Below are 115,343 nucleotides of genomic sequence, written 5' to 3'. Positions count from 1 at the left end.
ACGGACTCCCGGGTCTTCGCCGACGAGGAACTCGTACGGATGGTGCTGCCGGCGATCCGCGCCGACTACCGCATCGTGGAGAGCCACCGCTCCGCCCCCGAGCCGCTCCTTGACTGCCCGATCACCGTGCTGACCGGCGCCGACGACCCGAAGGTGACCGCCGAGGAGGCCGCCGCCTGGCAGGAGCACACCACGTCCGCCTTCGACCTGGTCACCTTCCCGGGCGGCCACTTCTACCTCACCGCCCACGCGGCCCCGGTCGCCCACCTGATCGCCGCCACCCTGACCGGCGTCCCCTGACGGCCGGACGGCTCGCAACAGCCCGGGGCATCCCGCGGCGGTGGCCGGTCACCGGACGGGCTCCGGGCCGATCTCGATGGACGCGCCGGCGGGCAGACGGCGGTAACGGGCCCCGGTACCGGGGCCGTTGTCGCCCAGGAAGCCGCCGACCATGGAGACGCCGACGTCGTTGAGGGCGCCGTCATGGATGGCGCAGACCTGCCGCGGGGCCACCTCGCGCACGTAGTCGATCAGTTGCCCGGTGGCGGACCAGGGGCCGTGGACGGGCAGCAGCAGGGTGTCGACGGCGACGTCCGGCACGGTGAGGGCGTCCCCGGGATGGAAGAGGGCCTCGTCGAGGAGGAAGCCGACGTTGCCGACGCGCGGGATGTCCGGGTGGATGACCGCGTGCCACGTGCCGAGCACGGCGACGTCGAAGCCGGCCGCCGTGAAGGCCGCTCCCTCGCCCACGGCGGTGACCCTCCCGCCGAGGCCGTCCAGCCGATCGGCGACGGCGCGGTCGGTCCAGATGCGCAGGGCGGGATTCTCGCTGGTGGCCCTGCGGAGCACATCCTCGGAGAAGTGGTCGAAGTGTTCGTGGGTGACCAGGACGGCCTCGGCGCCGTCGAGCGCGTCCGGTTCGGTCAGACCCCCGGGGTCGATGACCAGCCGACGGCCGTTCTTCTCGATACGGACGCAGGCGTGGCCGAACTTGGTGAGATGCATGTGGGCCTCCTCAGGCAACCCTGAAACTGTACAACCAAGCTGTACAGATTGGTTACACAGTTCGGCTAGGGTAGGGCCATGGAAGACGACGCGCTGGCCGAAGACCTGCGACAGGCGATCGGGGAACTGGTCCGCGCCGTGCGGACCGCCGACACCATGCCCCCCGGAGAGGCCGCCATCCTCGGCCACCTCGATCGCAGCGGCCCGCAGACCACGGCCGCACTCGCGCACCGGCGCGGAGTGACGCACCAGTCCGCCGCCAAGTCCGTCAAGGAACTGATCGACCGTGGATCGGTGCGCGCCGAACCGCATGCCAGCGACGGCCGCAAGATCCTGCTGCACCTCACCGACGCCGGACGAACCCGCCTCCAGCAGGAGCGCAGCCGGCGCGCCACCTGGCTCAACGCCGCCATCGCCGACGCGCTCGATCACCACGAGCGGCGACAGCTGCGCGACTGCGTCCCCCTGCTGGTTCGCCTCACCGCCCACATCACCGGCCCGTGACCGGGCCCTCCCCGCCGCGGAGCCACGCGCCAGGGCCCTTCGAGCGCGGGCGGAAACGCCGTGAGGTGCCGTAGCTGTCGTGGCGGGCCCGGCACGATCGCCCGGACAGGGCCTTGAGCGGAGAACTGCGGGGCCGCTTCCGATGAGCCCGGCAACCCTGCCCACCGGACGGCCTCAGCACCCCTGGTGCGAACGCCCCCGTCCCGCACCCGATGTCCGACACCCGGCGCGGACGCCGCGGACTCTCGGGCCCCCGCGCCGTCGACCGTCCAAGGAGGACGTGATGGCACGGAGCAACCAACGCGCCAACCGACGATTAGCCATGCTGATCGAGGAGAGCGGAGCCAGCCACGCGAGCCTGGCGCACCGCGTCAACGAGCTTGCCGCCGGCGCCGGCGTCACCCGGTCCTACACCCACACCTCGATCAGCAACTGGACGAGTCGGGGCATGATCCCCGACCCCCCGATCCCCACGCTGCTTGCCCTGGCACTGAGCGATCCAGCGAGAGGACGTCCAGCCATCCCCAGGGACGCCGCGTCGGCCGAGCCGACCTCGACGAACTGTGGGCGGCCTCCGAGGATGCCCGCCGATGGGACTCCAAGTACGGCGGAGGCAATTGGAGAGCCAGCATGGTCACCGACTGCCTCACCCACCGTGCCGTGCCGCTCCTCCAGGGCGCCTTCACCGAAAGCGTAGGCGCCGAGCTGTTCGCGGCCACCGCGGAGCTCGCCCGGGTCGCCGCCTGGCACGACGTCGACATGGGCCAACATGCCACCGCCCAGCGCCACTTCGTGCAGGCCCTGCGTTTGGCCCGTGCCAGCGCTGATCCTGCCGTTGGCGCCTACGTTCTCAGCACCATGGCCCTGCACACCTTCCTGCGCGGCTTCCCCACCGAGGCGGTCGACATGGCCGAAGGCGCCTACGAGCGGGCCAAGCGCGAAGCTCCCGCCCGGGTTCTCGCCTTCGCGAAACTCGCCCAGGCCCGTGCCCACGGGCTCGCCGGCGACGCCCCCGGCGCTGTCGCCGCGCTCATCCACGCGGAACAGCTCGTCGACGCCGCCGAGACTGACCCCCGCGATCCCGGTTGGCTCGCGTACCTCACCCACGCCCGCATCGCGACTGACGCCGCTGAGATCTACCGCGACCTCAAACTTCCCGATCAGTCGCTCTCCTGGAGCCGCCGTGCATCGGTCATGCCCGCGGGCGTGTTCTCCCGCGCCGTCGGCATCCGCCACACCGTGGTCGCCACCGCCCACCTCCAACGCCGCGACCTCGAACCCGGCCTCGAAGCAGGCGAACACGCCCTGACCATCCTCGGCCGCCTGCACTCCACCCGCAGCCGCTCCTACCTCCGGGCATTCACCACCGCACTGGCCCCGTGGCGTTCACGTCCCGACGTCCGAGACTTCCTTCACCGCGCGGACCTCGTCCTGACCGCTGACTGACCTCCACAGAATGGGACGGCCGGGTCGACCGCACCACGCCACAAGCTCAGCAGCAGGTCCCGGACCGCTGCGGGCTGGGCCAGGAACGGGTGGTGGCCGGCGTCGAGTTCCACGGCGCCAGCCGCTCGGCGGGCGAACTCGCGCTGTCACGCGTTCTTGGCGCGGCTGAGGAGCGCCGGGGCGTGAACTGCCCCTACACCGTAGGACCGGCGCGCAATGGTGAGCCAGGACGTTGCCAAAACTTGCAGATTGACGCGTGGCACACCGTCCGTGAGGATGACGTCACCGCAAGTGTCGGCAACCTACCGAGGAGACGGCTGTGGAACTCACCTCCGCGGCCAAAGATCCCGAGTCCGAGCCCAGCGGCTCACCCGCGCTCTACCGCACCGACCGGAAGTCGTGGCTGGCCCAAGGCTGGGTGGTCAAGATGAACATCCCCGAAACCGTCCTGACCTCCACGCCCTGCGCCACTTCTCCGCCTCCGAGGAACTGGAGGCCGGCGAATCCACCGTCTCCCTGGCACGCCGGTCGGTAGAGCCCGTTGAGTGCGGCCCGTAGCCCGCCGCAGGTCCAAAGTCCCGGAGACGTCCCAGAGATGCCGCCGCACCCCGTCCTGACCCTCTAGGTAGCAGGTCGGACGGGGCGCGGCGGCATGCGTGGATCAGATGTCGCGGAAGATCTCGATCTGCGCGCCGATCGTGTTCAGCCGCTCGGCGAGGTCCTCGTAACCGCGGTTGATGACATAGACGTTGCGCAGCACCGACGTGCCCTCGGCGGCCATCATCGCCAGCAGCACCACCACCGCGGGGCGCAGCGCGGGCGGGCACATCATCTCGGCGGCGCGCCAGCGGGTCGGGCCCTCGACCAGCACCCGGTGCGGGTCGAGGAGTTTGACCTGGGCGCCCAGCCGGGTCAGTTCGGTGAGGTAGATGGCCCGGTTGTCGTAGACCCAGTCGTGGATCAGCGTGGAGCCCTGGGCGGTGGCGGCGATGGCCGCGAAGAACGGCACGTTGTCGATGTTGAGCCCGGGGAACGGCATCGGGTGGATCTTGTCGATCGGCGAACTCAGCTTGGAGGGGCGGACGGTGAGGTCCACCAGCCGGGTGCGGCCGTTGTCCGCGCGGTACTCGGGGGTGAGTTCGTGGTCCAGCCCCATCTCCTCCAGCACCGCGAGTTCGATCTCCATGAACTCGATCGGCACCCGGCGGATGGTCAGTTCGGACTCGGTGACGACCGCCGCGGCCAGCAGGCTCATCGCCTCGACCGGGTCCTCGGAGGGCGCGTAGTCCACGTCGCGGTCGATCTCGGCGACGCCGTGCACGGTGAGGGTGGTGGTGCCGATGCCCTCCACCTGCACACCCAGCTCCTCCAGGAAGAAGCACAGGTCCTGGACCATGTAGTTGGAGCTGGCGTTGCGGATGACGGTCACGCCCTCGTGACGGGCGGCGGCCAGCAGCGCGTTCTCGGTCACGGTGTCGCCGCGCTCGGTCAGCACGATCGCCCGCTTCGGGGTGATGCCGCGGTCCACCTCGGCGTGGTACGTGCCGTCGGTCGCGGTGATGTCCAGGCCGAAGTGGCGCAGCGCGTTCATGTGCGGCTGGACGGTGCGGGTGCCCAGGTCGCAGCCGCCCGCGTACGGGATGCGGAAGCGGTCGGTGCGGTGCAGCAGCGGGCCGAGGAACATGATGACGCTGCGGGTGCGGCGGGCGGCGTCGGTGTCCATCGCGGCCAGGTCCAGCTCGGCCGGCGGCACGATCTCCAGGTCGTTGCCGTCGTTGATCCAGCGGGTGCGCACGCCGATGCTGCCCAGCACCTCGAGGATGCGGTAGACCTCCTCGATCCGCGCCACCCGGCGCAGCGTGGTCCGGCCGGCGTTCAGCAGCGTGGCGCAGAGCAGCGCGACGCACGCGTTCTTACTCGTCTTGACGTCTATGGCGCCGGACAGCCGGCGCCCCCCGACCACTCTGAGGTGCATCGGGCCGGCGTAACCGAGGGACACGATCTCGCTGTCCAGCGCCTCGCCGATTCTGGCGATCATCTCAAGGCTGATGTTCTGGTTGCCGCGCTCGATCCGGTTGACGGCGCTCTGGCTGGTGCCGAGCGCTTCCGCGAGCTGCGCCTGTGTCCAGCCTCGATGTTGACGGGCGTCTCGGATGAGCCTGCCGATGCGTGCGAGGTAATCGTCGGTCATGTCGACCAGGCTATCTCACATATGAGATAGAGCAACGCGGGTTAGGCCATCCGTGGCGAGTCGGGGACATCCGTTGCGGCACTGGTACGCGGCCGGCCCGGCCGGTGTCGCGGCCCGTCCTCACCGTAACGCCGGCGGCGGTGCCTGCCATCCGGGGCGCGGCCGTGCGGTGTACCCCTCACCCGCACAGACGGCGCCCATCCGGATTCGGTTCCACCCCCCGGTCGCCGGGGGAGTCGAGGCGGGCTTCGATGGGGGCAGCGCATCACGCGGCGGGCCGGGGGTACCCGAATCGAGGTGGTGTACTAGAGTTATCTCGACATCGAGATATCTGCCGAGGCGTGCCGTCGGGACGCCAGCAATGCGGTGGTACGCGCGAGAACATGCATGAAGGAGACTGTCGTGTCGGCGAACAGCTTCGACGCCCGCAGCAGCTTGCAGGTGGGCGACGAATCGTATGAGATCTTCCGGCTGGACAAGGTGGAGGGCTCGGCCCGGCTGCCGTACAGCCTGAAGGTGCTGCTGGAGAACCTGCTGCGCACCGAGGACGGCGCGAACATCACCGCCGACCACATCCGGGCGGTCGGCGGATGGGACTCGCAGGCCCAGCCGAGCCAGGAGATCCAGTTCACCCCGGCCCGCGTGATCATGCAGGACTTCACCGGCGTGCCGTGCGTGGTGGACCTCGCGACCATGCGCGAGGCGGTCAAGGAGCTGGGCGGCGACCCGGCGAAGATCAACCCGCTCGCCCCGGCCGAGCTGGTCATCGACCACTCGGTGATCGCCGACCGCTTCGGCACCCCGGAGTCCTTCGCGCAGAACGTCGAGTTGGAGTACGGCCGGAACAAGGAGCGGTACCAGTTCCTGCGCTGGGGCCAGACCGCGTTCGACGAGTTCAAGGTGGTCCCGCCCGGCACCGGCATCGTCCACCAGGTGAACATCGAGCACCTGGCCCGGACCGTCATGGTCCGCGGCGGCCAGGCGTACCCCGACACCCTGGTCGGCACCGACTCCCACACCACCATGGTCAACGGCCTGGGCGTGCTCGGCTGGGGCGTCGGCGGCATCGAGGCCGAGGCCGCGATGCTCGGCCAGCCGGTGTCCATGCTGATCCCGCGGGTGGTCGGTTTCAAGCTCACCGGTGAGCTGCCGGCCGGCACCACCGCCACCGACCTGGTGCTCACCATCACCGAGATGCTGCGCAAGCACGGCGTGGTCGGCAAGTTCGTCGAGTTCTACGGCGAGGGCGTCGCCGCCACGTCGCTGGCCAACCGCGCCACCATCGGCAACATGTCGCCGGAGTTCGGCTCCACCGCGGCGATCTTCCCGATCGACGCCGAGACGCTGAGCTACCTCAAGCTCACCGGCCGCTCGGCCCAGCAGGTCGCGCTGGTCGAGGCGTACGCCAAGGAGCAGGGCCTGTGGCTGGACCCGGCCGCCGAGCCGGACTACTCCGAGAAGCTGGAGCTGGACCTGTCCACGGTGGTGCCGTCCATCGCCGGGCCCAAGCGCCCGCAGGACCGCATCGTGCTGGCCAACTCCGCGCAGCAGTTCGCCCGCGACGTGCGCAACTACGTCACCGACGACGAGGAGGCGGGCAAGGAGTCCTTCCCGGCCTCCGACTCCCCGGCCACCCACAACGGCGTGCCCACCAAGCCGACCCAGGTGACCACCCCCGAGGGCGACACCTACGAGATCGACCACGGCGCCGTCACCGTCGCCGCGATCACCTCGTGCACCAACACCTCCAACCCGTACGTGATGGTGGCCGCCGCCCTGGTGGCCAAGAAGGCCGTCGAGAAGGGCCTGACCCGCAAGCCGTGGGTGAAGACCACCCTCGCCCCGGGTTCGAAGGTCGTCACCGACTACTTCGACAAGGCGCACCTGACCCCGTACCTGGACAAGCTCGGCTTCAACCTGGTCGGGTACGGCTGCACCACCTGCATCGGCAACTCGGGCCCGCTGCCCGAGGAGGTCTCCAAGGCGGTCAACGAGGCCGACCTCGCGGTGGCCGCGGTGCTCTCCGGCAACCGCAACTTCGAGGGCCGGATCAACCCGGACGTCAAGATGAACTACCTCGCCTCCCCGCCGCTGGTCGTCGCGTACGCCATCGCCGGCTCGATGAAGGTGGACATCACCCGGGACGTGCTGGGCACCGACACCGAGGGCAAGCCGGTGTACCTGGCGGACATCTGGCCGAGCGAGGCCGAGGTGAACGACGTGGTCGCCTCCGCGATCGGCCAGGACATGTTCACCGAGTCCTACCAGGACGTCTTCGCCGGCGACGCGCAGTGGCAGGCGCTGCCGATCCCCACCGGCAACACCTTCGAGTGGGACCCGCAGTCCACCTACGTGCGCAAGCCCCCGTACTTCGAGGGCATGGGCACCGAGCCGGAGCCGGTCACCGACATCTCCGGCGCGCGGGTGCTGGCCAAGCTCGGCGACTCCGTCACCACCGACCACATCTCGCCGGCCGGCGCCATCAAGGCCGACACCCCGGCCGGCCAGTACCTCACCGAGCACGGCGTGCAGCGCCGCGACTTCAACAGCTACGGCTCGCGTCGCGGCAACCACGAGGTCATGATTCGTGGCACCTTCGCCAACATCCGGCTGCGCAACCAGATCGCTCCGGGCACGGAGGGCGGCTTCACCCGCGACTTCACCCAGGACGGCGGGCCGGTCGCGTTCATCTACGACGCCTCGCGCCACTACATCGAGCAGGGCACCCCGCTGGTCGTGCTGGCCGGCAAGGAGTACGGCTCCGGCTCGTCCCGTGACTGGGCCGCCAAGGGCACCGCGCTGCTGGGCGTGAAGGCCGTCATCGCCGAGTCCTACGAGCGCATCCACCGCTCCAACCTGATCGGCATGGGCGTGCTGCCGCTGCAGTACCCCGAGGGCGAGTCCGCGCAGACCCTGGGCCTGACCGGCGAGGAGACCTTCTCCTTCGCCGGGGTGACCGCGCTCAACGACGGCACCACCCCGCGTACGGTCAAGGTCAGCACCGACACCGGCGTCGAGTTCGACGCGGTGGTGCGGATCGACACCCCCGGAGAGGCCGACTACTACCGCAACGGCGGCATCATGCAGTACGTCCTGCGCTCGCTGCTGCGCAAGTGAGCCGATGACCCGGGCGTAACACGTCCGAAGCACCACTGTCGGCCGGACGGGCCGCACCCCTGTCACCCGGGGGTGCGGCCCGTCCGCGTTTTCCGGCAGGTCGCCCGCCGCTGGGCGCTTCCACCCGGTTCACTACTTGAACGCACCGAACCGGGAGAGCCGTTGGGAACTGAATACAACACGGGTCCGAGCTTTCGGCTGGGCGAACATCCCACGTTTCGGACAGGTCTCAACTCGGGAAAGCTTGGTGGCCAAACTCTCATTCGATCTTGCCCTGCCCGAGTCAAGTGGACTATACCTGTCGGCGTCCGGGAACCCGCTGAGTGCGGGGGCGCGCGGGGGGTGCTGACAGGGTGGCCAACACGGCCGTCGGCTATCGTTCCTCGCCTCACTGGATGCAGTGCATCACTCACGCTTCAACTGTTCGCGGTCGTCGGCGGATTCCGCTGCACCGCATGAGTCCTGGAAGAAGGCTGAGGACTTGAGCATGGGCTCCGAGATCAACCGCCGCGATGCCATCAAGCGGGCCGTCGCCATCGGCGTGGTGGCCGTCCCGTCCGCCTCGCTGCTGTCGGCCTGCGCCTCCAGCGGAGGCGGCAGCGACAAGCCGAAGGCGGACCCCACCGGTGCGAAGACGGCGAACAACCCGCTCGGCGTGAAGAAGGGAACGCCGCTGGAGGCGTTCATCTTCAAGGGCGGCTTCGGCGACTCGTACGTCAAGGCCGCGGAGACGGTCTACAACTCCGAGTACGGCATCAAGGTCAAGCACACCGGCACGCAGGGCCTGGGCCCGAAGCTCCAGCCGCGCTTCGCCAGCAACACCCCGCCGGACATCATGGACAACTCCGGCGCCGACAACCTCGACACCGCGGCCCTGGCCAAGGAGAGCAAGCTCCAGGACCTCACCCCGCTGCTGGACGCCCCCACCATCGACGACCCGAGCAAGAAGGTCCGCGACGTCCTGATCGCCGGCACCGTCGAGCAGGGCCAGTTCGGCACCCAGGCGATGTACGCGTTCAACTACGCGTTCACCGTCTACGGCGGCTGGTACTCCAACAAGCTCTTCCAGGACAAGGGCTGGGAGTACCCGCAGACCTTCGACCAGGCGCTGGCCCTGGGCGCCAAGGCGAAGAAGGAGAACATCTCCCTCTTCACCTACCCGGGCAAGTACCCGTACTACGTCCACTTCGACCTGCTCGCCCAGATCGGCAAGATCGGCGGCAAGGACGTCCTCAACGCCATCGACGACCTCGAGGACGGCGCCTGGCAGGTGGACGCCGTCAAGCAGGTCATCGGGTACTACGAGGAGGTCGCGGCGAAGAAGTACTTCATGCCCGGCTCCGAGGGCATGACCCACATCCAGATGCAGACCGCCTGGACCAAGGGCAAGGCCGCCATAGTGGCGGACGGCTCGTGGGTGGAGAACGAGGCCGCCCCGACCATGCCGAAGGACTTCGACCTGGCCGTCGGCGCGCTGGTCGGCTCCGGCACGTCCGACAAGCTGCCGTTCGGCACCGTCTACGCCGCGGCCGGCGAGCCGTACATCGTCGCCGCCAACGGCAAGAACCCGGTCGGCGGCATGGAACTGCTGCGGATCATGATCAGCAAGAAGCAGACCGACAACTTCACCAACACCACGAAGTCGCTGACCTGCATCACCGGCGCCTCGGAGGGCCTGACCCTGACCCCGGGCCTGGCCTCCGCGTCCAAGGCGCTGACGGCCGCCGGGCCGAACGTGCTCAACTCGCGGCTCCAGGACTGGTACGTCAAGCTCAACCAGGAGACCCTGGGCAACCTGACGCTCCAGCTGCTGACCGGCAAGATCAATGCCAAGAAGTGGATCGAAGGCGCGCAGAAGGCCGCGGACGCCACCAAGGCCGACTCGTCCGTGCCCAAGTTCAAGCACGTGTGACCCGAACATTCCCTGACGGCTGAGACGAGAGCGACCGGCACTATGCGACACGGCAAGTACCGGTTCATCATCGGGTTTCTGGCAATTCCTGTGGCGTTGTACGCGGTCCTTGTGATCTCGCCCTTCGTCCAGGACTTCCAGATCTCGTTGACGGACTGGAGCGGGTTGACCCCCGAGAAGCACTACATCGGGCTGGACAACTACCAGAAGATCATCCACAACAACCTCTTCTGGAAGGCACTGTGGCACAACGTCCTGATGCTGCTGATCGTGCCGATCGTGACGCTCGCGCTGGGACTCTTCTTCGCCTTCATGCTCAATGTCGGCGGCCGGCGGCGCAAGAACAGCGCGTCGGTCGTCGGCGTTCGGGGCGCGGGTTTCTACAAGATCGTCTACTTCTTCCCGCAGGTGCTGTCGGTCACGGTGATCGCGGTGCTGTGGGAGCAGATCTACAACCCCGACCCGGACAACGGCCTGCTCAACTCGCTGCTGGGCGACGTGGGCCTCACCTCGCTCCAGCAGTCCTGGCTGGGCGACCCGAACATCGCGCTCGCCTGCATCATGGCGGTGATGGTCTGGGCGAACGTCGGCTTCTACGTGGTGCTCTTCTCCGCCGGCATGGCCTCGATCCCCGGTGAGATCTACGAGGCGGCGCTGCTGGACGGCGCCAACCGCTATGTCACCTTCTTCCGGGTCACGCTGCCGCTGCTGCGCGACACGGTGGCCACCGGCTGGGTCTACATGGGCATCATCGCCATGGACGGCTTCGCCTTCGTCCAGCTGATGTCGGTCAACAACGGCGGGCCGAGCGAGACCACCGACGTGGTGCCGCTGCTGCTGTACAAGACGGCATTCCGCGACAACAGCCAGTACGGCATGGCGGCCGCGATGGGTGTCGCGATGCTGATCGTGACGCTGCTGTTCGCCGTCCTGACGCTGCGGCTGAACCGCCGCGAGCGCATCGAGTTCTAGGGGTGCCGCGATGACCACAGAGATTTTCGAAGACGCGCCCGGTCCGGCGGACAAGAACCCGAACCAGGTGATCCAGAAGCCCGCGCCCGACGCGGCGGCCAAACACCGCTGGCGCGGTGAGGGAGTGGTGCTGAACGTCTTCAGCCACGGCTTCCTCGCCGTGTGGGCGCTGATGGTGGCGGTACCGCTGCTGTGGGCGCTGTGGAGCTCGTTCAAGACCTCGGGCGACATCCTCTCGCACCCCTGGTCGCTGCCGCTGCACCCGCACGTGGACAGCTGGTCGCGCGCCTGGACCAAGGCGCACATGAGCCGCTACTTCATCAACACGGTGATCGTGGTGGGCTTCTCGACCGTCGGCACCATGCTGTTCGGTTCGATGGCCGCTTATGTACTGGCCCGGTTCGAGTTCTTCGGCAACCGCTTCATCTACTTCCTGTTCGTCGGGGGCATGGCCTTCCCGGTCGTGATGGTGCTGGTGCCGCTGTTCTTCGTGACGAAGAACCTGGGCATCCTGAACACGCTGCCCGGCCTGATCCTGGTCTACATCGCCTACTCGCTGCCGTTCACCGTCTTCTTCATGACGTCGTTCTTCAGAACGCTGCCGACCTCGGTGGCGGAGGCGGCACTGGTCGACGGGGCGAGCCACACCCGCACGTTCTTCCAGATCATGGTGCCGATGGCCAAGCCGGGCATCATCAGCATCGGGATCTTCAACGTGCTCGGGCAGTGGAACCAGTATCTGCTGCCCCTGGTGCTCAACCAGGGCAACACCGACAAATGGGTGCTCACGCAGGGTCTGGCCGACCTGTCCGTGCAGCAGGGCTACCAGGGCGACTGGTCGGGTCTGTTCGCCGGCCTGTCGATCGCGATGCTGCCGGTGCTGGCGATCTACATCATCTTCCAGCGCCAGGTGCAGGCGGGCCTGACCGCGGGTGCCGTGAAATAGGCCCTCCGCCCGGCTCGGTACACCCCTTACGCTGTCCCCAGCGGCTCCGCGAGCATGCGGAGCCGCTGGTCGGCGTACGGGGCGGTTCGCGTAACGGTGTGGTTCTCCCCCTTGACGGGACATCACCCCTAACACTCAACTTAGAGTTCACATGTTGTAGACGACGGGGTCTCACTGGTGTGGCAGCTCTGACGCCGGTACCCGGGCCTCGTCCCGTGCGGGCAGCCGGAACCGCTCCGGCTGCCGGGCAGGAGTGGATGTCGTGGAGACACCGGGATCGCAGTCATCGCTGCACCGGGCCAACCTGGAGCGCGTGGTGCGGGCCGTCCGGCTGGCCGGCTCGCTCACCCAGGCGGAGATCGCGCGCACGACCGGTCTGTCGGCGGCGACGGTGTCCAACATCGTGCGCGAGTTGCGGGACAACGGGACGGTGCAGGTCACGCCGACCTCCTCGGGCGGTCGGCGGGCGCGCAGCGTGGCGCTGTCCGGGGACGCGGGCATCGTGGTCGGCGTCGACTTCGGCCACTCGCACCTGCGGGTCGCGGTCGGCAACCTCGCCCACCAGGTGCTCGCCGAGCAGTCCGAGCCGATCGACGTGGACGCCTCGGCGTCCCAGGGCTTCGACCGGGCCGAGCAGTTGGTGGCGCGGCTGGTGGAGTCCACCGGGATCGACCGGGACAAGGTGCTCGGGGTGGGCCTCGGCGTGCCCGGGCCGATCGACATGGAGACCGGCACGCTCGGGTCCACCGCGATCCTGCCCGGCTGGAGCGGCATCAACCCGCGGCAGGAGCTGACCGACCGGCTCGGCGTCCCGGTCCAGGTGGACAACGACGCCAACCTCGGCGCTCTGGGCGAGTTGGTGTGGGGCGGTGGTCGCGGGGTCAAGGACCTGGCGTACATCAAGGTGGCCAGCGGTGTCGGCGCCGGCCTGGTGGTGGACGGGCGGATCTACCGCGGCCCGGGCGGCACCGCCGGGGAGATCGGCCACATCACCCTCGACGAGTCCGGTCCGGTGTGCCGCTGCGGCAACCGCGGCTGCCTGGAGACCTTCACCGCGGCGCGCTACGTGCTGGAACTGCTGCGCGGCAGTCACGGGGAGAACCTCACCATTCCCAAAATGGTGCAATTGGGACGCGAGGGGGACCCGGGATGCCGCCGGGTGATCGGCGACGTCGGGCGGCACATCGGCATGGGCGTGGCGAGCCTGTGCAACCTCCTCAACCCCAGCAGGGTCGTGCTGGGCGGGGACCTGGCGGAGGCGGGGGAGCTGGTGCTCGGCCCGATCCGCGAGTCGGTGTCGCGGTACGCCATTCCGAGCGCCGCCCAGCGGCTGTCGGTGATGCCCGGCGCGCTCGGCGCGCGGGCCGAGGTTCTGGGTGCGCTTGCCCTGGTTCTGAGCGAGATGGGCGATTCCACGCTTCTCGACGGGAACACACCCGTTGATACACCCGCCTTTTCGGCATAACGGAGCGTTCACACAGCTAACGAAACGCGCCGTTGCCATCTCGTTAAGTGTTTACTTCTTGACGACACGTGTCAGCCGGAGTTGACTCACGACCACCTCGGCCGCAGTGTTGCGGCCCTGTCAGGGAGGCAACCTCAGATGAACGCAATGACGCGTCGGATCGTCATCGGCACGGCGGCTGTGTCGATGGCGCTCACCATGGCCGCGTGCGGCAAGGCGGGCGGCAGCAGCAAGGGCGGCGACGCCAAGTCGATCGGCATCCTCCTTCCGGACACCGTCACCGCGCGGTACGGCTCCTTCGACAAGCCGTTGATGGAGAAGAAGATCAAGGAGCTGTGCTCCGATTGTAAGGTCAGCTACGACAACGCCGCCGGTGACCCGTCGACGCAGGCGCAGCAGGTCAACACGATGATCACCAAGGGTGTCAAGGTGCTCATCCTCGACCCGCAGGACTCGGTGGCGATCCAGTCCTCGGTCGAGCAGGCGGTCAAGAAGGGCATCAAGGTCATCGCGTACGACCGCCTCGCCCAGGGCCCGATCTCCGCGTACGTCTCGTACGACAACGAGAAGATCGGCGAACTGCAGGGCCAGGCGCTGCTGACCGCCATGGGCGCCAACGCCAAGCCGACCTCCAAGATCGTCATGATCAACGGCGACCCGTCCGACCCGAACGCCGCGATGTTCAAGGCCGGCGCGCACAAGGCGCTCGACGGCAAGGTCAACATCGCCTACGAGCAGACCGGTCTGTGGAAGGACACCGAGGCCAACAAGAAGATGACCGCGGCGATCACCTCGATCGGCGCGAAGAACATCGCGGGCGTCTACTCGGCCAACGACACGATGGCCGGCGGTATCGTCACCGCGCTCAAGGCCAACCACATCAACCCGCCGCTGACCGGCCAGGACGCCGAACTGACGGGCCTGCAGCGGATTCTGGTGGGTACCCAGACCTCCACCATCTACAAGCCCTACAAGCCTGAGGCCGACGCCACCGCCGAGATCGCGGTCGACATGATCACCGGCAAGGACTGGAAGTCGATCACCGACACCACCGCCAAGAGCGGGTCGGGCCAGACCATCCCGTCGCACCTGATCACGGCCACCTCGGTGACCAAGGCCAACATCAACAGCACGGTGGTGAAGGACGGTCTGTACAAGACCTCCGACCTGTGCTCTGCGGAGTTCGTCGCGGCCTGCAAGGCGGCCGGCATCACCGTGGGCTGACGGCACCGCCTCCCGTGAGCCTGTCCGGCGCCCCGCCCCACATCAACCACCCCGCTGCCGGGGCGGGGCGCCGGACGGAAACACTCGCGGGGTTCTTCCGCGGGGGCGGGGTTCCGCCTCTTCCCCGTTAACGTTGTCATCGTGTGCTTCGCGGCACACACACCGCGGCTGACGTTCCAGTACGCGGCATCCCCGCCGGTCAGGCGGCGAAGGAGATGGTTCACGTGTCCGCTACGCCCGTGTTGGCGTTGCGCGGAGTCTCCAAGCGATTCGGTGCGGTTCAGGCCCTCACCGATGTCGAGTTGGAGGTCCATGCCGGAGAAGTGGTCGCCCTGGTGGGCGACAACGGTGCCGGTAAATCCACTTTGGTCAAGACGATCGCCGGGGTCCACCCCATCGACGACGGTGTCATCGAGTGGGAGGGCAAGGGCGTCACCATCAACCGCCCGCACGATGCCCAGCAACTCGGTGTGGCCACCGTCTACCAGGACCTCGCGCTGTGCGACAACCTCGACGTTGTCGGCAACCTCTTCCTCGGTCGCGAGCTGCTGCGTTTCGGCAGCCTCGACGAGGTCACCATGGAGCAGCGCTCCCGCGAGCTGCTCAACACCCTCTCGATCCGCATCCCCAGCGTGCGCATCCCGATCGCCAGCCTCTCCGGCGGTCAGCGACAGGTCGTCGCGATCGCCCGCGCGCTGATCGGCGAGCCGAAGGTCGTCATCCTCGACGAACCGACCGCCGCCCTCGGTGTCGAACAGACCGCCCAGGTGCTCGACCTGGTCGAGCGGCTGCGCGAGCGCGGCCTCGGCGTCATTCTGATCAGCCACAACATGGCCGACGTGACCGCCGTGGCCGACACCGTGCACGTGCTCCGGCTCGGCCGGAACAACGGCTCGTTCCCGGTCAAGGGCACGACGAACGAACAGATCATCGCCGCGATCACCGGTGCCACGGACAACGCCGTGACCCGTCGGCAGACGCGCAACGCGGAGGCGGCCAAGTGAGCAGCGAAAAGACATCCGTTGACACCTCGAAGGGTGGCGCGCCCATCGACGAGGTGCCGCCGCCCGCCGTGGTGGCGGTCGATCCCCGGCTGCTCGTCCGTGAGCAGGGCTTCGCCGGCTACATCACCGAGTTCAAGCGCCGGGTCAAGGGCGGCGAGCTGGGCTCGATGCCCGTCATCGCGGCGCTGATCATCATCTTCGTCGTCTTCCAGCTCGCGAACAGCCGGTTCCTGAGCGCGGACAACCTCACCAACATCGGCTACTACCTGGCCGGTGCCGGGCTGCTCTCCATCGGCCTGGTGTTCGTGCTGCTGCTCGGTGAGATCGACCTGTCGGTCGCCTCGGTCAGCGGACTGTCCGCGGCGATCTTCGCCACGTTCACCACCACCCACGGCATGAACCTGTGGTTGGCGGCGCTGCTGGTGGTCGTGATCGGCGTCCTCATCGGCGCCTTCCACGGGTTCTTCCTGGCCAAGATCGGTGTGCCGGCGTTCGTGGTCACCCTGGCCGGCTTCCTCGGCTGGAACGGCTTCATGCTGTGGCTGCTGCGCAAGACCGGCAGCATCTCGATCGCCGACAAGGGTCCGATCCACTACATGGACCAGACCTCGTTCTTCATGAACTCCAGCATCGCCGGCGCCTACATCCTGGCCACCATCGGTGTCGCGCTGTTCCTCGGCACCGCACTGGTCGACCAGGGCCGCCGCCGCAAGGCCGGCGTGCCCTACCGGGCCACCAGCGAGATCGTGCTGCGCACGGTGCTGCTGGCGATCGTCGCCTACGGTGTCGCGATCGTGCTGAACAACTCCCGCGGTGTGCCGAACGCCCTGGTGCTGTTCCTGGTCGTCCTGGTGATATCCGACTTCGTGGTCCGGCGCACCACCTTCGGCCGCAAGGTCTTCGCGCTCGGCGGCAGCCTCGAGGCGTCCCGCCGGGCCGGCATCAACGTGCCCGCGATCCAGATCGCGGTGTTCGCCATCGCCGGCGGCTTCGCCGCGCTGGGCGGCCTGTTCCTCGCCGGCCAGATCGAGACCGCGAACACCCAGGCCGGTACCGGCAACGTCCTGATGCTGGCGATCGCGGCCGCGGTCATCGGCGGCACCAGCCTCTTCGGCGGCCGGGGCAGCGTGTGGTCGGCCCTGATCGGTGGCCTGGTCATCGAGTCCATCCAGACGGGCCTCAACCTGCTGAACATGGACACCTCGATCCAGTACATGATCACGGCCGCGGTGCTGCTCGCCGCGGTGATCATCGACTCGGTGTCCCGCAGGACACAGCGGACGTCCGGCCGCGCCTAGCGACCGGCCGCACCCGCCACGAGGCACCCGCGCCGGGTGCGCCAGGACCACGGTCCGGGCGCACCCGGCGCTGCGTCGTACGGCCGTGTGGCGGTCGTACGGCCGTGCGGGCGCGCCCGCACGGGTACCGGCCGGAACACAGCCGGTGACATATCTCGCACGGGTCGGCGGACGCTCCGGTATCCGGAACATTAGACTCGCTGAATGGCCAGATCGGCCCGCCGCGACGGACAAGTGCGCGCTAGGAAGAGGAGGCACGGGTGGCACTGCTGACCCGTATCAACGGACCCCGCGACCTCGACCGGCTCAGCCCGCAGCAACTGGTGGAACTCGCCGAGGAGATCAGGGACTTCCTCGTCGACGCGGTCTCCAAGACCGGCGGCCACCTCGGCCCGAACCTCGGCGTGGTCGAGCTGACCATCGCGCTGCACCGGGTCTTCCACTCGCCCGCCGACCGCGTCCTCTTCGACACCGGCCACCAGGCGTACGTGCACAAGCTGCTCACCGGCCGTCAGGACTTCGCGAAGCTCAAGAGCACCGGCGGCCTGTCCGGGTACCCCTCGCGCGCCGAGTCCGAGCACGACGTGATCGAGAACAGCCACGCCTCCACCGTGCTCGGCTGGGCCGACGGCCTCGCGAAGGCCAACGAGCTGCTCGACCGCGACGACCGGGTGGTCGCCGTGATCGGTGACGGCGCGCTCACCGGCGGCATGGCCTGGGAGGCGCTGAACAACATCGCCGCCGCCAAGCACCGCCCGCTGGTCATCGTGGTCAACGACAACGAGTGGTCGTACTCGCCGACCATCGGCGGCCTGGCCAACCACCTCGCCACCCTGCGCACCACCGACGGGTACGAGCAGTTCCTCGCCCGCACCAAGGAGGTGCTGGAGCGCACCCCGCTGATCGGCAAGCCGCTCTACGAGACGCTGCACGGCGCGAAGAAGGGCCTGAAGGACTTCGTCACCCCGCAGGGCATGTTCGAGGACCTGGGCCTGAAGTACCTCGGCCCGATCGACGGCCACGACATCGACGCGGTCGAGTCCGCGCTCCAGCGCGCCAAGCGCTTCCGCGGCCCGGTCATCGTGCACTGCATCACCGAGAAGGGCCGCGGCTACACCCCGGCCGAGCGCGACGAGACCGACCGCTTCCACGGCATCGGCCCGATCCACCCCGACACCGGGCTGCCGGTCGCGGCCGGCGGCGCCGACTGGACCTCGGTCTTCGGCGACGAGATGCTCGAACTGGGCAAGGAGCGCGAGGACATCGTCGCGATCACCGCGGCGATGCTGCACCCGGTGGGCCTGACGAAGTTCGCCAAGGCGTTCCCCGAGCGGGTCTACGACGTCGGCATCGCCGAGCAGCACGCCGCGACCTCCGCGGCCGGCCTGGCCACCGGCGGCCTGCACCCGGTCTTCGCGGTCTACGCCACCTTCCTCAACCGCGCCTTCGACCAGGTGCTGATGGACGTCGCGCTGCACAAGTGCGGCGTCACCTTCGTGCTGGACCGGGCCGGCGTCACCGGCAGCGACGGCGCCTCGCACAACGGCATGTGGGACATGTCCATCCTCCAGGTCGTGCCCGGCCTGCGGATCGCCGCGCCGCGCGACGCCGACCAGGTCCGCGCGCAGTTGCGCGAGGCGGTCGAGGTGGACGACGCGCCGACCGTGGTGCGCTACTCCAAGGGCGCGGTCGGCCCCGCGGTCGCCGCGGTCGGCCGGATCGGCGGGATGGACCTGCTGCGTGCCCCCGCCGAGGGGACCAAGCGCCCGGACGTGCTGCTGGTCTCGGTCGGCGCGCTCGCCCCGATGTGCCTGGAGATCGCCTCGCTGCTGGACGCGCAGGGCATCACGACGACCGTGGTCGACCCGCGCTGGGTCAAGCCGGTCGACCCCGAGCTGCCGGCGCTGGCCGCCCGGCACCGGGTGGTCGTCACCGTCGAGGACAACGGCCGGGTCGGCGGCGTCGGCTCGGCCGTCGCCCAGGCGCTGCGCGACGCCGAAGTGGACGTGCCGCTGCGGGACTTCGGCATCCCGCCGCAGTTCCTGGCGCACGGCTCCCGCAAGGACGTGCTGGCCGCCATCGGGCTCACCGCGCCGGACATCGCCCGCCAGGTCACCGGGGTGGTCGCCACCATCGACGGACGGTTCGCCGACGAGGCGGACAGCGCGGGCGCGGTCGCCACGGCCGACGCGGCCGACGAGGTCAGCCAGGACTGACCGCCCCCGGCCGTACGCCGGCCCGGGCCCGTACGCCGGCCCCCGGGCCGCCGTACACCGGCCGGGCCGGGGCGCGAGCCGCCGCGCGGGCGCACCTCGACACATGCAGGGGGTTCACCCGCAGGGGTGGACCCCCTGCACCGTGGAGGGACGCTTAGGCGCGCCTTTACGGGTGAGGCGATCCACCGGAGTGGAGTAACGAGCACCGCCTCGGGACCGACCGGGGCGGTGCGACGATCCGATGGAGGTGCGCTCGTGGACTCCGGCACGCGTGAGGCGACGACGCGGCGGCAAGGGGTGTTCCGTGCCAAGACGATCGAGGAGTCCATCGCGGACACCGAGGACCCCGAGCACGGACTGCGAAAGGAGCTGTCGGCGCTCGACCTGATCGTCTACGGGGTCGGCGTCATCGTCGGCACCGGCATCTTCGTGGTGACCGGCTCGGTCGCCAAGCAGTACGCCGGCCCGGCCATCGCCCTCGCCTTCATCGCCTCCGCGGTGGTCTGCGGCCTCGCCGCCCTCTGCTACGCCGAGTTCGCCTCCACCGTGCCGGTGGCCGGGTCCGCGTACACCTTCAGCTACGCCTCGATCGGGGAGCTGCCGGCCTGGATCATCGGCTGGGACCTGGTGCTGGAACTGGCGCTCGGCGCGGGCGTGGTGGCCGGCGGCTGGTCGGGATACGTGCGGAACCTGCTGTCGAACGTGGGCATCACCGTGCCGCAGCAGCTCAGCCACTCCAGCGGCCACTACGGCTTCGACATCCTCGCGGCGGGCCTGGTGCTGGTGCTCACCGCCATCGTGATGGCCGGCATGAAGCTGTCGGCGCGGGTCACCGGCCTGGTGGTCGCGGTCAAGGTGACCGTGGTGCTGCTGGTGATCTTCGCCGGGCTGTTCTTCATCACCGGCAGCAACTACTCGCCGTTCCTGCCGCCGTCCAAGGCGAACACCAGCGGCGGCTCGGACCTGCACGCGCCGCTGGTGCAGGTCATGTTCGGCTTCACCCCGTCGTCCTTCGGCGTGATGGGGATCTTCTCCGGCGCCGCGGTGGTCTTCTTCGCCTTCATCGGCTTCGACATCGTGGCCACCGCCGCCGAGGAGACCCGCCACCCGCAGCGGGACATGCCGCGCGGCATCTTCGGCTCGCTGGTGGTGTGCACCGTGCTCTACGTCGCGGTGTCGCTGGTGGTCACCGGCATGCAGAAGTACTCGGAACTGGACACCAGCGCTCCGCTGGCCAGCGCGTTCAAGGCGGTCGGGGCGCCCTTCTGGTCCGGCCTGATCAGCTTCGGCGCCGCGGTCGGCCTGACCTCGGTGGTGATGATCCTGCTGCTGGGCCAGACCCGGGTGTTCTTCGCGATGAGCCGGGACGGCCTGCTGCCGCGCGCCTTCTCCCGGGTCCACCCGCGGTTCGGCACCCCGTACCGCACCACGGTGCTGCTCGGCGTGATCGTCGCGCTGATCGCCGGGCTCTTCACCGTCGGGCAACTGGAGGAGATGGTGAACATCGGCACGCTCTTCGCGTTCATCGTCGTCGCCATCGGCGTGATCGTGCTGCGGCACACCCGTCCTGACCTGCCGCGCGCCTTCCGGGCCCCCTGGGTGCCGGTGCTGCCGGTGCTGTCGGTGTGCGCGTCGCTGTGGCTGATGATCAACCTCAGCGTGGAGACCTGGCTGAGGTTCGCCGGCTGGATGCTGGTCGGCTTCGCGATCTACTTCGGGTACGGCCGCAGCCACAGCAGGCTCGCCCGGCGCGACTGACAGCCCCGGGCCCGCCCCGGGCCCGCCGTGCCGACCGACCCGAGTCCGCGCCGCCGACCGCCGGAGCCCCCGGCCGTCGGGGCAACCGACCGCCGGGCCACCCGTTTTCCGGGGTGGGCCGGACCGGTGGTAGAAATGCGCGAGAGCAGTGCGGGACGATCGAGGTGGCGTAGTCATGACGGAGTCCAAGGGACCCGGCAAAAGCGGCGGTGCGGCGGCGCCGGCGAAGAAGAAGCGGAAGGGTCCGCTCGCCAAGGTGCGGCCCTATGCGGTCGGCATCATGGCGGTGGTCGTGGTCTTCGGCGGCTCCGCGCTGATCGGCGCGCACGTGCGCGCCTCCAAGGACGACAAGGTGTCGGCCCCGACCGGCGCGGTCGGGCCCGCGGTGGTGCCGACCGGCCCGGTGAGCCTGAGCAGCACCGCGAGCCCGAGCCCCAGCGCCAGCAGCGGCCCCAACCTCCAGGTGGCGGTGCGCCCGGCCATCCCGGTCACCGTCACCATCTACGAGGACCTGCGCAGCCCCGACTCCAAGGCGTTCGCCGAGGAGTACGAAGCGGTCCTACGCCAGATGCTCACCACCGGCCAGGTCCAGATCCACTACCAGCTCGTCACCTCCTCGGACGCGACGTACGGCGGCAAGAGCTCGCAGTACGCCGCCAACGCGGCCGCCTGCGCGCAGGACCAGGGCCGCTTCACGCAGTTCGTGCAGGAGATCTGGGACCACCAGCCGGACCCGCACAGCCACGACCTCGGCAACGAGAAGCTGATCAAGACGCTCGCCCACAAGGCCAAGAAGATCAAGATGGCCAACTTCGAGCCGTGCATCGAGCAGGGTGACCACAAGGGCTGGGTGATCAAGTCGCAGGCCGACTTCGCCCGCTCCGGTCTCGGCCAGCTGCCCGCACTGGAGATCAACGGCAAGCAGGTCAAGAACGTGCGCACCTCGCTCACCCCGGACAAGCTGCGCTCCATGGTGAACAAGGAGACCAAGCGCGTGATCGCCGTGCAGGCCACCCCGAGCGCCTCACCGACCCTGAGCTGACACTCCGTCGGGCACCGCGCCGTCCGGCGCGACCCGCACCCGCGCACCGCCCGACACGAGCCGCCCGGCGTCCAACGCCCGGCGGCTCGTGTCGTTTCCCCGCGGTCGCCCGGTGTTCCCCCGCGCTTTCCGGTGAGTTCGGCTCCGGTGGGGAACTCCCCGCGATCACGACGATTCACACCTTCGGTCAAACAGCTTTCCCGCTTTGCCAACTTTCAGGCGAAATCGGGTAATGAAGGCATGTAGGCATGTGACGCCTGATCGTGGAGGAGTGGTGCGCGTGTCCATACCGGTCTTCGAGGACATCGAGCCCCTGCCGAGCTGCGGCTGCGAGGACTGCGCGCGCCGCAGACTGGCCGCTTCGGCGGCCCGTGACAGCGCCGCCCCCGTCGGGAGCGCGGCGCGGGCGGTCGTCGCGGCCGCAGCAGTCGGCACCGCGCTGGGCGGCGCCACCGTATGTGCGGCCCCCGCCGCGACCGCCACGACGAGAGCCGCCGCCGCGACGAGCACCGCCGCCACGGCGAGTGCCGTCGCCGCTGGGCCCATGGCGCTCACCCGCGCGCAGATCCTGGAGCGGGCCGAGACCTGGGTGTCCGCGAAGGTGCCGTACAGCATGACGTCGTACTGGAAGGACGGCTACCGGCAGGACTGCTCGGGCTTCGTGTCGATGGCCTGGGGTCTGAACACCAACGCCTGGACCGGCGACCTCGCCCGTTACGCGGTGCGGATCACCAAGACCCAGCTCCGGCCCGGCGACGTCCTGCTCTTCGACAACGCGGCCGACCCGGTCAAGGGTTCGCATGTCGTGCTCTTCGGCGGCTGGGTCGACGACGCCCGCACCGAGTACACCGGGTACGAACAGACGATGCCCGGCACCCGGGTGCGGAGCATCCCGTACGCGTACTGGTCGAACTCCGCGAAGTACGTGCCCTACCGGGACAAGTACCTGGCCGCCAAGAGCGAGCCGCCGGGGTCCGGCGCCGCCTTCCCGGGTCGCGGGGCGTTCGGCCCCGGGGCGAACAACGCGTCCGTCACCCGGCTGGGCAGGATGCTCGTCGGCCGCGGCGCACGCGGCTACTACCGGGTGGGCCCCGGGCCGAAGTGGGGACAGGCCGACGCCCGGGCCACCGCGGCCTTCCAGCGCGCCCAGGGCTGGACCGGCGCGGACGCGGACGGCCTGCCGGGACCCACCACGTGGAAGTACCTCGCCGACCACCGCGGCAAGGACATCGGCGGCACCCCCGCGAAGAAGGCGCCGACCGGCACGACGGCGCCGACCGGCACGCAGGCCGCGACCACGACGACCGCGCCCGGGACCCCCGGGTCCGTGACCGTCACGCCCGGGACGGCCGGTTCCGTGACCGCCTCGGCTGGGACGCCCGGGTCTGTGACGGCCGCGACTACGGCGACGGCGCCTGTTGTGGCCGCCTCGGCTGTGACGGCCGGGTCTGTGACGGCCGCGACTACGGCGACGGCGCCTGTTGTGGCCACCTCGGTCGGGACGCCCGGGTCCGCGACCACGGCCGGCGCCACAACGGCCGGGACGACCGCCGCGCATGCCGTCGGCGGCGGCGCGCCCGACCCCGGCCCGGCGTCGCTGCCCGGCCCCGGCCCGGTGTCGGCGCCGCACTACCCGGGCCAGGGCGCCTTCCGTCCCGGCCGCAGCAGCGCCGACGTGCTGGCCCTGGGCACCCGCCTGGTCGCCAAGGGCTTCGGCACGCACTACCGGGTCGGCCCCAGCCGTACCTGGTCCGAGGCCGACCGGCGCAATGTGGAGGCGTTCCAGCGTGCCCTGGGCTGGTCGAGGCGTGACGCGGACGGCCGACCCGGCCCCGAGACCTGGAGGCGACTGTTCACGTGACCGCGCCGAGCGCTTTCCCCGCCCCCGGACCGAGCGACCCGCCGCCGCCCCCGCGGGCCCGGCCCCGTACCCCGACCGCGGGCACCGCCCGGACCTCGGACACCGCCCCGACGATGGCGCTGCCCGCAGGCACCGTGCCCTGGCAGGCCCGCGAGACCGAGCCGGACCGAGAGGCGCCGGGCGGCGGCGAGCACGCCTGCCGCGCGCTCCCGGACACCTTCGTGGAGCGGCCCGGGCCGTGCCTGCCCGGCTGGGTCGCGGTCCTCACCGCACTCGCCGCCGCCTGCGCCGCGGCCGTGCTGCTGTGGCGGGCCGGCGCCCTGCCCTCCTGGCTCGACGGGCCGTTGCTGCCGCGCTCGCCCCGCACCGGGGCCGGCGGGCCGCTGTGGGCGGGCCTGGTCCCGCTCGCCGCCGTCGTGCTGCTGGCGCTGTCCGGGCTCGCCCGTGGCCGCCCCGGCAGCGTCCGCGTGCTCAGCCGCTGCGGGTCGTACCGGGGGACCGTACGCGGCACCGGGCTGCTGTGGATCAGCCCGCTGCTGCACCGCCGCCATGTCGATGTGACGCTGCGGCACTGGCGCAGCCGCCCGATCGACGCCGTGGACGCCCACGGCACCCCGCTGCGGGTCGAACTGCTGCTGGTGTGGCGGGTGCGGGACACCGCGAGAGCCGTCTACGCGGTCCGCGACCACGGCCGGTTCCTGCGCGAGGCGGTCGAGGCCGCCGTCGCCCGTGTCGCCGCCCGGTACCCGGTGGACGACTTCCGCGGCGAGCGCCCCACGCTGCGGGAGTGCGAGCGCGTCGCCGACGACCTGACCCGGCTGATCGCCGCCGAGGTCCGGGCGGTGGGCGTCGAGGTCTTCTCGGCCACCCCGGTCCGGATCGACTACGCGCCCGAACTGGCCGCCGCGATGCGGCGGGCCCGGGTCGCGGCGGTCGACGCGAAGCGCCGCAAGGCCGCGCTCGACGACGTGCTGGGCGCGGTGGGGGAGACGCTGCGCGGGATCTCCGAGCGCGGTCTCGGCCAGCTCGACGAGTACGAACGCAAGGCGCTGGTCCGCGACTTGACGGTGGCACTGCTCACGTCCTGAGCGCGTCCGGCCGCGCGCGGTGAGGTGCGCGTGCGGGACGAGCCCGCGTCCGCGGCTGGTCGGGGTGTGCGGCCGGTCGGGGTGTGCGGCCGGTCAGGGTGTGGCGCCCCCGGCTTCCCGACGGCCTCGGCCCGCGCCGTGGCAACGAACGTGCCCGGTCCTCCGTCGAGGAGGCCGGGCACGTTCGTCATGGGGGTCTGCTACGCGGGGACGCTCGCGACGCCGGGGGCGAGGAACGGCTTGCCGTTCACCCGCTCGGAGACGCCCTCGCGGTCGAGGTAGGGGGTGATCCCGCCGAGGTGGAAGGGCCAGCCGGCGCCCGTGATCAGGCAGAGGTCGACATCCTGCGCCTCGGCCACGACACCGTCCGCCAGCATCAGCCCGATCTCCTGCGCGACCGCGTCCAGTACCCGCGCGCGCACCTGCTCCTCGCTGAGCACGGAGTCGCCCTGCTTCAGCAGCGCCGCGACCTCCGGGTCCAGCTCGGGCGCGCCCGAGTCGTAGAGGTAGAAGCCGCGCTTGCCGGCCTTGACCACGGCCGCGAGGTTCTCCGAGACGGTGAAGCGGTCCGGGAAGGCGCCGTGCAGCGTCTCGGAGACGTGCAGGCCGATCGCCGGGCCGACCAGCTCCAGCAGCACCAGCGGCGACATCGGCAGCCCGAGCGGCTCGATCGCCTTCTCCGCGACCGCCACCGGGGTGCCCTCGTCGATGATGTTCTGGATCTCGCCCATGAAGCGGGTCAGGATGCGGTTGACCACGAACGCGGGCGCGTCCTTGACCAGCACCGCGGTCTTCTTCAGCTTCTTCGCCACCGCGAAGGCGGTGGCCAGCGACACGTCGTCGGTGCCCTCGCCCCGGACGATCTCCAGCAGCGGCAGCACCGCGACCGGGTTGAAGAAGTGGAAGCCGACCACCCGCTCCGGGTGCTCCAGCTTCGCGGCCATCTCCGAGACCGACAGCGACGAGGTGTTGGTCGCCAGGATCGCGTCCGGCCGGACCACGGCCTCCAGTTCGGCGAAGACCTGCTGCTTGACGCCCATCTCCTCGAAGACGGCCTCGATCACGAAGTCCGCGTCGCCGAACGCGGTCGCCTTGTCGAGGTGGCCGGTGACCAGGCCCTTCAGCCGGTTCGCCTGGTCCTGGCCGATCCGGCCCTTGCCGAGCAGCTTGTCGACCTCGCCGTGGACGTACCCCACGCCCTTGTCGATCCGCGCCTGGTCGATGTCGGTCAGCACGACCGGCACTTCGAGACGGCGGACGAAGAGCAGGGCGAGCTGGGAGGCCATCAGGCCCGCGCCGACCACGCCGACCTTGGTCACCGGGCGGGCCAGCGACTTGTCGGGGGCGCCGACCGGGCGCTTGCCGCGCTTCTGCACCAGGTTGAAGGCGTAGATGCCGGCCCGCAGTTCGCCGCCCATGATCAGGTCGGCGAGCGCGGTGTCCTCGGCCTCGAAGCCCTTGCGCAGGTCGCCGTGTTTCGCCGCGGCGATGATGTCCAGCGCCCGGTACGCGGCAGGCGCGGCGCCGTGCACCTTGCCGTCCGCGATGAACCGGCCGCGGGCCACCGCCTGGTCCCACGCCTCGCCGCGGTCGACCTCGGTGCGGACCACCTCCAGCTCGCCCTTGAGCACCGCCGCGGTCCAGGCCAGCGACTGCTCCAGGAAGTCCGCGGCCTCGAACAGCGCGTCGGCGATGCCGAGTTCGTGCACCTGGGCGCCCTTGAGCTGGCGGTTCTGGTTGAGCGAGTTCTCGATGATGACGGTCACCGCGCGGTCGGCGCCGATCAGGTTCGGCAGCAGGGTGCAGCCGCCCCAGCCGGGTACCAGGCCGAGGAAGACCTCGGGCAGCGAGAACGCGGGCACCGACGCGGAGACCGTGCGGTAGGAGCAGTGCAGGCCGATCTCGACGCCGCCGCCCATCGCGGCGCCGTTGTAGTACGCGAAGGTCGGCACCGCCAGCGACTGGAACCGCTTGAAGACGTCGTGGCCGCCGCGGCCGATGGCCAGCGCGTCCTCGTGCCGCCGCAGCAGCTCCACGCCCTTGAGGTCGGCGCCGACCGCGAAGATGAACGGCTTGCCGGTGACGCCGACGCCGACGATCTCGCCGTCCGCGGCCTCCTTCTCGACCTGGTCGAGGGCGGCGTCGAGGTTCGCCAGCGACTGCGGGCCGAGCGTGGTCGGCTTGGTGTGGTCGAAGCCGTTGTCGAGGGTGATCAGCGCGAACCGGCCCGCCCCCGGCAGGTCGATGTGGCGCACCTGGGCGTCGGTGACGACCTCGCCGGGGAACAGCTCGGCCGCGCCCTTCAGCAGATCTGCGGTGGAACTCACTTGCCGCTCCCGTCGAAGTTCGGGTTCTCCCAGATGACCGTGCCGCCCATGCCGAAGCCGACACACATGGTGGTGATGCCGTAGCGCACCTGCGGCTGGTCCTCGAACTGCCGGGCGAGCTGGGTCATCAGCCGCACCCCGGAGGCGGCCAGCGGGTGGCCGTAGGCGATGGCGCCGCCGTACTGGTTGACCCGCGGGTCGTCGTCGGCGATGCCGTAGTGGTCCAGCAGGGACAGCACCTGCACCGCGAACGCCTCGTTCACCTCGAACAGGCCGATGTCGTCGATGCCCAACCCCGCCTTGGCGAGCGCCTTCTCGGTGGCCGGGATCGGGCCGATGCCCATCACCTCCGGCTCCACGCCCGCGAAGGCGTACGACACCAGGCGCATCTTCACCGGCAGGTCCAGCTCGCGGGCGACGTCCTCGGCGGCGAGCAGGGAAGCGGTGGCGCCGTCGTTGAGCCCGGCGGCGTTGCCCGCGGTGACCCGGCCGTGCGGCCGGAACGGCGTCTTCAGCCCGGCGAGCTGCTCCCGGGTGGTGCCCGGCCGCATCGGCTCGTCGGCGGTGGCCAGCCCCCAGCCGGTCTCGCCGACCTCCGGGTCGGTGCGGCGGATCGCGATCGGCACCAGGTCCTGCTGGATCTTCCCGTTCGCGTACGCCTTCGCGGCCTTCTCCTGGCTGCGGACGGCGTACTCGTCGGCGCGTTCCTTGGTGAGCTGCGGGAACCGGTCGTGCAGGTTCTCCGCGGTCATGCCCATGAACATCGCGGACTCGTCGACCAGCTTCTCGGAGACGAACCGCGGGTTGGGGTCCACGCCCTCGCCCATCGGGTGCCGGCCCATGTGCTCCACGCCGCCGGCCAGCACCACGTCGTACGCGCCGAAGGCGATGCCGCCGGCGGTGGTGGTCACCGCGGTCATGGCACCCGCGCACATGCGGTCGATCGAGAAGCCGGGCACGGTGGTGGGCAGTCCGGCGAGGATGCCGGCGGTACGGCCGAGGGTCAGCCCCTGGTCGCCGATCTGGGTGGTGGCCGCGACGGCGACCTCGTCGACCTTCGCCGGGTCGAGGCCGGGGTTGCGCCGCAGCAGCTCGCGGATGGACTTGATCACCAGGTCGTCGGCGCGGGTCTCGTGGTAGATACCCTTCGGGCCCGCCTTGCCGAACGGGGTGCGGACGCCGTCGACGAAGACGACCTCCCTCGCGGTACGAGGCACGATGCTCCCTTTGATTGTGTTCGCTCGCCTCCGGGCGCTTCGACCCGGTGTCGACGGTCGTCGCTCCCGCGCTCGTTCCTCGCTTGTCGCTCCTCCACTTTCGACACCGGCGCGCCCTTTGGCTCGCTCACCGGCGAACCCGGGTGGATGGTGACCGTGCGGGTGGACGTACTCCGAGGAGTGGACGCGTCTGACGCACCCAATGCTACTCATGGGTAACCCATGTGCCTACTCCTACCCCGGCATGCGGCGCAGGTCACACCGAAGAGCCGTCCGGTGGACGGCGGTTCGGGTGTTACTGAGGGTTACTCGGAGGTCGTGCCGAGGGCTATTCGGCGGCCGGGGAGGGCGGCTGGGTGGTGAGCGCCTGGGTGAGCAGGGGCGTGTTGAGGGCGACCTGCCAGGGCCGGGCGCCGAGGGAGGCGAGGGCGTCCGCGACGGCCTCGGGGGTGATCGAGGACGGCGGCGCCCAGCAGATCCGGCGGACGGTGTCCGGCGTGACCAGGTTCTCCTGGGGGAGGTTCAGCTCCTCGGCGAGCGCGGAGACCGCGGCGCGGGCCGCGGAGAGCCGGGCGGCGGCCGCCGGGTCCTTGTCGGCCCAGGCGCGCGGCGGCGGGGGGCCGGTGTACGCGGCCGTGGGCTGCGGGAGTTCGCGCTCCGGCAGGGCCCGGGCGCGGTCGATCGCGGCCTGCCACTGCTCGAGCTGGCGGCGGCCCATCCGATGGCCGAAACCGGGCAGCGCGGCGAGCGCGTGGACGTTCGGCGGCGTCTCCAGGGCGGCGGCGACGATCGCCGCGTCGGTGAGCACCCGCCCGGGGGAGACGTCCCGCTCGCGGGCGGTACGGTCCCGCGCCTGCCACAGCTCGCGCACGATGCCGATCTGCCGGCGGCGGCGCACCTTGTGCATGCCGGAGGTACGGCGCCAGGGATCGACCCGGGGAGGCGGCGGCGGGGCCGCGGCGATCGCGGAGAACTCCTGGAGCGCCCAGTCGAGCTTGCCCTGGCCGCGCAGCTCCTCCTCCAGGGCGTCGCGCAGGTCGACCAGCAGCTCCACGTCGAGTGCCGCGTACCGAAGCCACGGCTCCGGCAGCGGTCGGGTGGACCAGTCGACCGCGGAGTGGCCCTTCTCCAGCGTGAAGCCCAGTACGTTCTCCACCATGGCGCCCAGGCCGACCCGGGCGAACCCGGCCAGCCGTCCGGCCAGTTCGGTGTCGAACAGGGAGCTCGGCCGCATGCCCAGCTCGAACAGGCACGGGAGGTCCTGGGTGGCGGCGTGCAGGACCCATTCGGTGCCGTCCAGCGCCTCGCCCAAGGACGAGAGGTCGGGACATCCGACGGGGTCGATCAGCGCGGTCCCTGCCCCGGTGCGGCGCAGCTGGACCAGATAGGCCCGCTGTCCGTACCGGTAGCCGGAGGCGCGCTCGGCATCGACGGCGACCGGACCGGAACCTGCGGCGAACGCCGCGACGACTTCTGCGAGGGCCTCCGGGCTGGCGGTCACCGGCGGGATTCCCTCGCGCGGGTCCAGCAGCGGGACCGGCGCCGATGATTCCTGGATTGCGGTCTCTCTGGCGTCGGTCACCTGTCAAGGGTAGCCGTGGTGAGCCGCCGTGGTGGATCTCCGTCGCAGCACGATTGCCGACCGGCCGACGTCACGGCCGGGGACGGGGGGTGTCGAGGCGGTGTCCGGCAGGCCGCGGCGGCCCTGGGCGGAACGTTCCGCCCAGGGCCGCCGACGGGTCCCGGGGTCAGTGGATGATGCCGGTGCGCAGCGCCACCGCGACCATGCCGGCCCGGTCGCCGGTGCCGAGCTTGCGGGCGATCCGGGCCAGGTGGCTCTTGACGGTGAGCGCGGACAGGCCCATCGACACCCCGATCGCCTTGTTCGACTGGCCCTCCGCGACCAGCCGCAGCACCTCGACCTCGCGGCCGGACAGCTCGCGGTAGCCGCCCGGGTGGCCGGGCACGCCCGGCGGGCGGCGCTGCATACGGGCCGCGGTGGCGCCCAGCGGGGCCAGGCCCGGGCGGCCGGCCAGCGCGCCCGCGGTGTTGCGGGTGCCGGTGACGACATAGCCCTTCACGCCGCCGGCCAGTGCGTTGCGCACCGCGCCGATGTCGTCGGCGGCCGAGAGCGCCAGGCCGTTGGGCCAGCCGGCCGCGCGGGTCTCGGCGAGCAGGGTGAGGCCGGAGCCGTCGGGCAGGTGGACGTCGGCGACGCAGATGTCGCGCGGGTTGCCGACCCTGGGGCGGGCTTCGGCGATGGAGGAAGCCTCGATCACGTCCCGGACTCCGAGCGCCCACAGGTGTCGGGTGACAGTGGAGCGAACCCGGGGATCGGCCACGACGACCATGGCCGTCGGCTTGCTGGGACGGTAGGCGACCAGGCTCGTGGGCTGCTCGAGAAGAACGGACACCGGGCCTCCTGTGCAAAGGGGACTGAAACGGTCACAGTCTCCTTCGGCAGCATTTGCTCCCGGCTTTAGGGAAAGATCACGATTTGTTGGAGAACAATTCCGGCAAATCGGACGGCCGATCGAACAGCGCCGGGACGGACCGTCAGGTCCTGCGCTTCGGCAGTGGCACCACGCCGCTCACCGGCCGCCCGGACGGGTCGGGACCGTCGGTCGGCGGCAGGCCCGCGCACGCGCACAGCAGGTCGCACCAGGCCACCAGGTGCGCCGCCGTGTCCGGACCGCCGAGGCCCGGCCGGTCGTACGGCGTCCACGACGCGCGGATCTCGATCTGCGTGTCGTCCCTGCGCTCGGACAGGCCGCCGAAGTAGTGCGAGGACGCGCGGGACACGGTGCCGCTCGGCTCGTGGTAGGCCGCCCCGCGGGCCGCCAGCGCGCCGGTCAGCCAGGACCAGCTCACCTCCGGCAGCAGCGGGTCGCCCGCCATCTCCGGCTCCAGCTCGGCCCGGGCCAGCGTGACCACCCGGAACTCGCCGTGCCAGGCGTCATGGCCGTCCGGCTCGTGCAGCAGCACCAGCCGGCCGTCGGCCAGTTCCTCCCCGTCGGCGAGCACCGTCGCCTCCAGCGCGAAGGCGTACGAGGCGAGCCGGCGCGGCGCCGGCACCTCCTCGATCCGTACCTCGGTGCGGGCCCGGGCGGTCCGCAGACCGTCCACCGCGCGCCGGAAGGAGAAGGGAGCCTCGTCCGGCGAGTGCCCGTGAACCGCAGCCATGCCCGGAAGACTAGGCCGCCACCCAGCCGCACGCCCGCACCAACACCCCTTGTGTCACGGCGTGCTGCCGAAGGAGGCGGGTGCGGCGACGGAGAAACGCCGGCCGGGCGCGGCGGTGTTCCGGGGCGTGGGAGGATACGGGGTGTGAGTGTGCACCAGCAGACCGCTGCTTCCCCGTTCATCCGCGCCTGCCGGCGCGAGTCCGTGCCGCACACCCCGGTGTGGTTCATGCGCCAGGCCGGGCGGTCGCTGCCCGAGTACCACAAGGTGCGCGAGGGCATCCCGATCCTGGAGTCCTGCACCCGGCCCGAACTCGCCGCCGAGATCACCATGCAGCCGGTGCGGCGGCACTCCGTGGACGCGGCGATCTACTTCAGCGACATCGTGGTGCCGCTCAAGGCGATCGGCATGGACGTCGACATCAAGCCCGGCCTCGGCCCGGTGATCGCCGAACCGATCCGCACCCGCGCCGACCTCGCCCGGCTGCGCGACCTGGAGCCCGACGACGTCTCCTTCGTCACCGAGGCGATCGGGCTGCTCCTCGGCGAGCTCGGCGCCACCCCGCTGATCGGCTTCGCCGGCGCGCCCTTCACCCTGGCCAGCTACCTCGTGGAGGGCGGCACCTCGCGCAACCACGAGCGCACCAAGGCGATGATGTACGGCGATCCCGAGCTGTGGCGGGACCTGATCGACCGGCTCGCCGACATCACCACGAGCTTCCTCAAGGTGCAGATCGAGGCCGGCGCCTCCGCGGTGCAGCTCTTCGACTCCTGGGTCGGCGCCCTCGCCCCCGCGGACTACCGGCGGCACGTCATGCCCGCCTCCGCGAGGGTCCTCGACGCCATCGGGGGCTACGGCGTGCCCCGCATCCACTTCGGCGTCGGCACCGGGGAGCTGCTCGGGCTGATGGGCGAGGCCGGCGCCGACGTGGTCGGCGTCGACTGGCGGGTGCCCCTGGACGAGGCGGCCCGCCGGGTCGGCCCCGGCAAGGCGCTCCAGGGCAACCTCGACCCCTCGGTGCTCTTCGCCCCGACCGCCGCGGTCGAGGCGAAGGCCGCGGAAGTCCTCGAAGCGGCCCGCGCGTCCGGCACGGGCCACATCTTCAACCTCGGCCACGGCGTCCTCCCCAGCACCGACCCCGACGCCATCACCCGCCTCGTGGAGTACGTCCACACCTCGACCGAGCGGTAGCGGACCCGCCCGGGTGCCCCCTTCGCAGGCGGGGGCACCCGGAACCGGCAGGACCCCCGCCGCCGCGGATCAGGGCGCCCTGCGCACCACCTTGCGGCGCACGAGGCGGTATGCCAGGAACCCGAGGGCGACCACCGCGGCGAACGGCAGGACGACCGCGAAGGCGACCAGCACCCCTCGCACCGCCACGCGGAACCCGTGCCAGCCGGTGCCGAAGGCGTGCCCCACGGTGGTCCAGAAGCCGCTGGGGTGGTGGGGCTTCGCCCGCGCCGGAGCGGCCGGCGGCTCGGAGAGCTTGAGCGTGATCGTCGCGAGGTCGGTACGCGACCTGAGCGAGGTCTGCTGCGCTTCGAGCGCTTCGAGCGCCGACTCCCGGGTGCTCAGCTCGCTCTCCAGCTTCACCACGTCGTCCAGGTCGGTCGCCTTGTCCATCAGGGCCCGCACCCGCGCCACGCTGGCCTGTTGCGACTTGATCCGGCTGCCGACGTCGACGACCTGCCCGGTGACGTCCGCCACGCTCACCTTGCGCTCCAGCAGGCGCCCGAGCCCGCCGAGTTCGGCGAGCACTGTGTCGTACGCGTCCGGCGGGACCCTGAGCTGGATCGTGGAGGTGGCCCGGCCGCTCGCGTCGACCGTCGTGGTCTCGTCGCCCGCGTAACCGCCGGCCCGGGTGGCGTACTGCCGGGCCTTGGCGAGCTGGTCCTGCACGTGCGGGGTGCGGACGCCGAGGGTCGCGGTGCGCACGAGGTAGCTGGCCGGCGTCGGCGTGCCCGTCGGCGTGCCGCCGGGTGCGCTGCCGTGCGCGGCGCCGGAGTCGGTGCTGCCGGAGCCGGTGGCGCCGGAGGGCGCGGTCGACGCCGCGGAGAAGGGCGCTTCGGCGGCCCGCTTCACTCCCGCGTCCGCCGACTTCGCCCCGGACGAGTCGCTGCCGCTGGACGCGCTGCACCCCCCGACGGCCACGGCGGCGGCCAGTAGCAGCGCGAGACCGGCCGCGCCCCTGCGCCCGAGGCGCCGCGGCCGAGCCCGGTCCGTTCTTCGCCAGATCTGCGTGTGGGTCATCAAATCCCCCCGGTGTCAGGGCTGTTGGGTCGCGATCGACGGTTGGACGGGCCCGGCCCGCGGCGGGTTTCAGGCGCGCGGTTCCGAAGGGGTCACGTTCGGAACTCGTTCCGGCGTCTGCGACAGTGGAGCCATGAGCCAGACGCGTGACGGCCGGGACAGCCGAGGTAATCAGGGCGACGGGCGTGGCGCCTCGGACGGCCCGGCGCGCGTCCCCGGGCGGGTCGTGGTGGTCGGCGGCGGGATCTCCGGACTGACCGCGGCCCTGGACCTCGCCAAGGGCGGCGCCCAGGTCACGCTGCTGGAAGCCGCGGAGCGGCTGGGCGGCAAGCTGTACGCCGACGAGATCGCCGGCGCCCCCGTGGACCTCGGCGCCGAGTCGATCCTCGCCCGGCGGCCCGAGGCGGTGCGGCTGGCCCGCGAGGTCGGGCTCGCCGACGACCTCCAGCCGCCCGCCGTCGGAGGCGCCACGCTGTGGACCCGCGACCGGCTGCGCCCGATGCCGCAGGGCCATGTGATGGGCGTGCCGGGCGACCTCGCCCCGCTCGCCGCCTCCGGGGTGCTGACGGCCGCGGGCCTGGCCCGTATCCCGCTCGACCACGTGCTGCCCCGCACCGACATCGGCGAGGACACGGGCATCGGCGCTTACGTCGCCGCCCGGCTGGGCCGCGAGGTGGTGGACCGGCTGGTCGAACCGCTGCTCGGCGGCGTCTACGCGGGCAACTCCTACGAGATCTCGCTGCGCGCCGCCGTACCGCAGCTCTACGCGGCCGCCCGCGACAGCCGCTCGCTGATCGAGGCGGCCCGCGGCATCCAGCGCAAGGCGGCCGCCGCCTCGACCGGCGGCCCGGTCTTCAACGGCATCCGCGGCGGGATCGGTCGGCTGCCGCTCGCGGTGGCCGACGCGTGCCGCGCCGCGGGCGTGAGGATCGTGACCGGCACCCCCGTACGGGAGTTGCGGCGCACCGGCCCGCACGAGTGGCGGGTCGGCCTGGACGGCCGCGAGCTGACCGCCGACGCGGTGGTGATCGCGGCGCCCGCACCCGTCGCGGCCGCGCTGCTCGCCGAGGAGGCACCGGCCGCCGCGGCCGAGCTGGGCGCGGTCGAGTACGCGAGCATGGCGCTGGTCACCATGGCCTTCCGCCGCCGCGACGTGCTCCAACTCCCGCTCAGCAGCGGCTTCCTGGTGCCTCCGGTGGACGGCCGGACGATCAAGGCGGCCACCTTCTCCAGCCGCAAGTGGGGCTGGCTCGACGAGGCCGGCGGCGACACGTTCGTGCTGCGCACCTCGGTCGGGCGGCACGGCGACACCGCCGACCTCGCCTGGGACGACACCGACCTGGTCCGACTCTCCCGGGAGGACCTGGGCGAGGCGGTGGGCCTGCGGGCCGCGCCGGTCGCCGCCCGGGTCACCCGCTGGGACGGCGGGCTGCCGCAGTACGCGGTCGGGCACGTGGACCGGGTGCGGCGGCTGCGCGAGCAGGCCGCGAAGCTGCCGGGCCTGGCGCTGTGCGGCGCGGTGTACGACGGGGTCGGCATCCCCGCCTGCGTCGGCAGCGGGCGCCGGGCCGCCGCCGAGGTGCTGGCCACCCTGGTGCCGGGCGGCGCGGGCGGCGCGGGAGAATAGCCGTATGACCGATTCGACCGCCGATCGCGCCCTCGACTCCGCCGCAGCAGCAGCCGCGGCCGACGCCACCCAGAACCGGCCCGCCAACGCGGGCAAGAAGGCCAAGGATCTCAACGAGGTCATCCGCTACACGCTCTGGTCGGTGTTCCGGCTCAAGGACGTGCTGCCGGCCGACCGCACCGGCTACGCGGACGAGGTGGAGGAGCTGTTCGCGCAGCTCGCCGCGAAGGACGTCACCGTACGCGGCACCTACGACCTGTCCGGGCTGCGGGCCGACGCCGATCTGATGATCTGGTGGCACGCGGAGACCGCCGAGGCGCTCCAGGACGCGTACAACCTCTTCCGCCGCACCTCGTTCGGCCGGGCGCTGGCCCCGGTGTGGTCCAACATGGCGCTGCACCGGCCGGCGGAGTTCAACAAGTCGCACGTGCCGGCGTTCCTCGCGGACGAGGAGCCGCGCGCGTACGTCAGCGTCTACCCGTTCGTGCGCTCCTACGACTGGTACCTGCTGCCCGACGAGGACCGTCGCAGGATGCTGGCCGACCACGGCAAGATGGCGCGGGGCTTCCCCGATGTGCGGGCCAACACGGTCGCTTCCTTCTCGCTGGGCGACTACGAGTGGATTCTCGCGTTCGAGGCGGACGAGCTGTACCGGATCGTGGACCTCATGCGGCACCTGCGTGCTTCCGAGGCGCGGCTGCACGTCCGTGAGGAGGTGCCCTTCTACACGGGGCGCCGCCGCCCCGTCGCCGAACTCGTCGCCGGGCTCGCCTGAGCGGACCCGCCGGGCTGCCCCGTTGGGGGCGCGGGGAACCGCGCGACAAGCCACCCACCGGCGGGTGGCCCTTCAACAGCCGGACCCACCACGCCGAAGGGTCCGCCTAGCCCCGAAGTGCCGGAACGTCCGCGATGACCGTCGCCGACCCGGGAGCGATCTCGGTGAAGCCCGCATCGCGGACGAGGGGGAGCCCGGACCCGGTCAGGCCCCGCCAGGCCGCAGGGGTTGCCGTGCGCACGGCAAGTCGGAACCCCGTTTTCCGCCAAGCGCGGCGCTCCTCGGGGGACAGCTCCCACCAGGCGAGTTGGGCGCCGTGGCCGGCCTGGGCCATGGCCTTGCCGGCGGACATGGTGATGTCGGGTGCCATCCACAGGACGGGGTGGGCCGGGTCGGCGGGCGGGGGCGGCTCGGGGTCGTCGAGTTCGGTGCCGGACACCTGGAGCTTGGCCAGGTCCTTCGGCCAGCCGTCGAGCGGGACCGGCGGGAAGACCCGGACCTCCGCGGTCTCGCCGGTCACGGTGATACCCGGCAGGGCCTCGGCCCGGCGCCACTCCCCGCGGCGGGCGCGCCGTACGACCTTGCGGATGCGGGCGTCCTGCCAGGCGTGGACCACCTCCGTCCACTCGCCGTCCTCGTCGGTCGCCCGCTCGTCGGACAGCAGGGTCAGGACGGCCCGGGCCGCGGTCTGTAGGGCGTCGGTGCGGGCCGGCGGCGCCTCGCGCTCGATCCGGACCACCAGGGGCAGGACGTACTGGGGCGCGGCGTCGCGGTCGACCGCCTCGTGCTGGAAGGGGCTGCTCACCCGGCCAGTCTCCCATCGGACCTGTGCGCCCCCCGCGGGGTGGGTCAGGATGGGGGTGTGCTGGAGACGAACGGGCTGCGGCTCGATCAGGTCGGGCGGCGCTACGGGGTGCGCGGGCCCTGGGTGTTGAGGGATGTCTCGCTGGAGGTGCCGGGCGGCTCTCTGGTGCGGGTCGAGGGCGCCAACGGCAGCGGGAAGTCCACGCTGCTGAGGATCGTCGCGGGCGTGGACTCGCCGACCGCCGGGTGCCTGACCGGGCGGCCGGACGCCGGTACCGCGTACGTGCCCGAGCGCTTCCCCGCGGCGCTGCCGTTCCCGGTGCTGCGCTACCTCACCCACCTCGGCGCGATCCGCGGCCTGCCTTCGGCCGCCGCCCGCGCCCGTGCCCTGTACTGGCTGGAGCGCTTCGGCATCACCGGGTACGCCGGGACCCCGCTCGACGAGCTGTCCAAGGGCACCAGCCAGAAGGTCGCCGTCGCGCAGGCGCTGCTCGCCGACCCGGAGTTGCTCGTCCTCGACGAGGCGTGGACCGGCCTGGACACCTCCGCCCGGGATGTCCTCGACGGCGTGGTGCGCGAACGGGTCGGCGCGGGCGCGACCGTCTTCTACGTCGACCACGACCCGCGCCGCCTGGCGGGGGAGGCGAGCGCGGTGTACGCGGTGACGGCGGGCGGAGCGGTCCGGGCGGCCGACGTGCGGGGCCGGGAGCGGCCGGGGGCTGCGCACCGCACCGGGGGCCGCGTCGTCGTCGAGGCCGCCGGGAGCGGTGAAGTGCCGCCCGCGGTCGAGCCGTTCGGGCCGTGGCGGGAGGGCGGCGGGCGGATCGGGGTGGAGGTGCCGGCGGAGGCGTCGGACGGTGTGCTGCGGGCCCTGCTCGGCGCGGAGCCGCCCTGGCACATCGAGGCCGTACGTGGCGGGGGCGTGCCGCGGCCCCGTATCCGCGCGGCGACCGGACCGGCCGGGTCCGTACCGGCCGCGAAGGCGCCCCCCGTGTCCGTACCGGCCGGGTCCGTACCGGCTGTGGACGCAGTGCCGGGGGCGGGCGGGCCGTACCGACGGCTCGGCGCGCTCGTGCGGTACCAGGCTGACCTGCTGCTGCGCTCGCACCGCTTCCTGCCGCCGCTGATCTTCTACGGCGCCGTGCTGGCCATCGGCGTCGCGGGCGGTGAGGCGCTGCTCGGCTCGCTGGGGTACGCGGCCGCGCTGCTGCTGCCGGTGGCCGCGTGGCTGGTGCGGGTGTGCGCGACGGGCGAGCCGCCGGCCGCGCGGGCCTGCACGGCCTCGGCGGTGGGGCCGGGCCGGGCCCATCTCGGGGCGCTGCTGGCCGCGTTGGGCGGGTCCGGGCTGCTCGGGCTGGTCGGCACCCTGGTGGTCACCGCGATCAGCGGCGCGCACACCGACGACATGCGGGCGGACATCCCGATCGGGCCGGCGCTGCTGGCCGGGCTGATGGCCGCGGCGGTCTCCGTGCTGCTCGGTACGGCGGTCGGCGCGCTGACCAACTCGCCGCTGCTGCCGGGGGCGGGCTGGTCGGTGCTGGTCACGGCGTTCGGCGCGGGCGCGGTGCTGCTGACCAGCGGTTCGCCCGCGCAGGCCGCGGTGACGTCGCTGGTGCACGGGTCGCAGTCAGGTGCGGTGCACTACCCGGTGGCCGCGCTCGCGGTGGCGGTCTGCGTGGCGGCCCTCGCGCTGGGCGGGTCGGTGCGGACGGTGGCCCGGCTGGGGACCGCGCGCGCCTGAAGTCGCCGTCCGGTGACGGCGGTCGGGTGGAAGTTCGCGCCGCGCCGGCCGGCCGCCAGGCTCACCCGCTGACAGCGGCGCCGTCCGCCATGGCACCGCCCGCCGCAGCCGTCCCGTCCGGTGCCCCGGACGCGCGTGCCCGCAGGCAGCTCGCGGCCAGTTCGTCCGCCCCGATCTGCGCCTCGTGGGTGCCGTGGTGCCCGCAGGCGAACGCCCCCGAGACCGAACCGGCCAGCGCGCACTGGTCGAGGTCGCCGCCGTCGAAGAGCGTGTGCAGGAAGGCGGTGACGTACGCGTCGCCCGCGCCGTTGCTGTCCACCACCGGCCGTTCGGGGCGGACCGCGGGCACGTGCCGGACCAGGTCGGGCCGGGCGCGGTCCAGGACGTACGAACCGTCGGCGCCGTCGGTGGCCACCGCAAGCCGGGCCCGGCCGCGGGCGACGATGTCGCGCAGCACGTCGGCCACCCCCTCCTTGACGGTGGCGGCGCTCATGAACACGTAGTCGGCGCCGTACGCCCACGGGTGGGCCGACGGGTCCGCGCCGTCCCAGGTGTGCAGGTCGGTGGACACGGGCACACCGCGCCGGCGGGCCGCGTCGAACAGCTCGCGGTTGACGTGCGAGCGGGCCAGGTACACATGCCGGGCCCGGTCCAGGTACGGGCCGCAGAAGGAGAGCGGCATCAGCAGGTCGGCGGGGTGCCGGCCGTCGAAGAAGGAGAACCTGCGGCCTTCGGCGTCGACCAGGTTGACGCTGCGCGGGGTGCCGGCGGGGGCCACCAGGTGGTCGAAGTCCAGGCCGACCGCCGCGTACTTGTCGAGGATCATCCGGCCGGGCGCGTCGTCGCCGAGGAAGTCCACGAACTTGGTGCGGCGGCCGAGCGCGTGGAAACCCAGCGCCACGCCGTTGCCGGTGTGCGCGACGTAGTCACGGACCGGCGGCACCCACACCGAGTCGCCGCCGGGGATCTTCAGCTCGTCCACCCGGACGATGGTGTCGATGCCGCTCCCGCCGACGACCAGGACGTCATAACGATCGGCCGCTCCGCCGGTCTCGATCCCGGCCCCGGTGCCGCGGTCGGCTCCGGTGCCCTCGGTGCTGTCGTCCACGGCCCATCCCCCCGGTTCGGTGTGTGCCGATCACCTTACGACCCGGGGGTGCGGGAGGGAGCGGATCAGGCCGTCACCGGGGGGCCTGCCGGCGGGGGCGCGATCAGCTCTCGGCGGGGGCCATCCGCAGCGAGATCGAGTTGATGCAGTAGCGCTGGTCGGTAGGGGTCGGATACCCCTCGCCCTCGAAGACGTGGCCCAGGTGCGAGCCGCAGTTCGCGCAGCGCACCTCCACCCGCACCATGCCCATCGAGCGGTCCTCGATCAGCTCCACCGCGTCGGAGTCGGCCGGGTCGTAGAAGGACGGCCAGCCGCAGTGCGACTCGAACTTCGTGTCCGACCGGAACAGCTCCGCGCCGCAGGCCCGGCAGGAGTAGACGCCCTCGGTCTTGGTGTCGGTGTACTCACCGGTGAACGGGCGCTCGGTGCCGGCCTGGCGCAGCACCGCGTACTCCTGCGGCGACAGCTCGGAGCGCCACTGCTCGTCGGTCTTGTCGACCTGGTACTTGCGCGCATCCTGCGACATGCGAACCTCCTCAGTCGGCCTCGGACGGCCTCAGTCGGCGAGCCGGGCGAGAATCAGGGGACCGAGGTCCGTCACGTCACCCGCCCCCATGGTGAGAACGAGATCACCGGGCTTCGCCATTCCCGCCACCAGCTCCACGGCCGCCTCCCGGTCGTGCACGGCGGTCACGTCGGCGCCCGCGGTCCGGGCCGCGGCCACGATCAGCTCGCTGGTGATGCCGGGGATCGGGTCCTCGCGGGCCGGGTAGATGTCCAGCACCAGCGACGCGTCCGCCAGGGCCAGCGCGCCGCCCATCTCGGTGCCCAGTTCCTTCGTACGGCTGAACAGGTGCGGCTGGAAGACCACCAGCACCCGGCCACCGTCGGCCGCCGAGGCGCCGTCCGGCCCGGAGGCGGTGGTCGTGGCCTGGCGGATCGCGGCCAGGTCGGCGGCCATCTCCGTCGGGTGGTGCGCGTAGGAGTCGATCACCTGCACGCCCGCGGCCTCGCCCTTGAGCTGGAGGCGGCGCTTGACGCCGGTGTACTTCGCCAGCGCGGACGCCAGGTTGCGGGCCGGGGCGCCGGCCGCGATGCCCGCGGCGAGCGCCGCGACCGCGTTGTGCGCGTAGTGGCTGCCCGGCACGGAGACCGTGAAGGTGAGCATCCGGCCGTCGAGCAGCACGCTGACCTCGCTGGTCAGGCCGCGCGGGTTGATCCGGGTGATACGGACGTCGGCGCCCTCGGCCTCGCCGACGGTCACCACGTTCAGACCGCCGATGTCCCGGACCCGGGCGGTCAGCTCGACCGCGCCGGGCTGGTCGGCCGAGACCACCAGGGTGCCGCCGGGCCGCACCTTGCCGACGAACTCCTCGAAGGACTCGTACACCTCCTCCAGGGAGGCGTAGTTGGCGTGGTGGTCCAGCTCGACGTTGAGCACCACCGCGACCTGCGGGGCGTACCGGTGGAAGCTGCGGTCGGACTCGTCGGCCTCGGCGACGAAGATCTCGCCGCCGCCGTGGTGCGCGTTGGAGCCCGGCGCGTCCAGGTCGCCGCCGATCGCGTACGACGGCTCCAGACCCAGCGAGGTCAGCGCGACCGCGAGCATCGAGGTGGTGGTGGTCTTGCCGTGGGTGCCCGCCACCGCGATCGGGACGGTGCCCGCCATCAGCGCGGCCAGCGCGTCGCTGCGGTGCACCACGGGCAGGCCGCGCTCGCGGGCCGCGACCAGCTCCGGGTTCTCCGCGCGGATCGCGCTGGACACGACCACGGCCGACGCGTCCGGCGCGAGGTGCGCCGCGTCGTGGCCGATGTGCACGGTGGCACCCAGCGCGCGCAGCGCCTGCGCGGTCTCGGAGTCCTTCGAGTCGCTGCCGGCCACCCGCGCCCCCCGCTGGGCGAGGATCTTCGCGATCCCCGACATCCCGGCGCCGCCGATGCCGATGAAGTGCGGTCGGTCCAGGTCGGGGGGTACGGGCGGGCCGGACGGGCTCATGCGCGGGTCTCCAGAGGGTGGTTCACTTATGTGCCGACGCCCGATTGTGGCACTAGTGCCGGGCAGTTTTCCTGACGGGCGTGCCGCCGGCTCAGTCGTGCTGCGCGAACAGCTTCAGCACGGGCACGCCCACCTTGTGCCGGGCCCGCGAGGTCCAGTCGCGGTGGAAGAACTCCTCCACGAAGTGCGGCGCGGTCAGCACCACCACCTCGTCGGCCTGGTGCTCCTCCACCACCGCCTTCAGCTTGTCCAGCGGGTGGCTCTCCACCACCTCGCCCTCGGCCGGCACCCCGGCGGCCCGCAGCGCCTCCAGGGAGTGCGCGAGGGAGCGCTCGGCGGGCGGAAAGGCGTCCTGGCCCTCCGGCACCTCGTTCTCCCGGGCGGCGTCGTCGAGGTAGCCGAGCGCCACGTCGTCCACGGCGCGCAGCAGGCGGTCCTGGTCGCCGCGGGGCTGCATGAGCACGACGAAGGAGACCTGCTCGTCGCCGTGGAGCGTGGTGACCAGCTCCACATCGGCCGCGGCGAGCGGCTTCTCGATCATGAGTACGGTCGTGAACACGGACGCGTCCTTCTCTCTCGCGAACGAGGCCCCGATCTTCACCGGGCGCCGATTCCATTCTTCCCGCGGTTCGCGAAGCGGAACGAACGAATCCGCTTTTTTCCGCCGCGCGTCCCCCGGGAGAGTGCCTTATGCCGTGACCTGCGCCTCCGTCTGCTTGACGTAGCGGGTGAACAGGAAGCCGTCCTCCTCCAGGACCGACACCGGTACGAAGCGGGCCGGACCGGCGACACCGGGCCCGTTCATGATCCGCGGCGCGTCACCGCCGACGGCGAACGGTGCCACCGTCAGGCACAGCTCGTCCACCACCCCGGCCGCCGCGAACTGCGCGAGCACCCGCGGGCCGCCCTCGTGCAGCAGCCGGGACAGGCCCAGCGCGGCCAGCTCGCGCACCGCGCGGGCCGGGTCCACGCCGTCGCCGTCCCCGGCGACCACCACCCGCGCTCCCGCGGCTTCGGCCGCGGCCAGCGCCTTGCGGTCCGCGCCCGCGCCGGTCAGCAGCAGCGTCGGCGTGGTCGCGGCGGTGAACAGCGGTGCCGCGAAGTCCAGGTCGAGCCGCCGGCTGATCACGGCGATGGCCGGAGCCGGAGTCTGGCCGTCCGCCGCGCGCCGTTCGGCGAACGACGGGCGGGCCTTTCCGGGCCGGTACCCCTCGTTCCTGACCGTCTCCGCGCCGACCACGACCGCGTCGGCCAGGGCGCGCAGGGTGCCGAAGATCCGCATGTCGGCGGCGGAGGAGAGCGCGGTCGACGTGCCGTCGTGGGTCGCCGCGCCGTCGAGCGAGGAGACCATGTTCGCCCGCAGGTACGGGCCCGCCTCCCGCGGGGGGTACGCGTAGGTGTGCACCAGGTCCACCGGGTTCGCCGTGTCCGGTCCTGGCGGGGGGAACAGTTGCTGCATTTTTGCAGTCTCCCACCCGCCGGCCCGTCACCTCGCGCCGCGCCGTGCCGGAATCGCCCACCTGGTCACGTCCGGCGGCCGAGTGCCCTTCTTCGTCCGATCCGCCCTCCTTCGCCCGCCCGCCACCCGTGCGCGGGACACCGGGCCCCTACCGGTAGGGTGGGATGTCGTGCCAGGGGATGTCGCCGCAGGAATAGCCGCACCGGTCGCGCTCACGGAGCGTGACCCGCACGTGGATGCCGGGCGGCTGCTCGCCGAGCTGGTGCCCCCGCCGCGGTTCGACTCCGTGCGCTTCTCGACCTACGTCCCGGACCCGGCGCAGCCCAGCCAGTCCCGTGCGGTGCGCGCGCTGGAGGAGTTCGCGGCCGGGCTCGGCGGACCCGCGCAGGGAACCGCCCGGCGCAGGTGGTTCCGCGGCAAGGCGCCCGAGCGGCCCGCGACCCCCGGCGGGATCTACCTGGACGGCGGCTACGGCGTCGGCAAGACGCACCTGCTCGCGTCGCTGTGGCACGCCACCGACGCGCCGCCCGCGCAGAAGGCGTTCGGCACGTTCGTGGAGCTGACCAACCTGGTGGGCGCGCTCGGGTTCCGCCCGGCCGTCGACGCGCTCAGCTCCCACCGCCTGGTCTGCATCGACGAGTTCGAGCTGGACGACCCGGGCGACACCGTCCTGGTCTCCACGCTGCTGGCCCGGCTCGCCGCGGCCGGGGTGCGGCTCGCCGCGACCTCCAACACGCTGCCCGGCAAGCTCGGCGAGGGCCGGTTCGCCGCCGCCGACTTCATGCGGGAGATCCAGGGGCTGTCCGAGAGGTTCACCTCGCTGCGGATCGACGGGGACGACTACCGGCACCGGGGGCTGCCGCAGGCGCCCGACCCGTACAGCGACGAGCAGGTCACCGCGGCCGCCGCCCGTACGCCCGGTGCGGCGCTCGACGACTTCGGGCCGCTCGCGGAGCACCTCGCGAAGGTGCATCCCAGCAGGTACGGGGCCCTCGTCGACGGGATCGACGCGGTTTTCCTGCGGGGGGTGCGGCAGGTGACGGACCAGGCCGCCGCCTTGCGTCTGGTGGTGCTCGCCGACCGGCTCTACGACCGTGAGGTGCCCGTGATGGCCTCCGGGGTGCCCTTCGACCAGCTCTTCTCGGCGGAGATGCTCCGCGGGGGGTACCGGAAGAAGTACTTCCGGGCCGTCTCACGCCTCACCTCGCTGGCTCGCGAAGCTTCTCGGCTGGCCTGACCCCCCGGGGTGGGTGGTTCTGTCGGTCGAGGGACCACCTGCCGGTGGGGGCTTGTCGCGCAGTTCCTCCCCCAGAGCTTCGCCTGGGAGGTGCCCCCAGCGCCCCTGAGTGTGTGCGGCTCCTTCCGCGAGATGAACGGGCGGCCCGGGCGGATGGCGGAGCGGAAGGAATACCCGCAGGATCGGGGCATGGCGAAGAAACTGCGTACGCTGCTGCGCGTGGAGCCGGGCAGTGGCCCGGTGGACCTGTCGGCGTACGACCCGCGGGGGACCCCGGGCGGCCCGAAGAACAAGAAGCACGGCCTCGCCGAGATCGAGCGGATGCGCCCGCACCTCGCCGAACTGCAGGAGCGGCTGTTCGCGCAGAGTGCCGTGGGCGGCGACCAGCGCCGCGTGCTGCTGGTGCTTCAGGGCATGGACACCTCCGGCAAGGGCGGCACCGTCAAGCACGTGGTGTCGGGGCTGAACCCGGCCGGCCTGCGGGTGCGCGCGTTCAAGGCGCCCACCGCGGAGGAGCGCCGCCACAACTTCCTGTGGCGCATCCGCAGAGCCCTCCCGCACCCCGGCGAGATCGGCGTCTTCGACCGCTCGCACTACGAGGACGTGCTGATCGTCAGGGTGCACGACATGGTGCCCCGGTCGGTCTGGAGCCGTCGCTACGCCGCGATCAACCGGTTCGAGCAGTCGCTCACCGACGGCGGGGTGACCGTGCTGAAGGTCTTCCTGCACATCAGCCCCCAGGAGCAGCGGGCCCGGCTGCTGGCCCGGCTGGACCGGCCGGACAAGCACTGGAAGTTCAGCCCGACCGACGTCGAGGAACGCGAGCGGTGGCCGGACTACCAGGAGGCGTACCAGGTGGCGCTGGAGCGGTGCTCGACCGAGGCCGCGCCCTGGTACGTCGTGCCGGCCGACCGCAAGTGGTACCGGAACTGGGCGATCAGCCGGCTGCTGCTGGAGCACCTGGAGCGGATCGACCCGGCGTACCCGCAACCGGATCTGGACGTGGACAAGTACCGCAAGCTGCTGCTCGCCACCTGACCCCGCCCGCGGCTCAGCCCGAGCAGGCGGTGCGCTGGGCCTCCTGCCACGCGCAGACCGGGCAGAGCGTCGCGCCCTTCGTGCTGTTGGGGTACTCGGTGGGTTCACCGCACAGCACGCAGTCGGCGCGGGGCTCCGTCGGGTCGTCCGCGGGGTCGCCGGGTGCGGGCCGCTGCTCTGCGGGCCGCTGGTCCGGGTGCGTGTCGCTCATCCCTCCACGCTAGTCCGCTCGGGGGCCGTGTCGCGGGCGCGCAGCACCGCCGCACCGCGCGCGGGGAGCTGGACGGCCGGGCCGGGCAGGGTGCGGCAGGCCGGGCGCGCCAGCAGGATGTCGCAGGGCGTGTTGAGCGGGATGCGCGCGGGGGCGTCGGAGAAGTTCACCAGCACCCGGAAGGGCCCGCGGGCGATCCGCAGCGTCCGGCCGCCGGCGGTGGCGGTGACCGTGTCCAACTGGGGCGAGGTCAGCGCGGGTTCGGCCCGGCGCAGGGCGATCAGGGCCCGGTACCACTCCAGCAGTTCGCGGTGCGCGGGCTTCTCGGCCTCCGCCCAGTCCAGGCAGGAGCGGTTCCGGGTGGCCGGGTCCTGCGGGTCGGGCACGTCCTCCTCGGCCCAGCCGTGCTCGGCGAACTCCCGCCGCCGCCCCCGGGTGATGGCCGCGGCCAGCTCCGGGTCGTCGTGGTCGGTGAAGAACTGCCAGGGCGTGGTCGCCCCCCACTCCTCGCCCATGAACAGCATCGGGGTGAACGGCGAGGTCAGCACCAGCGCGGCGGCGGCGCCGAGCTGCCCCGCGGTCAGCCGGTCGCCGGTCGCGCGGTTGCCGACCTGGTCGTGGGTCTGGGCGTAGCCCAGCAGGCGGTGCGCGGGCACCGTCGGCACGTCCAGCGGGCGGCCGTGGTGGCGGCCGCGGAAGGACGACCAGGTGCCGTCGTGGAAGAAGCCGTGGGTGAGCACCTTCGCGAGGGCGGCGGGCCCGGCCGCGGCGAAGTCGGCGTAGTAGCCCTGCGCCTCGCCGGTGACCGCGGTGTGCACCGCGTGGTGGAAGTCGTCGTTCCACTGCGCGTGCAGGCCCAGGCCGCCGGCCTCGCGCGGCGCGGTGGTGTGCGGGTCGTTCAGGTCGGACTCGGCGATCAGGAACAGCGGGCGGCCGAGCGCGGCCGACAGCCCGTCCACGGCGGTGGACAGCTCCTCCAGGAAGTGCAGCGCGCGGGTGTCGACCAGCGCGTGCACCGCGTCCAGCCGCAGGCCGTCGAGGCGGTAGTCGCGCAGCCAGGCCAGCGCGCTGCCGATCAGGAAGTCCCGCACCTCGTCGGAGCCGGGCGCGTCGAGGTTGACCGCGTCGCCCCAGGGGGTGTGGTGCCGGTCGGTGAAGTAAGGGCCGAACGGCGGCAGGTGGTTGCCCGAGGGGCCGAGGTGGTTGTGCACCACGTCCAGCACGACGCCCAGGCCGTGCGCGTGTGCCGCGTCGACAAAGCGCTTCATCGCCTCGGGGCCGCCGTAGGGCTCGTGCACCGCCCACAGCGACACGCCTTCGTACCCCCATCCGTTGGTGCCGGGGAAGGGGCAGACCGGCATCAGCTCCACATGGGTGATGCCGAGCCTGGCCAGGTGGGACAGCCGCTCCACCGCCGCGTCGAAGGTGCCCTCGGTGGTGAAGGTGCCGACGTGCAGCTCGTAGAGCACCGCGCCCGGCAGCCCGCGGCCCGGCCATGGCGACCTCCACTCGTAGGCGTCCTGGTCGACCACCGCGCTCGGTCCGTCCGGGCCGTCCGGCTGCCGCCGCGAGCGCGGGTCCGGCAGCGGTTGTCCGCCGTCGAGCCGGTACGCGTACCGGGTGCCGGGCCCCGCCGCGAGCTCGGCCCGCCACCAGCCGGTGCGCGCGGGGTCGGGCCCCATGGCGTACGCCTGCCCGTCGATCAGCGCCTCCACCTGGCGGGCGTTCGGCGCCCACACCTCGAACAGCACGCAACGGCTCCCGTCCGGCCGGGTCGTCCCGGCCCTGCTTCGTGGTCCTATCCGGTCCCGCTCGTCCTTACGGCCTTGGTCTTACGGTCTCTCGTCCCTGCGGTCTCGTCCCTGCGGTGGGGCGCCCGGTCACCGAACCCGGTCCCCGAACCCGGTCCCCGGGCACATGCATGCCCGGGGACCGCCTCGTCTAGACGAAGTCCACCCGTTCCTGGGTGATCGGATAGCCGGCCCGGGCGAAGTTGCGGGCCATCGGGAAGTTCGGCTGGTCGGTGGCCGCGGCGATCCGGGTGGCGCCGCGGTCCACCAGGTCGTGGCTGCACTCCACCAGCAGGTCGTAGGAGTAGCCGTGGCCGCGCTGCTCGGGGACGACCGCGATGAAGCCGATGCACGCCATGGACGGGTTCTCCGCCGGGATGTGCACGCCGACCACCTCGCCGTCCGGGGTGTAGGCGACCCGCCGCCAGTCGTTGGGGGAGGGCATCCAGTCGAGGACGCCGAGGGTCTCGTCCAACGCGGCGTCCAGGCCGTGCTCGTCGAGCATCAACCGGTCGTGGGCGTCGAGCGTGCCGGTCATGATCCGGGCCATCACTGCGCGGAAGGCGTCGTCGTCGGGCTCCGGCCGGTAGACCAGCCGGCCGGTGCGGGCGGGCAGCGGGTCCTCGCCCGCGGTCCAGGTGTAGCGGTAGCGCTCCACGAGCTTGCGCATCCCGGCCGCCTCGACGGCCGCGGCGCGCGCCTCGTACGCGGCGCGCAGGCCGGGCCGGTCGCGCCAGCCGGGCGGCAGGATCAGCGCGTACTCGGCGGACAGCGGTGCGGCGCGCAGCAGTTCGACGGCCGCGGACCGCTCGCCGTCGGCGAAGTCGAACCAGTCGAGGGCGACCGGCTCGGTGTCGCCGGGCTTGGCCCACCACGCGGCGCGGGCCACCACGACGCCGTCGCGCAGCGCGACCCACGACCACTCGGGGCGGTACTCCCCGCCGGCGTCGAGCAGCGCGAACTCCTGGCCGAGCAGGGCGCGGCCGAGCTTCTCCGCGACGGGGAGGGAGCCGAACAGGGCGGACTCGCCCGCGGTGAGCGAGCGAAGTACGAGATCAGACATGTGAGTCCTTCGGGAGTCAGCGGTGCGCTCCCGGTCGGGTCACGAACGTCCAGCGGACGGGCGGGAGCGCGGCACAGTGGATGTCGACATCGCTCTCGCCTCCTCTTCCGGGTTCTGGCTGGACGTGTTCCGCGACCCTAGCGCGCCCTGCCCGGCGGGTGCCACCGCTTTTTCCGGGCCCCGGCCCGGTTCGTCCCGCCCGGGCGCCGCCGTCCCGCCCGGGCGCCCGCCTCGCGGCCGGGCGCCGCCCTCTCGGCCGGGGTTCCGCCCTCCCCGCCCGGGCTTCGCTCATCCCACCTGGTGCAGCGCCCGCCCGGCCAGCGTCAGGAACACCTCGCCGACCGCCTCCGACAGCGTCGGGTGCGGGTGGACGTGCCGCGCCACGTCCGCCGGCTCCGCCTCCCAGCCCACCACCAGCTGGCTCTCGGCGATCATCTCCGAGACGTTCGGCCCGACCAGGTGCACCCCCAGCACCGGCCCGCCCCGTTCCGCGACCACCTTCACGCTGCCGCCCAGCCCGTGCACCATGCCCTTCGCGACCGCCGTCAGCGGCATCGAGTTCACCACGACCTGGTCCGGGCCCCGTTCGGCGCGCGCCTGCTCCTCGGTCAGGCCGACCGACGCCGTCTGCGGGCTGGAGTAGGTCACCCGCGGCACCGCCGCGTAGTCCACCGGCGCCGGACCGAGCCCCGCCAGCGTCTCGGCGACCACCAGGCCCTCCGCGAACGACGCGTGCGCCAGGCCGAGCGACGGCGGCGGCAGCAGATCGCCGACCACGTGGATACCGGACACCGACGTCTCCAGCCGATCCCAGTCCGCCGGGGCCACGTAGCCGCGCGGGTCCCGGCCGAGCCCGGCGGCGGCCAGGTCGAGGCCGTCGGTGACCGGCTCCCGGCCCACGGCGACCAGCAGCCGCTCGACGTCCAGCTCCACCACCTGGCCGCGCGCGGTGCGCACCGTCGCCCGCACCCCGGTGGCGTGGGTCGCGGCGTCCTCCAGGCGGGTGCCGGTGAGCACCTCGATTCCGCGCTTCTTCAGCCCGCGCGCCAGTTGCCGCGACACTTCCCGGTCCTCCAGCGGCAGCAGCCGGTCGGCGGCCTCCACCAGCACCACCCGGGCGCCCATCGAGCGGTGCAGCGACGCGTACTCGACGCCGATCGCGCCGCCGCCCAGCACCAGTACCGACTCCGGCAGCCCCGGCGCGAACAGCGCGTCGTCGCTGGTCACCACCCGCCGGCCGTCGGGGGACAGGCCCGGCAGCAGCCGCGGCCGCGACCCGGTGGCCAGCACGATCCCGCGCCGCGCGGTGTACGCGGTCCCGCCGGCACTGACCGTCCGCGGCCCGCGCAGGCTCGCCGCGGCGTGCACGACGCGTACGCCCGCGTGCGCGAGGTGGCCGGTGACGCCCTGGTGGTTGCGGGCCACGATGCCGTCGCGGGTCGCGGTCAGCGCCGCCCAGTCGACGGAGTCCACGGTCGCCTTCACCCCCCACCGCTCACGGGCCTCGGCGATGCCGTCCACGAGTTCGGCGGCGTGCAGCATCGCCTTGCTGGGGATGCAGCCGCGGTGCAGGCAGGTGCCGCCGAGCAGGTCGCGTTCGGCGAGGAGCACGTCGAGGCCGAGCGCCGCGGCCCGCAGCGCGGTGCTGTAGCCGCCGGTGCCGCCCCCGATCACGATGACGTCGGCGGCGCCGGGGTCGTCGGGGGCCTGGGCCTGGGCCGGGTGGCGCGGTGCGGTGCGGGGTTCCATGGCGGCCAGTCTCCGGCCGGCCGGTGCCATGAGTCCAAGTCCAGGATTGTGTCGATACGATGCACGTTGTGCATAGCGGCCGGTCGGCGGTGTGCCGGGCGCCGGCCGGGGGGCGAGCGAAAGGTGCCGGGATGAGCCTGCGGCAGATGGAGTACTTCCTCGCGGTGGTCGACGCGGACTCCTTCACCCGTGCCGCCGAGGCGCTGCACGTCACCCAGCCCGCCCTGTCGCACCAACTCAAGTCGCTGGAACGGCAGATGGGCGGCGAGCTGGTCGAACGCCTGCCGCGCGGGGTGCGGTTGACCCCGATGGGCCGGGCCTTCCTGCCGCACGCCGAACTCGCCGTGCGCAGCGCCGTACGCGCCGAGCGCGCCGCCCGTGCCGCCGCCGGGGCGGAAGGCGGCGAACTGCACATCGCCGCGGTGCACTCCATCGCCGCCGGGCTGCTGCCCTCTGTCTTCGCCCGCTGGCGGCGGCAGCGGCCCGGGGTGGGGCTGGTGCTGCGCGAGTACTCCCGGGGTGAGGACCTGGTCGAGGCGATGGAGCGCGGGGTGGCCGATCTCGCGGTCGGCCACGACCCCGGACCGGCCGCGACCCGCACCGGCGGCGGCATGACGCTCACCCCGATCGGTGCGGAGGAGATCGTGATGGTGCTGCCGCCGGGCGACCTGCTGGCCGCCGAACGGGTCGTGCCGCTGGCCGCGTTCGCCGAGCGCGCGTGGGTGCGGTGCGCGATGGAGCCGGTGGTCGACGGGCGCCCCTTCATCGACCTTGCCTGCGAGAAGGTGGGCTTCACCCCGCGCACGGCCGTCCGCACCGAGCACACCTCGACCGCCGTGCGGATGGCGGCCGCCGGGGTCGGCGTCGTGGCGGTGCCCTCCTACGCGGCCCCGCCCGAGTGCGCGACGGTCCGGCTCGACCCGCCCTGGCGGCGCGGCCTGTTCGTGATCGCCCGGGAGCCGCTCGGCGGCGCGGGCGCGGCCTTCGCGGAGCTGCTGGCCGCCCACCCGTACGAGCCGCCCGGGGACGCCGCGGACGGTCCCGCCGGAGATCCCGCCGACGGGGATACGGCCACGGCCCGGCGGTGAGAGGGCCGCCGTCAGGGTCGGCGGTCGAGCCTGTCGGGCTGCTGGGGTTGCTCGGGTTGCTCGGGTTGTTCCGGCGGCCCGGCCTCGCCCGCGGCCCCCGCACCGGAATCCGCGCCGCTCCCGTCCGCGCTCCAACTGGCCAGCAGCGCGAGCCTTTCCGCGGTCGGCGAGCCCGGCGGCACCGTGTACGCCACCAGCAACTGGTCCGGCTCGGCCGGCAGCGCCAGCGTCTCGTACCCGAAGTCCAGGTCACCGACGAGCGGATGGCGCAGCCGCTTCACGCCGAAGGTCTTCTCCTTGACCTGGTGGTCCGCCCACAGCCGCCGGAAGTCCTCGCTGCGCACGGACAGTTCGCCGACCAGCGCGGCCAGCCGCTCGTCGTCGGGGCGGCGGCCCGCGTACAGCCGCAGGTGCGCGACGGTCTCGGCGGCGACCGCGGGCCAGTCACGGTAGAAGGTGCGGGCGTCCGGGTCGAGGAAGGTGCTCCTGGCCATGTTCGGCGGGCCGGAAGGGCCGGAACCGGCTGTGGCACGGCCCGAAGTGCCGCTCGGCGTGAAGCCGTTGACGGCCGCGCCGAGCGCGTTCCAGGCCACCACGTCCATCCGGTCGCCGAGCACGAACGCCGGGACGTCCGTCATGCGGTCCAGCAGCAGCCGCACCCCGGACCGTATCCGCTGCGCCGGCCGCCTGGGTCCCTTGGGTGCCTTGGCCTCGCGCCCGGTCCGGCCGGGCCTGGCCAGATCCCGCAGGTGCTCCCGCTCGGTCGGGTCCAGCCCCAGCACCCGCGCGACCGCGTCGAGCACCGCGTCCGAGACGTGGCTGCCGCGGCCCTGCTCCAGCCGGATGTAGTAGTCGACGCTCACCCCGGCGAGCTGCGCGACCTCCTCGCGCCGCAACCCCGGCACGCGCCGCCGGCCGTACTCCGGCAGCCCCACGTCCTGCGGCTGTATCCGCGCCCTGCGCGAACGCAGGTAGTCGCCGAGCGAGTTGTCCATGGCACGACCCTAGACGAGCGGCCCGCGCCGAACCTGGTACTGGCGTACCCAGGTTCAGCGTCACCCTGGGTACGCCGCCGGGGGCGCAGCACAGTGAGGGCAACGCCGCTCCGGACCACCGCAGCGGCCCCGACAGCGCCGGACCCGTAGCGGGACCTGGCCCACTCACAAGGGGACCCTCCTCATGAACAGCACCGCGCCGTACGACCTTTCGGGCCGCACCGCCGTCGTCACCGGAGCCGCCAGCGGCATGGGCGAGGCCACCGCGCGGCTGCTGGCCGCGGGCGGGGCGCGGGTCGCGCTGCTGGCCCGCCGCACCGAGCGGCTGGAGGAACTCGCCGCGAAGATCGCCGCCGACGGCGGCCAGGCGCTCGCGGTCACCGCGGACATCACCGACGAGGCGTCCGTGGCGGCCGCCGCCCAGCGGGTGCGCGAGGTGCTCGGCCGGGTGGACCTGGTGGTCAACGCCGCCGGGGTGATGCTGCCCAACCCGGTCGACGCGGGCCGCGTGGACGAGTGGACGCGGATGATCGACACCAACCTGACCGGTGCGCTGCGCGTCATCGACGCCTTCCGCGCCGACCTGATCGCCGCGGCGGCTGAGAACGGCGTCGCCGACCTGGTCGACGTCTCCTCGATCGGCGCGCACGTGGCCTTCCCCGAGTACGCCGTCTACAGCGCCACCAAGGCCGCGCTCACCGCGCTCTCGGCCTCGCTGCGCACCGAGTTCGGGCCCCGCGACGTCCGGGTGACCAACATCGAGCCGGGCCTGACCGCCACGGAACTGGCCGGGCACATCGACAACCCCGGCCTCAGCGCCGCGCTGGACGGCATGTTCGACGCGGTCGAGGCGATGACGCCGCAGGACATCGCGGACCTGATCGGCTACGCCACCAGCCGCCCGGCCCGGGTGAACCTGCGCCAGGTGGTCGTGCTGCCGACCCGGCAGGTGTGAGGGCGCGCCCGCCGGGCCGGCGAGGTGCGCGCGGGGGAGGGTCAGCGCGCCGGGGCGGGGCGGCTCGCCAACCGGTCGAGCAGGCGCGCGCGCTGACCGGTGTCCGCGGCCAGCGCGATGACCGTCCAGGCCATCGCGAGCCCGCCGTCGAGCACCGCGCGGTCGGCGGCGGCACTGGTGCCGTACCGGGTGAACTCGGGGTTGTGCATGATGGTGTCGCCGCAGTCGTAGCCGATGGACGGGTGGATCGTGGGCACCAGGTGGGAGACGTTGCCCATGTCGGTGGAACCGCCGCGCATCCCGGTCGGGTGGTCCGTGATCACCCGACCGAGGCCCTGCGCCGCGTCCCGGTAGGCGGCGCACATGTCGAGGTCCTGGCGCAGGTCGGCGTAGTCGTTGCCCACGGCCTCCATGGCGAGTTCGGCGCCCGTGGCGAGCGCGCCGGCCTCGAAGCAGGCACGGATGCGGGCCTGGAGTTCCGCGAGGTCCCCGGCCGTCTCCGCCCGGCAGTCGTAGTTCGCGGCGACCAGGCCGGGAATGACGTTCGGAGCCTCGCCGCCGTCGGTCACGACGCCGTGGACGACGCCGCCCGGCAGCATCTGCTGCCGGTAGGCGCTGATCGCCACCTGCGCGATCAGCATCGCGTCGGCGGCGTTGATGCCCCGGTGCGGCATGGCCGCGGCGTGCGCGGGCCGCCCCCGGTAGGTGACCCGCCAACTGCCGATCGCGAGGGACGTCATCCCCACGCCGTCCGTGGGCGCGGCGTGCACCATCATCGCGGCGGCGACGTCGTCGAAGGCGCCGGCCCGCAGCAGGTCGACCTTGCCGCCGCCCCCGCATCTGACGCGGGCGCCCGGCGGGCGGCCGGCGGGTGACGCGGCCCGATCCGGCCGGCCCGGTCCGGCCGGCGGGGGCCGCGTCGGTGGGGCCGCGTCGACGGGTGGGCGGACCCCCGACGCGGTTCAGCGGGCCAGCAGCTCGCGCAGCGCCGCGGCGACCTCCTTGGGGGCCTCCTCCGCCATGAAGTGGCCCCAGTCGACGGTGGTGTGCACCAGGTCGGGGGCCCACGCGGCCCACAGCGCCCGGGCGTCGTAGCCGAGCGCGGCACCCCAGTCCTGCTGCAGCACGGCCACCGGCATCCGCAGCCGGTTCCCCGCGTCGCGGTCGGCCTGGTCGTGCGTGACGTCGATCCCGGCGGAGGCGCGGTAGTCCGCGACGATCGACGGGATCGCGGCGCGGCAGGCGTCGAGGTACGCGGCGCGCACGTCGGCCGGGATCGCGGCCGGGTCGCCCGTCCAGGCGTCGAGGAAGTGCCCGAAGAACGCGTCCGCCGCACCCGCGATCAACTGCTCGGGCAAGCCTGGAGGTTGCGCCATCAGGTACAGGTGGAAGCCGACCGCGGCCGTGGTGCCGCGCATCGCCGCCCACATGTCGAGCGTCGGCAGCACGTCGAGGCAGGCCAGGTGGGTGACCGCGGACGGGTGGTCGAGACCGGCCCGGAACGCGACCAGCGCGCCCCGGTCGTGCCCCGCCAGCGCGAACCGCTCGTGCCCGAGCGCCCGGGCCAGCGCCACCGTGTCGGCGGCCATCGTGCGCTTGCCGTACGCGGTGCCGTCCGGGTCCGCGGGTTTGTCGCTCGCGCCGTAGCCGCGCAGGTCCGGGCAGATCACGGTGTGGTCCGCCGCGAGGTCGGCGGCGACGTGCCGCCACATCAGGTGGGTCTGCGGGAAGCCGTGCAGCAGCACGAGGGGGCGGCCGGCGCCGCCGACCGCGACGTTCAGGGTGACGCCGTCGGCGACCTTGACGCGCTGCTGCTCGAAGTTCGGGATGCTCGGTGCCATGGTGCGCTGCTCTCGTCTCGTTCCGCGGGTGCGTCTGATATCTCTGACATGTCGAGCCTGCCGCGCCCCGATCAGCAACGAATCAGCGCCGGCGGCGGGGCACCGGCCGGCGGCCACTTCTCCTCATACCTCCTGACCTGGGCGTATATCGGCCGTTTATCCGGTGACGCGTAGCCTGTGACGGTGCCCCCGACCTTGCTCGCCGCGGAGACCGTGCGCCCGACGGAGGCCGCGATCAACGACCAGATCCGGACCCTCATGAACCACCCCGCCAGTGCCGAACGCACCGAGGAGTACGTCCGGCTGCTCACGCTGTGGGCGAGGGCCGGGACCGTGGTGGCGGGGAGGTGCGGGGAACTCGGGGGCCACTAGCGTGGGGGGATGGCGGAGGTGGAGTTCGGGGTGCTCGGGGCCGTCGTGGCGGAGCGGGGCGGGGAGCGGGTCGCGCTGAGGGGACCGCGGCACGCGGCCGTGGTGGGGCGGCTGGTGGTGGCGCGGCGGCGGGTGGTGCCGGTGGGCCGGCTGGTCGAGGACCTGTGGGAGGAGCCGCCCGCGGGGGCGGTGGGCGCCGTGCAGACGTTCGTGGCGGCGCTGCGCAAGGCGCTGGAACCGGACCGCCCGCCCAGAGCCCCGGCGATGCTGCTGGTGACGGAGGGCCCCGGGTACGCGCTGCGCGCGGCGCCGGACGCGGTGGACGCGTGGCGCTTCGAGGCGGCGGTGAGCGCCGCCGCCACGCTGCCGCCCGGGCAGGCGCTGGAGCGGCTGCGCGAAGCGCTGGGCCTGTGGCGCGGCCCGGCCTACGCCGAGTTCGCCGACGCGCGCTGGGCCCGTGCCGAACGCTCCCGGCTGGCCGAACTCCGGCTCCAGGCCGGGGAACGCGCGGCCGAGGCCAGGCTCGCGCTGGGCCTGGCCGCGGAAGCGGTGCCCGACCTGGACGCGCACCTGGCCGAGCACCCGTGGCGTGAGGACGCGTGGCGGCTGCTGGCCCTCGCGCTGTACCGCACCGGCCGCCAGGGCGACGCGCTGGCGGTGCTGCGCAGGGCGCGGGCCCTCCTGGTCGGCCAGTTGGGCGTGGACCCGGGGCCCCGGCTGCGCCGGCTGGAAGCGGAGATCCTGGCCCAGGACCCGCACCTGGACCTGCCGCAGGCGCCGCGCCCGGAACCGTACGCCGCCCCGTACGACGCCCCGTACCCCGCCCCGGACCCCGATCTGCCCGCCACCGCCGCCGACCGGCTGTGGCGGCAGGCGGCCGCGGCCTACGACCGTACGGTCGGCGGTGGCGCCAGGGCCCGCCTGGAGTCGACCGTCGGCCTGATCCGCAACCTCGCGGTCACCGGGGGCGGCGGCCTCGAAGCGGCCCGGCGGCACCGGCTCGCCGCGATCACCGCGGCGGAGGAACTCGGCGATCCCGAGCTGACCACGCGGGTGATCGGCGGCTACGACGTGCCCGCGATCTGGACCCGCGGCGACGACCCGGAGGCGGCCGAGCGGATCGTGGCCGCGGCGGAGCGCACCCTTGCCGCGCTGCCGGCGGGCGCGCTGCCCGCGGGGCCGCCGCCCGCGGGCGCTTCCGGGGGCGCGGCGGCGCCGTACGACGCCGCGCGCTGCCGCCTGCTCGCCACGATCGCGGTCGAGATGCGCGGCACCCGCTCCCCGCGTGGCCCCGAGGCGGCCCGGGAAGCCGAGGAGACCGCGCGCCGGCTGGACGACCCCGCGCTGCTCGCGTACGCGCTCAACGGCGTGTTCATGCAGTCCTGCACCCGCGCCGGCCTCGCGCCGCGCCGCGACGCGGTCGGCGCTGAACTCGTCGCGCTCGCCGCCCGGCACGGCCTGGCCACCTTCGAGGTGCTCGGGCACCTGATCCGGATGCAGGCGCGCGCGGCGCTCGCCGACCTCCCCGCCGCCGACGCGCACGCCGCGGCCGCCGACCGCCTGGCCGAGCGGCACGAACTACCGCTGGTCGGGGTCTTCACCGAGTGGTACGCCGCGCTGCGGCTCGCCGTCGCCGGGCGGTCGGGGCCGGCCGAGGCCGCCTACCGGGCCGCCGACGCACGGCTCGAGGGCGCGGGCATGCCAGGGGTACGGCGCGGCCTGCTGCCCCTCGCGCTGCTCTGCCTGCCCCTCGCCGAAGGCGCCAGTGCCGGTGCCGGCGCCTGGGCCGTCGCAGCCGCCGCCGAGCAGGCGGAACCCGGCGCGGACTGGGGACCGTACCGGCCCTGGGCCGAGCCCTTCCTGCTGCTTCGCGCCGGCCGCCGCGACGACGCCCGCGACGCGCTGCGCGCGCTCCCCGAGCCGCCCGCCGACCTCACGTACGAGGCGCTGTGCTGCCTCCAGGCCGTTCTCGCCGCGGAGTTGGGCGACCTGCCCGCCCTGCGCCAGGCGCGCGCCCGCCTGCTGCCGGCCGCGGGCGAACTCGCGGGTGCGGGCACGGGCATGTTCACCGCCGGCCCGGTGGCCCGTCATCTGGCCGCGATCGACGCGGTGTCGGACGGTTAGGCCGTGTTGGGGAAGTCCCTCCGCCCTGCCTTGAGCGGGGGAGGCGCCCCCATCCCGTGGCGTCTGGCACGCACGCTCGCTTCGTGGTCGGGCTGGTCCGAGGAGGCCCCCTACGAGGACGACCCTCCGCCTTGCGATCGGGGGGCACCCTCCCGCGCCGAAGGCTGTGGGGAGCGCCAGACGCCACGGGCCCCGCCCCTCGGGCGGACGGCGCTCCTTCCCCAACATGGCCCAGCTGTATTGATCATGAGCGTTGTCGACACGGGTCTTGATCATGGCGAGGACCTCCGGTGTGGTGGGGGTGTCCGGGCTCCACACCACGCACGGAGGTCTTCGTGTCCCACCGTCATACCCGGCTGACTGTTCACGGCGGGCGAATCCTGGTCGAGCGGGTGCTGTCGGGCCCTCCGGCCGCCCGTGTCGCGGCCGAGAGGGGTGCGTCGCGGGCCACCGCCTGCGAGTGGATGGCCCGTTGGCGGGCCGAGGGCGACGCGGGCCTGGCCGGCCGGTCCAGCCACCCGCGCAGGACACCGCACCGCACCCCTGCCGTGGTGGAGGCCCGGGTCTGCGAGCCGCGCCAGGCACGCAAGCTGGGCCCGGCCCGGATCGGCCCGATCCTTGGCCGGCCCGCCTCGACCGTCCACGTGGGCGGCCCGCCGCAGGCGGGGGAACCCGGAGCAGCCGGGCGGGTCGGGGCGCCGCGGGGCGCTTGAAGGACCTGGTGCGCGAGCGGCGGCGGGCCCGGCACGCCCTGCGACTCCGTCTGCGGTGTTGCCGAAACGCCCTCAGGAAACCGCCCTGAGGACCCTTCGGCGCCTTGCATCCGAAGCCCCATGACGCCGCTCGCCGATCCACCGCCTCTCGTGCACCAGGTCGTCACTCGCGGGTGAGCAGCGCCACCGGGGAGGTGCCGAGGAGGTCGGCGAGCGGGACCGCTCCCTCGTGGACGGTGCCGCCGATCCGGTCGTGCCAGCGGCCCGGCGGCAGCGGCAGGACGCTGCCGCGCCACCCGCCGGACTCCTCCAGCCGCCGGGACAGCCGCGTCACCACGGTCAGGGCCGCGCCGCCGCGGACGAAGGCCACGCAGTGCGCGGCGGCCGGGCCGTCGGCGCCCAGCGGGGCGTAGCCGGCCTGCGGGCCGTACCACTCGGGGTGGTCGCGGCGCAGCCGCAGCGCGACGGCGGTCAGCCGCAGCTTCACCTCGTCGGGGCCCTGCGGCTCGGCGCCGTCCAGCACCCGCTCCAGGGCGCGGTCGACGCCGGTCCGGACCGTGCCGGGCTCGGCCTCGCCCAGCGGGCCGCGGTTGTCGGGGTCGACGAGCGTGTACACGGGGAACTCGGTGCCCTGGTAGAGGTCGGGCACGCCGGGCATGGTCAGGTGCAGCAGGGCCGCGCCGAGCGAGTTCGCGGTGGCGTACGGCTCCAGGCCCGCGGTGAACGTGCCCACGTCGTCCAGCCGCGCCCCGCACGGGCCCTCGCGGGTGAAGTCGGCGACCGCCGTCTCGTATTCCCCGTCCTGCTCGGTCCAGGTGGTGCGCAGGCCCGCCTCGCGTACGGACTTCAGGGCGGCGGGCACCAGGCGGTCGGGGTCGCCGGAGCCGAGGCCGAGCGCGGTCTGGTAGACGGTGTACTCGGTGTGCCGGTCGGGCGCGGCGGCACCGCTTCGCCCGGCACCGCTTCGCCCGCCGCGGCTCGATCCCGCGGTCAGCCACTCCCGCCAGGCGTCCGGGCACTCGGACAGCACCGCCAGCCGCAGCCGCAGATCGGCGCCGTGCTTGGTGTCGTGGGTGGACAGCACCGTGCCGGTGGCGGGCAGGGTGCGCCGCCGCTGCTCGCAGTAGGCGTGGAACTGCTCGGGGGAGACGGCCGGCGACCCGGGATCGCGGCCGACCTCGCACAGCGGCAGCAGCGGGCCGTACCGGTAGAACGCGGCGTCCTCGACGGACTTGGCGTGCAGCGCGGAGGCGACCTGCGGGAAGCGGACGACGAAGTCGTCGGCGTCCGGGCCGGGGGCGCAGCCGGCCGCGTCGAGCCGGCCGAGCGCGAGGTCGCGGAGCATGCCGAGCGCGGGGGCCAGGCGCCGTCCGCAGTCACCGATCGCCCGCTTCGCGGCATGGGTGAGCATGATGACGTCGGCGTCCGCGGGCTCGGCGCCGGGCCGGACGTAGGAGCGGTAGACCGGGATGCGCACCAGCAGTTCGCGCAGCGCGTCCGCCAGGACCTCCGGCGCGTAGGGCGGCGCGTAAGGGTCGACCTCCTGGTGGTCGGTGCTGACGTAAGGGGTGTTGTCCTGGTGGGCGGGGCTTACCTCCGCGGCGGAGCCCGTCACCTGGTGCGCCCGCTGGGCCCGGTCCGCGCCGCGCACCAGGCGCGCGACCTCCGCGGCCAGGTCCCGGCCCACCACCCGGTACGCGGCCCGCCGCACCGTCGGCTGCCAGCGCCCGCCCGCGTCGTCCGACACGCCGGTGAACTCGCGGTAGAAGTCGGCCACTTGGGCTGCCCCGCGCGGATCGGTGAACAGCCCGTCGATCCGGTCGAGCGCGTCGTATCCGGTGGTGCCCGCGCACCGCCAGTCCGCCGGCAGCTGCTCCCGGCGCTGGAGGATCTTCTCCACCACCGTCCAGCGGCCCCCGCTCGCCTGCGCCAACTGCTCCAGATAGCCCGCCGGGTCGGCGAGCCCGTCCGGATGGTCGATCCTCAGCCCCTCGGCGACGCCCTCCCGCAGCAGCCGCAGCACCGTCGCGTGGGTCGCCTCGAACACCTCCGGCCGCTCCACGCGGACCGCGATCAGGTCGGAGATGGTGAAGAAGCGCCGGTAGTTCAGCTCGGTGCGCGCCGCCCGCCAGTACGCCAGTTCGTAGTGCTGCGCGGCCACCAGCTCCGGCAGCGGCAGCTCCTCGGTGCCGGCCCGCAGCGGGAAGCGGTGCTCGTAGTACGCCAGCACCTTGCCGCCCCCGGAACCCGCCCCCGCCGCTCCCGTGCCCGCCGGGGCCCCTCCCGCGCCCTCCTCCGCCCGCTCGGCGCGCTTGTCGGCCACCACCGCCAGCTCGCCCAGCACGTCCGGCAGGGGCTCGCCCAGCACCGGCAGCAGCACCCGCCCGCCGCGCTCCGCCCAGTCGATGTCGAACCAGTCGGCGTACCGCGAGCCGGGGCCGTCCCGCAGCACCTCCCACAGCGGACCGTTGAGGTGCTCCGGCGCCGGCACCGCCATGTGGTTCGGCACCACGTCCAGCACCAGGCCCATGCCGTGCGCCCGGGCCCGCGCGGACAGCTCCCGCAGCCCCTGCTCGCCGCCCAGCTCCGCGCGCACCCGGGTGTGGTCCACCACGTCGTACCCGTGTGTCGAGCCGGGCACCGCCTCCAGGACCGGCGACAGGTGCAGATGGGTGACGCCGAGCGCGGCCAGGTACGGGACCCGGGCGGCCGCGTCGGCGAAGGTGAACCGGGGCTGCAGCTGTATCCGGTAGGTCGAGGCGGGCACCACAGGAGGCGCCGGGAAAGCCGTCATGAGGTCTTCTCTACCCCGGATCGGCCGAACAGGCGCGCCAGACCGGCCCGAACCGGCCCGCGCCACCCGACGCGACCCGCCCGCCCCTGCGCGCCACCCGAGCCGGGCCGCCCGCTGTCACCCGGGCGCCCGCCGCATGTCACCCGTACGGGTCAGCGCCGGTCAGTCCGGGGGCCGCTGGAGCACCACGATGCTGCGGTCGGCCAGCAGCAGGGAGTCCCCGCCCCTGACCTTCTCACCGCCGCCCGGCGGCACCCCGTCCGGCCGCTCGGTGTCGATCACGAGCTGCCACTCCTTGCCGTGGTTGACCGGCAGCACGAACTCCAGGGCGCGCGGCGCCGCGTTGAACAGCAGCAGGAACGAGTCGTCGGTGACCGGCTCCCCGCGCGGGCCCGGCTCGGAGATCGCGTTGCCGTTCAGGAACACCACCAGCGACCTGGCGTGCGCGGCCTGCCAGTCCCGCTGCGTCATCTCCCGCCCGTCGGGGGTGAACCAGGCGATGTCCGACAGCTCGTCGTGGGTGCCCTGCACCGGCCGGCCGTGGAAGAAGCGGCGGCGCCGGAAGACCGCGTGGTCGCGGCGCAGCCACACCATCGTCTTGACGAACTCGTGCAGCTTCAGCGCCTCGTCGTCGGCCTCGCTGCTGCCGGGCTTGCCGGGCCAGCCGATCCACGCCAGTTCGTTGTCCTGGCAGTAGACGTTGTTGTTGCCGCGCTGGGTGCGGCCGAACTCGTCGCCGTGGCTGAGCATCGGCACGCCCTGCGAGAGCATCAGGGTGGCGATGAAGTTCCGCATCTGGCGCAGCCGCAGCGCCTGCACCGCCCGGTCCTCGGTCGGCCCCTCGGCGCCGCAGTTCCACGACCGGTTGAAGCTCTCGCCGTCCCGGTTGCCCTCGCCGTTGGCGTCGTTGCGCTTGTCGTTGTACGACACCAGGTCGCGCAGGGTGAAGCCGTCGTGGCAGGTGACGAAGTTGATCGAGGCGAGCGGGCGGCGGCCGTCGTCCTGGTAGAGGTCGGAGGAGCCGGTCAGCCGCGAGCCGAACTCCGCCAGCGTGGCGCTCTCGCCGCGCCACAGGTCGCGCACCGTGTCACGGAACTTGCCGTTCCACTCCGTCCACAGCGGCGGGAAGTTGCCGACCTGGTAGCCGCCCTCGCCGACGTCCCACGGCTCGGCGATCAGCTTCACCTGGGAGACCACCGGGTCCTGCTGCACCAGGTCGAAGAAGGACGACAGCCGGTCCACCTCGTGGAACTGCCGGGCCAGCGTGGCCGCCAGGTCGAACCGGAACCCGTCGACGTGCATCTCGGTCACCCAGTAGCGCAGGCTGTCCATGATCAGCTGGAGCACGTGCGGGCTGCGCATCAGCAGGCTGTTGCCGGTGCCGGTGGTGTCCGTGTAGTAGCGCTTGTCGCCGCCGAGCCGGTAGTACGACGCGTTGTCCAGGCCGCGCAGCGACAGCGTGGGGCCCAGGTGGCTGCCCTCGGCGGTGTGGTTGTAGACCACGTCGAGGATCACCTCGATGCCCGCCCGGTGCAGTGCGCGCACCGCGGTCTTGAACTCCAGCACCTGCTGGCCGCGGTCGCCCAGCGAGGAGTAGCCGTTGTGCGGGGCGAAGAAGCCGATGGTGTTGTAGCCCCAGTAGTTGGCCAGCCCGGCGTCGGCCAGCCGGTGGTCCTGGATGAACTGGTGCACCGGCATCAGTTCGAGGGTGGTGACGCCGAGTTCGACGAGATGGCTGATCACCGACGGGTGGGCCAGCGCCGCGTAGGTGCCGCGGATCTCCTCCGGCAACCCCGGGTGGGTCATCGTCAGGCCCTTGACGTGCGCTTCGTAGATGACCGTCTTGTGGTAGTCGATGCGCGGCGGGCGGTCCTCGGCCCAGTCGAAGTACGGATTGACCACCACCGACGACATCGTGTGCGGGGCGGAGTCCAGGTCGTTGCGGGAGTCGGGCTGCCCGAAGCGGTAGCCGTAGACCGCCTCGTCCCAGTCGATGCCGCCGCTCACCGCCTTGGCGTACGGGTCCAGCAGCAGCTTCGCGGAGTTGCAGCGGTGCCCGCGGGCCGGGTCGTACGGCCCGTGCACCCGGAAGCCGTACCGCTGGCCGGGCATCACCCCGGGCAGGTAGGCGTGCCGGACGAAGGCGTCCGCCTCCCGCAGTTCCACCGCCGTCTCGGAGCCGTCGTCCTGCAGGAGACACAGCTCGATCCGCGAGGCCACCTCGGAGAAGACGGCGAAGTTGGTGCCCGCGCCGTCGAAGGTGGCACCGAGCGGGTACGACTGACCCGGCCAGACTTGCATGTGAGGACTCTTCCGCTCCGGGGACCGGCCGCGCGGCGGGTTGCCGCACAACCGGCAGTGACGTTGCGACAGCATCCTCCCATCCCGCTCCCTCCCGAGGGTGACACTGCGGCAACGGCCTGCGACGGAACGGCTGATGGGGTTGTCTGCTAGTAGTCAAGTAGGGTCGTTCCGGCTGCGACACCCCCCGCACCGCAGTACCCTTCCTTGATCGTGGACGGGGGTGGGAGGCGGTGACGTGGTGACGTCCGGAGGTCTGATGCTCCCGGGTGGCGGTGAGCAGGGTGACCGGCACGTCACGGGGGATGCCCCGGACGACGGGGTGCCCACGCTGCCAGGCGTGGTCTCCGTCGCCGCGCCGCTGGAGATCGGCGCGGAACTGGACTGGGGCGCCGACGCGTGGGCCGAGGTGCGCACCCGCGCCCGCCGGGCCGGCCGGGCCTACGTGTGGCTCAACCTCGTCGAGCAGCGGCTGCGGGCCGTGGTCAACGCGGTGCTGCGGCCGATCTACGAGCCGGTGCACGGCGAGGAGTGGGTGGTCGCCGCCGCGGGACCGGCCGGCCACGAGTGGGTGCAGCGGGCCGTCGCGGTCCGCGAGGTCAGCCGCCGCAAGGGCTTCCTGCTCGACCCCGCCGACGACAACGTCCTCAGCTTCCTGACGCTGCCCCAGCTCCGCGAGCTGGTGGTGCAGCACTGGCCGTGCTTCGAGCCGTACTTCGACGACCGGCGCGAGCTCGAACTCGCCCTGGACGAGCTGGAAGTGGCCCGGCACGTGGTCTCCCGCAACCGGGCGCTGTCGCGCACCGTGCTGGACCAGGTCGAGCGCTCCTCCGCGCGGCTGCTGGAGCTGCTGGGCTCGGGACCCTCGCGGACGGCCAAGCAGCGGCTGCCGGTGGACGCGGTGGAGGAGCTGGTCGCCGACCGCTACTCCGACGTGGTCGGCGTCTACCCCGACCGGGTACGGCTCCAGCGCCAACTGCCGGTCGAGGACCTCTTCGCCGGAGCCAGACGGCTGGACGCGGTCGGCATCGGCCTGAACCTGCTGGTGCAGAACTACTCCGGGCGGCGGCTGGTCCGGCTCGCGGAGTCCGGCTGCCGGGTGCGGCTGCTCTTCCTCAACCCGGCCAGCAGCGCGGTGCGCCGCCGCGAGCGCGAACTCGGCCTCGGGCGCGGCGAGCTGAGCCGGTCGGTGGAGATGAACATCCTGCACATGCGGCGGGTCCGCGCCCGGGTGCGCGACCAGGGCGCGTTCGAGATCCAGGTGTTCGACGAGACACCGCGCTTCACCGCGTACCTCGTGGACGGGGACAGCACCGACGGCCTCGCCGTGGTGCAGACCTACCTGCGGCGGGCCCGCGGTATGGAGGTGCCGGTGCTGGTGCTGCGCGGCGGCACCCGGCGGGTGGTCAACGACGACAAGCCGGCCGAGGGCGGCCTGTTCGACGTCTACCGCGAGGAGTTCGAGGGCATCTGGACCGACTCCCGTCCGGTGTCCTGACCCGCCGGCGAAGGACCGGCCCTACCACGCCGCGGGCGCCGGAACGGTGCTGCCCGGCTGCCGGGAGTGTCAGTGGGTCAGGCGATGATGGCAGGGCACACGGGGGAGAACGGCTGGAAGGACACGCCATGGCATGGCACGAGGATCTGCTGGTCGGCTTCGACCTGGAGACCACGGGGACCGATCCGCGGCAGGCCCGCATCGTGACCGCGGCGGTCACCGAGGTCAAGGCGGGGGAGCCGGTGCGGCGCCGCAGTTGGCTCGCCGACCCGGGCGTGCCGATCCCGGCGGAGACCACCGCCATACACGGCGTCAGCACCGAGCGGGCGACCGCGCACGGGCGGCCCGCACCCGAGGTGGTCGCCGAGGTCGCGGACGCGCTGCGCGGCTACTGGGCGGCCCGGGTGCCCGTCGTCGTCTACAACGCGCCCTTCGATCTCACCCTTCTGGACGAGGAGTTGGCGCGGTACGCACTGCCGAGGCTCGCCTCCGGCGAGGGCACCGCGGGGCCGGTGATCGACCCGCTCGTCATCGACCGCGCGCTCGACCGCTACCGGCGCGGCAAGCGCACGCTGGAGGCCGCGTGCGCGGTGTACGGCGTGGTGCTCGACGGCGCCCACGAGGCGGGCGCCGACGCCCTCGCGGCGGTCCGGGTGGCCCGGGCGGTCGCGCTGAGGTTCGCCGAGGCGGGGGAGGCGGATCTGTGGGACCTCCAGGAGCGCCAACGGCTCTGGTACGCCGCGTGGGCCGAGGACTTCCAGGGATGGCTTCGCCGCAAGGACGCCGCCGCTGTGGTGGACCCGCACTGGCCCCTTCGCCCGGCCCACCCGGTCCACGGGTGACGGCTCCGCCGTGAGCGCGTGAAGTTCTCGGCGTACGGAGTTCAGGGTGCCCCCGCACCCCCGGCCTGCCCGGCCACGTGAGTGCCGGACCTTGCGGCCGGCCGCAACGCACCGTCAGACCGCAGCGGACCGCACGGGGCCGCCACGTTGTCCGTTCGCCGCGCTAGAAGGAATACCACCGTACGGACGGGTCCTCCGCGCGGAGCGAGGCCACGCGCCGGCGGAACTCCGTGCGGGCCGCGGGGTTCGCCGGGGCGTGCTGGGCGACCCAGGCGCACCCCGCGGTCTCCCGGGCGCCGCGCAGCGCCTCGTAGCCGTCCCAGGTGGTGACGTCCCAGCCGTAGGCGGCGGTGAAGGCGTCGTAGTCCGCGGTGGGCACCCCGTAGCGGTCGCGGCTGAGCGCCTGAACCACCAGGTCATGCTCGCGCAGGTCGGAGGAGAAGGTCTCCAGGTCGACCAGGACGGGCCCGTCCGGCCCGATATGCACATTGCGGGGGAGCGCGTCGCCGTGGATCGGGCCGCGCGGCAGGCGCGGCACGAGGTCGGCCGCGGCCTGCGCGAAAGCGTCCCTGCGGCGGCGCAGATACGCCGTGTCGGCCGGGTCCACCGCGTCGCCGGCCGCCCGCAGCCACCGCTCCACACCGGCCAGCAGATCCCGCGGCGGCAACCCGAAGTCCGGTTCCGGCAGGGCGTGGACGAGCCGCAGCAGCGGTGCCACGTCGACGGTGGCGGCGGGCCGCAGGGACTCCGGCAGCCGCTGCCAGTACGTGATCGGGTGCCCCTCCACCAGCCGCACCTCGGACTCGGCGGAGCGCACCGCGGGCACGTCGTGCTTGGCGAGCCAATCCGCGGTGCGCACCTCGCGTTTGGCCCGGTCCAGCAGATCGGCGCCGCGCCCCACCTTGATCACCAGCCGCCCGGCGGCGAAGACCGCGTTCTCCCCGAAGGAGAGCAGGTCGGCCTCCCGGTGCCCGGCAGCGTCCAGCACCGCCCGCGCCCGGTCCTGCGTGAACACCGCGTCCGCCATGCCCAGCCTCTCGCTTCTCTGCCCATGCGGCCCACCCGCACCGCCCGTTCGCATATGCCGGAGGAATCGGCCATGCGGCGGGGCAACGGCAAGTCTCGCACCCGCACTCGGTGGATTCGCTGCGGATTTCCGGGAAGTCCGCCGAAACCTGCCGCGAATACGTACCCGTAGTACCGATGAGTTACGACCCCGGCACTGGTCGTATCACGTGCAGGCCCGTTCGGGTGACCGAAACGGGACAGGAAACGGGATGCGGGACGCGAAAACCGAGGAGGGGCGATGGCGGTGGTGTCCCTGGACGTGGCCGGCCTCGCCGCCGACCGGGCCACGCTGTCCGCGCTGGCCCACGTCGCGCTGGCCGCTCGCCGGGCCGGCCACCGGGTGCGGCTGCGCGGCGCCTCGGCCCCGCTACGTGGGCTGCTCGAACTCGCCGGGCTCGCCGGGCAGTTCGAGTGGGAGCCCGAAGAGCGGGAAGAGCCGCTCGGTGTCCAGGAACGAGTTGAGCCCGGTGACGCGCCCGTCTGAGATGTCGAGCACCTGGAGCGCCCACGCGCGGTGGCCGTGCCCGGACGGGTCGCGGCGGTACTGGCCGAAACCGGGTGCGCCGTTCGCCGCGACCGGCAGCAGCCGGGAGCCCTCGCATTCACGGCCGGTGCCGGCGAGCCACGCGCGTATCTCCCCGGTCCCCCGCAGCCACAGCGGGTACGGCGGCATGGTCATGGTGGCGTCCTCGTGCAGCAGGCTGGTGAGGGCGTCGAGGTCGTACCGCTCGAAGGCGTCGACATAGCGGTCCAGCAGGGCCTGCCGCTCCTTGTCCATGGCGGCCGTCGCCGGGGCGCTCTGGGCGCCCTGGGAGCCCTCGGGCGCGGCCGGGCGGGTGTCGGAGAGCCCGGCGTCCGCCAGGGTGGCGCGGGCGCGCTGCAGGGCGCTGTTGACCGACGCGACGGTGGTGCCGAGGAGTTCGGCGGTCTCGCTCGCCTTCCAGGCCAGCACCTCGCGCAGGATCAGCACGGCCCGCTGCCGCGGCGGCAGGTGCTGGAGGGCGGCCACGAAGGCCAGCCGGATGCTCTCGCGGGAGACCACCACGTCGGCCGGGTCGCCCGCCGACGGCAGTGCCCGCAGGTCCGGCACGGGCTCCACCCAGTCCGTCTCCGGGGTGCGGTCCGGCAGCGCCGCGTCGGCCCGCGAGGCCGGCGACAGGTCCATCGGCCGGGCCCGGCGCTTGCCCGCCTTCAGGCTGTCCAGGCAGACGTTCGTCGCGATGCGGTACAGCCACGAGCGCAGGCTCGCGCGGCCCTCGAAGCCGTCGGCGCCCCGCCAGGCCCGCACCATGGTCTCCTGCACCGCGTCCTCGGCCTCGAAGGCGGAGCCGAGCATGCGATAGCAGTACCCGGTCAACTCGGCCCGGTGCGCCTCCAGGCGCTCCTCGATCCCACCGCCGGACCGGGTCGACCCGGCCGTCGCGGCCCTGCTCGCGCTCTGCCGTACGCTCATGGGCCCACCGTACCCGCGGGCACCGACAGTGCCCCCGAGCCGACGCGGCGCGGGGGCACTGTGGGTCTGTCGGTGCTGGTCAGACGCGGTCCGGGACCGGCAGGGGCGGCCGGCTCTCGGCGACCGGCGGCAGCGGCAGCACCGACTCGTCGTGGGTCAGGTCGGGCATCCGCCGCATCCACCGCGGCAGGTACCAGTTCCGCTCGCCGAGCAGCGTCATCACCGCCGGCAGCAGCACCCCGCGGATCACGGTGGCGTCGATCAGCACCGCGAAGGCCAGGCCGACACCCATCTGCTTCATGCTCTGCATCGACAGCGTCCCGAAGATCGCGAAGACCGCGACCATGATGACGGCGGCGCTGGTGACCACACCCGCGGTGGTGGTGATGCCGTGCTCGATCGCGGCCTTGGTGGTCAGGCCGCGCATCCGCGCCTCGCGGATTCGGGAGACCACGAACACGTGGTAGTCCATGCTCAGCCCGAAGAGGATCACGAAGAGGAACAGCGGCAGCCAGGCCACCACGGCGCCGCTGCTGTGCGCGCCGACCAGCGAGGCGCCGACGCCGTGCTGGAAGACCAGGCTCAGCACCCCGTAGGCCGCGCCCACCGACAGCAGGTTCAGCGCGATCGAGGTCAGCGCGATGGTCAGGGACCGGAAGGAGAGCAGCATCAGCAGGAAGGCGAAGACGATCACGAACGCGAACACCGGCGGCACGCTGCTGGTGATCTTGTGGGTGAAGTCCATCGACGAGGCGGTGTCACCGGTGATCGGCGCCTGGACCCCGTCGAGCTTGCCGAGCGTGTCGGGCCGCACGTGGTCGCGCAGCAGCCGTACGTCGGCCTCGGCCTTGGACCGGTCGCTGCCGCCGGCCAGCGGCACGTCGATCCGCGCGACGTTCTGCGGGCCGTGCACGGTGACGGTGACCGGGCCGGTGCTGGCGCCCGAACTGACCGCCTCGGCGCGGAAGTCGGCGATGGCCTTCTTGACCTGCGGCGAGTTGATCGCGTCGGCCTTGACCACCACGTGCGCCGGGTCGGGACCGCCGGGGAAGGCGGTGTTGATGTGCTCGTAGGTCTTGATGATCGGCAGGCTGTCGCCCAGTTCCTGCGACGTGGACAGGTTCGCGGTGTGCATCGAGAACGCCGGGATCGCGAGGGCCACCAGGGCGCCGCCGGCGATCAGGGTCGCGGCCTTCGGGTTGCGCAGCACCGGCCGCAGCACGGTCCGCCAGAAGCGGCTGCCGTTGTTCGCCGCGGGGGCGTGGCCGCGGCCGTGGCCACGGGACTTGCGGCCGATGAACGGGATGCGGCCCTTCTCGACCCGTTGGCCGAGCAGCGACAGCAGTGCGGGCAGCACCGTCACCGAGCCGAACATCGCGATCGCCACCACGATCATCGTGGCCATGCCCATCGCCTTGAAGTCGCCGATGCCGGTGAAGAGCATCCCGGCCATCGCCACGATCACGGTGAACCCGGAGATCAGGATGGCCCGGCCGGAGGTGGTCGCGGCGATCCGCAGCGCGGTCTCGGCGTCGTGGCCCGCGGCGCGCTCCTCGCGCTCCCGGCGCAGGTAGAACAGGCAGTAGTCGACGCCGACCGCCAGGCCCACCAGCAGCATCACCGAGTTGGCGGTGTCGCTCATCGGGATGGCGTGGCTGACCAGGGCGACCACCCCGCCCGCGCCGAGGAACGCGGTCATCGCCAGCGCGACCGGCAGCAGCGCGGCGACCAGCGCGCCGAACGCGATCAGCAGGATGGCCAGCGCGACCGGCACCGCGGAGTACTCCGCGGTCTTGAAGTCGCTGCCGAAGGCGTTGTCGACCGCGTGCTCGCCGCTGGCGTCGCCGAACTCCTCTATCCGCAGGTCCTTGTGGGCGCTCTGGGTCTTGGCGACCGCGTCGAGCACCGGCTGCACATGGTCGGGGGCGTCGTCGGCGGACCCGCGCATGTCGAAGCGGACCAGCGCGGAGTGGTGGTCCTTGGAGATGGCCTGGGTGTCGTACGGCGAGGTGATCGCCGTCGCGAGGCCGGTGGAGCGCACCGCGCTCATCACGTCGTCGACCGCGGTGCGGACCGCCGGGTCGGTGACGCTGCCGTGCGCGGTCTGCACCAGCACCATCTCGGACGCCTTGTCCTTCAGCCCGGCGTCGTCGGTGATGGTCGCGGCCTGGTTGACCTCGCCGGCCATCGACCGGTTCTCGTCGATGTCGGAGCGGCCCACGGACTGGCCGATCACCATGACCGCGATGACGAAGAGCAGCCAACCGCCGACCGCCGCCCAGCGGTGCCGGGCGCTCCAGCCGCCCATGGCCGCCGCGATGCCCATTCTGCTGCCGTGTGCGCGAGCGCGACTCACGGTGTCCCCCTTGAAGGATCGTCCTGGGTGGCGGCCTGTGACCTGCCGCTCTTTCCACCCATGACGCTACGAGTCCAGGGGGCGCCGACCCATCCGGCCAACTGGTGACTTCAGGTGAGGCGTTCTCCCTCTCAGGGGTGGGGAAAGCCCCCCTTCGACCGGAAGGGTAAGCCCTGATCACCTTGGCGGCTGCCCCTTACACGTAATGGCCGTGGGGGCGGGCCGGTGCGAAGGCGTGATCGCAGGTCGGCGCGGGGGCGCGGGCGGGTCAGGCGAGGGCGAGACGGCCGAGGGGGAGCGCGGTAGGGGCCCCGAGGCGGGCCTCGTCGTACCGGCGCAGCAGCAGCTCGGCCACCTCGGGTGCCGGGCCGAGGACGTCGGCGAGCACGTCCGCGCCCGCCTCCCGCGCGCCCCGGGCGATCCGGTCCGGCAGGAACCCGGGCGCGAGCACGTACGGTGCCACCGCGATCCGGCGCACCCCTTCCGCGCGCAGCGCGCGCACCGCGTCCTCGGTGCGCGGCAGGGAAGCGGAGGCGAACGCGGGCCGCACGGCGCACCAACCGGTACGCCGCCACTCCCGCGCGATTGCTGCGATCACCGCGCTCGCCTCCGGGTCGGTGGAGCCGGCCGACGCCAGGACGACGCCGGTCCCGGCCCGGTCACGGGCCCGCACCCCGGCCGCCCGCAGCCGCCGCTCCAGGGCGGCGGTCAGCAGCGGCGAGGGGCCGAGCACGGCCGCGGTGCGCAGCCGCAGACCCGGCAGTTCGGCCGCCGACTCGGCCAGCACCGCCGGGATGTCGGTCTTGGCGTGGAACGCCCGGGTCAGCAGCAGCGGCAGCGCCACCGCGTCGGACACGCCGTCGGCCGCCAGCCGCCGTACGGCGTCCGGCACCGACGGCGCGTCGAAGTCGAGGAACGCGGTGTCCACCCGCAGCCCCGGCCGGGCCGCCGCCACCCGCGCGGTCAGCGCCCGTACGGTCGCGGCGTGCCGCGGGTCGCGCGAGCCGTGCGCGATCACCAGCAGCGCGGGCGGGTCCGTACGGGGCGGGCGCACGGCTACTGGGCCCTCGCGGTCAGGCCGCGGCTGCGCAGCACCCAGCGCTCCAGCGGGCTGAAGACGATGAGGTCGATCGCTATGCCCACCACGAGGATCAGCAGGATGCCGAGGAAGACGCCGGCCATGTCGGACGCCTCGCGCATGTTCTCCAGGTAGCGGCCCAGCCCCACGCCCAGGTCGGGCGAGGAGGCGATCAGCTCGGCGGCCATCAGGGAGCGCCAGGAGAACGCCCAGCCCTGCTTCAGCCCGGCCACGTAGCCCGGCAGGGACGCGGGCAGCAGGATGAACCAGGCGCCGCGCAGCCCGGTCGCGCCGATGGTGCGGCCCGCCCGCAGGTACAGCGGCGGGACCTGGTCGATGCCGGCCACCAGGCCGTTGGCGATCGAGGGGACCGCGCCGAGCAGGATCACCGCGTACATCGCCGAGTCGCTCAGGCCCAGCCAGATCACCGCGGCCGGCACCCACGCCACCGAGGGCAGCGACTGGAGCCCGGACAGGATCGGCCCGATGGCGGCCCGGACGAAGGGCACCCGGGCGACCAGCAGGCCCAGCGGGGTGCCGATCACCAGCGCGGCGAGGAAGCCGAGCAGGCCGCGCTCCACGCTGGTCCAGATGATCGAGAACAGGTCACCGGCGTTCCACCGGTCCACCAGCTCCTGCCACACCGCGTGCGGGCTGGGCAGCTTCGTCGGGTCGGCGACTTTGCCCCACACGCACAGCTGCCACACCACCAGCACGAGCACGACCGCGCTGAGCGGCGGCAGCACCTTCTTCAGCAGCACCTGCCCGACCGGCGTGCGGCCGACGGAGACGGTCTCCAGCGCGTCCAGGCCGGCCTCCAGGCCGGACAGGTCCCGCGCCGACCGCTCGGCGCGCGCCTCGTCGTCCGCCCGCTCGTTCCCGTCGAGCGGCGCGGTGTCCTTCGCTCCGGTGTCAGTGCTGGCCATGGCGGCGGATCTCCCCCCGGAGTTCTTCGGTGATCTCGATGGACAGGTCGGCCACGCCCGCGTCCTCGATACGGCGCGGCTGCGGGATGTCGATGGTCCACTCCCGGTTGATCCGGCCGGGCCGGGAGGACAGCAGCACGACCCGCTGGGCGAGCCGGACCGCCTCGCGCACGTTGTGCGTCACGAACAGCACCGACAGGTCCGTCTCGGACCAGATCCGGGTCAGCTCGTCGTGCAGCACGTCCCGGGTGATCGCGTCGAGCGCCGCGAACGGCTCGTCCATCAGCAGCAGTTGGCTGTCCTGGGCGAGCGCCCGGGCCAGCGCCACCCGCTGCCGCATCCCGCCGGACAGCTCGTGCACCCGCTTGCCGTACGCGTCGCCGAGCCGGACCAGGGACAGCAGCCGTTCGGCCTCGGCCCTGCGCTCCTCGCGCGGCACCCCGCGCAGCCGCAGCGCCAGTTCGATGTTCTTGCCCGCGGTCAGCCACGGGAACAGCGCGTGCTCCTGGAACATCAGCGCGGGCCGCCCGCCGGGCGCGTCGATCGCGCCGGCCGAGGGCTTGTCCAGCCCGGCCACCAGGTTCAGCAGGGTGGACTTGCCGCACCCCGAGGCACCCAGCAGGCAGACGAACTCACCCGGCGCCACGTCGAGCGTGATGTCGTCCAGCACGAGCTGCTGGGCGCCGGGCCTGCCGAACGCCTTCGAAACATGGTCGATGCGCGCGGCGTACCCGGCGGGTCCCGCCGGCGGTGCCGCGGGGCCGGTGAGGGTGTCGGCCATGGTGGTCACCTCCTGGGGTCCTCGGTTGCGCATGGGATGGGGTCGGTCGGGTGCGGCGGAGTGCGGTGCCGCGGTACGGCTTCGCGGTGGGGCCGCGAGGCCGCGGTGCTGAGCTGTGCTGACGCCTGCTGAGGTGCGCTGACCTGCCGCGCGGCCGGGCCGTCGGGGCCATCCGGGCCGTCGGGTCCGGCCGCGCGGAGCGGGGGGCTACTGCGTGCCGAGCCCGGCGGCGCTCACCGTCGGCTTGCCCTGCTCCTTGAGGACCTTGTTGAGCAGCGTGAGGTCGTAGATCCCGTCCAGCTTCGGCGCCTTGAGCAGGCCCGCCGACACCGCGTGCTCCGCCTCGGCCTTGGCGGTGTCCGCCAGCGGGTCGTCGAGCACCTGGATGGACTTCCACGCCGGGTCGAGCTGGCTGGCCGGCAGCGACTTCTGGGTCAGCGCCTTGATCTGGGTGTTCGCGTCCGCCTTCGCCTTGTCGGGGTTGGCGTTGATCCACGCGTTGGTCTTCACCGAGCCGCGCAGCACCGCCTCGACGACGTCGGGGTGCGCCTTGAGGAACTTCTGCGACACGATCACGTTGGTGATCACGAACTGCTTGTTCGGCCACAGCGTGCTCTCGTCGAGCAGCACCTTCGCGCCCTCGTCCACCAGCTTCGACGCGGTGGGCTCCGGCACCCACGCGCCGTCGATGGAACCGCTCGCGTACGCCTGCGGGGCCAGCGAGTTGTCGGTGCGGACCACCGACACGTCGCCCTTGCCGCTCTGCGCGTCGACCTTCCAGCCCTTGGACCTGATGAAGTTCAGCAGCGCCACGTCCTGGGTGTTGCCCAGCTGCGGGGTGGCGATCTTCTTGCCCTTGAGATCCGCGATGGTCTTGATCTTCTTCGGGTTGACCACCAGCTTGACGCCGCCCGAGGCCGACCCCGAGATGATCTTCAGGTCGGAGCCCTTGGACTGGGTGTAGCCGTTGATGGACGGCGAGGGGCCGATCCAGCCGATGTCGATCGAGCCGGCGTTGAGCGCCTCGATCTCCGCGGGGCCCGCGTTGAAGGTGGACTGCTTGATCTTGGTGCTGCCCAACTCCTGCTGGAAGAAGCCCTCTTTCAGGCCGACCAGGGCGGTGGCGTGGGTGAGGTTCGGGAAGTAGCCGATCTTCACCTCGTCGGTGGAGAGCTTCTTCGCGCTCGCGCTGCCGCCGGCGGCGGCCGGTGCGGAGGTGGCGTCGTCGTCCGACTTGCTGGAGCCGTAGCCGCAGGCGGAAAGAGCGCCGAAGAGGATCGGCAGCGCGGCGGCCGCGGCGACGAGTCTGCGGCGGCGGGAGGCACGCGGGGCGGATATGCGGGGCAGGGCAGACACGGGTGTGTCCCTTCGTAAGGCCCGGCGTGTCGCGCCCGATGGTGCTAGGGCGCGGCCGGAGTGGCGTCAGGTCCTCGGAAGCGGTGCCGCGGCAGGGCGTGCCGGGCACGGCGGGTGCGTCTCGGGTACGGCGGACGGAGCGGGTACGCGGCGCACCCGGCAGGAGCGCGGTGTGCGCGGCGTACGGCGGTGGCCGCGGCGGTGGTGCGGGCCGCGGCCGGGCGGGTCAGCCCGCACATCGTGCGACCCCGCCCGTCCCGGCGCCGACCCGGCCGCTGCCGACCCGCCCGCCTTCCTTCGCGAAGCCCGAGAAGGCTTCCTGAGCCAGATCCGACACCGTCAGAAGTCCCATCCGTCGTCGTCGGCGGCCGGGGCCTGGGGGCGGGCGGCGAACGGCTCGCCCGCCATGCCGGCCGTCAGCGTGGCGCCGTCGGCGGGGTCGATGAGCAGGAACGACCCGGTCAGCCGCGACTCGGCGTAGGCGTCCACCGGCAGCGGCTCCGCGGTGCGCAGCACCACCGCGCCGATGTCGTTGACCTCCAGCGCCGCCGGGTTCTCCTCGTGGGCGAGGCCGTGCGACAGGTCGATCCGGTACGGCAGTTCCTTCACGATCGCCTTCACCGTGCGGGTGGCGTGCTTGAGCAGCACCCGCTCGCCGACCCGCAGCGGCCGCTCGTGCAGGTGGCACGCGGTGGCGGTGATGTCCTGGGTGACGGCCGGCGCGTGGGCGGTCGGCGCGATCAGATCGCCGCGGGAGACGTCCACGTCGTCGGTGAGCAGCACGGTCACCGACTGCGGGGCCCACGCGGTGTCCACCGCGGTGCCGAGCGCGTCGATCCCGGCGATCGTGGTGGTCCGGCCCGAGGGCAGCACCGTCACCGGGTCGCCGACCCGCAGCAGCCCGGAGGCGATCTGCCCGGCGTAGCCGCGGTAGTCGGGGTGCTCGGCGGTCTGCGGCCGGATCACGTACTGCACCGGGAAGCGCGGCGGGCAGCCGGTCAGGTCGTGGCCGACCCGGACGGTCTCCAGGTGCTCCAGCACCGTCGGGCCGCCGTACCAGTCCATGTTCGCCGACGGCTCCACCACGTTGTCCCCGGTGAGCGCGGAGATCGGGATGGCGGCGACGTCCGGCACGCCGAGCGAGGCCGCGTACGCGGTGAACTCCTCGGCGATCGCGGCGAACACCGGCTCGGCGTAGTCGACCAGGTCCATCTTGTTGACCGCCAGCACCACGTGCGGCACCCGCAGCAGCGCGGCGACCGCGGCGTGCCGGCGGGTCTGCTCGACCACGCCGTTGCGGGCGTCCACCAGCACCACGGCCAGTTCGGCGGTGGACGCGCCGGTGACCATGTTGCGGGTGTACTGCACGTGCCCGGGGGTGTCGGCGAGGATGAACCGCCGCCGGGCGGTGGCGAAGTAGCGGTAGGCGACGTCGATGGTGATGCCCTGCTCGCGCTCGGCGCGCAGTCCGTCGGTGAGCAGCGCCAGGTCGGGGGCCTGCTGCCCGCGCACCAGGGACGCCCGCTGCACTGCCTCCAACTGGTCGGTGAGCACCGACTTGGAGTCGTGCAGCAGCCGCCCGACCAGCGTGGACTTGCCGTCGTCGACGGAGCCGGCGGTGGCGAAGCGCAGCAGGGTGGTGGCCGACAGCTGCTCGGCGGTGATCGGGCTCGTGGTGCCGGTCATGGCTAGAAGTACCCCTCGCGCTTGCGGTCTTCCATCGCGGCCTCGGACATCTTGTCGTCGGCGCGGGTGGCGCCCCGCTCGGTGAGCCGGGAGGCGGCGATCTCGGTGATCACCGCTTCGAGTGTGGTGGCGTCGGAGTCGACCGCGCCGGTGCAGGACATGTCGCCGACGGTGCGGTAGCGCACCAGCCGGGTCTGCACCGGCTCGTCGGCCTTCGGGCCGCCCCAGTCGCCCGCGGTCAGCCACATGCCGGCCCGGTTGAAGACCTCCCGCCGGTGCGCGAAGTAGATCTCCGGCAGCGCGATGTGCTCCCGGGCGATGTACTGCCACACGTCCAGCTCGGTCCAGTTGGAGAGCGGGAAGACCCGCACGTGCTCGCCGGGGGCGTGCCGGCCGTTGTAGAGCGACCACAGCTCGGGGCGCTGGCGGCGCGGGTCCCACTGGGAGAACTCGTCGCGCAGCGAGAAGACCCGCTCCTTGGCGCGCGCCTTCTCCTCGTCGCGCCGGCCGCCGCCGAACACCGCGTCGAAGCGGTGCTGCTGGATCGCCTCGGTGAGCGGCACGGTCTGCAGCGGGTTGCGGGTGCCGTCCGGGCGCTCGCGCAGCCGCCCGTCGTCGATGTAGTCCTGCACCTTCGCGACGTGCAGCCGCAAGGTGTGCTCGGCGACCGTACGGTCCCGGTACTCCAGCACCTCGGGGAAGTTGTGGCCGGTGTCGACGTGCAGCAGCGAGAACGGCACCGCGGCCGGCGCGAACGCCTTCAGCGCCAGGTGCAGCATCACGATCGAGTCCTTGCCGCCGGAGAAGAGGATCACCGGCCGCTCGAACTCGCCCGCGACCTCGCGGAAGATGTGCACCGCCTCCGACTCCAGCGCGTCCAGGTGCGTGAGCGCGTACGGACTGGCGGTCGCCCCGCTCTGCGCGACGGTCGTCGTCATGCCCTACCTCTTTCGCTCGCGATGCGGCCGCTGTCCCCGAGGTACGCGTACACGGCGGCCGCCGACTGCGCGACGCTGCTGCCCTGGGTCTCGATGCGCAGATCGGGGTGCTGCGGTACCTCGTACGGGTCGTCGACCCCGGTGAGCCCGGTCAGCTCGCCCGCGGCCTGCTTGGCGTACAGCCCCTTGACGTCGCGCACCGCGCAGACGTCCACGGGGGTGGCGATGTGCACCTCGACGTAGTCGGTGCCGCGGCTCTGGTGCCGCTTGCGGACCGCCTCGCGGCTGTCGGAGTAGGGCGCGATCACCGGGACCAGCACCAACACGCCGTGTGAGGCGAGCAGTTCGGCGACGAAGCCGATCCGCTGCACGTTGGTGTGCCGGTCCTCGCGGGTGAAGCCGAGCCCGGCGGAGAGGAATTCGCGGATCTCGTCGCCGTCCAGCACCTCGACCCGCCGGCCCTCGGCGCGCAGCTGCTCCGCCAACGCGGTGGCGATGGTCGTCTTGCCCGCGCTGGGCAGCCCGGTGAGCCATACCGTGGCTCCGCCGCTCATCCGGTCCTCCTGGTTCGTCGACTCGGTGGTCGTCGGTTCGGTCGTCTCGGGCTCGATGGTCGTGGGCTCGGTGGCCGTCGGCCCGGTGGCCGTCGGCCCGGTGGCCGTCGGCCCGGTGCGGCTGCGGGCAGCCGCGTCCGGGGGCGTGCGCACAGCGTTCACCGGTGTGTTCACAGGTGGATGCCGCACTCGGTCTTGCCGAGCCCGGCCCACCGGCCCGACCTGGCGTCCTCGCCCTCCAGCACCCGGCGGGTGCAGGGGGCGCAGCCCACCGAGGCATAGCCGTCCATCAGCAGCGGGTTGGTGAGAACCCCGTGCTGAGCGACGTATGTTTCCACGTCTTCCTGTGTCCATCGGGCGATCGGGGCGATCTTCACCTTTCGGCGCTTGGCGTCCCAACCGACCACCGGGGTGCCCGCGCGGGTCGGGGACTCGTCGCGGCGCAGCCCGGTGGCCCACGCGTCGTAGCCGCGCAGGCCCGCCTCCAGGGGGGCGACCTTGCGCAGCGCGCAGCACAGGTCGGGGTCGCGGTCGTGCAGCTTCGCGCCGTACTGCGCGTCCTGCTCGGCGACGGTCTGCGCCGGGGTGAGCGTGATCACGTTCACGTCCATGACGGCGTCCACGGCGTCCCGGGTGCCGATGGTCTCCGGGAAGTGGTAGCCGGTGTCGAGGAAGACGACGTCCACGCCGGGCATGGCGCGCGAGGCCAGGTGCGCGACGACGGCGTCCTCCATCGAGGAGGTGACGCAGAAGCGGCGGCCGAAGGTGTCGGCGGCCCAGCGCAGCACGTCGAGTGCGGACGCCTCCTCCAGGTCGCGGCCGCCCTGTTCGGCCAGCCGCTCCAGGTCCTGCGCGGTGTGCGGTGCGGTGGTCACGGTGCGCCTCCGTCGGAAGAGCCGTGCGGGGAAGGTCCCTTGAAGCCCTCGGCGAGCAGGCCGAGGAACTTCAACTGGAATGCGCGGTTGCAGGCCCGGCATTCCCACGAGCCGTGCCCCTGTTCCGAGGGGCGCAGGTCCTCGTCGCCGCAGTAGGGGCAGTAGAACGGCGCGGCTCGCTCCGTCACGACAGCTCCTCCTCCGACGCTCTGGCCGCCCACTGGGCGAAGCGCTCGCCGTCGGTGCGCCCGGCCTGGAAGCGGCCCAGCACGCGCTCGACGTAGTCGGGCAGTTCGGTGGCGGTGACCTTCAGGCCGCGGACCTTGCGGCCGAAGCCCGGGTCGAGGCCGAGGCCGCCGCCGAGGTGCACCTGGTAGCCCTCGACCTGGTTGCCGTCGGCGTCGGTGACGAGCTGGCCCTTGAGCCCGATGTCCGCGGTCTGGATACGGGCGCAGGAGTTGGGGCAGCCGTTGATGTTGATCGCGATCGGCTCGTCGAAGTCCGGCAGCCGCCGCTCGAGTTCGTCGATCAGCGAGGCGCCGCGCGCCTTCGTCTCCACGATCGCCAGCTTGCAGAACTCGATGCCGGTGCAGGCCATGGTGCCGCGCCGGAAGGGCGAGGGCGCGACCTGGAGGTCGAGCGCTTCGAGCCCGGCGGTCAGCGACGCGACCTGGTCCTCCTCGACGTCCAGCACGATCAGCTTCTGGTCGGTGGTGGTGCGCAGCCGGTCCGAGCCGTGCGCGCCGGCGAGTTCGGCGATCTTCGTCAGGGTGGCGCCGTCGACCCGGCCGACCCGCGGCGCGAAGCCGACGTAGTACCGGCCGTCCTTCTGCCGGTGCACGCCGATGTGGTCGCGCCACACCTGCGCCGGCTGCTCGGGCCCGGGGCCGTCCAGCAGCGGCCGCTTGAGGTACTCGTCCTGGAGCACCTGGCGGAACTTCTCCGCGCCCCAGTCCGCGACGAGGAACTTCAGCCGGGCGCGGCCGCGCAGCCGCCGGTAGCCGTAGTCGCGGAAGATGCCGATCACCCCGGCCCACACGTCGGGCACCTCGCCCAGCGGCACCCACGCGCCGAGCCGCACGCCCAGCTTGGGGTTGGTGGACAGCCCGCCGCCGACCCACAGGTCGAAGCCGGGGCCGTGCTCGGGGTGGTCCACGCCGACGAACGCGATGTCGTTGATCTCGTGCACCACGTCGAGCAGCGGGGAGCCGGAGATCGCGGTCTTGAACTTGCGCGGCAGGTTGGAGAACTCCTTGGTGCCGATGTACCGCTCGTGGATCTCGTCGATCGCGGGGGTGCCGTCGATGATCTCGTCCTCGGCGATGCCCGCGACGGGGGAGCCGAGGATGACCCGCGGCACGTCGCCGCACGCCTCGGTGGTGGACAGGCCCACGGCCTCCAGCCGGCGCCAGATCTCCGGCACGTCCTCGATCCTGATCCAGTGGTACTGGATGTTCTGCCGGTCGGTGAGGTCGGCGGTGCCGCGGGCGAACTCCTGCGAGATCTCGCCGATCACCCGCAGTTGGGCCACGGTCAGCCGGCCGCCGTCGATCCGCACCCGCATCATGAAGAAGCTGTCGTCCAGCTCCTCCGGCTCCAGCACGGCGGTGCGGCCGCCGTCGATCCCGGGCCGGCGCTGGGTGTACAGGCCCCACCAGCGCATCCGCCCGCGCAGGTCGGAACCGTCGATCGAGTCGAAGCCGCGGTGCGCGTAGATCGTCTCGATCCGGGTCCGTACGTTGAGACCGTCGTCGTCCTTCTTGGACTGCTCGTTGGCGTTCAGCGGCGTGAAGTGGCCCATCGCCCACTGGCCTTCACCGCGGTGCCGTCCGGTCCTGCGGCGGGCGGCGGCGGCGTTCGGAGCGGCGCTCCCGGCCGGGGGCTGGGGGGAGTCGGGGCTGGAAGCCATGGCGATGCGTCCTTCGGGCAGGCGTGTATACGGGTCGGTGCGGCGCGGGGCGGCATGCGGCACGGGCTGACCCGGGGCCTGCGCGGGCGCAGGGCATCACGGCTCACCCGATCACGGCAGGCGGCTCTCGCGCATCCACGACGGCGGGGACGGCGGGGTCGGCGCGGTACGCGCCGCTAGGTGCTCAGCCCGCCGGACAGATGGCGCTGGACACGCGGCAGAAGTCGACGTGCGGCCGACCTACCAAGGCGATTCCAGTGCGTGACATGACGAAAGCGTGGCACGCAGGTATTCGGCCAGTCCACCGACATCCACGATGTGGACCACTTCATCCCGAATAGTGGGCACCGCTTGCCTCGCGGACCGCTCACCCCCGTTCCGCGAGCACCGCCGGGGCCAGCGAGTGGGGGAGCAGCTCCGCCTCGCGGACCGGCCGCAGCACCTCCACGCGCACCCCGTCGGCGAAACGATACGGCCGGTGCGCCAGCACGCCCGCGAGGGTGCGGCGCAGCCTCGACATCTCCGCGCGGACAGTCACCGTACGGCTCGGGTCGCCGAAGAGGTCCGCGGCGAGCTGCGCCGCGCTGCGCCCGCCCGGGTGCAGCGCCAGCACGAACAGCAGCTCGGCATGGCGCGGGCTGAGCTGCTGCGTCCAGCCGCCGGCCGGGCCGTGCACGGTCACCTCGCTGCCCTGCGCCCCGCTCACGTCGAGCACCACGCGGTTCCCAGCCACCGGCCGCTCCCGCGCGCTCACCCGGATCAGCCAGCCGCCCGGCAGCGGGTCCAGCTCGCACAGCCCCAGCGCCGGCAGCCACGCCTGCCCGGGCCGCACCTCCACGGGCAGCGTGACCCGGTCCGGGCCGGCCATCCCGGTCACCGCCGCCGTCCACCCGTTCCGGTCCACGGCCAGCGCCTGCCCGGAGATCCGGGTCAGCAGCGGCGCCGCCACCGACCGCAGCCGCTCCACCGCCTCCCAGTGCCGCGCCCGCAGTTCGCCCTCCGCGACCCGGGCGACCGCCGACACCAGTGCCAGCGTGCTGGGATGGGCCCGGGTGGCGGGACCGCTCACGTCCACCACGCCCAGCAGCCGGCCGTCGCGCGGGTCGTGCAGCGGCGCGGCCGCGCAGGTCCAGTGGTGCAGGGTGCGGACGAAGTGCTCGGCCGAGTGCACTTGCAACGGGGTACGGGTGACCAGCGCGGTGCCGATCGCGTTGGTGCCCACCGAGCCCTCGGCCCAGGACGCGCCCTCGGCGAAGCCCAGCCGGTCGGCGCTCTTGCTGAGCGCGAGGTTGCCGTCGCGCCACAGCACCCGGCCCTCGGCGTCGGTGACCACCATGATGTGCCGGTCCGCGTTCGCGACCGACACCAGGCCGTCGCGCAGGCTCGGCAGGATGTCCGCGAGCGGGGTGGACTGCCGGCGCTGCTCGACGTCGTCGGTGCTCAGGATGCGGTCGGGCTCTCCGGTGTCGGGGTCCACGCCCAGCCGCAGCATCCGCGTCCACGACTCGCCGATCACCGTGCGCGGCGCCGTGCACGGCGCCTGACCGGCCAGGGCGGCCTCCCGTGCCGACGCCAGCAGGCGCTCCGAGGTCCGCTCGCCGGTGCCGGCCGACCGCACCGCACCGATCCGAAGGTGTGCCATCTCGCCCCCGCTCAGCCCCGTTGCCGTGTTCCGGTGGTCGGTGCGCCCGCGTAGCCGCGGCCACCGGGGCGCACCGGGGCCGCGTGCAACCTTCTGCAACGGTTGCGAGCCTACGCGAATTCGACCGACAGTGACGGCACGTCACCGACCCTGCACAGGTCCAACTCGCGGTCGGTGGAGCCCCGTCGGGTACGGGCCGTGTACTGGGGGTGGTGCCGAGTCGGCGCGGTGCCACCCCCACCGCCCGGACCGGCGCCCGCCCGCCCGGGTGTCCTCGCGGGTGCCCTCGCTCCGCGGGTGCCCTCCCTTGCTCCGCAGGCGCCGTCGCGGGGGTCCCTACTCCCCGGGCGGCTCCCCGGTCACCCTCACCCCTCCACCGGCCTGGCCCGGTCCACCAGCGCCGCCAGATCGACCGAGCGCGGCAGCGTGCCGAACGTCGCGCCCCAGTCCCGGCCCAGCCGCGACGCGCAGAACGCGTCGGCCACCGGCGCGGGCGCGAACCGCACCAGCAGCGAGCCCTGGAAGACCAGCGCCATCCGCTCCACGACCCGCCGGGCCCGCGCCTCGATGCCCTCCAGGTCGGCGAGGTCGGAGAGCAGGTCCTTCACCGCGGCGTCCAGCCGGTGGTCCGCGCCGTGCGCGAGCCCGATCTCCGCGAGGAAGGCGTCCACCGCCTGCGGCTCGCGCTGGAGCACCCGCAGCACGTCGAGCGCCTGCACGTTCCCGGAGCCCTCCCACACCGAGTTCAGCGGCGACTCCCGGAAGATCCGCGGCATGCCGGACTCCTCGACGTAGCCGTTGCCGCCCAGGCACTCCAGCGCCTCGACGGCCACCGACGGGCACCGCTTGGTGACCCAGAACTTGGTGACCGCCACCGCGAGCCGGCGCAGCGCGCGTTCGCGCGGGGTGTCCGCGTCGTACGCCGCCGCCAGCCGCAGCACCGCGGTGGTGGCCGCCTCCGACTCCAGTGCCAGGTCGGCCAGGACGTTGCGCATCAGCGGCTTGTCGATCAGCGGTCCGCCGAACGCGCTGCGGTAGGTGGCGTGGTGCACCGCCTGCGCGACCGCCTGCCGCATCAGCGCGGCCGAACCCAGCGCGCAGTCCAGCCGGGTGGCGGCCACCATCTCGATGATCGTGGCGATCCCGCGGCCTTCCTCGCCGACCCGGCGTGCCCAGGTGCCGGCGAACTCCACCTCGGAGGAGGCGTTGGAGCGGTTGCCGAGCTTGTCCTTCAGCCGCTGGATCGCGAAGACGTTGCGGGTGCCGTCGGCCAGCACCCGCGGCACCAGGAAGCAGGTCAGCCGGTCCTGGTCCCGGTCCGGCGCCGGCACCTGCGCCAGCACCAGGAAGCCGTCCGACATCGGCGCCGAGCAGAACCACTTGTGGCCGGTGAGGGTGTAACTGCCGTCCTCCGCGAGCGGCTGCGCGGTGGTGGTGTTCGAGCGGACGTCGGAGCCGCCCTGCTTCTCGGTCATGCCCATCCCGAACAGCGCGCCCGGCTTCTGCCCGGGGGCGACCAGCCGGTGGTCGTAGACGTGCGAGCCGAGCCGCGGCTCCCACTCGGCGGCCAGTTCCGGGTCGGCGCGCAGCGCGGGCACCGCGGCGTGCGTCATCGACACCGGGCAGCCGTGCCCGGCCTCGGCCTGCGTCCACACCATGAAGCCCGCGGCCCGCCGCAGATGGCCCTGGGGCCGCGACCAGGCGTCGGTCAGGCCCGAGGAGACCGCGTGGCCCAGCAGCCGGTGCCAGGCCGGATGGAAGTCCACCTCGTCGATCCGGTTGCCGTACCGGTCGTGGGTGCGCAGCACTGGGGTGCAGGTGTTCGCCTCCTCGCCCCACTGCTGCGCCTGAGCGGAACCCGCGGCCTTGCCGAGGTCGCTCAACTCGTCGGTGATCTCCGCCAGCCGCACCGGGTCCGCGTGCCGCGCCACACCTTCGGCGAGCGCGCGGTCGGTGCTGTACACGTCATGGCCGACCAGGGGCGGCACCTGGTTCGTGACCGTGTGAGTGGGGGCAGTCATGCCAGCTAACGTAAGGGGGTGCAAGCAGCAGACGAAAGAAGCCATCGGCGTCCGGGTCGGTGGCGAAGGGCCCGCGCGCTGTACCGGAATGTCTCCAAACGCCGGATGGCCTGGCTGCTGCTCAAGGACACGGTGGACTCCTGCATGGAGTACCGCGTCACCGGACTCGCCGCCGAGGCGGCCTTCTTCGTGCTGCTGTCGCTGCCGCCGCTGCTGCTCGGGCTGGTCGGCGCGCTCGGCTACGTCGACACCGTGGTCGGCCTCGACACGATCGACCACATCCGGCACAACATCCTCAAGGCGTCCTCGACGGTGCTCTCCGACAAGGGCGTCAACCAGCTGGTCAAGCCGCTGGTGGACGACGTCTTCCACGGCCGCCGGCCGGACCTGATCTCCATCGGCTTCCTGATCGCCCTGTGGTCGGGCTCCCGCGCCGTCAACGTCTTCGTCGACACCATCACCATCATGTACGGCCTGGAGGGCCGCCGCGGCATCGTCCGCACCCGGCTGATGTCCCTGCTGCTGTACGTGGCCGCGCTGCTGGTCGGCGCGGCCGTGCTGCCACTGGTCGTGGTCGGGCCCGGCACGCTGACCCGGTACCTACCCGGGGGCAGCGCGACCGAGCACATCCTGTACTGGCCGGCCGCGCTGTTCGCCTCGATCGCGTTCCTCACCACGCTGTACCACGTCTCGGTGCCGGTCAGATCGCCCTGGTACGAGGACGTGCCCGGCGCGCTGGTGGCCCTGCTGATGTGGGTGCTCGGCAGCTTCGTACTGCGGATCTACCTCACCCACGCCGTCGAGGGGCACACGATCTACGGCTCGCTGGCCGCGCCCGTCGCGGTGCTGCTGTGGATAGGTGTGTCCGCGTTCGCGGTCCTGGTCGGCGCGGCGGTCAACGCCGCCGTGGACCGGGTGTGGCCCTCGGTCGCCACCTCCGCGGCCCGCGAGGAGAACGCCCGGCTGCGGGAGGCCGCCGCGGAGGCCGTGGTGGCCCGCGCGGCCGCCCGCCGGGCCCGGCACGCGGCGCCGAGCACCGAAGAGGAGGAAGAGCGCGAGGCGCAGTTGCCGCCGGCGGAGTACCCGGAGCGCTGGGCCGACTTCCATCCGCACCTGGACATCCGGGCCCGGCTGCGGCCCAGCCGCCCCGGCGCCACCCCGCGCCGCCGCCCGCCGGCGCCCGACGCCCGCGACTATCCGAGCGAGGCGCCGCCGCCCGTGGCCCCGCCGACCCCGCAGTCCCTGTCCGCGGCCCCGCCCGCTCCGCGCGTGCCGCCGCCCCCGCCGCCCATGCCGCCCCTTCCGCCGGTGAACCCCCGGTACCCGCGTCCCCGGGGCGACGGCGGGCCGCCCGCCGGGTGACCGGCGCGGCCGGGCGACAATGGAGGGGTGTACAGCGAGTGGGCGCACCCGGTCGGCGGGGTCACCGTGTGGTCGCGGACGGACGGCGGCGGTGAGTACCGCGTGCTGCCCGACGGCTGCATGGACCTGATCTGGCACGACGGCACCCTCCTGGTCGCCGGCCCCGACACCGCGGCCCACGCCGCGCACGACCGGCCGGGCGCCTCCTACGCGGGACTGCGCTTCGCGCCGGGCGCGGGCCCGGGGCTGCTGGGCGTGCCCGCGCGCGAGATGCGGGACCTGCGGGTGCCGCTGGCGGACCTGTGGCCCGGGGCGCGGGCCCGGCAGCTGGCCGAGCGCGCCGGGGACGATCCGGTGGCGGTGCTGGAGCAGTGGGTCTCCCGCCGCACCCGCGAGGTGGGCCCGGCCGACCCGCTGCCGCGCCGGGTGGCCGGGGCGCTGGCGGCAGGGCGCACGGTCGCTGAGGTGGCCGGCCGGACCGGCCTGGGGGAGCGGCAGTTGCGGCGCCGCTGCGAGGCCGCGTTCGGGTACGGGCCGAAGACGCTGGCGCGCATCCTCCGCCTCCAGCGGGCGCTGGAACTCGCCCGCGCGGGCACGCCCTTCGCCGACGTGGCCGCGGAAGCCGGCTACGCCGACCAGCCGCACCTCTCCCGCGAGGTGCGCGCGCTGGCCGGCGTGCCGCTGGGCGAACTGGTCAGGAGGTAGCGCCCGTGGCGACCGAGGGCAGCGCCGCGAACAGCTCCACCGTGTTGCCGTCCGGGTCGTGGACGACGGCGTACCGCTGGCCCCAGAAGGCGTCCCACGGCTTGAGGTGACCCTCGTGACCCGCGTCCGTCAGCTCGCCGTAGCAGGCGTCCACCCCTTCGGGACTCCCGCAGTCGAAGGCGAGCGCCACCCGCGCGCCGACCGCCGGCTTCCACCCCGGGTCGAACGAGCGCACCGTCTCCACGGTGTCCCACGCCACCCGCAACCCCCCGGGCAGCACCACCTCCACATGCGGCTGCCCGTCGGCGTCGTCCGGCAACTCCAGCCCGAGCCTGCGGTAGAACGCCAGCGATGCGGCCATGTCGGCGACGGTGAGCGAGACGAGGTCAAGGCGGGGCGTGATGTGTGCGTTCATGCCATCCACGCTAGGTGCCGCCCCCGAGGCGGGTCTTGAACGAAACGGACACCGCGCCGGCCGCGCCCCTTGGCGGGGTGACGCTCCTTCCACGGAGGAGCCGCACGAACCAAGGGGCGCGGGGAACCGCGCGACCAGCCACCGCCGGTGTCAGCCGGGAACGAGACCTCGGCCGCGACGGCGGGTTGCCGTTCACCCGCCCGGCACCACCGCCGGGTTGTCGGCGTTCGTCAGGGTCTCCCAGGCGACGAAGAGGTCGTTCGTGCCTGCGGGGCGGCGGGACTCGGTGAGGGTCTGGGTGTTGGTCATCGCGATGCCCATCCGGTTGTGGAGGGCGTTGAAGCCGACCTCGGTGACCGGTCCGAGCCCGAGGTCGAGCTGTCCGCCGCACAGCCAGGACGGCGGCGTGGTGCCCAGTTCGTACTTCGACTGGAAACCGAGCGCCTGCCGCAGTCGCTCGCCGACCTGGGGGTAGAGGTCCTGGCCCTGGATCGCCGCGGTCTCGGCGATGTCGGAGATGGACGCGATGCCGTACCCGGTGTGGGTGAAGTCGCGGCAGGTCTCCTGGGTCAGACCGTCGACGAAGGTCGACTGGCCCTGCCAGTAACTGATGATCTGCGCGGAGGTGTTCAGCCCGCTGCCCGGCACGGTCTTGGGCAGCGATCCGTCCGAGGACAGGTAGATGTACGCCGGCACCCGGTTGAGGTAGCGCGCGATCGCCTTGTCGTAGTCGGACGAGTCGTTCAGGAAGATGGAGATGCCGACCGCGGCCTCCATCATCGTCAGCTCCCAGTTGCCGTTGCTGTTGGAGCCGTTGATCACCTCGGGCAGGTAGACGTCGCGCAGCATGTCGGAGAACCTGGCGATGTCCGACGAGGACCAGCCGTCGTACGTGTAGCGGATGATCTCCGCGGCGCGCGGCCACACCGAGCCCGCCCAGCCGGTCTGCAGTGGGGCGTTGCTGTTGGTGTGCTCGGTGATGGTCGACGCCCAGGCGTTCATCAGGTCGATGGACTTCTGCGCGTAGGCGCTGTTGCCGGTGATGTACCAGGCCAGCGCGTCGGTGTACGCGGCGATCGCGTCCTGCCGCTCGTCCGTGCAGCCGTAGTTGGGGTTGGAGTACGACCCGCACTCCACGTTGGCGCGCGGTTTGGGGGTGCGGGACAGGGAGGCGTACGAACTCCCGATCATCTGGTCGTACGCGTCCTTCCACGGCTCGGCGTTCGCCTGCACCTTGCCCTTGATGTAGTCGAGTTGGGGCAGGCTGACCATCACGCCGGGGTGGGTGAAGGTGGTCGGCGCGGCGGCCACGGCGGGGGCGGCGTGCGCGGCGGGCCGCGCGGCGGCGGAGGCGGTGGTGGAGGCGGAAGCGGTGCCGGTACCGGGCAGCGCGGCGACCGCGGTGCCGAGCGCGGCTGCCGCGGCGACCAGGATCATGGCGCGCCGGAAGCGTTTCCGGCCGCCGGCCGGCGGGGGAGTGCGGTGCGGGACGCTGTCGCGCATGGGGGGCTCCTCGGTCCGCGGTGGGGGTGTGGGGGTGCGGGTAGCGGTGCGGGGTAAGGAAACTTTCCTGTCCGTGGTACGGGAGGATCGCGCGGTGACGACAGTGCAGTCAAGGGGCTGAACGAAGGTCAATTGGCCGATCCGGCGGGCCCGTTGGGCGGTCACGGACTCAATCGCTGGTCACCGACGTGAACATGGTTCGGACCTCTGCGGCGCCGGCGCGGTCAGGCCGGATAGGCGTGCGTCTGGGCGGCCTTCACCGACGCCCACACCTCCGCGCCGTCGCGCAGGTCGAGTTCGGCGACCGCGGGCGCGGTCAGGTCCGCGGCCAGCGGCAGGCCGTCCTCCGCGCCGGCCAGCGCGATCCGGAACTGCGCGCCGTGCGACTCCATGCCGGTGATCCGGGCCCGCCAGGCGTTGCGCGCGGAGCTGTCGGGGCGCTGCCGGTGCAGGGTGACCGCGCTGGGCGGGAACGCCACGAACGCCGGTCCGGTCAGCTCCTCGATGCCGGTCAGCGTGAACCGCGGGCCGACCCGGACCAGATGGCCGTCCGCCTCGCCCCGGTACAGGTTCAGGCCGACCAGCCGGGCGATGTAGTCCGTGCGCGGGTGGCGGGCGATCTCGGCGGGCGTGCCCTGCTGCACCACGGTGCCGTGCTCGACCACCACCAGCCGGTCGGCGAGCACCATCGCGTCCAGCGGGTCATGCGTGACCAGCACCGCGACCGCCTCGAACGCGGCCAGGTGCCGGCGCAGTTCGGCGCGTACGTCCAGCCGGGCGCCGGCGTCCAGGGCGGCCAGCGGCTCGTCGAGCAGCAGCAGCCGCGGGGCGGTGGCCAGCGCCCGGGCCAGCGCGACCCGCTGGGCCTGGCCGCCGGACAGCCGGCGCGGCTTGACGTGCGCGTGGTCGGCCAGGCCCATCCGGTCCAGCAGGCCGGCGGCGAGCGCGCGCGCCTCGGACCGGGTGGCGCCGTGGCAGCGCGGGCCGAACGCCACGTTGTCCAGGGCGCTCAGGTGCGGGAAGAGCAGGTAGTCCTGGAAGATCACGCCGACCGGGCGGCGCTCGGGCGCGACCCGCACCCGCCGCTCGGGCTGCTCCAGCACCCGGCCGTCCAGCCGCAGATGCCCCCGGGTCAGCTCGGTCAGCCCGGCCAGGGCGCGCAGCGACGTGGTCTTGCCGGCGCCGTTCGGGCCGAGCAGCGCCAGCACCTCGCCGGGGGCCGCGGACAGCTCCACGTCGAGCCGGAAGGTCCCGCGGTCCACCACGAGACGGGCGTCGAGACCGGTCTCCGGGTCGCCCTCGCCCGTAGCGCGCTCGCCCGCCCCCGCACCGTGCTCGCCCGTACCGCGCTCGCCCGTACCGGGTCCGTCCGCGGCACCCGTGCCCGTACCGCCCTCGCCCGCGCTCATACCGCGCTCGCCCCTGTCCAGCGGTCGCGCAGGCCGGCGAGGACCGTGATGGAGACCGCGAGCAGCACCAGGCTCAGCGCGACGGCCGCGTCCGGGTCGTCCTGTAGCGCGAGGTAGACCGACAGCGGCATGGTCTGGGTGCGGCCGGGGAAGCTGCCGGCGAAGGTGATCGTGGCCCCGAACTCGCCGAGCGCGCGCGCCCAGGCGAGCACCGCGCCGGCCGCCACCCCGGGCGCGATCATCGGCAGCGTGACCCGGCGGAAGGCGGTGAAGCGGGACGCGCCCAGCGTCGCCGCGGCCTCCTCGTACCGGCTGTCGGCGGCCCGCAGCGTGCCCTCCACGCTGATCACGAGGAACGGCATCGCCACGAACGCCTCCGCGACCACCACCCCGGCCGTGGTGAACGGCAGGGTGATCCCGAACCACGAGTCGAGCCACTTGCCGACGATCCCGTTGCGGCCGAGCGCCAGCAGCAGCGCCACCCCGCCGACCACCGGCGGCAGCACCAACGGCAGCGTCACCAGGGCCCGTACCAGCCGGCGGCCGGGGAAGCGGGTCCTGGCCAGCAGCCAGGCCAGCGGCACCCCGAGCACCAGCGCCACGGCCGTCGCCGAAGTCGCCGTCTCCAGCGACAGCCGTAGCGCCTGCCACACCGCGGAGCTGGTCAGCAGGTCGGGCATGCCCCGCCAAGGGGCCCGCACCAGCAGCGCCAGCAGCGGCACCAGCAGGAACGCCAGGCCGACCACGGCGGGCAGCAGCAGGGGCAGCGGGACGGCGCCGCCCCCGCCGCGCGGGCGCCGCGGCCGGGACAGCCGTCCCGGCGCCGTGGCGCCCGCGTTCTTCACCGCGGGGCTCACGGGTTGAGGAAGCCCGCCTGGGTGAGCACCTTCTGGCCCTCGGCGGACTTCACCAGGGCGATGAACGCCGCCGCGCCGTCAGGGTTCGGCGCGTCCTTCAGCGGCGCGATCGGGTACTCGTTGATCGCCTTCGCGGACTCCGGGAAGTTCACGCCCTGCACCTTGCTGCCCGCGCTGTTGACGTCGGTCTGGTAGACCACCGCCGCGTCGGCCTCCTTCAGCTCCACCTTCGTCAGCGCGGACTTCACGTCCTGCTCGTACGACTTCGGGGTGAGCTTGAGGCCGCTGGCGCTCAGCGCCTTCTGCGCGGCGGCGCCGCACGGCACGGTCTTGGCGCACAGCACGACCGAAAGGCCGGACTTGGTGAGGTCCTTCAGGGTGCGGATCTGCTTCGGGTTGCCCGGCAGGGTGGCGATCTCCAGCTGGTTGCGGACGAAGTCGGCGGGCGTGCCGGCCGCGTCCCCCTTGTCGGTGACGGTCTTCATGGTGGCCGGGCTGGCCGCCGCGAACACGTCGGCCGGCGCGCCGCCGGTGATGCTCGCCGCGAGCTGGTCGCTGCCGCCGAAGCTGAAGACGACCTTCGTGCCGGGGTACGCCTGCTGGAAGTCCTTGCCGAGCGCCGTGAAGGTCTCCTTCAGCGAGGCCGCCGCGAACACCACCACGGTGCCGGAGACCTTCTTCTGCGCGCCGGTGGCCGACGCGCCGGACGAGGGCTTCTCGGAGGACGTCGACTTGTCCGAGGAGGACGACGAGGAGCAGGCGGAGAGCGCGAGCAGCAGCGCGGCACCGCCGGCCACCGCGCACAGGCCACGGGACCGTGCGGCACGGGTGGTCCGGGCGGACCGGATACGTCGGGTGGTCACAGAAACTCTCCCTCTCCGCCGCGCCGCCGGGCGCGGGCACGTGCAAGATGATAGTTCCGCATCTGCCAGGAGAAAGTCTGCTGTCACATTGCATAATCCAAACAACCGGCGGCCCCACCTTTGCTTGTGCGATCGCACGACGATCGCGTCGGAGCAGGTGGGGCCGCCGTCGGTCCGGCCGTGCCGGGCCCGCTACGGCCCGAAGCTGTGCCCTACGGCTCGAACCCGTCCCTCATGGCTCGAACCGGTAGCCCATGCCCGGCTCGGTGACGAAGTGCCGGGGCCGGGTCGGGTCGTCCTCCAGCTTCCGGCGCAACTGCGCCATGTAGACCCGCAGGTAGTTCGTCTCCGTCCGGTAGGACGGCCCCCACACGTCCCGCAGCAACTGCTTCTGGCTGACCAGCCGGCCCGGGTTGCGGACCAGCGCCTCCAGCAGGTGCCACTCGGTGGGGGTCAGCCGGACGTCCGCACCGTGCCGGGTCGCCTTCTTCGCGGCCAGGTCCACGGTGAAGGCCGCCGTCTCCAGCCGGGCGGTCGCCGGCCCCTGCTCCTGGTCGGAGCGGCGCCGCTCGGCCGCCCGCAGCCGGGCCAGCAGCTCGTCCATCGCGAACGGCTTGGTGACGTAGTCGTCCGCGCCCGCGTCCAGCGCCTCCACCTTCTCGTCGGAGCTGTGCCGGGCCGACAGCACGATGATCGGCACCCGGGTCCAGCCCCGTATCCCGGCGATCACGTCCACGCCGTCCATGTCGGGCAGGCCCAGGTCGAGCAGCACCACGTCCGGGTGCCGGTCGGCGGCCATCCGCAGCGCGGTGGTGCCGTCGTAGGCGGCGTCCACCTCGTAGCGGCGCGCCCGCAGGTTGATCACCAGGGCCCGGACGATCTGCGGTTCGTCATCGACGACGAGGATGCGCGTCATGGTCAACCCAGCTTCGCGAGCGCCAGGTTGAGGGTGACCACGTCGACGTACGGCGTGCCGAGGAAGCCCAGCGGCCGGCCGTGGGTGTTCGCCGCGACCAGGTGGCGCACCTCGGCGGTGCTCAGGCCGCGGGCCTTGGCCACCCGGTCGACCTGCTCGGCGGCGTACGCCTTCGAGATGTCCGGGTCCAGGCCGGAACCGGAGGCGGTGACCGCGTCGGGCGGCACGTCCTTCGGGTTCACCCCGTCGAACGCGGCGACCGCCGCCCGGCGCTCCTTGATCGCCTTGACCAGGTCGGGGTCGTTCGGGCCGAGGTTGGAGGCGCCGGAGGCCAGCGGGTCGTAGCCGCCGGACGACGGCCGCGGCTGGAACCACTTCGGGTCCGGCTTGGCCACCTCGTTCGGGTCGTTGGGGTTCTTCTTGGGCAGGTCGAAGTTCTGCCCGATCAGGCTGGAGCCGACGACCTTGCCGTCCAGCTTCACCTGCGAGCCGTTCGCCTTGGCGGGGAACGCCGCCTGGGCGACACCGGTGACCAGCAGCGGATACGCCAGCCCGCAGAGCACGGTGAAGACCAGGAGCATCCGCAGGGCCGCCAGATGACTGCGCACGATACGCATGAGGGGTTCCCCTTTCTCAGTTCAGTCCGGGGATGAACTGCACGACGAGGTCGATGAGTTTGATGCCGACGAACGGCAGGACCAGGCCGCCCAGGCCGTACACCCAGATGTTGCGGCTGAGCAGCGCCGAGGCCGACGACGGCTTGTAGCGCACCCCGCGCAGCGCCAGCGGGATCAGCACCACGATGATCAGCGCGTTGAACACGATCGCCGAGGTGATCGCCGAGGTCGGGCTGTGCAGGTCCATCACGTTGAGGTGGCGCAGGCCCGGGTAGACCCCGGCGAACATCGCCGGGATGATCGCGAAGTACTTCGCGACGTCGTTGGCGATCGAGAAGGTCGTCAACGCGCCCCGGGTGATGAGCAGTTGCTTGCCGATCTCGACGATCTCGATGAGCTTGGTGGGGTTGGAGTCCAGGTCCACCATGTTCCCGGCCTCCTTGGCGGCCGAGGTGCCGGTGTTCATGGCGACGCCGACGTCGGCCTGGGCGAGGGCGGGTGCGTCGTTGGTGCCGTCGCCGGTCATCGCGACGAGTTTGCCGCCGGCCTGTTCCCGTTTGATGAGCGCCATCTTGTCTTCGGGGGTGGCCTCGGCGAGGAAGTCGTCGACGCCGGCCTCGTCGGCGATGGCCTTGGCGGTGAGCGGGTTGTCGCCGGTGATCATCACGGTGCGGATGCCCATCCGGCGCAGCTCGTCGAAGCGCTCGCGCATGCCGGCCTTGACGACGTCCTTGAGGTTGATCACGCCGAGCACCGAGGCGGTGGTCGTCCCGTCCCGGCGGACGACCTCGCCGACGACCAGCGGGGTGCCGCCGCCGCCCGCGATCGCGTCGACCAGCGGGCCGACGTCCTCGGCGGGGCGGCCGCCGTTGTCCCGTATCCACTGCATCACCGCGCTCGTGGCGCCCTTGCGCAGGCTGCGCTGCCCGCCGTCCTCGGCGAGGTCCACCCCGCTCATCCGGGTCTGCGCGGTGAACGGCACGAACTCCGCCCGCGGCAGCCGTCCTTCGGCGCGTGCCCGCAGCCCGTAGCGCTCCTTGGCGAGCACCACGATCGAGCGGCCCTCAGGCGTCTCGTCGGCCAGCGACGACAGCTGCGCCGCGTCGGCGAGCCGCTCGGCGGTGACACCCTCGGCCGGCAGGAACTCCGCGGCCTGCCGGTTGCCGAGGGTGATGGTGCCGGTCTTGTCCAGCAGCAGCGTGGTCACGTCACCCGCGGCCTCGACCGCGCGCCCGGACATCGCCAGCACGTTGCGCTGCACCAGCCGGTCCATGCCGGCGATGCCGATCGCCGACAGCAGCGCCCCGATCGTGGTCGGTATCAGCGCCACCACCAGCGACACCAGGATCACCAGCGACTGCTCGGCGCCCGCGTAGATCGCGAACGGCTGGAGCGTCACCACGGCGAGCAGGAAGACGATGGTCAGCGACGCCAGCAGGATGTTGAGCGCGATCTCGTTCGGCGTACGCTGCCGGGCCGCGCCCTCCACCAGCGCGATCATCCGGTCGATGAAGGTCTCACCGGGCTTGGAGGTGATCTTCACGACGATCCGGTCGGAGAGCACCGAGGTGCCGCCGGTCACCGCGCAGCGGTCGCCGCCGGACTCGCGGATCACCGGCGCGGACTCGCCGGTGATCGCGGACTCGTCGACGGACGCGACGCCCTCCACGACGTCGCCGTCACCGGGGATGGTCTGCCCGGCCTCGACCACCACGTGGTCGCCCAGCCGCAGCGAGGAGGCGGGCACCTCCTCCTCCACTCCCGGCGCGCCGGGCCGGAAGGAGGCCAGCCGGCGGGCGACGGTGGCGGTCTTGGTCCGGCGCAGCGTCTCGGCCTGCGCCTTGCCGCGCCCTTCGGCGACCGCCTCGGAGAGGTTGGCGAACACCACGGTCAGCCACAGCCACACGGTGATCACCCAGGCGAAGACGCTCGGGTCCTTGATCGCGTCCAGGGTGGTCAGCACCGAGCCGACCTCGACCACGAACATCACCGGGTTCTTCACCATCACCCGGGGGTCGAGCTTGCGGCACGCGTCCGGCAGCGAGGTCAGCAGCTGCTTGGGGTCCAGCATGCCGCCGGAGACCCGGTGCTGCTCCTGGCGCTGCGGCGCCGGCCCCGGTGACGCGGGGGGTTCCAGAGTGGTCAGGGACGACATCAGTGCAGACCTTCCGCGAGCGGTCCCAGCGCGAGCGCCGGGAAGTAGGTGAGCCCGACCACGATGACGATCACCGCGGTGAGCAGGCCGACGAACTGCGGCCGGTGGGTGGGCAGCGTGCCCGCGGTCGCGGGCACCGGCTGCTGCTTGCCGAGCGAGCCGGCCAGCGCGAGCACGAACACCATCGGCAGGAACCGGCCGACGAGCATCGCCAGGCCGAGCGCGGTGTTGTACCAGTTGGTGTTGACCGACAGACCGGCGAACGCCGAGCCGTTGTTGTTGGCGGCGGAGGTGAAGGCGTACAGCACCTCGGAGAAGCCGTGCGCACCGGAGTTGAGCATCCCGGCCCGCTCGCCGGGCAGCGCCATCGCCAGCCCCGCGCCGACCAGCACCACCGCGGGGGTGGTGAGGATGTACAGCGACGCGAACTTCATCTCCCGGCCGCCGAGCTTCTTGCCCAGGTACTCCGGGGTGCGGCCGACCATCAGCCCGGCCACGAAGACCGCGATGATCGCCAGGACGAGGATGCCGTACAGGCCGGAGCCGGTGCCGCCGGGCGCGATCTCGCCCAGCATCATGTTGAAGATCGTCATGCCGCCGCCGAGCGGCGAGTACGAGTCGTGGAAGGAGTTGACCGCGCCGGTCGAGGTGAGCGTGGTGGACGTGGCGAACAGCGCCGACCCCCACACGCCGATCCGCTGCTCCTTGCCCTCCATCATCCCGCCGGCCGCGTGGCCGGCCGCGCTGTGCACGCTGTGCAGCTCGTTGACGGTGATCACGGCCACCGACGCGGCCCAGATCAGGGCCATCACGGCGAGGATCGCGTAGCCCTGGCGCTTGTCGCCGACCATCTTGCCGAAGGTGCGCGGCAGGCTGACCGCGATCACCAGCAGCAGGTAGATCTCCACCAGGTTGGTGAACGCGTTGGGGTTCTCGAACGGGTGGGCGGAGTTGGCGTTGTAGAAGCCGCCGCCGTTGGTGCCGAGTTCCTTGATCACCTCCTGCGAGGCGACCGGTCCGCCGGTGAGGCTCTGGTGGTCGCCGACGAGCGTGGAGATCGACTGCACGCCGTGGAAGTTCTGCACCGCGCCGGCCGCGACCAGCACGATCGCGAAGACGAACGCGATCGGCAGCAGCACCCGCAGCACGATCCGGGTCAGGTCCACCCAGAAGTTGCCGACCCGGTCGGTGCGCTTGCGGGTGAAGCCGCGGATCAGGGCCGCGACGACCGCGATGCCCACCGCGGCCGACACGAAGTTCTGCACCGCGAGCCCGGCCATCTGCACCAGGTGGCCCATCGTGGTCTCGCCCGAGTACGACTGCCAGTTGGTGTTGGTGACGAACGACGCCGCGGTGTTGAAGGCCACGCCCGGCGTCACCGCCTTCATGCCGATCGCCAGCAGCAGGTGGTTCTGGAGCCGTTGCAGCCCGTACAGGAACAGCACGGACACCGCGGAGAACGCCAGCACGCTGCGCAGGTAGACCGGCCAGCGCTGGTCGGCGTCGCCGTCGACCCCGCCGACGCGGTAGATCAGCCGCTCCACCCGCAGATGCCGGGCGGAGGTCAGCACATGGGCCATGTAGTCGCCCAACGGCCGGTAGGACAGGGCGAGTACGGCGAGCAGCGCGAGGATCTGCAGCCAGCCCGCGAGGGTGTCGTTCACTAGAACTTCTCCGGGTGGATCAGGGCCAGCACCAGGTAACCGACCAGGGCCACGGCGACGACGAGTCCGACGACGTTCTCCGCGCTCACAGCCGCTCCACCCCCTTGGCTATGAGGCCGATGACGGTGAACACCGCGACGGTGAGAAGGATGAACAGGAGGTCTGGCATGCGAAGGCACCCCGGGCAGTCGGTCGAAGGGGACGGGACCGCCCACGAGCCGTGCGCCGGCCGGTGGGCGATGCCGACCGGTTGCCGGTCGGCCTCCTTACTGAATCCCTCCCCGGCCGGCCGGGAGCTCCCCGTTAGCGCCTTCCTGACGCGCTCACCTGCGGCCTTGACGGCGTCTTGACGCCGGGGCACGGCCGGGGCGGGGGCCGGGCAGAGCCGGCGGCTACGGCCGGTCCGGGTCGGGGTCCGGGTAGGGGACCGGCGCCGGCGCGGGACCCGCGGCGGGCAGCGACAGCACCATCGTCAGGCCGCCGCCGGGGGTGTCCTCGGGGGTGAGGGAGCCGTGCATCGCCTCGGCCAGGCCGCGGGCCAGCGCAAGGCCCAGGCCGAGCCCGGTGCCGTTGTCGCGGTCGCCCATCCGCTGGAACGGCTCGAAGGCCCGCTCGCGGTCCCGCGCGGGCATCCCCGGGCCGCGGTCGATCACCCGCAGCTCCACCCGGTCGCCCAGCGCGCTCGCGGTCAGCACGACCGGCCGCCGCGCAGGGGCGTGCCGTACCGCGTTGGCCAGCAGGTTGGCGATGACGCGCTCCAGCAGCGGTGGATCGGCCAGGACGGCCGGGGCCCGCTCCAGGCCGCGGGTGTCGATGCCCGGGGCGTCGGCGGGCAGCGACTCCAGCGCGGCCGGCAGCACCTCCTCCAGCGCGGTGGCCCGCAGCCGCAGCCGCAGGGCGCCCGCCTGGAGCCGGCTCATGTCCAGCAGGTTGTCCACCAGCCGGCTCAGCCGGGCCAGCGACTCCTCGGCGGTGGCGAGCAGCTCCTCGCGGTCCTCGGCCGAGAACTCCACGTCCTGGCTGCGCAGCGAGCTGACCGCGGCCCAGCCGACCGCCAGCGGGGTGCGCAGGTCGTGGCTGACCGCGGCGAGCAGCGCCGTACGCATCCGGTCGGCGGCCTTCACCGGCTCCACCTCGGCGGCGGCCTCGGCGAGCCTGGCCCGCTCGGCCGCCCCGGACACGTGGGCGGCGAAGGCGGCCAGCACGCGCTGGTCGGAGGCGGAGAGCGGCCGGCCGCGCAGCAGCAGCACCATGCCGTCGCCCGCGGGCACCCGGACGGCGGCGCCCGCGCCGCCGTCGTACGGGCCGGTGCCGGTGGCGGTGCTGATACCGGAGGCGGGGGTGGCCGCGGTGGCGGTGGCGGGGGGCGTGGTGCCGGTGGCTGTGCCGCGGGGGCCCTGCGGACCGCCGCCGACGGCCGTGCCGCCGCCGACGGCCGTAGCGCCGCTGCCCGCCGGGGCCGCGCCGCTCGCCTCCGCCGGGCCCGTACCGCTCGGCTCCGCCGGGACCAGTTCGGCGCTGTCCATCCCGAACGTCTCGCGGGCCCGTTCCAGCAGCGCGGGCAGCGCGTCGCCGCCGCGGACGATGCTGCCCGCCAGGGACGACAGCGTCTCGGCCTCGGCGGTGGCCCGGGCCGCCCGGCGCGACAGCCGCAGCGAGCGGTCCACGACGGCCGCGACCGTGCCCGCGACCACCACGAACACCGCGAGCGCCAGGATGTTGTTGGGCTCGGCGATGGTGAACTGCCCCACCGGCGGGATGAAGTAGTAGTTCAGCAGCAGCGACGCGGTCACCGACGCCACCACCGCCGAGACCACCCCGCCGAAGCAGGCCACCCCGACCACCGCCAGCAGGAACAGCAGCGCCTCGCTGGTCAGGTTGAGGCTGCCGCGGTTGCCCGCGAGGACCGCGGTGAGCGCCAGCGGCAGCACCAGCCCGCTCACCGGCCCCGCCACCAGCCGCCAGGTGGTCAGGGTGCGGCGCCGCGAGGGCAGCAGCCTGCCGTGCCCGGCCCGCTCATGGGTGACCATGTGCACGTCGATGTCCGCCGAACTGCCCACCGTGGTCTCGCCGATGCCCCGCCCGGTCAGCAGCCGCTCCCACCGCCGCCGGCTGCTGGTGCCCAGCACCAGCTGGGTCGCCCCCACCCCGCGGGCGAACTCCAGCAGCGCCACCGGCACGTCGTCGCCGACCACCGAGTGGTAGCTGCCGCCCAGGCTCTCCACGAGCTGCCGCTGCCGGGCCAGCGCGGCCGGCGAGGCGCCCACCGCCAGCCCGTCGCTGCGCGCCACGTGCACCGCCAGCAGGTCCCGCCCCCCGTCGATGCCCGGCGGGGCGCCGCCCGCCGACCGGTCGGCGATCCGCGCCGCCCGGCGGATCAGCGTCTCGCCCTCCGGGCCGCCGGTCAGCGCCACCACCACGCGTTCCTTGGTCTCCCACACCCGCCCTATGCCGTGCTCGCTGCGGTAGTGGTGCAGCGCCTCGTCCACCCGCCCCGCCACCCACAGCAGCGCCAGCTCCCGCAGCGCGGTCAGGTTCCCGATCCGGAAGTAGTTGGCGAGGGCCGCGTCGACCTTCTCCGCGCCGTAGACGTTGCCGTGCGCCATCCGGCGGCGCAGCGCCTCCGCCGGCATGTCCACCAGCTCGATCTGGTGGGCGCGGCGCACCATCTCGTCGGGCACCGTCTCGCGCTGCGGCACCTCCGTGATCTTCTCGACCACGTCGTTGACCGACTCCAGGTGCTGGATGTTGACGGTGGTGACCACGTCGATGCCCGCGGCGAGCAGCGTCTCGACGTCCTGCCAGCGCTTGGCGTTGCGCATGCCGGGCGGGTTGGAGTGCGGCAGCTCGTCCACCAGCGCGACCTCGGGGCGGCGGGCCAGCACCGCCGCCAGGTCCATCTCGCCGACCACGGTGCCGCGGTACTCCCGCTCCAGCCGGGGCACCACTTCCAGGCCCTCCACCAGCGCCAGCGTGTGCGGCCGCTGGTGGCACTCCACCAGCGCCACCACCACGTCCGTGCCGCGCTCCGCCCTGCGGTGGCCCTCGTCCAGCATCCGGTAGGTCTTGCCGACGCCGGGGGCCGCGCCCAGGAACACCTTGAGCAGCCCGCGCCGGCCCGTCCGCCCGGCGGGTTCCCACGCGTCGCCCGTGGGCGGGGAGCCCGTCGGCGGGGAGCCCGCGGCGTGGGAGTCCGAGGGGTGGGAGTCCGAGGGGTGGGAGCCCGAGGATGGCGAGAAGGGCGCGGTCGCTCGCGGCTGGACCTGTTCCGGGTTCTGGGCCTGGACCCGTTCCGGGTTCTGGGCCTGGGCGTGCGTGGGCGCCGGGCGGCGGGCCGAGGGCCCGGCCGGGTCGTGTTCCGGGATCATCCGGTCCACGCAAGCCGAGGGCACGCCGTGCGGCCTGGCGCGTTGACGACTTCCTGGCGCCGATCACCCGGACCTTGACGCGCTGTTGACACCGGCGCCGGGCCGTACGACGCACGGCCGGGACCCGTCGTAGCCCGGCCGCCGTCCCTGGACCCGGGCCCGGGAGTGTGCCACAGTGCGCCGATGCCCGCCTCCTCGCGTGACTCGTCGGCCGGTGCCGGCTGGCAGGATCAGGAACCCGGCCGCTACCGGGAGTTGATGCCGCCCCGGGTGGTCGAACTCTCCTGGCTGAACCCGGCCACCCTGTGGCGGGCCCGCAACGGCCCGCTCGCCTCGATCTTCGGCGACCCGACCGGGACCGACCGGCAGCGCTGGGTCGGCGCCCAGACCGAACGCGGCGCCGCCGAGGGCGACCTGGTGATCACCCGGGACGACCCCGACACGTTCTCCTTCATGCTGCTCGGGGACACCGGCGAGGGCGACGGCCCGCAGTACGCGGTGGTCCCCGGCCTGCTCAAGGAAGGCGCCGGAACCCGCTACGCGGTGGTGTGCAGCGACGTCATCTACCCGGTCGGCACCGGCAACGACTACCCGACGAAGTTCTTCCGCCCCTACCGCGACTACGACGCGCCGATCTACGCGATACCCGGCAACCACGACTGGTACGACGGCCTCACCGGCTTCATGCGGGTGTTCTGCCGCGCCCCGGCGCTGCCGCCCGCCGCGCGGGCCCGCCCGCTGTCGGCCGCGTGGTGGCGGGGCCTGCTGTGGGCGCGGCCCGACACCCCCGACGACGCGCTGCTGGACCAGGCCCGGCAGATGCGCTCCGCCCCCGCGCAGGCCGCGTCCCAGCCGGGCCCGTACTGGGCGATGGACAGCGGGCCGATACGGATCATCGGCATCGACACCGGGCTGCTCGGCGACATCGACCGGGAACAGGGCGAGTGGCTGCGCCGGGTCGCGCGCGGACCGCGGCCGAAGATCCTGGTCACCGGCTCGCCGATCTACGTCGACGGCGAACACCACCCGTGCGCGATAGCCGGCGGCGGCACCGTGGACGAGGTCGTCCGCGACCCCGCGCACCACTTCGTCGCCGCGATCGGCGGCGACATCCACAACTACCAGCACTACCCCGTGGACGTCGGTGGCCGCCGGATCGAGTACGTCGTCTCCGGTGGCGGCGGGGCGTTCATGCACGCCACCCACACGATCCCGCGGGTCTCGGTCGGCGGCGTCGGCGAGGACGACTTCCGCTGCTACCCGATGCGCGGCGACTCGCTCGCCTTCTACAGCCGGCTCTACGGGCGCAGGCTGCGGCTGCGGCGGCTCTTCGACCTCACCCCCGACCAGGCGTCCGCGGTCGTCGCGCACCGGCTGGGCACCACCCCGGTCCGCGCCTCCGACCGCACGGTGACGCTCAGGGCCCGCTTCGTCGCGTCCGTGCTGGGTGTCGCGTCCCACCGGCGCCGCCGGTCCAGGTTCCGGCTGCGGCTGCCGGTCCGCCGCACGCTCACCCAGGTGCTCTCCCCGGGCTCGGCGACCTACAGCCCGCCGTTCTTCAAGAACTTCCTCCGCCTGGACGTCACCCCCGAGGCGATCCGGATACGGTGCTACGCCGCCACCGGGCTGCGCGCCCACGAACTCGACCCGCCGGTCGAGGACGACTTCACGATCCCGCTGCCGCCCGCGACGCCGGCGGCGTAGGCCCGGCCGGGCCCACGTGTGTCGCACCGGCCGGGTCGGACTGCCCGGACGGGCCGGGGGGAGGGATAATCGGGCAGGTGGGCCGGCGGGAGAGCGACCGTGTGCCGGTCGCCGTCGCCCGGAACGGGAAGCCTGCCATGACCACAGCGCGTGATCTTCTGACCGTCACGATGGACATGCCGTCCAGCCGGACCGTGGAGCGCGGCGATCTGTCGCTCGGGCTCGCCGGCGCGGAACTGGTCGACCTGCTGCGAGCGGGCGCGGCCACCCTGGACCGCGGCCGGATCGTGCCGGGGGCGCGGCTGCCGCACGAGGACCGGCTGCTGGGCGAGGCCGCCGTCGCGATGTCCCGCACGCTGCCGTTCGAGACCCTCGACGACTGGCTGTGGCGCCGCGGCCGCGGGCTGCCCGCCGTGTATCTGGCCGCTTTCACCGACGAGGGCCGGCTCACCCGGCAGCGCCGGCGGCGCTGGTGGGTGTTCGGCGGCAGCCGGATGGTGCTGCTGGACACCGACGACCGCCGCCGGGCCGGCCACCGCTGGGCGGCCGACGAGCCGGTGCTGGTCGCCCTCGCCACGACCATCGGCGTCACCGGGCACCGGCCCGACCCGTCGCCCCCGCCGCCGGACCCGTCGGCGGGCCTTCCCGCGCCCGACCCCGCCGACCCCGTCGACCTCCCGCCCGACCTCGCCGCACAGGTCGCCGACCCCTCCGTCGCGGCCGTGCTCTCCGCCGTCGTCCACGCCGTCGCCGAACTCTCCGACGAGCGCCGCCGCCGCGCCAACCGGCTCAAGGACGCCCACACGACGACGCTGCGCCGCGGCTACTGACCGCCCGGCCCGGGGCCGCCCGGAGCGGCCCGGCCCGGGGGCGCATGGGCGGGGCCGGTTAGGGTCGTGACGTGGTCACCCTTGCCGAACTCGCCGAAGACCCGCACCCGCACCTCGCGGAACTGCGCGAACGCGCGCCCGTGGTGTGGCTGCCCGCGCTCGGCGGATGGATGGTGACGGGCCGGGCGCTGGCCGTGGAGGTCATGCGGGACGCCGCCGCGTTCACCGTGGACGACCCGAGGTTCACCACGGCGCGGGTGGTCGGCCCGAGCATGCTCTCGCTGGACGGACCCGAACACGCCCGCCACCGGGACCCGTTCGTGGCCCCGTTCCGGCCGCGCGCGGTGCACGCCGCGTTCGGCGAGACCGTACGGCGCGAGGCCGACCGGCTGCTCGACGGCCTGGCGCCGCGCGGCGCCGCCGAGTTGCGCCGGGACTTCGCCGGGCCGCTCGCGGCGGTGGTGATGGCCGAGGTGCTGGGGCTGACCGACGTCCCCGTCCCGGCCATCCTGGGCTGGTACGACCAGATCGTGCGGGCCGTCGACCGGCTCACCCACGGCGAGGACGCGGGAGCCGAGGGCCCGGCCGCGTACCAGGCGCTGCGCGCGGCGGTCGCCGGCACCCTCGACGCGGGCGCCGCGGACTCCCTGCTGGTGGCCGCTGCCGCCGACGGTCGGCTCGACCTGCCCGAACTGGCCTCCAACGCGGCCGTGTTGCTCTTCGGCGGCATCGAGACCACCGAGGCGATGATCGCCAACGCGCTGCTGCACATCCTCGGCGAGCCCGACCTGGTGGCCCGACTCCTCGCCGATCCCGACCTGTTGGACAACGCGGTCGAGGAGTCCCTGCGGCTGGAGCCGGGCGCCGCCGTCGTGGACCGCTACGCCACCCGCGACACGGACCTGGCGGGCATACGGGTCCGGGCCGGCGACCTGGTCACCGTCTCGCTGGCCGGCGCCAACCGCGACCCCGCGGTCTTCCCCGACCCGGACCGCTTCGACGTCCACCGCCCCAACGCCCGGCTCCAGTTGGCGTTCGCGCACGGCCCGCACTTCTGCGTCGGCGCGCACCTGGCCCGGCTCGAAGCCCGCGTCGCCCTGCGGGCCTGCTTCGAACGGCTTCCCCACCTGCGGCTCGACGCGAGCCGCCCGAGCGCCCCGCGCGGCCTCGTCTTCCGCAAGCCCCCCACCCTCGCGGCCCGCTGGCACTCCTGACCCCGTGCCCACCCGCGCGCCTACGGCTCCCGTGGACGTGTCCGCGAAGTCCCTTTCCTCGCAAGGCGGTTCGGGGCGCCCCGGTCCGCTGGGTGCCGTGCCGGCGGCGCTACGGCGCCGTCGTGCGCGTCGCGGGTTCGTGGTCGGCGGCCGGCGTCGGGCGGGGGACCAGCCCCCCGGTGCGCAGGAGGTGCCCGGCCGTGTCGAGCCCGGCGCCCAGCGCGAACGCGGCCGGTTCGTCGAGTTCGCCGATCGTGGTGCGCCCCTGCTCGGCGCGGACCGCCCGCACGGACGCCGCCTCGACGTCCTCGTGGTCGAGCAGTTCGGGGCTGTGGCTGGTGACGAGGACCTGCCGCCGGTCGGCCGCGTCGCGCAGCGCCTCCCGCAGGACGGCGGCGGCCGCCGGGTGCAGCGCGGTCTCCGGCTCCTCGACGGCGACCACTCCGTACCGTCCGTCGACCGGCGCGAAGAGCGCGAGCAGCACGCCGAGGGCGCGCAGCGTGCCGTCCGACACCGAGGGCGCGGTGAACTTCCAGGGATGCGCGGAGCCCGCGGTGTCCTGGGTGAACTCCACGGTCTCCGCGCCCTCCAGCACCCGCCGGCGGGTACCGCGCAGGCCCGGCACGATCCGCTGCAGATAGCTGTCGAGGCGGCGCAGATCCGCCCCGTCGGCGACCCGGCGCAGCCGGTGCAGCACGGCCGCGGCGTTCGCGCCGTCGCGCAGCAGCGCCCGGCCGTCCCGCGGCGGCGCCGGCGCCCGCATGGCCGCCGGGTCGAGGCTGAACGACCGGATGCCCGCCAGCCCCGCGTGCGCGGCCGCGAACGCCTTGTGCCGGCCGAGCTCCGCCAGCAGCAGGCGGCCCGGGTCGGCCGGCGGCAGTTTCCGCTCGGTGCTCGTGGTCAGCGTGCCGTCCGCCACCCGGAAGGCGGCGCGGGTCTCGCCGGCCGCCACCTCGCAGCGCTCCCGGGCGATCCGGAACCCGCCCTTGCGCGCGGCCGCGACCTGCACGCCGTACGTGCCGGTGAGCGGGCCGCGGCCCTCGTCGGGGCCCTCGAAGGACAGCCGCACCGAGAAGCGGTCCGGGTGGCCCGGGGCCCTGCGCCGCACCTGCGCCGCGCCGCCACGCTCGCGCAGCGCCTCCGCCAGCGAGCCGCCGACCCCGTCGGACACCAGCCGCAGCGCGTCGAGGAAGTTGCTCTTCCCCGCGCCGTTGGGGCCGACGAGGAAGACCAGGTCCCCGAGCCGGACGTCTGCTTCGGCGAGGCTGCGGTACTGCTTGAGCCTGACGCGCGTGACACGGAAGTGACTGGGCTCCATCGCCCCAGTCTGGCAGCAACGGCCGGCCCTACGCGCCCTTGCCGCGTCGCGTCGCCCGGCCCGCGCGTCTGCCGTGCCGCCGCCGGCCGCGGCTCCCGTACGGTCCGATGTCTTCTTGCCGGATCGGCAAGGCGGATCGCGGGTCGGGCAGGGTTCGCCGGATGATCGGGTCCGGGCGGTCCGTGAGGCCCGCCCGGCCCCAGCATCCCCATCCCCATCAGGGAGGACTCATGACCCAGCACACCGGCGACGGACTCGGCACGCACCGGATGATCGCGACACCCGCGGGGCGTACCCACGTGGTGGAACGGGGGAGCGGGCCGCTGGTGCTGCTCGTGCACGGCTTCCCCGAGTCCTGGTACTCCTGGCGCCGCCAGCTGCCCGCGCTGGCCGCGGCCGGGTACCGCGCGGTCGCGATCGACGTCCGCGGCTACGGCCGGTCCTCGAAGCCGGCCGACCCGGCGGCGTACCGGATGCTGGAGCTGGTGGCGGACAACGCCGCGGTGGTGGAGGCGCTGGGCGAGCGCTCCGCGGTGGTGGTCGGCCACGACTGGGGCGCGACGATCGCGGCGAACAGCGCGCTGCTCCGGCCGGACGTGTTCCGCGCGGTCGGCCTGCTGAGCGTGCCGTACGCCCCGCGCGGCGGCCCGCGGCCCAGCGAGATCTTCGCCGGGATGGGCGGCGACGAGGAGTTCTACGTCTCCTACTTCCAGCAGCCCGGCCGCGCCGAGGCCGAGATCGAGCCCGACGTGCGCGGCTGGCTGGCCGGGTTCTACGCCGCGCTGTCCGCCGAGACGATGCCGCCGCCCGGGGCGCCGGACCCGCACTTCGTCACGCGCGGTGGGCGGCTGCGGGACCGCTTCCCCGCCGTGGCGGGCTCGGGTCCGGGTGCCGGTTCCGGTCTTCCCGGCTGGCTCAGTGAGGCCGAACTCGATTTCTACGCGGGCGAGTTCGAGCGGACCGGGCTGACGGGCGCGCTGAACCGCTACCGCAGCATGGACCGGGACTGGGCGGACCTCGCCGCCTACGACGGCGCCGCCATCACGCAGCCGTCCCTGTTCCTGGGCGGCTCCCTGGACGCCTCCACCACCTGGCTGGCCGACGCGATCAAGGCGTACCCGGTCACCCTGCCGGGCCTGGTCGGCTCCCATCTCCTCGACGGCGGCGGCCACTTCCTCCAGCAGGAGCGTCCCGAGGAGGTGAACCGGCACCTCACAAAGTGGCTGGCCGCGCTGCCCGCGTGAACCGTACGGTTCGGCCCGGACGCTTCTATGCTCGGGGCACGTGACGGGCGATCCAGCGCAAGCAGTGGAAGCAGCGGAAGAAGGTACGGCCGCGATGCCAGCAGACCCAGGGCCCCGGCCGGCCACCGGCGGCCGTACCCCGGCCAAGCCCGTCGGGGTGGTGGGCGCCGGCCTGGTCGGCCTGGCCGTGGCGCGCCGACTGGCCCTGCGCGGCGCCGAGGTGGTCGTCTTCGACAAGGAGGCGGAGGTCGCCGTCCACCAGTCGGGGCACAACTCCGGCGTCGTCCACTCCGGCCTGTACTACCCGCCCGGCTCGCTCAAGGCCACGCTGTGCCGGCGCGGGGTCGGGCTGCTCAAGGACTTCTGCGCGCGGCACGAGCTGCCGTACCGGGAGATCGGCAAGGTCGTCGTCGCGCACTCGCCCGCCGAGGTGGAGCGGCTGGGCGTGCTGGAGGAGCGGGCCCGCGCCAACGGCGTGCCCGGGGTGCGCCGGCTCGACCCGGCCGCGCTGCGCGACATCGAGCCCGAGGTCAGGGGACTGGCCGCGCTGCACTCCCCGACCACCGCCATCGTCGACTTCCGCGCGGTGGCGCGGGCGATGGCCGGCGAGGTGGCCGCGGCCGGTGGGCGGCTGCTGCTCGGCAGCGAGGTCACCGCGATCCGGCCCGGTCCTGGCGACGGCGTCACCGTGGTCTGCGGCCCGCGGGCGTACGCGCTGCGCGGCGCGGTGATCTGCGCGGGACTGCAGTCCGACACGGTGGCGCGACTGGCGGGTGACGCGCCCTCGCCCGCGATCCTGGCGTTCCGCGGCGAGTACTACCGGCTCCGTCCGGAGCGGGCCGGACTGGTGCGCGGGCTGGTCTACCCGGTGCCGGACCCGGCCTACCCGTTCCTCGGCGTGCACCTCACGCCCCGGGTGGACGGGAGCGTCGACATCGGCCCGAACGCCGTGCTCGCGCTGGCCCGCGAGGGCTACCGGCGCCGCGACGTCAACCCGCGCGAGCTGGGCCGGGCGCTGGCGTGGCCCGGCACCCGCCGGCTGGCCCGACGGCACTGGCGGGCCGGGCTGCACGAACTGCACGGCTCGCTGTCGAAGCGCGCCTTCACCGCCGAGGCCGCGCGCTACGTCCCCGCCCTGACCCCCGCGGACCTGGTGGCCGCGCCGGCCGGCGTCCGCGCGCAGGCGCTCGACGAACACGGCGACCTCGTCGACGACTTCAGGATCTCCGCACTCGGCCCGGTCACCGCCGTACGCAACGCCCCCTCTCCCGCGGCCACTTCGTGCCTGGCCATCGCGGAACACGTGGTCGAGCGGCTCACCTTCCCGAGCTGACCTTCCCGAGCTGACTTCCCGAACTGATTTCCCGAACTGACCTTGCCGAGCGGATCAGCCGCACCGGGCGGCGGGCGAGGGACCAGGGGCGTCCGGCCCGTTCCCGGGTCATGCCGGCGGCGCCCCCGTCTCGGTCAACTCGCCGCCGGCCAGCCGCAGCCACCGGTCCACGCCGATCCGCTCCAGGAACCGCTCGTCGTGGCTGACCACCACGAACGCGCCCCGGTACGCCGTCAGGGCGCTCTCCAGCCGCCCGGCGCTGACCAGGTCGAGGTTGTTCGTCGGCTCGTCCAGGAGCAGCAGTTGCGGGGCCGGCTCCGCGCACAGCACGCAGGCGAGGGTGGCGCGCAGCCGCTCGCCGCCGGAGAGCACCCCGGCCGGCAGGTGGGCGCGGGCACCCCGGAAGAGGAAGCGCGCGAGCAGGGTCATCCGGTCCGCCTCCGTGCGGTGCGGCGCGAACGCGGCGAAGTTCTCGGCGACCGTACGGTCCAGGTCCAGCAGGTCCAGCCGCTGGGAGAGGTAGGCGATCCGCCCGTCGGCCCGCCTGATCCGCCCGCTCCGTGCGTCGAGCCGGGCGCCGGAGCCGGAGCCGGAGCCGGGGTCGGAATCGGTACCGGCGTCGGAATCGGTACCGGCACCGGCTCCGGATGAGCCGTCGGGGCCGGCGGAGCCCTGGATCAGCCGCAGCAGCGTCGTCTTGCCCGCGCCGTTGGGGCCGGTCAGCGCGATGCGCTCGGGGCCCCGGACGGTCAGGTCGATTCCCGCGCCGGCGAACACCTCCCGGCTGCCGAGCCGTACCCGCATCCCCTCGCCGAGGAAGACGGTGCGCCCGGCGGGGACCTCGGTGTCCGGCAGTTCCAGGGTGATGCCCTGCTCGTCGCGCAGCGCGCGCTCGGCGTCGTCGAGCCGGGCCCTGGCGTCGCCGACCCGGGCGGCGTGCGTCTGCCCGGCCCGGCCCGCGGACTCCTGGGCGCCGCGTTTCATGGTGCCGGCGAAGATGCGCGGCAGGCCCGCGCTCTTGAGGGTGCGGGCGGCGTTGCCCGCGCGGCGCTCGGCCCGCTCGCGGGCCTGCTGCAACTCGCGCTTCTCCCGCTTCCACTCCTGCTCCGCGCTGCGGACGTTCTTCTCCGCGACCTCCCGCTCGGCCCGCACGGCCTCCTCGTACGCGGCGAAGTTGCCCCCGTACAGGCGCAGTTCACCGCTGTCGAGTTCGGCGATGCGCTCCATACGGTCGAGCAGCGCGCGGTCGTGGCTGACCAGCAGCAGGCAGCCGTGCCACTCCTCCAGCACGTCGTACAGCCGGTGGCGGGCGTCGAGGTCGAGGTTGTTCGTGGGCTCGTCGAGCAGCAACACGTCGGGGCGCTTGAGGAGTTGGGCGGCGAGGCCGAGCGAGACGACCTGACCGCCGCTGAGGGTGCCCAGCCGGCGGTCGAGCGCGAGGCCGGGCAGGCCGAGCCGGTCGAGTTGCGCGCGGGTGCGCTCCTCGATGTCCCAGTCGTCGCCGATCACCGTGAAGTGCCGCTCGTCCACGTCGCCGGACTCGACCGCGTCCAGCGCCCGGATCACCGCGGCGACCCCCAGCACCTCGGCCACCGTGAGGTCACCGGTCAGGGGGAGGGTCTGCGGCAGGTGGGCGAGCGTGCCGGTGACGGTCACCGACCCACCGCTGGGCCGCAGTTCGCCGGCGATCAGCCGGAGCAGCGTGCTCTTGCCGGCGCCGTTGGGCGCGACCAGGCCGGTGCGGCCGCCGCCCGCGGTGAAGGAGAGGCCGTCGAAGACCGGTGTGTCGTCGGGCCAGGAGAAGGACAGGTTCGTGCAGACGACGGAAGCGTCGGACATGGCAGGACCTCGGGGTGTCACGAGGGCAGACGGAGACCTCTGCCCTGGGGGCATGGGGAAAAGGGCACGACGGCACAGCCACGGCGGCGGCGCTTCCACGCGCCTGCCGGTGGCCGGTCAGCTCCGGGTCTCACCCGGAGATGTCGTCGTCACCCGCCATGCCTGGTCTCCTCGGTAGTGCCGTTCGGTGATTCACCCGACGATCAACGTCGGCCACCGAGTGTAGTGCCTTCGCGGGCGCCGCGCGTTCCGCCGGATCAAGGGCCCAGGTCCAGGTCCAGGTCCGGGCCCGGGCCCGGGCCCAGTTCCAGGGCGACGCGGGAGGAGAGCGACGACGTGTCGGCGCGGCACCGGTCCGCCGCCCGAAAACAGGGTGCTGCCAGGACTCGCTTCCCCCTAGGTTCGGCCCCATGGCTGACGAGAGTTTCGGGCATCCACGGCTCGCCGCGATCTACGACCCGCTCGACCCCGACCGCGGCGACCTCGACGCGTATCTGCGGATCGCGGCGGAGTTCGAGGCGCGCAGCGTGCTGGACATCGGCTGCGGGACCGGGGTCTTCGGCCTGCTGCTGGCCGATCGCGGGATCGAGGTCACCGGGGTCGACCCGGCCCTGGCGTCCGTGGCGGTGGCCCGGGCCAAGCCGGGGGCCGAGCGGGTGCGGTGGCTGCACGGCGACGCCACCGACCTGCCGCCGCTGGCGGTGGACCTCGCGACGATGACGGCGAACGCCGCCCAGGAGATCGTCGATCCGGGGGCGTGGTGGCGGACCCTGCGCGGTGCCTACGAGGCCCTGCGGCCCGGCGGGCACCTGGTGTTCGAGACCCGCGATCCGGCCCGGCGCGGCTGGGAGGAGTGGAACCGCGAGTCCACGTACGGGGTGACCGAGATCCCCGGCGTCGGCGCCGTCGAGACCTGGGTCCGACTGACCGACGTCAGCCTGCCGTTGGTGACGTTCCGCTGGACCTACGTCTTCGCGTCCGACGGGGAGGTCCTGACGTCGGACTCGACCCTGCGCTTCCGCGAGCGGGAGGAGGTCGAGCGGGACCTCGCCGCGGCCGGCTTCGTGACGGAGGAGGTCCGCGACGCGCCCGACCGGCCGGGCCGGGAGTTCGTCTTCCTGGCCCGCCGCCCCTGAATCCGGCGAGCGGCGAACGGCGAACGTCGAGACCCGGTCCCGCGGGGACGGACCCGCCCGCCGCGCTCTCCGCTCGCTCAGCGGCGGGCGTGCCGGCCTGGTCCGTGCGAAGGGGGCGACTGCGTGGCGCGGGTGGCCCGTTCCGACGGCGTGGAGTGGTCGGACGGCGTGGCATGCGCGGGCGGTGTGGCGCGCGTCGCGTGCGTGGGGTCCGCGGGCCGTACCGGCTCCCCGTCCGACGGGCGGTGGTCGGCGGCGACCAGCAGGGGAATCGGCAGCCGCTCCCGCAGCCGGGTCACCGCAGGGGTCGCCAGGCGGCGCAGCGCCAGGCTGGTGAGGTAGGCGACGGGCAGGGCGAGCAGCGCGGAGCCGATGACGTCGTGGGGGTAGTGGGCGCCGACGTAGACCCGGGTGAAGCCTTCGAGCACCGCGAAGAGCACGGCGATGGCGCTGAGCCGGCGGTCCAGCAGGAAGAGCGCGGCCACGGACGCGGCGGCCACCGTGGTGTGACCGCTGGGGAACGCGTAGTCGTTGGGCACGGGGCAGGTCTCGACGATGAAGGCGTGCGGGAGCGAGCGGCACGGCCGCTGCTCGGCCACGATCTTCTTGACCACCTCCGCGCAGGCGAAGGCCACGCCGACGCTGACCGGCACGGCCAGTGCCAGAGTCATCGCGGCGCCGTCCCGCCGCCGGGCCCGCCACCAGCCCACGACCATGAGGACCGCGAAGACCCCCAGTTGGACGTTGGTCCACCATTCGACGAAGCCGTTGAGCCACCGGGTGTCACGGGCCAGGTCCGTGATCGAGGTGAACAGCGAACCGTCGATGTGCGACCCGTCGAAGGCCAGCAGTGCGGAGCCTGCGGTCATCAGCACCGTCTTTCGGAACTGGCTCGGACCGTGTCCGTTCCTGGCCGGTCGTCACCGTGGAGGCAGAGTGTCTACAGAAATGTAGACGATGAACTCCTGACGGCCAATTCGTGAACGGTGACCGTCATTCGGGTGAACGATCAGCCTACACGCCGGCTCACGGCGGCGGCCGAGGGGCCTGCGTGCCCTCTGGCCAGGTGCACCGGCAGGCTTCGGTAGCCCTGGAGGAAGGTGGAGTAGACCGGGACCGGCGGGCCGGTGAGTTCCACCTCCTCCACCGTGGTGGCGAGCGCGGCGAGCAGGGCGTGCAGGCTCACCCGGCCGAGGAAGGCGCCGAGACAGAAGTGGGGGCCGCGGCCGAAGGCGATGTGCTGGTTGGGGGTACGGGACAGGTTCAGGGTGCGCGGCGAGTCGAAGACGTCCTCGTCGTTGTTGGCGGAGACGTTCCACAGCGTCACGATGTCCCGGGCCCTGATCCGCTGCCCGCCGATGACGGTGTCGACGGCCGCCGTCCTGGCGAAGTGCAGTGCCGGCGTCGCCCAACGCAGCAGCTCCTCCACGGCCGTGTCCAGCGGTATCCGCCCCTCGCGCAGGTCCCGCCACTGCCCGGGATGGAGCGCGAGAGCGTGCACCGCGCTGATCGCGGCCATGCGCGAGGACTCGTCGCCGCCCAGGATCAGGCTGTAGCAGTTGAGCGCGATGTCCTCCAGGGGCAGTCGGGCGCCCTCGACCTCGGCGGTCGCCAGCATGCTGACCACGTCGGAGGCCGGCCGGACCCGGCGCCGGGCCGCGAGGTCCATGAAGTAGAGCACGATCTCGTTGCGGGCGCTGAGCGCGTCGAGTTCGTCGGGCTCCGCGGTGGCCGAGGACAGGGTCCGCTTGTTCCACTCCAGCAGCTGTCCGCGGTCTTCCCAGGGGATCGCGAGGAGGTCGCAGATCGTCTGGATGGGGAGGTGATCGGCGACCTCGGTGGCGAAGTCGAACGTGCCCGGCCCGGCCACTTCGGCCACCAGCGCCGCCGTACGGCTCCGCACCCGCTCCGCGACGTCCGAGAGCATGCGGGGTGAGAAGGCCCGCAGCATCAGGTTGCGCAGCTGCCGGTGGCGCGGCCGGTCGGTGACCGCCAGCATCCGGCCCCCGGCGGAGTCGTCGCCGCGCAGCAGGACGTCGAGGACCGTGCCGCGCGCCGAACTGAGCGTCTTCGGGCTGTTGTAGCACCCCTGTACGTCGGCGTGGGAGGCCACCACCCAGAACCCCGGGCGCCCGTCCGCCCCCTCGTGCCAGTACACGGGGCTGGTACGGCGCACCTCGCGCCAGAACGAGTGCTGCGCGTCACCGGCGAACGTCGCCGGATCGGTGAGGTCGAAGGCCCGTGCCGTGGAGCCCGTGCTCATCGCGACCGCTCCTCGGACCGTCCGGGCGCGTTCACCGCGGACGCCGCCACCGGTGCCGGCGCGCTCCGCACCGCCTGTGCCAGCTCGGTGAGCGTCTGTGCCTGCAGCACCGATCGCATGGTGACGCCGAGTCCGAGCTCGCCACGGATGCGGATCGCCAGTTTGGCCGCGACCAGGGAGTTGCCGCCCAGCTCGAACAGGTTGTCACCGGGGCGCACCGCGGGCAGCGACAGCAGCTCGGCGACGAGCCGGCACAGGGCCTGCTCGGTGGACTCGTCCCCAGCGGACCCGTCCTCGGCCGACCCGTCCCCGGCGGACCCGCCCCCGGCGGACCCGCCCTCCCCCGCGGACGCGGTGGGCGGGTGGAGAACCGTCGCCCGGGGCCGGTCGTGCAGGGCCCGCCGGTCGACCTTGCCGTTCACGGTCAGGGGAACGGTGTCGAGGACCACCACGCTCGCCGGCACCATGGCGGCGGGCAGCGCCTGGGCGACGTGCCGGCGCAGGGCGGCCGGGTCCGGCGCGCAGCCGGGCCGCGGCTGGACGTACGCCACGAGCACGGCGTCCGCCAGGACACCGTCGACCACGGCCGCCGCCACCTCGACCTCCGGATGGTCGGCGAGCCGGGCCTCCACCTCCCCGAGTTCGATACGGACACCCCGCAGCTTGACCTGCCCGTCGGCCCGCCCGGCGAACAGCAACTCGCCGTCCGCGCGCAGTCCGCCGCGGTCGCCGGAACGGTACATCCGGCTCCCGGGCGGTCCGAACGGGTCGGGGAGGAACCGGGTGGCCGTCAGCCCGGGACGGTTGAGGTAGCCGCGCGCCAGGCCGGCCCCGGCGAGGTACAGCTCGCCCTCCTCGCCCTCAGGGACCGGCCGCAGCCGCTCGTCCAGCACGTACACCCGGCCGCCGGTCCAGGGGACGCCGATGGTGACGTCGTCCGTGGCCGCCAGCGGCCCCGAGATGGTGGCCCCGACGGTGACCTCGGTCGGACCGTATCCGTTGAACATCCGCCGGCCGGGCGCCCAGGCGCGTACGAGGGCCGGGGTGCAGGAGTCGCCGGTCGACATGATGGTTCCGCCCTTGAGGACGCTCGCGCTGTCGGTGAGGCTCAGCACGGCGGGCGGCAGCACGGCATGGGTGATGTCGTGGCGAATCATCAGGTCGGTCAACTGGCGGCCGGGCAGGACCGCGTCGGCGTCCGCGAGCACGAGCGTGGCGCCCGAGGTCAGGGCGAGCGAGAGGTCCCAGAAGGCGGCGTCGAAACTCACCGACGCCCATTGCAGCACCCGCTCCCCGGGCCGGGCGCCGAACCGGGCCCGCTGGGTGGCGACCAGGTCGGGAACGCCCTGGTGGGTCACCGCCACGCCCTTGGGAGTGCCGGTGGACCCGGAGGTGAAGATCACGTACAGCAGGTGGTCGGACGTCAGCGGCGACAGCCGCTCCTCCTGCCGGATGTCACCGGCGGACTCCCGCCCGCACGCCGCCCGGGTGTCGGGATCGTCCAGCACGAGTTCGGGCACGCCGGGTGCCGCGACCGCGGTCCCTCCGGCGCGCACCAGCAGGACGGGCGCGGCGTCGGCGGTCATGCCGGCGAGGCGCTGCGCGGGGTGGGCCGGGTCCAGGGGGAGGTAGCCGCCGCCCGCCTTGAGCACGGCGAGCAGCGTGGTCACGAGGTCCACGGACCGGGGCACCGCCACGGCGACCAGGGCGTCCGGGCCGACGCCCAGCGCGATCAGCCGTCGGGCCAGCCGGTTGGCGCGGTCGTTCAGTTCGCCGTAGGTGACAGTGGTGTCCCCGTGCACCACCGCGACCGCGTCCGGGGCGCGCCCCACCGCCGC

The 115,343-nt window shown here is 73.1% G+C and carries 91 protein-coding genes and 1 pseudogene (2 of these 92 running past the window's edge); 37 read left to right on the top strand and 55 right to left on the bottom strand.

Translation table 11 applies throughout. The features are described from left to right. A protein-coding gene (locus OG896_RS08505; protein WP_329363862.1) for a thioesterase II family protein crosses the window boundary here: on the top strand, positions 1-300 show its 3' end. Its footprint begins 453 nt before the window's first position; 300 of the gene's 753 nt are visible here — the last part of the coding sequence; its start codon lies off the left edge, out of view; its stop codon occupies positions 298-300. 48 nt (positions 301-348) lie between these two features. Here OG896_RS08505 and OG896_RS08500 read toward each other — a convergent pair whose 3' ends face one another. Next, a complete protein-coding gene (locus OG896_RS08500; protein WP_329363860.1) occupies positions 349-1,005 on the bottom strand; it encodes an MBL fold metallo-hydrolase in 657 nt (218 codons plus the stop codon). A 78-nt stretch (positions 1,006-1,083) separates the two neighbouring features. Here OG896_RS08500 and OG896_RS08495 point away from each other — a divergent pair, with 78 nt between their 5' ends. Together OG896_RS08495 and OG896_RS08490 are read left to right on the top strand one after the other, a co-directional pair. Further along, complete coding sequence (locus OG896_RS08495; protein ID WP_329363859.1) at positions 1,084-1,509, top strand: MarR family winged helix-turn-helix transcriptional regulator; 426 nt, start codon at positions 1,084-1,086, stop codon at positions 1,507-1,509. Between the two features lie 630 nt (positions 1,510-2,139). Continuing rightward, positions 2,140-2,955 carry a sporulation protein gene (locus OG896_RS08490; RefSeq protein WP_329363857.1) on the top strand — a complete coding sequence of 272 codons (816 nt, stop codon included), beginning with the start codon at positions 2,140-2,142 and terminating at the stop codon, positions 2,953-2,955. A gap of 661 nt (positions 2,956-3,616) precedes the next feature. Here the strand turns inward: OG896_RS08490 and OG896_RS08485 are convergent. Beyond that, entirely contained in the window at positions 3,617-5,146 is a 1,530-nt protein-coding gene (locus OG896_RS08485) for a UDP-N-acetylglucosamine 1-carboxyvinyltransferase (protein WP_329363855.1), read from the bottom strand. 402 nt (positions 5,147-5,548) lie between these two features. On the opposite strand from OG896_RS08485, the gene acnA reads away from it, so the two are divergent. The 13 genes from acnA to OG896_RS08420 all read left to right on the top strand — a co-directional run bounded on the left by acnA (position 5,549) and on the right by OG896_RS08420 (position 25,049). Continuing rightward, positions 5,549-8,263, top strand: a complete 2,715-nt coding sequence (gene acnA, locus OG896_RS08480; RefSeq protein ID WP_329363854.1) for an aconitate hydratase AcnA — start codon at positions 5,549-5,551, stop codon at positions 8,261-8,263. 487 nt (positions 8,264-8,750) lie between these two features. Further along, positions 8,751-10,175, top strand: a complete 1,425-nt coding sequence (gene ngcE, locus OG896_RS08475) for an N-acetylglucosamine/diacetylchitobiose ABC transporter substrate-binding protein (protein WP_329363853.1) — start codon at positions 8,751-8,753, stop codon at positions 10,173-10,175. A gap of 42 nt (positions 10,176-10,217) precedes the next feature. Further along, positions 10,218-11,147: a carbohydrate ABC transporter permease gene (locus OG896_RS08470; protein ID WP_329363852.1), complete on the top strand. Its 930-nt coding sequence runs from the start codon at positions 10,218-10,220 to the stop codon at positions 11,145-11,147. A 10-nt stretch (positions 11,148-11,157) separates the two neighbouring features. Beyond that, positions 11,158-12,093: a carbohydrate ABC transporter permease gene (locus tag OG896_RS08465; RefSeq protein ID WP_328470437.1), complete on the top strand. Its 936-nt coding sequence runs from the start codon at positions 11,158-11,160 to the stop codon at positions 12,091-12,093. Between the two features lie 262 nt (positions 12,094-12,355). Further along, positions 12,356-13,558: an ROK family transcriptional regulator gene (locus OG896_RS08460; protein ID WP_328470439.1), complete on the top strand. Its 1,203-nt coding sequence runs from the start codon at positions 12,356-12,358 to the stop codon at positions 13,556-13,558. A gap of 138 nt (positions 13,559-13,696) precedes the next feature. Continuing rightward, positions 13,697-14,782 (top strand): sugar ABC transporter substrate-binding protein, encoded by a 1,086-nt coding sequence (locus tag OG896_RS08455; RefSeq protein WP_329363851.1) that lies wholly within the window; start codon positions 13,697-13,699, stop codon positions 14,780-14,782. 215 nt (positions 14,783-14,997) lie between these two features. Then, complete coding sequence (locus OG896_RS08450; RefSeq protein ID WP_328470442.1) at positions 14,998-15,786, top strand: ATP-binding cassette domain-containing protein; 789 nt, start codon at positions 14,998-15,000, stop codon at positions 15,784-15,786. Beyond that, positions 15,783-17,084, top strand: a complete 1,302-nt coding sequence (locus OG896_RS08445) for a sugar ABC transporter permease (RefSeq protein ID WP_402448580.1) — start codon at positions 15,783-15,785, stop codon at positions 17,082-17,084. The genes OG896_RS08450 and OG896_RS08445 overlap by 4 nt, the downstream gene beginning before the upstream one ends. Positions 17,085-17,344: 260 nt before the next feature. Continuing rightward, positions 17,345-19,300 carry a 1-deoxy-D-xylulose-5-phosphate synthase gene (gene dxs, locus OG896_RS08440; protein ID WP_329363849.1) on the top strand — a complete coding sequence of 652 codons (1,956 nt, stop codon included), beginning with the start codon at positions 17,345-17,347 and terminating at the stop codon, positions 19,298-19,300. A gap of 255 nt (positions 19,301-19,555) precedes the next feature. Then, positions 19,556-21,058 (top strand): amino acid permease, encoded by a 1,503-nt coding sequence (locus OG896_RS08435; protein ID WP_329363848.1) that lies wholly within the window; start codon positions 19,556-19,558, stop codon positions 21,056-21,058. Between the two features lie 175 nt (positions 21,059-21,233). Then, positions 21,234-22,100 (top strand): DsbA family protein, encoded by an 867-nt coding sequence (locus OG896_RS08430; protein ID WP_328470448.1) that lies wholly within the window; start codon positions 21,234-21,236, stop codon positions 22,098-22,100. A 280-nt stretch (positions 22,101-22,380) separates the two neighbouring features. After that, positions 22,381-23,961, top strand: a complete 1,581-nt coding sequence (locus tag OG896_RS08425; RefSeq protein ID WP_329363845.1) for a peptidoglycan-binding protein — start codon at positions 22,381-22,383, stop codon at positions 23,959-23,961. 113 nt (positions 23,962-24,074) lie between these two features. Continuing rightward, positions 24,075-25,049 (top strand): SPFH domain-containing protein, encoded by a 975-nt coding sequence (locus OG896_RS08420; RefSeq protein WP_329363843.1) that lies wholly within the window; start codon positions 24,075-24,077, stop codon positions 25,047-25,049. 200 nt (positions 25,050-25,249) lie between these two features. On the opposite strand, the gene OG896_RS08415 is transcribed toward OG896_RS08420, so the two are convergent. The 5 genes from OG896_RS08415 to OG896_RS08395 all read right to left on the bottom strand — a co-directional run bounded on the left by OG896_RS08415 (position 25,250) and on the right by OG896_RS08395 (position 31,776). Continuing rightward, positions 25,250-27,376, bottom strand: a complete 2,127-nt coding sequence (locus OG896_RS08415) for a 3-hydroxyacyl-CoA dehydrogenase NAD-binding domain-containing protein (RefSeq protein WP_329363842.1) — start codon at positions 27,374-27,376, stop codon at positions 25,250-25,252. After that, positions 27,373-28,593, bottom strand: a complete 1,221-nt coding sequence (locus tag OG896_RS08410; RefSeq protein WP_329363840.1) for a thiolase family protein — start codon at positions 28,591-28,593, stop codon at positions 27,373-27,375. The genes OG896_RS08415 and OG896_RS08410 overlap by 4 nt, the downstream gene beginning before the upstream one ends. A 328-nt stretch (positions 28,594-28,921) precedes the next feature. Beyond that, positions 28,922-30,175 carry a ribonuclease D gene (locus OG896_RS08405; RefSeq protein WP_329363838.1) on the bottom strand — a complete coding sequence of 418 codons (1,254 nt, stop codon included), beginning with the start codon at positions 30,173-30,175 and terminating at the stop codon, positions 28,922-28,924. 166 nt (positions 30,176-30,341) lie between these two features. Continuing rightward, positions 30,342-31,007 carry a response regulator transcription factor gene (locus OG896_RS08400; protein WP_103884949.1) on the bottom strand — a complete coding sequence of 222 codons (666 nt, stop codon included), beginning with the start codon at positions 31,005-31,007 and terminating at the stop codon, positions 30,342-30,344. 142 nt (positions 31,008-31,149) lie between these two features. After that, positions 31,150-31,776, bottom strand: a complete 627-nt coding sequence (locus tag OG896_RS08395; protein WP_329363834.1) for a DUF3000 domain-containing protein — start codon at positions 31,774-31,776, stop codon at positions 31,150-31,152. Positions 31,777-31,911: 135 nt separating this feature from the next. Here OG896_RS08395 and hemE point away from each other — a divergent pair, with 135 nt between their 5' ends. After that, a complete protein-coding gene (gene hemE, locus OG896_RS08390) occupies positions 31,912-32,967 on the top strand; it encodes a uroporphyrinogen decarboxylase (protein ID WP_329373817.1) in 1,056 nt (351 codons plus the stop codon). Between the two features lie 69 nt (positions 32,968-33,036). Here the strand turns inward: hemE and OG896_RS08385 are convergent, their stop codons facing one another. Then, complete coding sequence (locus OG896_RS08385) at positions 33,037-34,026, bottom strand: DUF4349 domain-containing protein (protein WP_329363832.1); 990 nt, start codon at positions 34,024-34,026, stop codon at positions 33,037-33,039. A gap of 133 nt (positions 34,027-34,159) precedes the next feature. Between OG896_RS08385 and hemG the strand changes: the two genes are divergently transcribed. Beyond that, on the top strand, positions 34,160-35,653 hold the full coding sequence (gene hemG / locus OG896_RS08380) for a protoporphyrinogen oxidase (RefSeq protein WP_329363830.1): 1,494 nt from the start codon (positions 34,160-34,162) through the stop codon (positions 35,651-35,653). Between the two features lie 4 nt (positions 35,654-35,657). Next, complete coding sequence (hemQ, locus tag OG896_RS08375) at positions 35,658-36,428, top strand: hydrogen peroxide-dependent heme synthase (protein ID WP_328470469.1); 771 nt, start codon at positions 35,658-35,660, stop codon at positions 36,426-36,428. Between the two features lie 106 nt (positions 36,429-36,534). On the opposite strand, the gene OG896_RS08370 is transcribed toward hemQ, so the two are convergent. Next, a complete protein-coding gene (locus OG896_RS08370; RefSeq protein ID WP_329363828.1) occupies positions 36,535-37,233 on the bottom strand; it encodes an aminoacyl-tRNA hydrolase in 699 nt (232 codons plus the stop codon). Between the two features lie 57 nt (positions 37,234-37,290). On the opposite strand from OG896_RS08370, the gene OG896_RS08365 reads away from it, so the two are divergent. Then, positions 37,291-38,973 (top strand): ATP-binding cassette domain-containing protein, encoded by a 1,683-nt coding sequence (locus OG896_RS08365; protein ID WP_329363827.1) that lies wholly within the window; start codon positions 37,291-37,293, stop codon positions 38,971-38,973. A gap of 61 nt (positions 38,974-39,034) precedes the next feature. On the opposite strand, the gene OG896_RS08360 is transcribed toward OG896_RS08365, so the two are convergent. The 5 genes from OG896_RS08360 to OG896_RS08340 all read right to left on the bottom strand — a co-directional run bounded on the left by OG896_RS08360 (position 39,035) and on the right by OG896_RS08340 (position 43,536). Next, positions 39,035-40,081 (bottom strand): carbohydrate kinase family protein, encoded by a 1,047-nt coding sequence (locus OG896_RS08360; protein WP_329363825.1) that lies wholly within the window; start codon positions 40,079-40,081, stop codon positions 39,035-39,037. Positions 40,082-40,184: 103 nt separating this feature from the next. After that, positions 40,185-40,607: a peptide-methionine (R)-S-oxide reductase MsrB gene (gene msrB / locus OG896_RS08355; protein WP_328470477.1), complete on the bottom strand. Its 423-nt coding sequence runs from the start codon at positions 40,605-40,607 to the stop codon at positions 40,185-40,187. A gap of 30 nt (positions 40,608-40,637) precedes the next feature. Continuing rightward, positions 40,638-42,077: a UDP-N-acetylmuramate--L-alanine ligase gene (gene murC, locus OG896_RS08350; protein WP_329363822.1), complete on the bottom strand. Its 1,440-nt coding sequence runs from the start codon at positions 42,075-42,077 to the stop codon at positions 40,638-40,640. A gap of 91 nt (positions 42,078-42,168) precedes the next feature. Beyond that, on the bottom strand, positions 42,169-42,636 hold the full coding sequence (locus tag OG896_RS08345; protein ID WP_329363820.1) for an indole-3-glycerol phosphate synthase: 468 nt from the start codon (positions 42,634-42,636) through the stop codon (positions 42,169-42,171). Positions 42,637-42,765: 129 nt separating this feature from the next. Continuing rightward, positions 42,766-43,536 (bottom strand): pyrimidine reductase family protein, encoded by a 771-nt coding sequence (locus OG896_RS08340; protein ID WP_329363819.1) that lies wholly within the window; start codon positions 43,534-43,536, stop codon positions 42,766-42,768. A 169-nt stretch (positions 43,537-43,705) separates the two neighbouring features. Between OG896_RS08340 and zapE the strand changes: the two genes are divergently transcribed. Next, positions 43,706-44,773: a cell division protein ZapE gene (gene zapE / locus OG896_RS08335; protein WP_329363818.1), complete on the top strand. Its 1,068-nt coding sequence runs from the start codon at positions 43,706-43,708 to the stop codon at positions 44,771-44,773. 189 nt (positions 44,774-44,962) lie between these two features. After that, positions 44,963-45,811, top strand: coding sequence for a polyphosphate kinase 2 family protein (locus tag OG896_RS08330; RefSeq protein ID WP_328470487.1), 849 nt, complete (start codon positions 44,963-44,965; stop codon positions 45,809-45,811). Positions 45,812-45,824: 13 nt separating this feature from the next. Here the strand turns inward: OG896_RS08330 and OG896_RS08325 are convergent, their stop codons facing one another. From OG896_RS08325 to lpdA, 4 genes are all read right to left on the bottom strand, one after another. Then, positions 45,825-46,022, bottom strand: coding sequence for a hypothetical protein (locus OG896_RS08325; protein ID WP_329363816.1), 198 nt, complete (start codon positions 46,020-46,022; stop codon positions 45,825-45,827). Beyond that, the gene (gene treZ / locus OG896_RS08320; RefSeq protein WP_329363814.1) at positions 46,019-47,773 is read right to left on the bottom strand and encodes a malto-oligosyltrehalose trehalohydrolase; all 1,755 of its coding nucleotides are present in this window, start codon (positions 47,771-47,773) and stop codon (positions 46,019-46,021) included. Before treZ ends, OG896_RS08325 begins: the two co-directional genes overlap by 4 nt. 190 nt (positions 47,774-47,963) lie before the next feature. Next, on the bottom strand, positions 47,964-48,875 hold the full coding sequence (locus tag OG896_RS08315; protein WP_329363812.1) for a GNAT family N-acetyltransferase: 912 nt from the start codon (positions 48,873-48,875) through the stop codon (positions 47,964-47,966). A 288-nt stretch (positions 48,876-49,163) separates the two neighbouring features. Further along, the gene (gene lpdA / locus OG896_RS08310; protein ID WP_329363810.1) at positions 49,164-50,624 is read right to left on the bottom strand and encodes a dihydrolipoyl dehydrogenase; all 1,461 of its coding nucleotides are present in this window, start codon (positions 50,622-50,624) and stop codon (positions 49,164-49,166) included. A gap of 131 nt (positions 50,625-50,755) precedes the next feature. Here lpdA and OG896_RS08305 point away from each other — a divergent pair, with 131 nt between their 5' ends. Then, the gene (locus OG896_RS08305) at positions 50,756-51,712 is read left to right on the top strand and encodes a LysR family transcriptional regulator (protein ID WP_329363809.1); all 957 of its coding nucleotides are present in this window, start codon (positions 50,756-50,758) and stop codon (positions 51,710-51,712) included. Between the two features lie 11 nt (positions 51,713-51,723). Here OG896_RS08305 and OG896_RS08300 read toward each other — a convergent pair whose 3' ends face one another. Beyond that, positions 51,724-52,707: a helix-turn-helix transcriptional regulator gene (locus tag OG896_RS08300; RefSeq protein WP_329363807.1), complete on the bottom strand. Its 984-nt coding sequence runs from the start codon at positions 52,705-52,707 to the stop codon at positions 51,724-51,726. Positions 52,708-52,891: 184 nt separating this feature from the next. On the opposite strand from OG896_RS08300, the gene OG896_RS08295 reads away from it, so the two are divergent. Then, positions 52,892-53,662, top strand: coding sequence for an SDR family oxidoreductase (locus OG896_RS08295; protein ID WP_329363806.1), 771 nt, complete (start codon positions 52,892-52,894; stop codon positions 53,660-53,662). A 41-nt stretch (positions 53,663-53,703) separates the two neighbouring features. Here OG896_RS08295 and OG896_RS08290 read toward each other — a convergent pair whose 3' ends face one another. Next, positions 53,704-54,402 (bottom strand): peptidase dimerization domain-containing protein, encoded by a 699-nt coding sequence (locus OG896_RS08290; RefSeq protein ID WP_329363804.1) that lies wholly within the window; start codon positions 54,400-54,402, stop codon positions 53,704-53,706. Positions 54,403-54,624: 222 nt separating this feature from the next. Next, entirely contained in the window at positions 54,625-55,503 is an 879-nt protein-coding gene (locus tag OG896_RS08285; protein ID WP_329363802.1) for an alpha/beta fold hydrolase, read from the bottom strand. Between the two features lie 183 nt (positions 55,504-55,686). Here OG896_RS08285 and OG896_RS08280 point away from each other — a divergent pair, with 183 nt between their 5' ends. The 3 genes and pseudogenes from OG896_RS08280 to OG896_RS08270 all read left to right on the top strand — a co-directional run. Continuing rightward, a complete protein-coding gene (locus OG896_RS08280; RefSeq protein ID WP_328470503.1) occupies positions 55,687-55,875 on the top strand; it encodes a hypothetical protein in 189 nt (62 codons plus the stop codon). A 9-nt stretch (positions 55,876-55,884) separates the two neighbouring features. Beyond that, positions 55,885-57,999, top strand: coding sequence for a BTAD domain-containing putative transcriptional regulator (locus OG896_RS08275; RefSeq protein ID WP_329363799.1), 2,115 nt, complete (start codon positions 55,885-55,887; stop codon positions 57,997-57,999). A 335-nt stretch (positions 58,000-58,334) separates the two neighbouring features. Next, a pseudogene (locus tag OG896_RS08270) lies at positions 58,335-58,643 on the top strand (leucine zipper domain-containing protein); the annotation flags it as partial. A gap of 232 nt (positions 58,644-58,875) precedes the next feature. Here the strand turns inward: OG896_RS08270 and OG896_RS08265 are convergent. Both OG896_RS08265 and glgX read right to left on the bottom strand, forming a co-directional pair. Next, a complete protein-coding gene (locus OG896_RS08265) occupies positions 58,876-61,506 on the bottom strand; it encodes an alpha-amylase family glycosyl hydrolase (RefSeq protein WP_329363797.1) in 2,631 nt (876 codons plus the stop codon). Between the two features lie 162 nt (positions 61,507-61,668). Then, complete coding sequence (glgX, locus tag OG896_RS08260; protein ID WP_329363795.1) at positions 61,669-63,807, bottom strand: glycogen debranching protein GlgX; 2,139 nt, start codon at positions 63,805-63,807, stop codon at positions 61,669-61,671. A 241-nt stretch (positions 63,808-64,048) separates the two neighbouring features. Here glgX and OG896_RS08255 point away from each other — a divergent pair, with 241 nt between their 5' ends. Together OG896_RS08255 and OG896_RS08250 are read left to right on the top strand one after the other, a co-directional pair. Then, positions 64,049-65,305: an SAV2148 family HEPN domain-containing protein gene (locus tag OG896_RS08255; protein WP_443057238.1), complete on the top strand. Its 1,257-nt coding sequence runs from the start codon at positions 64,049-64,051 to the stop codon at positions 65,303-65,305. Positions 65,306-65,433: 128 nt separating this feature from the next. Beyond that, positions 65,434-66,147 carry a 3'-5' exonuclease gene (locus tag OG896_RS08250; RefSeq protein ID WP_328470507.1) on the top strand — a complete coding sequence of 238 codons (714 nt, stop codon included), beginning with the start codon at positions 65,434-65,436 and terminating at the stop codon, positions 66,145-66,147. Between the two features lie 163 nt (positions 66,148-66,310). Here OG896_RS08250 and OG896_RS08245 read toward each other — a convergent pair whose 3' ends face one another. The 16 genes from OG896_RS08245 to OG896_RS08170 all read right to left on the bottom strand — a co-directional run bounded on the left by OG896_RS08245 (position 66,311) and on the right by OG896_RS08170 (position 84,790). Further along, positions 66,311-67,174 carry an aminoglycoside phosphotransferase family protein gene (locus tag OG896_RS08245; RefSeq protein WP_329363792.1) on the bottom strand — a complete coding sequence of 288 codons (864 nt, stop codon included), beginning with the start codon at positions 67,172-67,174 and terminating at the stop codon, positions 66,311-66,313. Between the two features lie 408 nt (positions 67,175-67,582). After that, on the bottom strand, positions 67,583-68,668 hold the full coding sequence (locus tag OG896_RS08240) for a sigma-70 family RNA polymerase sigma factor (RefSeq protein WP_329363790.1): 1,086 nt from the start codon (positions 68,666-68,668) through the stop codon (positions 67,583-67,585). Positions 68,669-68,747: 79 nt separating this feature from the next. Further along, positions 68,748-70,994, bottom strand: a complete 2,247-nt coding sequence (locus tag OG896_RS08235) for an MMPL family transporter (protein ID WP_329373813.1) — start codon at positions 70,992-70,994, stop codon at positions 68,748-68,750. A 298-nt stretch (positions 70,995-71,292) separates the two neighbouring features. Further along, positions 71,293-72,078, bottom strand: a complete 786-nt coding sequence (locus tag OG896_RS08230) for a sirohydrochlorin chelatase (protein WP_329363788.1) — start codon at positions 72,076-72,078, stop codon at positions 71,293-71,295. A 2-nt stretch (positions 72,079-72,080) separates the two neighbouring features. Beyond that, a complete protein-coding gene (locus OG896_RS08225; protein ID WP_329363786.1) occupies positions 72,081-73,028 on the bottom strand; it encodes an ABC transporter permease in 948 nt (315 codons plus the stop codon). Then, a complete protein-coding gene (locus OG896_RS08220; RefSeq protein WP_402448636.1) occupies positions 73,015-73,818 on the bottom strand; it encodes an ABC transporter ATP-binding protein in 804 nt (267 codons plus the stop codon). Before OG896_RS08220 ends, OG896_RS08225 begins: the two co-directional genes overlap by 14 nt. Positions 73,819-74,016: 198 nt before the next feature. Beyond that, positions 74,017-75,147, bottom strand: coding sequence for an aliphatic sulfonate ABC transporter substrate-binding protein (locus OG896_RS08215; protein ID WP_329373811.1), 1,131 nt, complete (start codon positions 75,145-75,147; stop codon positions 74,017-74,019). Between the two features lie 357 nt (positions 75,148-75,504). After that, positions 75,505-76,851: a sulfate adenylyltransferase subunit 1 gene (locus tag OG896_RS08210; protein ID WP_328470513.1), complete on the bottom strand. Its 1,347-nt coding sequence runs from the start codon at positions 76,849-76,851 to the stop codon at positions 75,505-75,507. A gap of 2 nt (positions 76,852-76,853) precedes the next feature. After that, positions 76,854-77,789: a sulfate adenylyltransferase subunit CysD gene (cysD, locus tag OG896_RS08205; protein ID WP_329363783.1), complete on the bottom strand. Its 936-nt coding sequence runs from the start codon at positions 77,787-77,789 to the stop codon at positions 76,854-76,856. Further along, entirely contained in the window at positions 77,786-78,496 is a 711-nt protein-coding gene (gene cysC, locus OG896_RS08200; protein WP_443057237.1) for an adenylyl-sulfate kinase, read from the bottom strand. Before cysC ends, cysD begins: the two co-directional genes overlap by 4 nt. Positions 78,497-78,513: 17 nt before the next feature. Then, positions 78,514-79,218, bottom strand: a complete 705-nt coding sequence (locus tag OG896_RS08195) for a phosphoadenylyl-sulfate reductase (protein ID WP_329363781.1) — start codon at positions 79,216-79,218, stop codon at positions 78,514-78,516. Continuing rightward, complete coding sequence (locus OG896_RS08190) at positions 79,215-79,406, bottom strand: hypothetical protein (RefSeq protein WP_329363779.1); 192 nt, start codon at positions 79,404-79,406, stop codon at positions 79,215-79,217. The genes OG896_RS08195 and OG896_RS08190 overlap by 4 nt, the downstream gene beginning before the upstream one ends. Then, a complete protein-coding gene (locus OG896_RS08185; RefSeq protein ID WP_329363777.1) occupies positions 79,403-81,127 on the bottom strand; it encodes a nitrite/sulfite reductase in 1,725 nt (574 codons plus the stop codon). Before OG896_RS08185 ends, OG896_RS08190 begins: the two co-directional genes overlap by 4 nt. Positions 81,128-81,311: 184 nt before the next feature. Continuing rightward, the gene (locus OG896_RS08180) at positions 81,312-81,395 is read right to left on the bottom strand and encodes a putative leader peptide (protein ID WP_322899662.1); all 84 of its coding nucleotides are present in this window, start codon (positions 81,393-81,395) and stop codon (positions 81,312-81,314) included. A gap of 99 nt (positions 81,396-81,494) precedes the next feature. After that, positions 81,495-82,769 carry a helix-turn-helix domain-containing protein gene (locus OG896_RS08175; protein ID WP_329363775.1) on the bottom strand — a complete coding sequence of 425 codons (1,275 nt, stop codon included), beginning with the start codon at positions 82,767-82,769 and terminating at the stop codon, positions 81,495-81,497. Between the two features lie 365 nt (positions 82,770-83,134). Then, on the bottom strand, positions 83,135-84,790 hold the full coding sequence (locus OG896_RS08170; protein WP_329363773.1) for an acyl-CoA dehydrogenase family protein: 1,656 nt from the start codon (positions 84,788-84,790) through the stop codon (positions 83,135-83,137). Between the two features lie 18 nt (positions 84,791-84,808). Here OG896_RS08170 and OG896_RS08165 point away from each other — a divergent pair, with 18 nt between their 5' ends. Both OG896_RS08165 and OG896_RS08160 read left to right on the top strand, forming a co-directional pair. After that, complete coding sequence (locus OG896_RS08165) at positions 84,809-86,152, top strand: YihY/virulence factor BrkB family protein (protein WP_443056969.1); 1,344 nt, start codon at positions 84,809-84,811, stop codon at positions 86,150-86,152. 27 nt (positions 86,153-86,179) lie between these two features. Further along, the gene (locus tag OG896_RS08160; protein ID WP_329363769.1) at positions 86,180-86,857 is read left to right on the top strand and encodes a helix-turn-helix transcriptional regulator; all 678 of its coding nucleotides are present in this window, start codon (positions 86,180-86,182) and stop codon (positions 86,855-86,857) included. Here the strand turns inward: OG896_RS08160 and OG896_RS08155 are convergent. The 11 genes from OG896_RS08155 to OG896_RS08105 form a co-directional block, all read right to left on the bottom strand. Further along, positions 86,847-87,272, bottom strand: coding sequence for a VOC family protein (locus OG896_RS08155; protein WP_329363767.1), 426 nt, complete (start codon positions 87,270-87,272; stop codon positions 86,847-86,849). The genes OG896_RS08160 and OG896_RS08155 overlap by 11 nt on opposite strands. A 192-nt stretch (positions 87,273-87,464) precedes the next feature. Continuing rightward, entirely contained in the window at positions 87,465-88,709 is a 1,245-nt protein-coding gene (locus OG896_RS08150; protein ID WP_443057236.1) for an alginate lyase family protein, read from the bottom strand. 290 nt (positions 88,710-88,999) lie between these two features. Next, entirely contained in the window at positions 89,000-90,184 is a 1,185-nt protein-coding gene (locus tag OG896_RS08145; protein ID WP_329363762.1) for an ABC transporter ATP-binding protein, read from the bottom strand. Then, entirely contained in the window at positions 90,181-91,041 is an 861-nt protein-coding gene (locus OG896_RS08140; RefSeq protein ID WP_443056968.1) for an ABC transporter permease, read from the bottom strand. The genes OG896_RS08145 and OG896_RS08140 overlap by 4 nt, the downstream gene beginning before the upstream one ends. Further along, positions 91,038-91,889 (bottom strand): molybdate ABC transporter substrate-binding protein, encoded by an 852-nt coding sequence (gene modA, locus OG896_RS08135; protein WP_443057235.1) that lies wholly within the window; start codon positions 91,887-91,889, stop codon positions 91,038-91,040. Before modA ends, OG896_RS08140 begins: the two co-directional genes overlap by 4 nt. Before the next feature lie 247 nt (positions 91,890-92,136). Further along, positions 92,137-92,820, bottom strand: coding sequence for a response regulator (locus tag OG896_RS08130; RefSeq protein ID WP_329363761.1), 684 nt, complete (start codon positions 92,818-92,820; stop codon positions 92,137-92,139). A 2-nt stretch (positions 92,821-92,822) separates the two neighbouring features. Further along, positions 92,823-93,437 (bottom strand): potassium-transporting ATPase subunit KdpC, encoded by a 615-nt coding sequence (gene kdpC / locus OG896_RS08125; protein ID WP_329363759.1) that lies wholly within the window; start codon positions 93,435-93,437, stop codon positions 92,823-92,825. 16 nt (positions 93,438-93,453) lie between these two features. Next, positions 93,454-95,592, bottom strand: a complete 2,139-nt coding sequence (gene kdpB / locus OG896_RS08120; protein ID WP_402448656.1) for a potassium-transporting ATPase subunit KdpB — start codon at positions 95,590-95,592, stop codon at positions 93,454-93,456. Then, positions 95,592-97,256, bottom strand: coding sequence for a potassium-transporting ATPase subunit KdpA (gene kdpA / locus OG896_RS08115; RefSeq protein ID WP_329363757.1), 1,665 nt, complete (start codon positions 97,254-97,256; stop codon positions 95,592-95,594). Before kdpA ends, kdpB begins: the two co-directional genes overlap by 1 nt. Next, the gene (gene kdpF / locus OG896_RS08110) at positions 97,256-97,345 is read right to left on the bottom strand and encodes a K(+)-transporting ATPase subunit F (protein ID WP_329363756.1); all 90 of its coding nucleotides are present in this window, start codon (positions 97,343-97,345) and stop codon (positions 97,256-97,258) included. Before kdpF ends, kdpA begins: the two co-directional genes overlap by 1 nt. Before the next feature lie 303 nt (positions 97,346-97,648). Beyond that, entirely contained in the window at positions 97,649-100,624 is a 2,976-nt protein-coding gene (locus tag OG896_RS08105) for a sensor histidine kinase (protein WP_329363754.1), read from the bottom strand. Positions 100,625-100,807: 183 nt separating this feature from the next. Here OG896_RS08105 and OG896_RS08100 point away from each other — a divergent pair, with 183 nt between their 5' ends. The 3 genes from OG896_RS08100 to OG896_RS08090 all read left to right on the top strand — a co-directional run bounded on the left by OG896_RS08100 (position 100,808) and on the right by OG896_RS08090 (position 104,372). Beyond that, positions 100,808-102,328, top strand: coding sequence for a metallophosphoesterase family protein (locus OG896_RS08100; protein WP_329363752.1), 1,521 nt, complete (start codon positions 100,808-100,810; stop codon positions 102,326-102,328). A gap of 137 nt (positions 102,329-102,465) precedes the next feature. Beyond that, positions 102,466-103,158 (top strand): GPP34 family phosphoprotein, encoded by a 693-nt coding sequence (locus OG896_RS08095; protein WP_329363750.1) that lies wholly within the window; start codon positions 102,466-102,468, stop codon positions 103,156-103,158. Positions 103,159-103,229: 71 nt separating this feature from the next. Then, positions 103,230-104,372, top strand: coding sequence for a cytochrome P450 (locus tag OG896_RS08090; protein ID WP_329363748.1), 1,143 nt, complete (start codon positions 103,230-103,232; stop codon positions 104,370-104,372). Positions 104,373-104,481: 109 nt separating this feature from the next. Here OG896_RS08090 and OG896_RS08085 read toward each other — a convergent pair whose 3' ends face one another. Then, positions 104,482-105,690, bottom strand: coding sequence for an AAA family ATPase (locus tag OG896_RS08085; RefSeq protein WP_329363746.1), 1,209 nt, complete (start codon positions 105,688-105,690; stop codon positions 104,482-104,484). Between the two features lie 230 nt (positions 105,691-105,920). Here OG896_RS08085 and OG896_RS08080 point away from each other — a divergent pair, with 230 nt between their 5' ends. Continuing rightward, positions 105,921-106,934: an alpha/beta fold hydrolase gene (locus OG896_RS08080; protein ID WP_329363745.1), complete on the top strand. Its 1,014-nt coding sequence runs from the start codon at positions 105,921-105,923 to the stop codon at positions 106,932-106,934. 94 nt (positions 106,935-107,028) lie between these two features. Next, entirely contained in the window at positions 107,029-108,267 is a 1,239-nt protein-coding gene (gene lhgO, locus OG896_RS08075; RefSeq protein ID WP_329363743.1) for an L-2-hydroxyglutarate oxidase, read from the top strand. 108 nt (positions 108,268-108,375) lie between these two features. Here the strand turns inward: lhgO and OG896_RS08070 are convergent, their stop codons facing one another. Next, on the bottom strand, positions 108,376-110,106 hold the full coding sequence (locus OG896_RS08070; RefSeq protein WP_329363740.1) for an ABC-F family ATP-binding cassette domain-containing protein: 1,731 nt from the start codon (positions 110,104-110,106) through the stop codon (positions 108,376-108,378). A 410-nt stretch (positions 110,107-110,516) separates the two neighbouring features. Between OG896_RS08070 and OG896_RS08065 the strand changes: the two genes are divergently transcribed. Next, positions 110,517-111,242 (top strand): class I SAM-dependent methyltransferase, encoded by a 726-nt coding sequence (locus tag OG896_RS08065; protein ID WP_329363738.1) that lies wholly within the window; start codon positions 110,517-110,519, stop codon positions 111,240-111,242. A 77-nt stretch (positions 111,243-111,319) separates the two neighbouring features. Here the strand turns inward: OG896_RS08065 and OG896_RS08060 are convergent, their stop codons facing one another. From OG896_RS08060 to OG896_RS08050, 3 genes are all read right to left on the bottom strand, one after another. Next, the gene (locus tag OG896_RS08060) at positions 111,320-112,111 is read right to left on the bottom strand and encodes a phosphatase PAP2 family protein (RefSeq protein WP_329363737.1); all 792 of its coding nucleotides are present in this window, start codon (positions 112,109-112,111) and stop codon (positions 111,320-111,322) included. A gap of 140 nt (positions 112,112-112,251) precedes the next feature. Next, positions 112,252-113,505 carry a cytochrome P450 gene (locus tag OG896_RS08055; protein WP_329363735.1) on the bottom strand — a complete coding sequence of 418 codons (1,254 nt, stop codon included), beginning with the start codon at positions 113,503-113,505 and terminating at the stop codon, positions 112,252-112,254. Next, positions 113,502-115,343 carry the 3' portion of a non-ribosomal peptide synthetase gene (locus OG896_RS08050; RefSeq protein ID WP_329363734.1) on the bottom strand. Its footprint extends 54 nt past the window's final position, so the window shows 1,842 of its 1,896 coding nt (coding positions 55-1,896); the start codon falls outside the window, past its right edge; it ends in the stop codon at positions 113,502-113,504. Before OG896_RS08050 ends, OG896_RS08055 begins: the two co-directional genes overlap by 4 nt.

Origin of the sequence: Streptomyces sp. NBC_00669 (assembly GCF_036226785.1) — a bacterium.
In the GTDB taxonomy this organism is placed as follows: Bacteria; Actinomycetota; Actinomycetes; order Streptomycetales; family Streptomycetaceae; genus Actinacidiphila.
This window is presented reverse-complemented; position numbering and strand designations above follow the sequence as displayed.

Coding starts and splice junctions, on each gene's coding strand:
- OG896_RS08500 (WP_329363860.1), bottom strand. CDS start 1,005: ATGCATCTCACCAAGTTCGGCCACGCCTGCGTCCGTATCGAGAAGAAC.
- OG896_RS08495 (WP_329363859.1), top strand. CDS start 1,084: ATGGAAGACGACGCGCTGGCCGAAGACCTGCGACAGGCGATCGGGGAA.
- OG896_RS08490 (WP_329363857.1), top strand. CDS start 2,140: ATGGTCACCGACTGCCTCACCCACCGTGCCGTGCCGCTCCTCCAGGGC.
- OG896_RS08485 (WP_329363855.1), bottom strand. CDS start 5,146: ATGACCGACGATTACCTCGCACGCATCGGCAGGCTCATCCGAGACGCC.
- ngcE (WP_329363853.1), top strand. CDS start 8,751: ATGGGCTCCGAGATCAACCGCCGCGATGCCATCAAGCGGGCCGTCGCC.
- OG896_RS08470 (WP_329363852.1), top strand. CDS start 10,218: ATGCGACACGGCAAGTACCGGTTCATCATCGGGTTTCTGGCAATTCCT.
- OG896_RS08465 (WP_328470437.1), top strand. CDS start 11,158: ATGACCACAGAGATTTTCGAAGACGCGCCCGGTCCGGCGGACAAGAAC.
- OG896_RS08455 (WP_329363851.1), top strand. CDS start 13,697: ATGAACGCAATGACGCGTCGGATCGTCATCGGCACGGCGGCTGTGTCG.
- OG896_RS08450 (WP_328470442.1), top strand. CDS start 14,998: ATGGTTCACGTGTCCGCTACGCCCGTGTTGGCGTTGCGCGGAGTCTCC.
- OG896_RS08430 (WP_328470448.1), top strand. CDS start 21,234: ATGACGGAGTCCAAGGGACCCGGCAAAAGCGGCGGTGCGGCGGCGCCG.
- OG896_RS08420 (WP_329363843.1), top strand. CDS start 24,075: ATGGCGCTGCCCGCAGGCACCGTGCCCTGGCAGGCCCGCGAGACCGAG.
- OG896_RS08395 (WP_329363834.1), bottom strand. CDS start 31,776: ATGGCTGCGGTTCACGGGCACTCGCCGGACGAGGCTCCCTTCTCCTTC.
- OG896_RS08385 (WP_329363832.1), bottom strand. CDS start 34,026: ATGACCCACACGCAGATCTGGCGAAGAACGGACCGGGCTCGGCCGCGG.
- hemG (WP_329363830.1), top strand. CDS start 34,160: ATGAGCCAGACGCGTGACGGCCGGGACAGCCGAGGTAATCAGGGCGAC.
- hemQ (WP_328470469.1), top strand. CDS start 35,658: ATGACCGATTCGACCGCCGATCGCGCCCTCGACTCCGCCGCAGCAGCA.
- msrB (WP_328470477.1), bottom strand. CDS start 40,607: ATGTCGCAGGATGCGCGCAAGTACCAGGTCGACAAGACCGACGAGCAG.
- murC (WP_329363822.1), bottom strand. CDS start 42,077: ATGAGCCCGTCCGGCCCGCCCGTACCCCCCGACCTGGACCGACCGCAC.
- OG896_RS08340 (WP_329363819.1), bottom strand. CDS start 43,536: ATGCAGCAACTGTTCCCCCCGCCAGGACCGGACACGGCGAACCCGGTG.
- OG896_RS08330 (WP_328470487.1), top strand. CDS start 44,963: ATGGCGAAGAAACTGCGTACGCTGCTGCGCGTGGAGCCGGGCAGTGGC.
- OG896_RS08325 (WP_329363816.1), bottom strand. CDS start 46,022: ATGAGCGACACGCACCCGGACCAGCGGCCCGCAGAGCAGCGGCCCGCA.
- OG896_RS08315 (WP_329363812.1), bottom strand. CDS start 48,875: ATGTCTGATCTCGTACTTCGCTCGCTCACCGCGGGCGAGTCCGCCCTG.
- lpdA (WP_329363810.1), bottom strand. CDS start 50,624: ATGGAACCCCGCACCGCACCGCGCCACCCGGCCCAGGCCCAGGCCCCC.
- OG896_RS08305 (WP_329363809.1), top strand. CDS start 50,756: ATGAGCCTGCGGCAGATGGAGTACTTCCTCGCGGTGGTCGACGCGGAC.
- OG896_RS08300 (WP_329363807.1), bottom strand. CDS start 52,707: ATGGACAACTCGCTCGGCGACTACCTGCGTTCGCGCAGGGCGCGGATA.
- OG896_RS08295 (WP_329363806.1), top strand. CDS start 52,892: ATGAACAGCACCGCGCCGTACGACCTTTCGGGCCGCACCGCCGTCGTC.
- OG896_RS08290 (WP_329363804.1), bottom strand. CDS start 54,402: ATGACGTCCCTCGCGATCGGCAGTTGGCGGGTCACCTACCGGGGGCGG.
- OG896_RS08285 (WP_329363802.1), bottom strand. CDS start 55,503: ATGGCACCGAGCATCCCGAACTTCGAGCAGCAGCGCGTCAAGGTCGCC.
- OG896_RS08275 (WP_329363799.1), top strand. CDS start 55,885: ATGGCGGAGGTGGAGTTCGGGGTGCTCGGGGCCGTCGTGGCGGAGCGG.
- OG896_RS08265 (WP_329363797.1), bottom strand. CDS start 61,506: ATGACGGCTTTCCCGGCGCCTCCTGTGGTGCCCGCCTCGACCTACCGG.
- glgX (WP_329363795.1), bottom strand. CDS start 63,807: ATGCAAGTCTGGCCGGGTCAGTCGTACCCGCTCGGTGCCACCTTCGAC.
- OG896_RS08250 (WP_328470507.1), top strand. CDS start 65,434: ATGGCATGGCACGAGGATCTGCTGGTCGGCTTCGACCTGGAGACCACG.
- OG896_RS08245 (WP_329363792.1), bottom strand. CDS start 67,174: ATGGCGGACGCGGTGTTCACGCAGGACCGGGCGCGGGCGGTGCTGGAC.
- OG896_RS08240 (WP_329363790.1), bottom strand. CDS start 68,668: ATGAGCGTACGGCAGAGCGCGAGCAGGGCCGCGACGGCCGGGTCGACC.
- OG896_RS08235 (WP_329373813.1), bottom strand. CDS start 70,994: ATGGGCATCGCGGCGGCCATGGGCGGCTGGAGCGCCCGGCACCGCTGG.
- OG896_RS08225 (WP_329363786.1), bottom strand. CDS start 73,028: ATGGCCAGCACTGACACCGGAGCGAAGGACACCGCGCCGCTCGACGGG.
- OG896_RS08210 (WP_328470513.1), bottom strand. CDS start 76,851: ATGACCGGCACCACGAGCCCGATCACCGCCGAGCAGCTGTCGGCCACC.
- cysD (WP_329363783.1), bottom strand. CDS start 77,789: ATGACGACGACCGTCGCGCAGAGCGGGGCGACCGCCAGTCCGTACGCG.
- OG896_RS08185 (WP_329363777.1), bottom strand. CDS start 81,127: ATGGCTTCCAGCCCCGACTCCCCCCAGCCCCCGGCCGGGAGCGCCGCT.
- OG896_RS08180 (WP_322899662.1), bottom strand. CDS start 81,395: ATGTCACGCACTGGAATCGCCTTGGTAGGTCGGCCGCACGTCGACTTC.
- OG896_RS08175 (WP_329363775.1), bottom strand. CDS start 82,769: ATGGCACACCTTCGGATCGGTGCGGTGCGGTCGGCCGGCACCGGCGAG.
- OG896_RS08170 (WP_329363773.1), bottom strand. CDS start 84,790: ATGACTGCCCCCACTCACACGGTCACGAACCAGGTGCCGCCCCTGGTC.
- OG896_RS08155 (WP_329363767.1), bottom strand. CDS start 87,272: ATGAACGCACACATCACGCCCCGCCTTGACCTCGTCTCGCTCACCGTC.
- OG896_RS08150 (WP_443057236.1), bottom strand. CDS start 88,709: ATGATCCTGGTCGCCGCGGCAGCCGCGCTCGGCACCGCGGTCGCCGCG.
- OG896_RS08145 (WP_329363762.1), bottom strand. CDS start 90,184: ATGAGCGCGGGCGAGGGCGGTACGGGCACGGGTGCCGCGGACGGACCC.
- OG896_RS08130 (WP_329363761.1), bottom strand. CDS start 92,820: ATGACGCGCATCCTCGTCGTCGATGACGAACCGCAGATCGTCCGGGCC.
- kdpC (WP_329363759.1), bottom strand. CDS start 93,437: ATGCGTATCGTGCGCAGTCATCTGGCGGCCCTGCGGATGCTCCTGGTC.
- kdpB (WP_402448656.1), bottom strand. CDS start 95,592: ATGTCGTCCCTGACCACTCTGGAACCCCCCGCGTCACCGGGGCCGGCG.
- OG896_RS08105 (WP_329363754.1), bottom strand. CDS start 100,624: ATGATCCCGGAACACGACCCGGCCGGGCCCTCGGCCCGCCGCCCGGCG.
- OG896_RS08100 (WP_329363752.1), top strand. CDS start 100,808: ATGCCCGCCTCCTCGCGTGACTCGTCGGCCGGTGCCGGCTGGCAGGAT.
- OG896_RS08095 (WP_329363750.1), top strand. CDS start 102,466: ATGACCACAGCGCGTGATCTTCTGACCGTCACGATGGACATGCCGTCC.
- OG896_RS08085 (WP_329363746.1), bottom strand. CDS start 105,690: ATGGAGCCCAGTCACTTCCGTGTCACGCGCGTCAGGCTCAAGCAGTAC.
- OG896_RS08080 (WP_329363745.1), top strand. CDS start 105,921: ATGACCCAGCACACCGGCGACGGACTCGGCACGCACCGGATGATCGCG.
- lhgO (WP_329363743.1), top strand. CDS start 107,029: ATGCCAGCAGACCCAGGGCCCCGGCCGGCCACCGGCGGCCGTACCCCG.
- OG896_RS08070 (WP_329363740.1), bottom strand. CDS start 110,106: ATGTCCGACGCTTCCGTCGTCTGCACGAACCTGTCCTTCTCCTGGCCC.
- OG896_RS08065 (WP_329363738.1), top strand. CDS start 110,517: ATGGCTGACGAGAGTTTCGGGCATCCACGGCTCGCCGCGATCTACGAC.
- OG896_RS08060 (WP_329363737.1), bottom strand. CDS start 112,111: ATGACCGCAGGCTCCGCACTGCTGGCCTTCGACGGGTCGCACATCGAC.
- OG896_RS08055 (WP_329363735.1), bottom strand. CDS start 113,505: ATGAGCACGGGCTCCACGGCACGGGCCTTCGACCTCACCGATCCGGCG.